This window comes from Actinomadura macra NBRC 14102 (assembly GCF_001552215.1).
Taxonomy (GTDB): domain Bacteria; phylum Actinomycetota; class Actinomycetes; order Streptosporangiales; family Streptosporangiaceae; genus Spirillospora; species Spirillospora macra.
Map to the genome: position 1 here is coordinate 854,449 of NZ_BCQT01000006.1, position 115,343 is coordinate 969,791.

The 115,343-nt window shown below is 71.8% G+C and carries 97 protein-coding genes and 3 pseudogenes (1 of these 100 running past the window's edge); 60 read left to right on the plus strand and 40 right to left on the minus strand.

Going from position 1 to position 115,343, the window contains the following annotated elements:
- Positions 1 to 138 carry the 3' end of an RNA polymerase sigma factor gene (locus AMA02S_RS12860; protein WP_439951591.1) on the plus strand. The gene continues 1,131 nt to the left of window position 1, outside the view, so 138 of the gene's 1,269 nt are visible here — the last part of the coding sequence; its start codon lies beyond the left edge, outside the window; the stop codon is at positions 136 to 138.
- A 29-nt stretch (positions 139 to 167) separates the two neighbouring features.
- Here AMA02S_RS12860 and AMA02S_RS12865 read toward each other — a convergent pair whose 3' ends face one another.
- Positions 168 to 737: a TetR/AcrR family transcriptional regulator gene (locus AMA02S_RS12865; protein WP_218004928.1), complete on the minus strand. Its 570-nt coding sequence runs from the start codon at positions 735 to 737 to the stop codon at positions 168 to 170.
- Between the two features lie 119 nt (positions 738 to 856).
- Between AMA02S_RS12865 and AMA02S_RS12870 the strand changes: the two genes are divergently transcribed.
- Positions 857 to 2,443: an MDR family MFS transporter gene (locus AMA02S_RS12870; RefSeq protein ID WP_067456559.1), complete on the plus strand. Its 1,587-nt coding sequence runs from the start codon at positions 857 to 859 to the stop codon at positions 2,441 to 2,443.
- Positions 2,444 to 2,554: 111 nt separating this feature from the next.
- On the plus strand, positions 2,555 to 3,523 hold the full coding sequence (locus AMA02S_RS12875; RefSeq protein WP_067456562.1) for a threonine/serine dehydratase: 969 nt from the start codon (positions 2,555 to 2,557) through the stop codon (positions 3,521 to 3,523).
- A gap of 233 nt (positions 3,524 to 3,756) precedes the next feature.
- On the opposite strand, the gene AMA02S_RS12880 is transcribed toward AMA02S_RS12875, so the two are convergent.
- Both AMA02S_RS12880 and AMA02S_RS12885 read right to left on the minus strand, forming a co-directional pair.
- The gene (locus AMA02S_RS12880; RefSeq protein ID WP_067456565.1) at positions 3,757 to 5,043 is read right to left on the minus strand and encodes a serine hydrolase domain-containing protein; all 1,287 of its coding nucleotides are present in this window, start codon (positions 5,041 to 5,043) and stop codon (positions 3,757 to 3,759) included.
- 261 nt (positions 5,044 to 5,304) lie between these two features.
- Positions 5,305 to 6,243, minus strand: a pseudogene (locus AMA02S_RS12885) (RNA polymerase sigma factor); the annotation flags it as partial.
- A 191-nt stretch (positions 6,244 to 6,434) separates the two neighbouring features.
- On the opposite strand from AMA02S_RS12885, the gene AMA02S_RS12890 reads away from it, so the two are divergent.
- The gene (locus AMA02S_RS12890) at positions 6,435 to 7,064 is read left to right on the plus strand and encodes a TetR family transcriptional regulator (protein ID WP_245667479.1); all 630 of its coding nucleotides are present in this window, start codon (positions 6,435 to 6,437) and stop codon (positions 7,062 to 7,064) included.
- Positions 7,065 to 7,170: 106 nt separating this feature from the next.
- Here the strand turns inward: AMA02S_RS12890 and AMA02S_RS12895 are convergent, their stop codons facing one another.
- Positions 7,171 to 10,542 (minus strand): pyruvate carboxylase, encoded by a 3,372-nt coding sequence (locus AMA02S_RS12895; RefSeq protein ID WP_067456574.1) that lies wholly within the window; start codon positions 10,540 to 10,542, stop codon positions 7,171 to 7,173.
- A gap of 282 nt (positions 10,543 to 10,824) precedes the next feature.
- Between AMA02S_RS12895 and AMA02S_RS12900 the strand changes: the two genes are divergently transcribed.
- Both AMA02S_RS12900 and AMA02S_RS41665 read left to right on the plus strand, forming a co-directional pair.
- On the plus strand, positions 10,825 to 14,298 hold the full coding sequence (locus AMA02S_RS12900; RefSeq protein WP_067456577.1) for an AAA family ATPase: 3,474 nt from the start codon (positions 10,825 to 10,827) through the stop codon (positions 14,296 to 14,298).
- 184 nt (positions 14,299 to 14,482) lie between these two features.
- Entirely contained in the window at positions 14,483 to 14,665 is a 183-nt protein-coding gene (locus AMA02S_RS41665) for a hypothetical protein (protein WP_157430543.1), read from the plus strand.
- Positions 14,666 to 14,709: 44 nt separating this feature from the next.
- Here AMA02S_RS41665 and AMA02S_RS12905 read toward each other — a convergent pair whose 3' ends face one another.
- Positions 14,710 to 15,327, minus strand: a complete 618-nt coding sequence (locus tag AMA02S_RS12905; RefSeq protein WP_067456580.1) for a TetR/AcrR family transcriptional regulator — start codon at positions 15,325 to 15,327, stop codon at positions 14,710 to 14,712.
- Between the two features lie 76 nt (positions 15,328 to 15,403).
- On the opposite strand from AMA02S_RS12905, the gene AMA02S_RS12910 reads away from it, so the two are divergent.
- A complete protein-coding gene (locus AMA02S_RS12910) occupies positions 15,404 to 15,730 on the plus strand; it encodes a rhodanese-like domain-containing protein (protein ID WP_067456583.1) in 327 nt (108 codons plus the stop codon).
- A 159-nt stretch (positions 15,731 to 15,889) separates the two neighbouring features.
- Positions 15,890 to 17,602 (plus strand): serine/threonine protein kinase, encoded by a 1,713-nt coding sequence (locus tag AMA02S_RS12915; RefSeq protein ID WP_067456586.1) that lies wholly within the window; start codon positions 15,890 to 15,892, stop codon positions 17,600 to 17,602.
- Positions 17,603 to 17,732: 130 nt separating this feature from the next.
- Here AMA02S_RS12915 and AMA02S_RS12920 read toward each other — a convergent pair whose 3' ends face one another.
- Positions 17,733 to 18,017 (minus strand): DUF397 domain-containing protein, encoded by a 285-nt coding sequence (locus AMA02S_RS12920; RefSeq protein ID WP_067456589.1) that lies wholly within the window; start codon positions 18,015 to 18,017, stop codon positions 17,733 to 17,735.
- A complete protein-coding gene (locus tag AMA02S_RS12925) occupies positions 18,014 to 18,880 on the minus strand; it encodes a Sco1979 family transcriptional regulator (protein WP_174550953.1) in 867 nt (288 codons plus the stop codon). The genes AMA02S_RS12920 and AMA02S_RS12925 overlap by 4 nt, the downstream gene beginning before the upstream one ends.
- A 321-nt stretch (positions 18,881 to 19,201) precedes the next feature.
- Between AMA02S_RS12925 and AMA02S_RS12930 the strand changes: the two genes are divergently transcribed.
- The 6 genes from AMA02S_RS12930 to AMA02S_RS12955 all read left to right on the plus strand — a co-directional run bounded on the left by AMA02S_RS12930 (position 19,202) and on the right by AMA02S_RS12955 (position 25,899).
- Positions 19,202 to 19,723: an ATP-binding protein gene (locus AMA02S_RS12930; RefSeq protein ID WP_245667480.1), complete on the plus strand. Its 522-nt coding sequence runs from the start codon at positions 19,202 to 19,204 to the stop codon at positions 19,721 to 19,723.
- Positions 19,724 to 19,807: 84 nt separating this feature from the next.
- Positions 19,808 to 20,161, plus strand: a complete 354-nt coding sequence (locus tag AMA02S_RS12935; protein WP_067456595.1) for an STAS domain-containing protein — start codon at positions 19,808 to 19,810, stop codon at positions 20,159 to 20,161.
- A 145-nt stretch (positions 20,162 to 20,306) separates the two neighbouring features.
- Positions 20,307 to 21,566, plus strand: a complete 1,260-nt coding sequence (locus AMA02S_RS12940; RefSeq protein ID WP_067456598.1) for a M16 family metallopeptidase — start codon at positions 20,307 to 20,309, stop codon at positions 21,564 to 21,566.
- A complete protein-coding gene (locus tag AMA02S_RS12945) occupies positions 21,563 to 22,924 on the plus strand; it encodes a M16 family metallopeptidase (RefSeq protein WP_067456602.1) in 1,362 nt (453 codons plus the stop codon). The genes AMA02S_RS12940 and AMA02S_RS12945 overlap by 4 nt, the downstream gene beginning before the upstream one ends.
- Before the next feature lie 152 nt (positions 22,925 to 23,076).
- A complete protein-coding gene (locus AMA02S_RS12950; protein ID WP_084265047.1) occupies positions 23,077 to 24,915 on the plus strand; it encodes a sporulation protein in 1,839 nt (612 codons plus the stop codon).
- A 105-nt stretch (positions 24,916 to 25,020) separates the two neighbouring features.
- Positions 25,021 to 25,899, plus strand: a complete 879-nt coding sequence (locus AMA02S_RS12955; protein ID WP_067456608.1) for a hypothetical protein — start codon at positions 25,021 to 25,023, stop codon at positions 25,897 to 25,899.
- Here the strand turns inward: AMA02S_RS12955 and AMA02S_RS12960 are convergent, their stop codons facing one another.
- From AMA02S_RS12960 to AMA02S_RS12970, 3 genes are all read right to left on the minus strand, one after another.
- A complete protein-coding gene (locus AMA02S_RS12960; protein WP_067456611.1) occupies positions 25,900 to 26,622 on the minus strand; it encodes a hypothetical protein in 723 nt (240 codons plus the stop codon).
- A 932-nt stretch (positions 26,623 to 27,554) separates the two neighbouring features.
- Positions 27,555 to 28,373 (minus strand): hypothetical protein, encoded by an 819-nt coding sequence (locus AMA02S_RS12965; protein ID WP_245667481.1) that lies wholly within the window; start codon positions 28,371 to 28,373, stop codon positions 27,555 to 27,557.
- 147 nt (positions 28,374 to 28,520) lie between these two features.
- Positions 28,521 to 31,118 carry an ATP-binding SpoIIE family protein phosphatase gene (locus AMA02S_RS12970; protein WP_157430545.1) on the minus strand — a complete coding sequence of 866 codons (2,598 nt, stop codon included), beginning with the start codon at positions 31,116 to 31,118 and terminating at the stop codon, positions 28,521 to 28,523.
- 175 nt (positions 31,119 to 31,293) lie between these two features.
- Here AMA02S_RS12970 and AMA02S_RS12975 point away from each other — a divergent pair, with 175 nt between their 5' ends.
- From AMA02S_RS12975 to AMA02S_RS13010, 8 genes are all read left to right on the plus strand, one after another.
- Positions 31,294 to 32,079 (plus strand): TetR/AcrR family transcriptional regulator, encoded by a 786-nt coding sequence (locus AMA02S_RS12975; RefSeq protein WP_157430546.1) that lies wholly within the window; start codon positions 31,294 to 31,296, stop codon positions 32,077 to 32,079.
- A 174-nt stretch (positions 32,080 to 32,253) separates the two neighbouring features.
- The gene (locus tag AMA02S_RS12980; RefSeq protein ID WP_067456617.1) at positions 32,254 to 34,827 is read left to right on the plus strand and encodes a M14 family metallopeptidase; all 2,574 of its coding nucleotides are present in this window, start codon (positions 32,254 to 32,256) and stop codon (positions 34,825 to 34,827) included.
- Positions 34,828 to 35,379: 552 nt separating this feature from the next.
- A complete protein-coding gene (locus AMA02S_RS12985; protein ID WP_245667482.1) occupies positions 35,380 to 35,982 on the plus strand; it encodes a sigma-70 family RNA polymerase sigma factor in 603 nt (200 codons plus the stop codon).
- A 127-nt stretch (positions 35,983 to 36,109) separates the two neighbouring features.
- Positions 36,110 to 36,541 carry an SSI family serine proteinase inhibitor gene (locus AMA02S_RS12990; protein WP_084265049.1) on the plus strand — a complete coding sequence of 144 codons (432 nt, stop codon included), beginning with the start codon at positions 36,110 to 36,112 and terminating at the stop codon, positions 36,539 to 36,541.
- 154 nt (positions 36,542 to 36,695) lie between these two features.
- Positions 36,696 to 37,118, plus strand: coding sequence for a CBS domain-containing protein (locus AMA02S_RS12995; protein WP_067456620.1), 423 nt, complete (start codon positions 36,696 to 36,698; stop codon positions 37,116 to 37,118).
- Between the two features lie 205 nt (positions 37,119 to 37,323).
- Positions 37,324 to 38,175, plus strand: a complete 852-nt coding sequence (locus AMA02S_RS13000; protein WP_245667483.1) for an ANTAR domain-containing response regulator — start codon at positions 37,324 to 37,326, stop codon at positions 38,173 to 38,175.
- Between the two features lie 132 nt (positions 38,176 to 38,307).
- Positions 38,308 to 40,296 (plus strand): SpoIIE family protein phosphatase, encoded by a 1,989-nt coding sequence (locus tag AMA02S_RS13005; RefSeq protein ID WP_067456622.1) that lies wholly within the window; start codon positions 38,308 to 38,310, stop codon positions 40,294 to 40,296.
- 80 nt (positions 40,297 to 40,376) lie between these two features.
- Positions 40,377 to 40,907: a DUF6328 family protein gene (locus AMA02S_RS13010; RefSeq protein WP_067456625.1), complete on the plus strand. Its 531-nt coding sequence runs from the start codon at positions 40,377 to 40,379 to the stop codon at positions 40,905 to 40,907.
- Positions 40,908 to 40,968: 61 nt separating this feature from the next.
- Here AMA02S_RS13010 and proS read toward each other — a convergent pair whose 3' ends face one another.
- Positions 40,969 to 42,417: a proline--tRNA ligase gene (proS, locus tag AMA02S_RS13015; RefSeq protein WP_245667484.1), complete on the minus strand. Its 1,449-nt coding sequence runs from the start codon at positions 42,415 to 42,417 to the stop codon at positions 40,969 to 40,971.
- 87 nt (positions 42,418 to 42,504) lie between these two features.
- Between proS and AMA02S_RS13020 the strand changes: the two genes are divergently transcribed.
- From AMA02S_RS13020 to AMA02S_RS13055, 8 genes are all read left to right on the plus strand, one after another.
- Positions 42,505 to 44,196 (plus strand): proline--tRNA ligase, encoded by a 1,692-nt coding sequence (locus AMA02S_RS13020; protein ID WP_067456631.1) that lies wholly within the window; start codon positions 42,505 to 42,507, stop codon positions 44,194 to 44,196.
- Positions 44,197 to 44,295: 99 nt separating this feature from the next.
- Positions 44,296 to 45,939: an ABC-F family ATP-binding cassette domain-containing protein gene (locus AMA02S_RS13025; RefSeq protein ID WP_067456634.1), complete on the plus strand. Its 1,644-nt coding sequence runs from the start codon at positions 44,296 to 44,298 to the stop codon at positions 45,937 to 45,939.
- Positions 45,940 to 46,006: 67 nt separating this feature from the next.
- On the plus strand, positions 46,007 to 46,969 hold the full coding sequence (locus tag AMA02S_RS13030; protein ID WP_067456637.1) for an NAD-dependent epimerase/dehydratase family protein: 963 nt from the start codon (positions 46,007 to 46,009) through the stop codon (positions 46,967 to 46,969).
- Positions 46,966 to 48,159, plus strand: a complete 1,194-nt coding sequence (locus AMA02S_RS13035; RefSeq protein ID WP_084265050.1) for a glycosyltransferase family 4 protein — start codon at positions 46,966 to 46,968, stop codon at positions 48,157 to 48,159. Before AMA02S_RS13030 ends, AMA02S_RS13035 begins: the two co-directional genes overlap by 4 nt.
- Positions 48,160 to 48,166: 7 nt before the next feature.
- Positions 48,167 to 48,904, plus strand: a complete 738-nt coding sequence (locus tag AMA02S_RS13040) for a hypothetical protein (protein WP_067456640.1) — start codon at positions 48,167 to 48,169, stop codon at positions 48,902 to 48,904.
- Positions 48,901 to 49,260: a hypothetical protein gene (locus AMA02S_RS13045; RefSeq protein ID WP_067456643.1), complete on the plus strand. Its 360-nt coding sequence runs from the start codon at positions 48,901 to 48,903 to the stop codon at positions 49,258 to 49,260. The genes AMA02S_RS13040 and AMA02S_RS13045 overlap by 4 nt, the downstream gene beginning before the upstream one ends.
- A complete protein-coding gene (locus AMA02S_RS13050) occupies positions 49,260 to 50,393 on the plus strand; it encodes a glycosyltransferase family 4 protein (protein ID WP_067456646.1) in 1,134 nt (377 codons plus the stop codon). Before AMA02S_RS13045 ends, AMA02S_RS13050 begins: the two co-directional genes overlap by 1 nt.
- On the plus strand, positions 50,390 to 51,187 hold the full coding sequence (locus AMA02S_RS13055; protein ID WP_067456649.1) for a hypothetical protein: 798 nt from the start codon (positions 50,390 to 50,392) through the stop codon (positions 51,185 to 51,187). The genes AMA02S_RS13050 and AMA02S_RS13055 overlap by 4 nt, the downstream gene beginning before the upstream one ends.
- 27 nt (positions 51,188 to 51,214) lie before the next feature.
- Here AMA02S_RS13055 and AMA02S_RS13060 read toward each other — a convergent pair whose 3' ends face one another.
- The 3 genes from AMA02S_RS13060 to AMA02S_RS13070 all read right to left on the minus strand — a co-directional run bounded on the left by AMA02S_RS13060 (position 51,215) and on the right by AMA02S_RS13070 (position 53,732).
- Positions 51,215 to 51,757: a YceI family protein gene (locus AMA02S_RS13060; protein ID WP_067456652.1), complete on the minus strand. Its 543-nt coding sequence runs from the start codon at positions 51,755 to 51,757 to the stop codon at positions 51,215 to 51,217.
- Positions 51,758 to 51,791: 34 nt separating this feature from the next.
- Positions 51,792 to 52,013: a DUF6158 family protein gene (locus tag AMA02S_RS13065; protein ID WP_067456655.1), complete on the minus strand. Its 222-nt coding sequence runs from the start codon at positions 52,011 to 52,013 to the stop codon at positions 51,792 to 51,794.
- Between the two features lie 84 nt (positions 52,014 to 52,097).
- The gene (locus tag AMA02S_RS13070) at positions 52,098 to 53,732 is read right to left on the minus strand and encodes a bifunctional phosphatase PAP2/diacylglycerol kinase family protein (RefSeq protein WP_084265051.1); all 1,635 of its coding nucleotides are present in this window, start codon (positions 53,730 to 53,732) and stop codon (positions 52,098 to 52,100) included.
- A 109-nt stretch (positions 53,733 to 53,841) separates the two neighbouring features.
- On the opposite strand from AMA02S_RS13070, the gene AMA02S_RS43460 reads away from it, so the two are divergent.
- The 4 genes from AMA02S_RS43460 (at position 53,842) to AMA02S_RS13090 (ending at position 56,822) form a co-directional block, all read left to right on the plus strand.
- The gene (locus tag AMA02S_RS43460; RefSeq protein WP_084265052.1) at positions 53,842 to 54,813 is read left to right on the plus strand and encodes an ABC transporter permease; all 972 of its coding nucleotides are present in this window, start codon (positions 53,842 to 53,844) and stop codon (positions 54,811 to 54,813) included.
- Positions 54,806 to 55,609, plus strand: a complete 804-nt coding sequence (locus tag AMA02S_RS13080; protein ID WP_218004929.1) for an ABC transporter ATP-binding protein — start codon at positions 54,806 to 54,808, stop codon at positions 55,607 to 55,609. The genes AMA02S_RS43460 and AMA02S_RS13080 overlap by 8 nt, the downstream gene beginning before the upstream one ends.
- Before the next feature lie 71 nt (positions 55,610 to 55,680).
- On the plus strand, positions 55,681 to 56,202 hold the full coding sequence (locus AMA02S_RS13085; protein WP_067457230.1) for a YbhB/YbcL family Raf kinase inhibitor-like protein: 522 nt from the start codon (positions 55,681 to 55,683) through the stop codon (positions 56,200 to 56,202).
- 92 nt (positions 56,203 to 56,294) lie between these two features.
- Complete coding sequence (locus AMA02S_RS13090; protein WP_067456658.1) at positions 56,295 to 56,822, plus strand: SUKH-4 family immunity protein; 528 nt, start codon at positions 56,295 to 56,297, stop codon at positions 56,820 to 56,822.
- A 42-nt stretch (positions 56,823 to 56,864) separates the two neighbouring features.
- On the opposite strand, the gene AMA02S_RS13095 is transcribed toward AMA02S_RS13090, so the two are convergent.
- Entirely contained in the window at positions 56,865 to 58,181 is a 1,317-nt protein-coding gene (locus AMA02S_RS13095; protein ID WP_067456661.1) for a KamA family radical SAM protein, read from the minus strand.
- Between the two features lie 343 nt (positions 58,182 to 58,524).
- Here AMA02S_RS13095 and AMA02S_RS13100 point away from each other — a divergent pair, with 343 nt between their 5' ends.
- The 6 genes and pseudogenes from AMA02S_RS13100 (at position 58,525) to argS (ending at position 64,204) form a co-directional block, all read left to right on the plus strand.
- Entirely contained in the window at positions 58,525 to 59,256 is a 732-nt protein-coding gene (locus AMA02S_RS13100; RefSeq protein WP_067456664.1) for a DUF998 domain-containing protein, read from the plus strand.
- Positions 59,253 to 60,161: an alpha/beta fold hydrolase gene (locus AMA02S_RS13105; protein WP_245667485.1), complete on the plus strand. Its 909-nt coding sequence runs from the start codon at positions 59,253 to 59,255 to the stop codon at positions 60,159 to 60,161. Before AMA02S_RS13100 ends, AMA02S_RS13105 begins: the two co-directional genes overlap by 4 nt.
- A complete protein-coding gene (locus tag AMA02S_RS13110; protein WP_067456667.1) occupies positions 60,158 to 60,514 on the plus strand; it encodes a hypothetical protein in 357 nt (118 codons plus the stop codon). Before AMA02S_RS13105 ends, AMA02S_RS13110 begins: the two co-directional genes overlap by 4 nt.
- Positions 60,515 to 60,631: 117 nt before the next feature.
- Positions 60,632 to 61,036, plus strand: coding sequence for a hypothetical protein (locus AMA02S_RS13115; RefSeq protein WP_067456671.1), 405 nt, complete (start codon positions 60,632 to 60,634; stop codon positions 61,034 to 61,036).
- Between the two features lie 132 nt (positions 61,037 to 61,168).
- A pseudogene (gene plsX, locus AMA02S_RS13120) lies at positions 61,169 to 62,245 on the plus strand (phosphate acyltransferase PlsX); the annotation flags it as partial.
- Positions 62,246 to 62,458: 213 nt separating this feature from the next.
- Positions 62,459 to 64,204 carry an arginine--tRNA ligase gene (gene argS, locus AMA02S_RS13125; RefSeq protein ID WP_067456674.1) on the plus strand — a complete coding sequence of 582 codons (1,746 nt, stop codon included), beginning with the start codon at positions 62,459 to 62,461 and terminating at the stop codon, positions 64,202 to 64,204.
- Here the strand turns inward: argS and AMA02S_RS13130 are convergent.
- From AMA02S_RS13130 to AMA02S_RS13155, 7 genes are all read right to left on the minus strand, one after another.
- A complete protein-coding gene (locus AMA02S_RS13130; protein WP_067456677.1) occupies positions 64,166 to 65,101 on the minus strand; it encodes an LLM class flavin-dependent oxidoreductase in 936 nt (311 codons plus the stop codon). The genes argS and AMA02S_RS13130 overlap by 39 nt on opposite strands.
- Positions 65,098 to 65,343, minus strand: a complete 246-nt coding sequence (locus AMA02S_RS13135; protein WP_067456680.1) for a DUF2630 family protein — start codon at positions 65,341 to 65,343, stop codon at positions 65,098 to 65,100. Before AMA02S_RS13135 ends, AMA02S_RS13130 begins: the two co-directional genes overlap by 4 nt.
- An 81-nt stretch (positions 65,344 to 65,424) precedes the next feature.
- Entirely contained in the window at positions 65,425 to 66,519 is a 1,095-nt protein-coding gene (locus AMA02S_RS40200) for a hypothetical protein (protein ID WP_084265057.1), read from the minus strand.
- A gap of 84 nt (positions 66,520 to 66,603) precedes the next feature.
- Entirely contained in the window at positions 66,604 to 67,458 is an 855-nt protein-coding gene (locus AMA02S_RS40205; RefSeq protein ID WP_084265058.1) for an aldehyde dehydrogenase family protein, read from the minus strand.
- Positions 67,451 to 68,881 carry an aldehyde dehydrogenase family protein gene (locus AMA02S_RS13145; protein ID WP_067456686.1) on the minus strand — a complete coding sequence of 477 codons (1,431 nt, stop codon included), beginning with the start codon at positions 68,879 to 68,881 and terminating at the stop codon, positions 67,451 to 67,453. The genes AMA02S_RS40205 and AMA02S_RS13145 overlap by 8 nt, the downstream gene beginning before the upstream one ends.
- A gap of 2 nt (positions 68,882 to 68,883) precedes the next feature.
- Entirely contained in the window at positions 68,884 to 69,807 is a 924-nt protein-coding gene (gene deoC / locus AMA02S_RS13150; RefSeq protein WP_067456689.1) for a deoxyribose-phosphate aldolase, read from the minus strand.
- Positions 69,808 to 69,905: 98 nt separating this feature from the next.
- Entirely contained in the window at positions 69,906 to 70,469 is a 564-nt protein-coding gene (locus tag AMA02S_RS13155; protein WP_067456692.1) for an ArsR/SmtB family transcription factor, read from the minus strand.
- Positions 70,470 to 70,549: 80 nt separating this feature from the next.
- Here AMA02S_RS13155 and AMA02S_RS13160 point away from each other — a divergent pair, with 80 nt between their 5' ends.
- The 5 genes from AMA02S_RS13160 to AMA02S_RS44665 all read left to right on the plus strand — a co-directional run bounded on the left by AMA02S_RS13160 (position 70,550) and on the right by AMA02S_RS44665 (position 77,418).
- Positions 70,550 to 71,980 (plus strand): alpha/beta hydrolase family protein, encoded by a 1,431-nt coding sequence (locus AMA02S_RS13160; RefSeq protein WP_218004930.1) that lies wholly within the window; start codon positions 70,550 to 70,552, stop codon positions 71,978 to 71,980.
- A 96-nt stretch (positions 71,981 to 72,076) separates the two neighbouring features.
- Positions 72,077 to 72,469, plus strand: a complete 393-nt coding sequence (locus AMA02S_RS13165) for a GntR family transcriptional regulator (protein WP_067456695.1) — start codon at positions 72,077 to 72,079, stop codon at positions 72,467 to 72,469.
- Positions 72,466 to 73,350, plus strand: coding sequence for an ABC transporter ATP-binding protein (locus AMA02S_RS13170; RefSeq protein WP_067456699.1), 885 nt, complete (start codon positions 72,466 to 72,468; stop codon positions 73,348 to 73,350). Before AMA02S_RS13165 ends, AMA02S_RS13170 begins: the two co-directional genes overlap by 4 nt.
- Positions 73,347 to 74,387, plus strand: coding sequence for an ABC-2 membrane transporter-related protein (locus AMA02S_RS13175; RefSeq protein ID WP_067456702.1), 1,041 nt, complete (start codon positions 73,347 to 73,349; stop codon positions 74,385 to 74,387). Before AMA02S_RS13170 ends, AMA02S_RS13175 begins: the two co-directional genes overlap by 4 nt.
- An 88-nt stretch (positions 74,388 to 74,475) precedes the next feature.
- Positions 74,476 to 77,418 (plus strand): helix-turn-helix transcriptional regulator, encoded by a 2,943-nt coding sequence (locus tag AMA02S_RS44665; RefSeq protein ID WP_281181869.1) that lies wholly within the window; start codon positions 74,476 to 74,478, stop codon positions 77,416 to 77,418.
- Between the two features lie 187 nt (positions 77,419 to 77,605).
- Here the strand turns inward: AMA02S_RS44665 and AMA02S_RS13185 are convergent, their stop codons facing one another.
- Complete coding sequence (locus AMA02S_RS13185) at positions 77,606 to 78,325, minus strand: IclR family transcriptional regulator (RefSeq protein ID WP_245667486.1); 720 nt, start codon at positions 78,323 to 78,325, stop codon at positions 77,606 to 77,608.
- A gap of 226 nt (positions 78,326 to 78,551) precedes the next feature.
- Here AMA02S_RS13185 and AMA02S_RS13190 point away from each other — a divergent pair.
- From AMA02S_RS13190 to AMA02S_RS13200, 3 genes and pseudogenes are all read left to right on the plus strand, one after another.
- A pseudogene (locus AMA02S_RS13190) lies at positions 78,552 to 80,520 on the plus strand (acyl-CoA dehydrogenase family protein).
- A gap of 172 nt (positions 80,521 to 80,692) precedes the next feature.
- Positions 80,693 to 81,559 (plus strand): lipoate--protein ligase family protein, encoded by an 867-nt coding sequence (locus AMA02S_RS13195; RefSeq protein WP_067456710.1) that lies wholly within the window; start codon positions 80,693 to 80,695, stop codon positions 81,557 to 81,559.
- Between the two features lie 151 nt (positions 81,560 to 81,710).
- On the plus strand, positions 81,711 to 82,529 hold the full coding sequence (locus AMA02S_RS13200; protein WP_084265059.1) for a class I SAM-dependent methyltransferase: 819 nt from the start codon (positions 81,711 to 81,713) through the stop codon (positions 82,527 to 82,529).
- A 348-nt stretch (positions 82,530 to 82,877) separates the two neighbouring features.
- Here AMA02S_RS13200 and AMA02S_RS13205 read toward each other — a convergent pair whose 3' ends face one another.
- The 4 genes from AMA02S_RS13205 to AMA02S_RS13220 all read right to left on the minus strand — a co-directional run bounded on the left by AMA02S_RS13205 (position 82,878) and on the right by AMA02S_RS13220 (position 88,027).
- On the minus strand, positions 82,878 to 83,666 hold the full coding sequence (locus AMA02S_RS13205; RefSeq protein ID WP_067456713.1) for an enoyl-CoA hydratase-related protein: 789 nt from the start codon (positions 83,664 to 83,666) through the stop codon (positions 82,878 to 82,880).
- Between the two features lie 23 nt (positions 83,667 to 83,689).
- A complete protein-coding gene (locus AMA02S_RS13210; protein WP_067456717.1) occupies positions 83,690 to 84,835 on the minus strand; it encodes an acetyl-CoA C-acetyltransferase in 1,146 nt (381 codons plus the stop codon).
- Positions 84,836 to 84,897: 62 nt separating this feature from the next.
- The gene (locus AMA02S_RS13215) at positions 84,898 to 86,967 is read right to left on the minus strand and encodes an MFS transporter (protein ID WP_084265060.1); all 2,070 of its coding nucleotides are present in this window, start codon (positions 86,965 to 86,967) and stop codon (positions 84,898 to 84,900) included.
- A gap of 610 nt (positions 86,968 to 87,577) precedes the next feature.
- A complete protein-coding gene (locus AMA02S_RS13220; protein ID WP_245667488.1) occupies positions 87,578 to 88,027 on the minus strand; it encodes a hypothetical protein in 450 nt (149 codons plus the stop codon).
- 106 nt (positions 88,028 to 88,133) lie between these two features.
- Between AMA02S_RS13220 and AMA02S_RS42825 the strand changes: the two genes are divergently transcribed.
- Together AMA02S_RS42825 and AMA02S_RS13225 are read left to right on the plus strand one after the other, a co-directional pair.
- Complete coding sequence (locus AMA02S_RS42825) at positions 88,134 to 88,295, plus strand: hypothetical protein (RefSeq protein WP_169806815.1); 162 nt, start codon at positions 88,134 to 88,136, stop codon at positions 88,293 to 88,295.
- Between the two features lie 151 nt (positions 88,296 to 88,446).
- Complete coding sequence (locus tag AMA02S_RS13225) at positions 88,447 to 89,268, plus strand: class I SAM-dependent methyltransferase (protein ID WP_067456723.1); 822 nt, start codon at positions 88,447 to 88,449, stop codon at positions 89,266 to 89,268.
- A 132-nt stretch (positions 89,269 to 89,400) separates the two neighbouring features.
- Here AMA02S_RS13225 and AMA02S_RS13230 read toward each other — a convergent pair whose 3' ends face one another.
- The 5 genes from AMA02S_RS13230 to pdxH all read right to left on the minus strand — a co-directional run bounded on the left by AMA02S_RS13230 (position 89,401) and on the right by pdxH (position 95,879).
- Positions 89,401 to 90,414 (minus strand): zinc-dependent alcohol dehydrogenase family protein, encoded by a 1,014-nt coding sequence (locus tag AMA02S_RS13230; protein ID WP_067456726.1) that lies wholly within the window; start codon positions 90,412 to 90,414, stop codon positions 89,401 to 89,403.
- A 2-nt stretch (positions 90,415 to 90,416) separates the two neighbouring features.
- A complete protein-coding gene (locus AMA02S_RS13235; RefSeq protein WP_067456729.1) occupies positions 90,417 to 92,750 on the minus strand; it encodes an ATP-binding SpoIIE family protein phosphatase in 2,334 nt (777 codons plus the stop codon).
- A gap of 234 nt (positions 92,751 to 92,984) precedes the next feature.
- On the minus strand, positions 92,985 to 93,686 hold the full coding sequence (locus tag AMA02S_RS13240; protein ID WP_067456732.1) for an iron-dependent transcriptional repressor DtxR: 702 nt from the start codon (positions 93,684 to 93,686) through the stop codon (positions 92,985 to 92,987).
- Positions 93,687 to 93,810: 124 nt separating this feature from the next.
- On the minus strand, positions 93,811 to 95,163 hold the full coding sequence (locus AMA02S_RS13245; protein WP_245667489.1) for an MFS transporter: 1,353 nt from the start codon (positions 95,161 to 95,163) through the stop codon (positions 93,811 to 93,813).
- On the minus strand, positions 95,160 to 95,879 hold the full coding sequence (gene pdxH, locus AMA02S_RS13250; protein WP_067456738.1) for a pyridoxamine 5'-phosphate oxidase: 720 nt from the start codon (positions 95,877 to 95,879) through the stop codon (positions 95,160 to 95,162). The genes AMA02S_RS13245 and pdxH overlap by 4 nt, the downstream gene beginning before the upstream one ends.
- Before the next feature lie 91 nt (positions 95,880 to 95,970).
- Between pdxH and AMA02S_RS13255 the strand changes: the two genes are divergently transcribed.
- The 5 genes from AMA02S_RS13255 (at position 95,971) to AMA02S_RS41670 (ending at position 102,723) form a co-directional block, all read left to right on the plus strand.
- A complete protein-coding gene (locus tag AMA02S_RS13255; protein ID WP_067456741.1) occupies positions 95,971 to 97,083 on the plus strand; it encodes a citrate synthase 2 in 1,113 nt (370 codons plus the stop codon).
- Positions 97,084 to 97,353: 270 nt separating this feature from the next.
- Positions 97,354 to 97,770 (plus strand): hypothetical protein, encoded by a 417-nt coding sequence (locus tag AMA02S_RS13260; protein ID WP_067456748.1) that lies wholly within the window; start codon positions 97,354 to 97,356, stop codon positions 97,768 to 97,770.
- 122 nt (positions 97,771 to 97,892) lie between these two features.
- Complete coding sequence (serC, locus tag AMA02S_RS13265) at positions 97,893 to 99,029, plus strand: phosphoserine transaminase (protein WP_067456751.1); 1,137 nt, start codon at positions 97,893 to 97,895, stop codon at positions 99,027 to 99,029.
- 350 nt (positions 99,030 to 99,379) lie between these two features.
- Entirely contained in the window at positions 99,380 to 100,486 is a 1,107-nt protein-coding gene (locus AMA02S_RS13270; protein WP_245667490.1) for a hypothetical protein, read from the plus strand.
- Between the two features lie 77 nt (positions 100,487 to 100,563).
- Complete coding sequence (locus AMA02S_RS41670) at positions 100,564 to 102,723, plus strand: hypothetical protein (RefSeq protein ID WP_245667491.1); 2,160 nt, start codon at positions 100,564 to 100,566, stop codon at positions 102,721 to 102,723.
- Here the strand turns inward: AMA02S_RS41670 and thpR are convergent.
- The 3 genes from thpR to AMA02S_RS13290 all read right to left on the minus strand — a co-directional run bounded on the left by thpR (position 102,660) and on the right by AMA02S_RS13290 (position 105,475).
- Positions 102,660 to 103,358 (minus strand): RNA 2',3'-cyclic phosphodiesterase, encoded by a 699-nt coding sequence (thpR, locus tag AMA02S_RS13280; protein WP_084265064.1) that lies wholly within the window; start codon positions 103,356 to 103,358, stop codon positions 102,660 to 102,662. The genes AMA02S_RS41670 and thpR overlap by 64 nt on opposite strands.
- A gap of 52 nt (positions 103,359 to 103,410) precedes the next feature.
- The gene (locus AMA02S_RS13285) at positions 103,411 to 104,643 is read right to left on the minus strand and encodes an MFS transporter (RefSeq protein WP_067456760.1); all 1,233 of its coding nucleotides are present in this window, start codon (positions 104,641 to 104,643) and stop codon (positions 103,411 to 103,413) included.
- Positions 104,644 to 105,010: 367 nt separating this feature from the next.
- The gene (locus AMA02S_RS13290) at positions 105,011 to 105,475 is read right to left on the minus strand and encodes a MarR family transcriptional regulator (RefSeq protein ID WP_067457248.1); all 465 of its coding nucleotides are present in this window, start codon (positions 105,473 to 105,475) and stop codon (positions 105,011 to 105,013) included.
- A 98-nt stretch (positions 105,476 to 105,573) separates the two neighbouring features.
- Here AMA02S_RS13290 and AMA02S_RS13295 point away from each other — a divergent pair, with 98 nt between their 5' ends.
- Positions 105,574 to 106,176 carry a TetR/AcrR family transcriptional regulator gene (locus tag AMA02S_RS13295; RefSeq protein WP_084265065.1) on the plus strand — a complete coding sequence of 201 codons (603 nt, stop codon included), beginning with the start codon at positions 105,574 to 105,576 and terminating at the stop codon, positions 106,174 to 106,176.
- Complete coding sequence (locus AMA02S_RS13300) at positions 106,173 to 106,505, plus strand: DUF2530 domain-containing protein (RefSeq protein ID WP_067456766.1); 333 nt, start codon at positions 106,173 to 106,175, stop codon at positions 106,503 to 106,505. The genes AMA02S_RS13295 and AMA02S_RS13300 overlap by 4 nt, the downstream gene beginning before the upstream one ends.
- Here AMA02S_RS13300 and AMA02S_RS13305 read toward each other — a convergent pair.
- Together AMA02S_RS13305 and AMA02S_RS13310 are read right to left on the minus strand one after the other, a co-directional pair.
- On the minus strand, positions 106,502 to 109,558 hold the full coding sequence (locus AMA02S_RS13305; RefSeq protein WP_157430547.1) for a sacsin N-terminal ATP-binding-like domain-containing protein: 3,057 nt from the start codon (positions 109,556 to 109,558) through the stop codon (positions 106,502 to 106,504). The two genes, AMA02S_RS13300 and AMA02S_RS13305, sit on opposite strands and share 4 nt — an antisense overlap.
- A 41-nt stretch (positions 109,559 to 109,599) precedes the next feature.
- Positions 109,600 to 110,352: a DUF3027 domain-containing protein gene (locus tag AMA02S_RS13310; RefSeq protein ID WP_067457251.1), complete on the minus strand. Its 753-nt coding sequence runs from the start codon at positions 110,350 to 110,352 to the stop codon at positions 109,600 to 109,602.
- Between the two features lie 357 nt (positions 110,353 to 110,709).
- Here AMA02S_RS13310 and AMA02S_RS13315 point away from each other — a divergent pair, with 357 nt between their 5' ends.
- Positions 110,710 to 112,104: an MFS transporter gene (locus AMA02S_RS13315; RefSeq protein WP_067456772.1), complete on the plus strand. Its 1,395-nt coding sequence runs from the start codon at positions 110,710 to 110,712 to the stop codon at positions 112,102 to 112,104.
- A 73-nt stretch (positions 112,105 to 112,177) separates the two neighbouring features.
- On the opposite strand, the gene AMA02S_RS13320 is transcribed toward AMA02S_RS13315, so the two are convergent.
- Both AMA02S_RS13320 and AMA02S_RS13325 read right to left on the minus strand, forming a co-directional pair.
- On the minus strand, positions 112,178 to 112,573 hold the full coding sequence (locus AMA02S_RS13320; protein ID WP_067456775.1) for a cold-shock protein: 396 nt from the start codon (positions 112,571 to 112,573) through the stop codon (positions 112,178 to 112,180).
- Between the two features lie 87 nt (positions 112,574 to 112,660).
- Positions 112,661 to 113,326: an HAD family hydrolase gene (locus AMA02S_RS13325; protein ID WP_245667492.1), complete on the minus strand. Its 666-nt coding sequence runs from the start codon at positions 113,324 to 113,326 to the stop codon at positions 112,661 to 112,663.
- A 301-nt stretch (positions 113,327 to 113,627) separates the two neighbouring features.
- Here AMA02S_RS13325 and AMA02S_RS13330 point away from each other — a divergent pair, with 301 nt between their 5' ends.
- Entirely contained in the window at positions 113,628 to 113,948 is a 321-nt protein-coding gene (locus AMA02S_RS13330) for a hypothetical protein (protein WP_157430548.1), read from the plus strand.
- 68 nt (positions 113,949 to 114,016) lie between these two features.
- On the opposite strand, the gene AMA02S_RS13335 is transcribed toward AMA02S_RS13330, so the two are convergent.
- Positions 114,017 to 114,505, minus strand: coding sequence for a hypothetical protein (locus tag AMA02S_RS13335; protein WP_067456778.1), 489 nt, complete (start codon positions 114,503 to 114,505; stop codon positions 114,017 to 114,019).
- Between the two features lie 169 nt (positions 114,506 to 114,674).
- Here AMA02S_RS13335 and AMA02S_RS13340 point away from each other — a divergent pair, with 169 nt between their 5' ends.
- A complete protein-coding gene (locus AMA02S_RS13340) occupies positions 114,675 to 115,292 on the plus strand; it encodes a TetR/AcrR family transcriptional regulator (protein ID WP_067456781.1) in 618 nt (205 codons plus the stop codon).
- Positions 115,293 to 115,343: the final 51 nt, after the last annotated feature.

Consider the following 115,343-nt stretch of genomic DNA (forward strand, 5'->3'; position numbering starts at 1 on the left):
CGCGGCGATCTGCTGGCGCGGCTCGGGCGGCCGGCGGAGGCCCGCGCCGAGTTCGAGCGCGCGGCGGAGCTCACCCGCAACGCGCCCGCGCGGAAGGTACTGCTCGACCGGGCCGCGTCTCTCAGCGTCCCTCAGTAGCGCGTAACCCCTCAGTAACCTCTGAGGGGTTACGCGCCGGTGTTGTGGGCGGCGTCGATCTGCTCCCAGGCGACCTGGAGGAGGGCGGCGCGCTTCTCCTCCCGGGCGCCCTCCATCGCGTCCAGGGCGAAGGTGCCGAAGTAGACGGTGAAGAGGGCGCTGAGGGCGCGGACCTGTTCCAGGACGGTGGCGTCGGGGTCGGCGAGCAGGGCGCCGAGCGCGCGCATGCGGTCGCGGAAGGCGTTGGGCGCGCCCCGGCCGCGCAGCGCGGCCTGATTCTCCTGGAGGAACCGGAAGACCGGCGCGCCCGTCTCCAGCGCCTCGTTCAGGCGGCGTAGCACCTCGCGGCGCGTTTCGAGGGTGGCGGGCTGGGCCTGCCCCCAGGCGATCAGCTCCTCGACGGGACGGCCGATGTCCTCGACGAGGCTCGTGACGATGTCCTCCTTGGTGCGGAAATGGTAGTAGAGCGCGGCCTTGGTGACCTCCAGCCGCTCGGCGATCTCGCGGAGCGAGGTCTGGTCGTAGCCGCGTTCCAGGAAGAGTTCCAGCGCGACGTCCTGGATGCGCTGCCGGGTGTCCTTGCGGCGCGTCTGGGCCACGGTCGCCTCCTCCGTTCGTCCTAGGTCCCACGATATCGCCTTAACTTACTTGACGCCCGGCTAGTTAGCCCGCACACTCGAAACCGTTAACTAGCCGGTCGGCAAGTAAGGAGACGGACATGGACCGGGAACCCTCCCCACCGGACGGCGGCGAGCGCGGCCGCAACCTGTACGTCGTGATCGGCGCGGTGCTGATCGCGATGCTGCTGGCCGCGCTCGACAACCTGATCCTCGGCACGGCGATGCCCAGCATCGTCGGCGACCTCGGCGGTCTCGGCCACCTGTCCTGGGTCGTCACCGCCTACACCCTGGCCACCGCCGTCTCCACCCCCGTCTGGGGCAAGCTCGGCGACATGTACGGGCGCAAGGGCGCCTTCATGACCGCCATCGTGATCTTCCTGGTCGGCTCGACGCTGGCGGGACTGTCGCAGGACATGACGCAGCTCATCGCGTTCCGGGCGCTCCAGGGGCTCGGCGCGGGCGGGCTGATGGTGGGCGCGCTCGCCATCATCGGCAGCCTGCTGCCGCCCCGCGAGCAGGGCCGCTACCAGGGCATGATCTCCGGGGTCATGGGCCTGGCCATGATCGCCGGGCCGCTGGCCGGCGGCGCGATCACCGACCACCTCGGCTGGCGCTGGTGCTTCTACGTCAACCTGCCGCTCGGCGTGCTCGCACTGGTCATGATCTCGGCCGTCCTGCACCTGCCCAAGCAGCGCGCCAAGGCGCGCGTCGACTATCTCGGCGTCGCGCTGCTGGCCACCACGATCTCCTCGCTCGTCCTCGTCACGACGTGGGGCGGCGCTGAGTACGCCTGGACGTCCGGCGTCATCGTCGGGCTGGCGGTGCTCGCGGTCGCCGCCGGCACCGCCTTCCTCGCCGTCGAGCGCCGCGCCGCCGAACCCGTCCTGCCGCTGGGCCTGTTCCGCAACGCCAACTTCACGATCGTGACGGTCATCGGGTTCCTGCTCGGCTTCGCGATGTTCGGCGCGATGACGTACCTGCCCCTGTTCCAGCAGAGCGTGCAGGGCGCGTCCGCGACCAACGCGGGCCTGCTCGGGATGCCGCTGTTCCTGGCGATGGTCGTCATCAACATGTTCGCCGGGCCCTTCATCACCCGGACGGGCCGCTACAAGCCGTTCATCGTCGCGGGCGCCGCGCTGCTGGCCACCGGGCTGGCGCTGCTGTCCACGATGGACACCGGCACCGCGCGCCTTACCACCGGCGCGTTCATGGCGCTGGTCGGCGCCGGGATGGGCTGCCTGATGCAGACGACGCTGATCGTCACGCTCCAGAGCGTCGAGCCGAAGGATCTCGGCGTCGGCTCGTCCACCGCCACCCTGGCCCGGACGATCGGCGGCTCGGTGGGCGTGTCGATCGTCGGTGCGCTGTTCGCCGGGCGCGTCCGCGACGTCATGACCGAACGGGGCGTCTCCGCCGTCACCGAGGGCTCGGCCCAGCTGGACGCGGCGGGCCTGCGGACGCTGCCCGCCGCCGTCCGCGACGCCTATGAGCACGCGGTGGCGGGCGGGACGCACCAGGCGTTCATGGTCGCGGCGGGCATGGGCGTCCTGGCGTTCGCGCTGGCCTGGTTCGTCAAAGAGGTCCCGCTGGTGGACAAGTCCATGCGGCCTGCCGGCGCGGAGGCCGGCGGCGCCGGTGATCCGGGAGGCAGCGGGGACGCCGACCGGGAGACCGCGCCGGCGTGACGGGCACCCCACCGAACGCGCCGCGGCACCCGCCCTCGGGGCCGGGTGCGCCCGGTGCCTGGTAGGGATGGAAACCTGGCACGGCACGGGCCGTGCGGGGAGGGAGACGCTGTGATCGCTCGTCGGGACGTCGAGGCCGCCGGGGATCGGGTCGCGGGCCGGATCCGCAGGACGCCACTGCTCGCGATCGAGGCGATCCCCGCCGCCGCACCAGACGACGACCTCGTCGGGTCCGCCGAACAGATGTGGCTGAAGCTCGAACACACCCAGCACACGGGCTCGTTCAAGACGCGCGGCGCGTTCAGCCGCATCCTCGCCGCGCAGGCTTCCGGGCGACTCCCGGAGACTGGCGTCGTGGCGGCCTCGGGCGGCAACGCGGGCCTCGCCTTCGCCCACGCCGCGGGACGGGTCGGCGTCCCCGCCGAGGTGTTCGTCCCGGAGACGGCACCGGCGGTGAAGGTCGCGGGGTTGCTGGCGCTGGGCGCGGCGGTCGTCCAGGTCGGCACCCGCTACGCCGACGCCTACGAGGCCGCCACCAAGCACGCCGCCGACACCGGCGCATTGTTCTGCCACGCCTACGACCAGCCGGACGTGTGCGCCGGCCAGGGCACGCTGGGCCTGGAGATCCTGGAGCAGACGGGCGGCGAGGTCGACACCGTCCTGCTGGCGGTGGGCGGCGGCGGCCTCATGGCGGGTGTCGCCGCCGCGCTCGAAGGGCACGCGCGCGTCGTCGGCGTCGAGCCCGTGACCGCGCCGACCCTGGAACGGGCCCTGCACGCCGGGCGTCCCGTGGAGGTCCAGGTCTCCGGGATCGCCGCCGACTCGCTCGGCGCGTCCCGCCTTGGCGACATCGCCTACGACGTGGCGACCCGCACCGGGGTCCTCTCGGTCCTTGTCACGGACGAGGCGCTCGTGGAAGCCCGCCGGTTCGTGTGGAGCGAGTACCGGCTGGCCGTCGAGCACGGGACGGCCGCGGCCGTCGCCGCCCTCCGCACCGGCGCGTACCGTCCGTCCCCCGGCGAGCGGGTGGTCGTGGTGCTGTGCGGCGCCAACACCGACCCCTCAGACCTCGCCTCCTGACCCCCGGAGAAGGGCGTCCCTTGGCGACCGCGCGCCGGCCGGCCGCGTCGAGGGCGCGGACGGCCCGGGCCACACCGTCGGCGTCGCAGGCGTCGATCAGGCCCGCGATCTCGGCCCAGGCCGCGTCCGGTGCCCCAGGGGCGTCAGTCGGGCCGTCGGGTGGGGCGTGCAGCGCTGCGCTCGCCATGCCAGGCACGCTAGACAACGCCTCTGACAGTCGGCGTCGCCGCGGCTCAGGGTGTCGGGCGCGCGAACTGGAGGGGCAGCGCCCGGAAGAGCGGACCGGGCTGCGCGGACGGCGTCGCCGCCTGCGCGCCGCACAGCGCCTGGATGGCGTGGGCGCCGAGCGCGCTGTCGATCGGGTCCGGCAGCGGGGCGCCGTCGGCGTCGAGCCGCTGGTACTTCATGAGGTTGAAGGCGAAGGAGACCTGCCGCCGGCCGTCCGCGCTCGACAGCGCCTGCGCACCGGCCCCGAAGACGGCGCCGTCGTGACCCCAGTACGTGCCGCACGGCAGGCTCAGCGAGTAGATGCCAAGGCCGTACTTCATGATGACGTTGCCGTCGGCATCACTGACCGGCACGGTCTGCTGCATCTGTGCCAGGGACAGGCGGCTGATGAGCCCGCCGGTGAGGAGCGCCCGGTAGAAGCTGTTGAGGTCGTCCATGGTGGACACCAGCGCACCCGCGGTCGCCACCCAGCTCATGTTGAACGTGCTGTAGTCGCGCGGTGGGTTCACGTGCCGGTAGAGCGCTTCGTACATGCGGGGGTGCGGCCCGCGGATATCGGGGCCGGACGGGAAGTAGGTGTGCTTCAGGCCGGCCCTGCGGATCACGTTCCGGGTGATGTAGGTCTCCGCATTGGTGCCCGTCACCTTCTCCAGGATCTGCCCGGCGGCGATGTAGTTGGTGTTGGAGTACGACCAATGCTCGCCCGGGTCGCCGGTGGGCGGCGCTTGCAGCCCCCAGTCGATGAGCTGCTTGGGACTGAGCGAGCGGAAGCGTTCAGTGTCCAGGCTCTTGGGCGACCCTTGACTCAGAGACGGGAAGGCGTAGACGACGTAGTCGCCGATGCCGCTGGTGTGGTTCAGCAGCATCCGCACCGTGATCTGCTGGCCGCGCTGCCCCGGGAACAGGTTGGGCAGGTACCGGCCGATGGGCGCGTCCAGCTCGACGGTGCCCTTCTCCACCTGCTGGAGGATCGCGGTGGCCACGAACGTCTTGGTGATGCTTCCCACGCGCGTCTGCATGCCGGCGGCGACGGGACGTCCCGTCCGCACGTCGGCGACGCCGGACGCGCCGTTCCACCGCTGCTCACCGTCCCGGACGGAGGAGAACACCCCGTACATGCCGGCCTCGTGGACGGCGTCGAGCGTGGCGCGGAGGTTGGCGGGCTCGATGCCGGACGCGGCGTCCGCGGGGGTGCCCGGCACGAGGTAGGCGGGTCCCGGGGCGGGCGCGGGCAACATGGCGGTGGCCGACCCCTGGACCAGGCCCAACATGACCATCGCGGCGATCCCCATCGCCGCTCCCCGTGCTGTGCGCCGTCCCGGACGCCCGAGCGGGCGTCCCCCCGTGCCGGTGGCCGTGGGCCGTGTGGCCCGTCCGAACCGCCTCGCCGTCATGCCTCTTCTCTCTCCAGTTCGCGATACGTCGAGTGGAAGTCTTCTCGGAAATCCCCCACGGTGTCATCCCACCGAGGGAGGAAATCGACATCCTTCTGAGGACGGCGTGACGCTCTGAAGATCGAGTACGCGGGACGGCGGCCGCCGGTTCAGCGCGGGTCAGCTCAGCAGGTCGGCCAACGTCTCGCGGCGGGACGGGTGGCGCAGCTTGTGCATGCCTTTGGATTCGATCTGCCGGATCCGTTCGCGCGTCACCCCGTAGACCTTGCCGACCTCCTCAAGGGTCTTCGGCTCGCCGCCGGCGAGGCCGAAGCGCATCGAGATGACGCCGGCCTCGCGCTCGGTGAGCGTCTCCAGGACGGCGTCGAGCCGGCCGCGCAGCATCGAGGACGCGACGACGTCGGCGGGGTCGCCGCCGTCGGGGTCTTCGATGACGTCGCCGAGCTCGCCGTCGCCGTCCTCGCCGAGCGGGGTGTGCAGCGACAGCGGCTCGCGCGCCTGGCGGCGCAGCCACTCCACCTTCTCGGTCGTGACGTCCAGCTCGGCGGCCAGCTCCGCCGAGGTCGGCTCACGGCCGAGGTCCTGCGCCAGCGTGCGGCGCAGCCGGGTCATCCGGTTGAGCACCTCGACGACGTGCACGGGGATGCGGATCGTGCGGCTCTGGTCGGCGAGCGCGCGGCTGATCGCCTGCTTGATCCACCAGACCGCGTAGGTGGAGAACTTCAGGCCGCGCCGGTACTCGAACTTCTCCACCGCACGGATCAGGCCGAGGTTGCCCTCCTGGACCAGGTCGTTGAGCGGCAGGCCGTGCCCCATGTAGCGCTTGGCGAGCGAGACGACCAGGCGCAGGTTGGCCTCGACCATGTGCTCCTTGGCCCGGGCGCCGTCGGCGGCGATCCAGGCGAGGTCCTCGCGGTCCTGCCCGGACAGGTCGGCGCGCGTCTCCAACCGCTCGCGGGCGAACAGGCCGGCCTCGATGCGCCTGGCCAGCTCGACCTCCTTGTCGGCGGTCAGCAGCGCGGTGCGCCCGATGCGGGACAGGTAGTCCTTCATCGGGTCGGTGAGATCACGGGTCGCGGCCACCGCGCGGGGAGAGGGCACGCGGGGGGACGCGCTGGGGGCGTGGCTGGCGTTCAGAACGGTGTCCTTTGTTCGTCCGGTGCTCATCCGAGCGGGGAGGGAACGGGTCACCTGTTTCGGGTACCCGCGACTCCCGCGACATAAACTTAGGATCGACATAGAAATATGTCAATAATAAACTTAGGTCGAAGTATGCAAGGATGGAGGCCATGGGACTCCGGGAGCTGAAGAAGCAGCAGACACGGCAGAACATCTCGCACCAGGCGACGCGCCTGTTTCTGCGGCACGGCTTCGACCAGGTGACGATCGCCGACGTCGCGGCGGCGGCGCAGGTGGCCAAGATGACGGTCACCAACTACTTCCCGCGCAAGGAGGACCTGGCCCTCGACCTGCACGAGGAGTTCGTCGCCCTGCTCGCCCGCACCGTCGCCGAACGCGCGCCCGGCGAGTCGGCGCTCGCCGCGCTGCGCCGCGCGTTTCTGGCCGGGGTGGCAAAGCACGACGCCGTCCTCGGTTTCTCCGGCCCGGACTTCGCCCGGATGATCATCGGGAGCCCGGCGCTGGTCGCGCGGCTCCGCGAGTTCCACGAGGAGCGCGCGGACGCGCTGGCCGCCGTCCTCGCGCAGGAGACCGGCGCCGCCCCCGGCGACCTGCTCCCCCGGCTGGTCGCGGCCCAGGTGGGCGGCGTCCACCGCGTCCTGTTCCAGGAGACGCTCCGCCGCACGCTGGCCGGCCAGGAGCACGAGGAGATCGCCATGGCGCTGGCCGACGCGGGACGGGAGGCGTTCGACCTCCTCGAACCGGCACTCGCGGACTACGCCGTCCGCCCGATGACCTGATCCGGCCGCCCGCGCGGCGCGCACCCGGAGGGCGAACGCCACGCGGACGGAGGATGCGGACGGAGGATTCCGATCCAGGAGATGACAGGTACCGGAGTCGACGGGTTCAGGAGATCACGAGCAGCAGGTCGCCCGCCTGAACGGGGGTCATCCCGGGGACGGCGAGACGGGCGACGGCGCCGGCCACCGGGGCGGTGATGGCCGCCTCCATCTTCATCGCCTCGATGGTGGCGACCACGTCCCCGGCCGCGACCTCCTCGCCCTTGGCCACGCGCAAGGTCACCGACCCGTCGAACGGCGCGGCGACATGGCCGGGCTCGGCGGGGTCGGCGCGCTCGACCGGCGGCGCGTCCGACGCGACGGACTTGTCACGGACGGAGAGGGTTCGGAGCTGGCCGTTCACGGTGCAGATGACCTGCCGGACGCCCGCCTCGTCGATCCCGCCCACCGCCTCCAGACCGGCGAGGACGCGCACGCCCGGTTCCAGATCGAAGGCGACCTCCTGCCCCGTGCGCAACCCGTACAGGAACGCGCTCGTGGGCAGGACGGAGAGGTCGCCGTAGGCCGCGCGTGCCTCGCGGTAGTCCTTGGCAGGCCCGGGGAAGAGGAGCCGGTCGAGTGTGTCCCGAACATCAGGACCGGCGAGTGCCTTCTCCTCGGCTCCGTCAAGCTCCGCGCGCGCGGGTGTGTACTGACGTCCGGCTAGAGCCTTGCTACGGAAAGGCTCCGGCCAGCCTCCCGGCGGGTCGCCCAGTTCACCATTGAGGAACCCGATGACGCTGTCGGGGATGTCGTAGCGTTCTGGGTTCTCGGCGAAATCGTCGGGGTCGGCGCCGGCGGCGACCAGGTGCAGCGCCAGGTCTCCGACGACCTTGCTGGACGGGGTCACCTTCACGAGCCGGCCGAGGATCCGGTCGGCCGCCGCGTAGAGCCGCTCGATCTCCTCGAACCGGTCACCGAGCCCGAGGGCGACGGCCTGCTGCCGCAGGTTGGACAGCTGGCCGCCGGGAATCTCATGCTGGTAGACCCGTCCGGTGGGTGACGGAAGGCCCATTTCGAACGGGGCGTACAGCTTCCGTACGGCCTCCCAGTACGGCTCCATCACGGTCAGCGCGTCCAGGTCGATCCCGGTGGCGCGCCCGGTGAAGTCGGTCGCGGCGACGATCGCCTGGAGCGGGGGCTGGCTGGTGGTGCCCGACAGTGGCGCGGCGGCCCCGTCCACGGCGTCCACACCGGCCTCGATCGCGGCGATGTACGTCCCGATCTGCCCGCCCGCGGTGTCGTGGGTGTGCAGATGGACGGGCAGGTCGAACCGTTCGCGCAGGGCGGTCACCAGTGTGCGCGCGGCGGGTGCGCGGAGCAGACCGGCCATGTCCTTGATGCACAGGATGTGGACGCCCGACTCGACGAGTTCCTCTGCGAGGCGCAGATAGTAGTCAAGCGTGTAGAGCCGTTCGTCCGGGGACGACAGGTCGCCGGTGTAGCACAGCGTCCCTTCGACCAGCGCGTGTGTCTGGAGCACGGCGTCGATGGCCGGGCGCATCCGCTCCACATCGTTCAGGGCGTCGAACACACGGAAGATGTCCACGCCCGTGTCGGCCGCCTCCTTGACGAACGCGCGCGCGACCGAGTCCGGATACGGCGTGTAGCCGACGGTGTTGCGGCCACGCAGGAGCATCTGGATGCACAGGTTCGGGGCCGCCTCACGGATCGCTGCCAGGCGATCCCACGGCGACTCTCCCAGGAAACGGAGCGCGACGTCGTACGTGGCCCCGCCCCATGCCTCCACGGACAGCAGCTGAGGTGTCATCCGGGCAAGGTAGGGCGCAGCCGTGCGCAGGTCGTAGGTGCGTACCCGGGTGGCAAGAAGTGACTGGTGCGCGTCCCGGAACGTGGTGTCGGTGACGGCCACGGCGTTCTGGGCGCGAAGCTGCTCGGCGAACGCGCGCGCGCCGAGGGCCAGAAGCCGGTCGCGTGACCCTTCGGGGAACGGCCCGTCCAGCGCCAGTGGCGGCAGCTTCGTCGCCGGGTTCAGCGTCGTGGGCGCCTCACCGTGCGGCTTGTTGACGGTCACGTCCGCCAGGAACCGGACGAGCCGCGTCGCACGGTCGCCGCTCGACCGGGCCGTGAGCAACTCCGGGTGGTCGGCGATATAGGACGTGGTGACGCCGCCCGCGCGGAAGTCGGACTCGTCCAGCAGCGCCCGCAAGAACGGGATGTTGCTCGCGACACCCCGGATGCGGAACTCGGCGACCGCCCTGCGTGCGCGCCGCACTGCCTCCTCGAACGTCCGTCCACGGCAGGTCAGCTTCACCAGCAGCGAGTCGAAGTGCGGTGTCACCACGGCGCCCGCGTGCGTCGTCCCGGTGTCGAGGCGGACCCCGGCGCCGCCCGGCGACCGGTACGCCGAGATCTTGCCGGTGTCCGGGCGGAACCCGTTCGCCGGATCCTCGGTGGTGATACGGCACTGCACCGCGTAGCCCGAGACCGTGACGTCCTCCTGCGCGATGCCGAGGTCGGCCAGCGTCTCGCCGCCGGCGATGCGCAGCTGGCTCTGCACCAGGTCGACTCCGGTGACCTCCTCGGTCACGGTGTGCTCGACCTGGATGCGCGGGTTCATCTCGATGAAGACGTGCTCGCCCCGCTCGTCCACGAGGAACTCGACGGTGCCCGCGTTGACGTAACCGATCTCGCGGGCGAACCTCACCGCGTCCGCGCACAACCGCTCGGCGACCGCCGGCTCCAGGTTCGGCGCGGGCGCGATCTCGACCACCTTCTGATGCCGCCGCTGCACCGAGCAGTCACGTTCCCGCAGGTGGACGATATGCCCGGCGCCGTCGGCGAGCACCTGCACCTCAATGTGGCGGGGCCGGTCCACGGCCTGCTCCAGGAACACCGTCGCGTCACCGAACGCGCTCTCGGCCTCGCGGCGCGCCGTGTCGACGGCCGCCTCCAGGTCCTCACGATGGTCGACGCGGCGCAGCCCGCGGCCGCCGCCGCCCGCCGCCGCCTTCACGAACAGCGGGAAGCCCACCTCATCGGCCGCCGCGAGTTCCCGGCCCGGCTCCGGTGTCACCGAGCGCAGCACCGGCAGCCCCGCCCGCCGCGCCGCGGCGACCGCCTCGATCTTGTTGCCTGCCAGGTTCAGCACGGCCGACGGCGGCCCGACGAACGTCAACCCGTTGCGCTCGCAGGCCTCCGCCAACTCCGGGCTCTCGGACAGGAACCCGTACCCGGGGTAGATGGCGTCCGCTCCTACTCGCAGCGCCGTCCGGACGATCCCGTCTACATCCAGGTAGGCGCGAACGGGATGACCGTGCTCGCCGATTTCGTACGCCTCGTCCGCCTTCTGGCGGTGCAGGGACAGCCGGTCCTCGTGGGCGTAGACGGCGACGCTGGCGATGCCGAGTTCGTAGGCGGCGCGGAACGCCCGAACGGCGATCTCACCCCGGTTCGCGACGAGCAACTTTGTGATCACGGGCTTCTCCCAGGAGACGGGCGGGCGGCCGAATCTTCGGATACGTACCCAGTTCAACGGTGCGGAAGGGTGACGGGGTCGGCTGGGCCCGGTGAACAAAGCGACAGATGACACCGCCCGGGAAAAACACCCGAACGTTCCGCCGCCGGAACCGGCCCTTGTCCATGCCTTCCTCGCCTTCCTCATGCTCTCCTCATGCCCTCCTCCCCAAGCGCGGTCCCCGAAGTCAGGCGGACGCTCTAGTCTGTTCGCGCCGGATTGATGTGCTTAGAGGGGAAAGCAGTGCGGCTGCCGGAGAAGCTGGAACTGCTCGTCAGCGACGAGCCGGTCCTCGACCTGTACTCCTTCGGCCCCTGGCGGGTCCCCGACGGCCTCTACGACGACATCCGCGCCCGGATCGACAAGCTCGCGGCCGACCCGCGCTGCGCGGGGCTGACCACCGACCAGCACTCGGTGCTCACCGCGCCCACCCCGCTGATCGTCGCCGAGTTGATGCTGTACGTCGACTTCCTGTGCGGGGCGGCGGCCGTGAACTCCGGCACGCATTCCCGGCTCCAGTACCAGTTCTTCGGCCGCTTCCACCGCGAGCCCCGCGAACCCTTGCGGACGGTCAACGACTGGGGCGTCACCAAGGGCGGTTTCCGTCCGCTGGAGTGGCTGGAAGAGGTACCCGATCGCGAACTCGCGCTCACCCTCGCGCGGGAGGCGCTCGACGTCCTGGACGGTTTGGAGCCCATCGAGCAGCGGCGCCAGGCAATGATGCGCCTCTACGACAACCCTCCTGCCGGGTTGGATCTCAACTCGCCCTTGTCGGAGCAGCGCGCGCTATGGGCCGCACACGCGGACGACGACATCGTCGCCGTCCTGCCGGAGCTTGCCGGGCCGATCGGCTATCTGGAGTGGGTGTGCTCGGGGCTCCTGGCCGTCCACGAACATCTGCTCGAGGTCGCGCCCCACGACGAGTCGGTGGACGAGATGCTCGTCCACCTGCTGCTGCAAGGCGGCCTACAGCAGGTGCCCGTCGAACTGTCGGCCACCGTCACCGAGGACCGGTACGGGGAACTGCTCGAACGGTTCGCCGCCGAACGCGCCGGGTTCAAGGCCCACCCCTGGTACACCGGCACCCGCGCCTGGCTGGGACGTGCCCTCGGCGCGGGCGCGGTCGAGGCGTGCCGCGCCTGGCTGGACATGGCGATGCGCTTCACCGGCGCCGCGCAGGGCTTCCCGGACGAGGCGCAGATCCCCGAACCCGAGTGGATCCCGGTCGGCGAGTTCGAGGAGGACGTCCGGCGCCTGTTCACTCCCCGCCGCCGTATGGTCAACCCGCTCGCGGCAGGCGTCGGCAAGACCGCGTCCACACGCGCGCGCCGCGCCCGCAAGGCCGAGGTGGGCTCGGGCCTGGTCGGCCAGCCGGACGTGGTCGCGGCGCTGGAGGAGGTCGCGTCCGGCTCCGGTCCCGTCCGCCTGATGCTGGTCGGCCCGGACGGTACCGGCAAGCGCGACGCCGCGCAGGAGATCGCCCGGCTGCTGCGCGAGCGGCAGATCACCGAGCCGCCCCTGTGGCTGGCCGGTGACTTCTTCGCCGCCAAGGAGGTCTCCGCCGCTACCACCCACATCTACAACGACTCCCGCGACTCCGCCGGACACCGGCTGATGGTCATTGACGGCTTGGACGACATGTCCCGGGACGTGCGCAGCGGCGAGGCCATCGTGGAGGAACTGCACCGCGCCCTCGACGTCCACGACGACCTGCACGTGGTCGCGCTGTGCGAACCGGGCGGGGACGAGCGCATCCGCGAAGTCAATCCCGGTCTGGCGCTACGGCTCCAGGTCGTCCCCACGCATCCGTTCACCGGCGAGGGGTACGCGGAGCTGTTCAACCGGGCCCTCCAACAGCGCGGGGCGCGCGCGCACAAGCGGGCGCTGACCGCTGCCGGGGAACTACTCGTCCGCACTCATCCCGTTCGGAACCTCCGCAACGCCCGTCTCGCGCAGCGCCTGGCCGACGTCGTGGTCGAAGCGGTCCGCGAACGCACCGGGCCGGGCGAGGAACTCGTCGTCAAACGCCCGGACGTGCCCGCCGTCTTCGACGTCTCCGGCACTCCCGGCGACCCCCTCGCCGAACTGTTCGCGCTGACCGGCCTCGGTACCGTCAAGCAGGAGATCGAGCTGCTCACCGCGGGCGCGAAGGCCGCCAAGCTGCGCCGCGAGGCCGGTCTGCCCACGCCCGCGCCGCCCGCCCGGCACATGGTCTTCACCGGCAACCCCGGCACCGGCAAGACCGTCGTCGCGCGGCTGCTCGCCCGCATCTTCAAGGACCTCGGCGTCCTGACGTCCGGGCACCTGGTGGAGGCGTCCAGGTCCCGCCTCGTCGGCCAGTACGTCGGCGAGACCGCGGTGAAGACCCGCGCCGTCGCGCGGCAGGCCGTCGGCGGCGTCCTGTTCATCGACGAGGCGTACGCACTGACGCAGACCAGCATGTCCGAGGACTACGGCCAGGAGGCCATCGCCGAACTGCTGAAGGTCATGGAGGACAACCGGGACGACCTGGTGGTCATCGTCGCCGGCTACGAGCGTGAGATGCAGCGGTTCATCTCCTCCGACCCCGGCCTCGCCTCCCGCTTCCCGAGCACGATCCGCTTCCCCGACTTCACCGACGACGAACTGATCGAGATCTTCATGGGCCAGGCGCTCGCCGCGGGACTGGAACCGGCCCCCGCCACCCGGGCGAAGGTCGCCGGGCTGCTCCGCAAGGCCCCCCGCGGACGCTCCTTCGGCAACGCCCGCGTCATGCGCAACCTCTCCGAGCGCGCCACCGCCCTCCAGGCCCGCCGTGTCACCGCCAAGAAGCGCGCCACCCCGCGGGACCTCGCCGTCCTCCTGCCCGACGACATCCCGGACAGCCTCAGCGGCACCTCCCGCGTCCTGCCCGCCACCGACCCGCTCACCGAGCTGGACGCCCTCGTCGGCCTGCGCGACGTCAAGCGGGAGGTGCACCTCCTCGTCGCCGAGGCCCGCGGCGCCGAGCTGCGCCGCGGCGCCGGCCAGCAGGTCGCGACCCCGACCCGGCACATGGTGTTCACCGGCAACCCCGGCACCGCCAAGACCACCGTCGCCCGGCTCGTCGCGTCCGTCTACGGGCGGCTCGGGCTGCTCTCGTCCGGCCACCTCGTCGAGGTGTCCCGCGCCGACCTCGTCGGCCCCTACCTCGGCCAGACCGCGCCGCGCGTCCGCGCCGCCGTCGAGCAGGCGCTCGGCGGCGTCCTGTTCATCGACGAGGCGTACGCGCTGGCCGGCGACGCCTACGGCCAGGAGGCCGTCGCCACCCTCGTCCAGCTGATGGAGGAGTACCGAGGCGACCTGGTGGTCATCGCCGCCGGCTACGAACGCGAGATGACGGCGTTCCTGACCGGCAACTCCGGCCTGGAGTCCCGCTTCCCCAAGCGGCTGCGGTTCCCCGACTACTCCGACGCCGAACTCGTCGCGATCTTCGAGCGGCTCGCCGCCGCCGAGGGCCTCACCCTCGCCCCCGACGTCCCGTCCCGGCTGCGCGGCCTGCTCCACGACGTCCCGCGCGGCCCGTCCTTCGGGAACGGCCGTCTCATGCGCAACCTGCTGGACGCCGCCATCGCGGCCCAGGGCCAGCGCCTCACCTCCGGCGACCGCCCCGACGACACCGAGATCATCACGCTGCGCGCGACCGACCTCCAGCCCGCCGCCCCGTCCTCCGCCGCCGCGGTCGGGCTCTACCTCTGACCCGGATCCGCTGTCTCGATACCGCTGCCCCGGGCGCGGGATCGATGGGCGAGCGCCAAACAGAACGATCATTCGGAATACGCCGGGGATCTTTGCGGTTGCAACGATGTGTGCGAGACCCCGCGTGCCGGGGCGGCACATCCTGTCTTTGAGCGTGTCCACCCACGACCCAACGGAGGCGACCATGCCCAGCAGCATCCTCAGGCCCCGAACCGGTACCGGAAGCGCGCTCGTGAAGTCCACGTCGCTACGCGCCCTCGCGGTCGCCGCACGACTGGAACGCGAGCATGCCCCGGAGGGCCCGCCGGGCCACCAGGACGGCCGGGCGGAGGGCCGCCCAGCGCGGCGGACACCCGACCCGGCCTGACCACTTCCGACAGGAGCCCCCGTGTGAGCACGGGGGCTCCTGTTTTACTCGCCCACTTTGAAAAGGGTGTGGACGGCGGCGCGCGCGCGTTCCGCACCGAGTGTCTCGACCATCGCCGTGAGGTGCTCGCCACCGAGGGTGGCCAGCAACGTGTGCGCCACGGCCTCGGCGTCGGGGACGGCTTGATCGAGCAAGACGGTCAGGTGGCGATGCCAGAAGCGGTAGGCGCCGATGCGGTAGCGCGCGCCCGGCGCGGCCGTCTCCGACATCCGCACCAGCGCCAGGTGCTCCAGGACGTAGTCGAGGTAGGCGTCGGCGAAGGCGTGCAGGCGTTCGGACGGCGGTACGGTCTCGTCCGCTCGCCCCGGGCCTAGCGGGGACGGGCCCGTCAGGATCGCGTCCTGCAATTCGCGCTCGCGATCGTCCAGGAGGGCGACGGCCAGCCCGGCCTTGTCGCCGAACCGGCGGAAGAGGGTCCCCTTGCCCACTCCGGCGGCGGCGGCGACCGCGTCCATCGACACGGACTCGACCCCGTGCTCGGCGAACAGCCGCGCGGCGGCGGCGAGCACCTTCGCGCGGTTGCGGGCGGCGTCCGCGCGTTCCTTGGGCGGCGGAGTCCGCATCAGGTCGAGGTCCCCCTTGCCAACCGGACCGTGGTCCATTAATGTCCTTCCCATCGCTTCAATCGGACTATAGTCCACTTGCTTCGGAAGAGGCAACGACAAGGAAGGTGCACCAGTGACCACCACCATCGACCGCGCCGGACTGCACAGCGCCATCACCGACGGCACGGTCACCGTCGTCGACGCGCTGCCCGAGTCCTACTACACCCAGCAGCACCTGCCCGGCGCCCTCAACCTCGTGGAGGACGAGGTCGCCGACCGCGCCGCGACCCTGCTGCCCGACAAGGACGCCGCGATCGTCACCTACTGCTCCAACACCGCGTGCAACAACAGCAAGGCCGTCGCGCTGCGCCTGGAGAAGCTCGGCTACACCAATGTGCGCACCTACCGCGAGGGCATCCAGGACTGGACGGAGGCGGGCCTGCCCACCGAGACCGGCTGACGCTCCGGGCACCCCCATCGACGACGGCGGCCGTCTCACCGTGTCCCACCGAGACGGCCGCCTCCCCTGGGTGCCGCGTTATCGATCATCCGGGAGCGCGTACCCTCGTCGGGCCAATACCCTTGCGGGACGAGCCTGAAGTGACGGGGAGCGAGTGGTGTGACGGACAGGACGACGCCGGACGCCCATCCGCTGCGGTCGGGCGACCCGACCCGGCTGGGCGGCTACGAGATCCTGGGACGCCTCGGCGAGGGTGGGCAGGGCGCGGTCTTCCTCGGCAGGCCGGACCGCGAGGGCGCGGCCCGCACCAGCGACCATGTCGCGATCAAGTTGCTGCACGGCGGCCTCGCCGGTGACGAGTCCGCGCGGGCCCGGTTCGTCCGCGAACTGGAGGTCGCCAAGCGGGTGGCGCGCTTCTGCACCGCGCAGGTCTTGGACGCCGACGTGGAGGGCGACCAGCCGTACATCGTCAGTGAGTACGTCCCGGGCCTGTCCCTGCACAACGTCGTGCGGGCCGAGGGTCCGCGCACCGGCGGGGCACTGGAACGTCTCGCCGTCAGCACGTTGACCGCCCTCACCGCCATCCACCAGGCCGGGATCGTCCACCGGGACTTCAAACCCCACAACGTGATGATGGGACCGGACGGCCCCCGCGTCATCGACTTCGGCGTGGCGCGCGCGCTGGGCGCGGCCGGAGAAACGCAGAACGTCGGCACTCCCGCCTACATGGCGCCCGAGCACTTCACCGGCGGCGAGGTCGGCCCGGCGTCCGACATGTTCGCCTGGGGTACGACGATGGTGTTCGCCGCCACAGGCCGGCCCGCCTTCGGCAACGACGAGATGGCCACGGTCATGCATCGGATCCTGACCGGCGAGCCGGACCTGGGCGACCTGCCGGACCCGATGCGGGACCTGGTCGTGGCGTGCCTTCTCAAGGAGCCGGCGCAGCGGCCCACCGCCCGCGAGGCCCAGGAGCGCCTGGTCGGCGCCGCGAGCGGGACGTCCCCGGCCGTCTCCCCCTCCCCCATCCCGCCGCTGCCCGCGTTCCCCGTCCTGCCACCCGAGCACGTCACGGACCCGTCCAGCGCGCGGCACAGGACGGCGCCGCAGCCGCCACCCTTCGACGAGGCGACACCGAAGCCCGCCGCTCAGCAGATTCCCGTCCCGCCCCCGACGCCCCGGCGGCAGGGGCCGGGGCCATCGGGCAAGAGGCGCGGTCTTCTCCTCCCGATCGCCGCGGCGGCGGCCGTCGCGGCGATCGTCGCGGGTGGTGCGGTCTGGGCCGCGACAAGGCCGGACGGTGGGGGCGGCAAGGACGAGCGGGTCGCATCCGCCGGCCAAGACCAGGGCGCCCAGGACGGCTCGGCCGGCATGAGCGGGGCGGGCGGCGCCTCCAAGAAGCCGAAGAACGAGGATGGCCGGCCGCAGGACGGCAAGAGCCCGGGAACGAGCCAACCAGGCGATCCGAAGGCGCCGGACGGACGGCCTGGAAGCGGAACGGGAAACGGCACTCCGAGCAAGGGGGCGGGTGGAGGCGGTTCCACACCCGTCCAAGAGCCGCCTAACAAGTACACACCACAGGCCGCGTGCGGTGGTGGCTACAACGTGCAGCGCTCTCTCGCCGTATCGGGCGGCCGCGCTTACCTGCTCTACAGCAACGCGACGAAGAAGAACTGCGCCGTCACGATGAAGACCAAGAACGTGGGCAAGAGCTCTTCTGTCTCGGTCTGGATCCAGCGCAAGGGCGGGGGCCAGGTGAGCGACGGCGGGGCATTCGCATGGTACGCAGGCCCGGTCTATGTGAGCGCACCCGGTGTCTGTGTCCGCTTCGGCGGCAACGGCGCCGCCGCCCCCTACGGCAACTGCGGTTGAAGGTCGCCCCTCTGCGGGTGGCCTTCGCTGTTGCGGAGCGGACGGGTCGACGTTCGGTGCACCGGAGCCGACCCGCCGCGTTCGACGAGCCGCACGAGGCGGCGATTCGTTGGCGGTTAAAGGTGGGTGTTCAGTTACGGGAGGCGATGAGATGGTCGAAGTCGCCGTCCTTGGCGCCAAGGATGAGCGCTTCGATCTCGGGGCGGGTGTAGATGAGGGCGGGGCCCTCGGGGTGGCGGGAGTTGCGCATCGCGACCTGACCGCCAGGCAGTTCGGCGATCTCGACGCAGTTCCCCTGGGAGTTGCTTCGCCGGGACTTCAGCCATCGCGCACCGAAGAGCTGGGTGGCGGGCATCCCGTTGTCGTAGTCGTTCGGGCCGATCGTGATGTGGCCGTGTTGGGTCTGGAGCATCATGTCTCTCTGAGAAGATCACCAAGAAGCTCGACCGTGCGCTCCGGGGTCGCACTGTCGACACAGAGGCGTTCCATCGCCTGCAGATACGTGTCGACGTCGTCGCGCTTGTCCAGGTACATCGCGCCGGTGAGGTTCTCGACGTAAACCACGTCCGGCAGATCCTGCTCGGGAAACCGCAGGATCGTGAAGGCGCCACCCTCGGCGGCGTGTCCGCCGAACCTGAACGGCATGATCTGGATGGTGACGTTGGGCAGTTTGGACATCTCGATGAGATGCTCGAACTGGCCACGCATCACCTCCGGTCCGCCGATGGGACGCCGGAGCGCCCCCTCGTCCAGTACCGCCCACAGGCGCGGTGCGTCCGGGCCTGTGAGCCGCTCCTGGCGTTGCGGGCGCAGCTCGACACGCTGGTCTATCTCGTGTTCGGCGGCTCCGGCGTTGCCCAAGCGGATGACCGCACGTGCATACCCCTCCGACTGCAGCAGTCCCGGGACGAACTGCAGTTCATATGTGCGGATCAACGCCGCCGACTCCTCCAGACCCACATAGGTCTGGAACCAGTTGGGCAGAACGTCGTTATACCGGTGCCACCAACCGGGAGTGTTGGCCTCCCGCGCCAGCTGTAGCAGCGACTCGCGTTCGGTCTTGTCGCCGACGCCGTACAGCGTGAGCAGGTCGTCCACGTCTCGTTCTTTGAAGCTGACTCGCCCGAGCTCCAGGCGGCTGATCTTCGACTCCGACGCACGGATGACGTAGCCGGCGTCCTGACGGGTCACACCCTTCTCTTCGCGCAAACGGCGAAGCTGTGACCCGAGCAGGATCCGACGGACCGTCGACCCGCTTCCCGGCGTCTCTGGAGTCACGCCCAACCTCCCGGCTAAATGGCGGACAGCGAACCTAGTGTGCCACTGGCCTCCGTGTCCTGCGGTTACCTCCGATCACCCGTGCGCATCCGCGTCGCCCCCACACCCACACAACCCGGATGCACGTGCATTGGGTCTTGCATTCGCACGCTACGATGCGCAGGATAACGCACGAGACTTCCGAGCCACGGCTGCACAACGAGATCACTCTGCGGGGTCCGGGGAATGACGTCACGCCACGCGCACGACGACACACGGTGGGAGCTCGGCCCCGTCGCGGGGCCGGCGGATCCACGGGCCCCTGCCGCGAACTCGACGCCCGTGCCGGAATCGAATGATCTGCCGCCGCTTCTGGACAGGGGCCTGACGGCGCTGACGGAGCTGGAATGTCCCACCGTCTCCTTCACCGTCCGACCCGATCCCGAGTCCGTCACCGACGCACGGCACTTCGCTCTGTCGCGCCTCACCGAGTGGGGCGTGCCAGTACTGGCGGACGACGTCGGGCTGGTGGTCTCAGAGCTCGTCACTAACGCACTGCGGCACAGCGGTAGGGCGATCATCGGGCGGCCGGGCGACGACGTGCACCGCGAGGGCGTGTACGACGACCCGGCCGACCCGCTCGGCTCCGCACCATCGGCGATCAAGCTGCGGATCGTCCACAACGCACCGTGGCTGCTCTGCGGGATCATGGACTCCAGCCGCGCGGCGCCGCGCCGCAAGGAACCCGACTACATCGCGGAGACCGGACGGGGCCTGCACCTGGTCGAGTCGTTCAGCGTCCGCTGGGGCTGGCGGACGCTCCCACAGGGCAAAATCGTGTGGGCGCTGTTCCGTTCTCCTTGACGTCCGGTGGCCGCACGGGGGTAATCATCAGTCGCACGGGGTATGGGGCCTTTCCCCCCGGCGAGCGGCAGAGAGGGAGCAACGGTGGACTTCGCCGTCGAACACCGCGTCGAGAAAGGCGTCACCGTCGTCAAGATCAGCGGCGAGATCGACGTCTTCACCAGTCCCCGGCTGCGCGAGGAGTTGCTCGACATCATCGACAACGGCGGGCTGCACCTGGTGGTGGACCTCGGCGAGGTGACGTTCCTCGACTCCACCGGCCTCGGCGTGCTCGTCGGTATCTACCATCGCCTGCGCGCGCGAGAGGGATCGATGTCGTTCATGGGAGTGAACGACCGGGTCCGCCGGGTCTTCCACGTCACCCAGCTCACCAAGATCTTCGTGTTGCACCACTCGCTGGAGGATGCGATCGCGGCCCACGAGTCCGCCGCGTCCTGAGTCCTCCGAGCCCCCGCTCCCTCCCCTTGCACGTGCACCGACCCGGTACGGTGAGACGAGAGATCAAGCCCGCCGCCGGGGCCCGTCCCACTGACGCGCGCGGTGCTGTCCGCCAGCCGATCAATCGAACGGACGGGAGCGCTCCGTGGCAGAACAGCCGCTGCATGAGCACACGCTCGGCAATGGCATGCGGGTGGTGGTCTGCGAAGACCACGTCGTACCGCTGGCCGCCGTCAACCTCTGGTACGGCGTGGGGTCGCGGCACGAGCGCGCCGGCCGCACGGGGCTCGCTCATCTTTTCGAGCACCTCATGTTCCAGGGGTCAGCCAACGTCGCAGAGGGCGAGCACGCCGCGCTGCTGGAGAGCGCGGGCGCCGCGTTCAACGCCAGCACGTCCTTCGAGCGCACCAACTACTACGAGACCGTCCCGGTCAGTCATCTGGAGCTAGCCCTCTGGCTGGAGGCCGACCGGATGGGCACGTTGCCCGCCGCGCTCACCCAGACCAATCTGGACAACCAGCGTGACGTGGTGAAGAACGAACGCCGTCAGCGCTATGACAATCAGCCCTACGGCACCGCCTTCGAGCGGCTCTGCGCACTGACCTTCCCCCAGGGGCATCCGTACGCGCACACGCCCATCGGCTCCATGGACGACCTGGACGCGACCACCCTCGAAGACTGCACGGACTTCTTCGCCACCTGGTACGCGCCCGGAAACGCGGTCCTGTCGGTCGTCGGCGACATCGACCCGGAGAAGACCCTTGCGGCGGTAGAACGCTACTTCGGCGGCATCCCGGCCGGTCCGGAGAAGCCTGCGGCGCGGCCCGGGGATCTCGGCCCGCTGACCGGTGTCCGCGAGGAGACCCTCGACGAAGAGGTCCCCTCGCCCGCCTACTTCGCGATGTTCACCCTCCCCACCGACGGCGGCGACGACATCGAGGCGGCGGAACTCGCCGTGGAGATCCTCGGCGGCGGCTCGGGGTCGCGCCTCTACGACCGCATGGTGCGCCGCGACCAGATCGCCACGGAGGTGTGGGCGGGCGTGACCCGGCTGGCGTCCGGCCAGTCCCTCGCCATCGTGGACGCGATCGGACCGGAACCCGACAAGATCTCCGCCGTCCTCGACGAGGAACTCGAACGGTTCGCCGCCTCCGGGCCGGACGCCGACGAGACCGCTCGCGCCACCGCCCAGGCCGAGCGCGGATTCCTGGAGCAGACCGAGACCGTCACCGGGCTCGCCAACGCGCTCTCCCAGAACGCCAACCAGTTCGACGACCCCGGCCGGGTCTTCACCGCCCCGGGGCGAGCCGCGGCCGTCACCGGGGACGCCATCAAGGAGATGGCCGCCCGCTGGCTCGCATCCGGTGCCCGCACCGCCCTGACCTACGGAGGTACGTCGTCGTGAGCGGACTCACCCTGCAGCCCCGTCCCGTCCCCGGGCCGGTCCCTGCGTGGGCGTTCCCGGCCGGCACCGCGGGGCGCGTGCCCGCCGGCCCGGCGACACTCCGCGTCGACATGCCCGGCCGCCGCCTGGCCGCGGTCCGGCTCGTCCTGCACGCGGGTGCCGGACGCGAGCGGGACGGCGCGGACGGCGTCGCCGCGCTCGCCGCGCGGGCCCTCATGGAGGGCACCGAACCGGGCGGCGGCACCGCGCTGACCGCCGCGTTCGAGCGGCTCGGCGCGAGCCTGTACGCCGCCGCCGACCTGACCGCGCTACGGGTCGCGCTGGACGTGCCGGTGACGCGGCTCGGCCCGGCGCTGGAGCTGTTCTCCTCGGTCGTGCGGCGCCCCGCGCTGGACGACGCCGATATCCGCCGCCTCGTCCGCGAGCGGCTGGAGGAGATCGCGCAGGAGGACGCCGACCCCGGCTCGCGCGCCATGCGCGAGCTGCGCGCCGTGATGTTCCCGGCGCGGGCCCGCGCGTCCCGGCCGACCGGCGGCTCGCGGACCTCCGTCGGCGCGCTCCAAGGCGCCGACGTCCGGGCCTTCTACGGCTCTGTGGTGCCCGCTGAGGCGACGGCGGTCGTCACCGGCGACTTGGCCGGGGTGGACACCGACGCGGCACTCTCCGACGCTCTGACCGGCTGGGCCGGGTCCGGCGACCCGCTCCGCACCGCCGACAAGATCATGCCGGAGTCGGCCGCCCGGATCGTCGTGGTCGACCGTCCCGGCTCCGTACAGTCCTACCTGAGCATCGGACACGGCGTCCCCGACCGCTCCCACCACGACTGGCCCTCCCTGATGGTCGCCTCTCACGTGCTGGGCGGCGGCCTCACGTCGCGGCTCAACGCAGTACTCCGCGAGGAGAAGGGCTACACCTACGGGGTGCGGGCCGGTCTGCTGCGGATGCGCCATTGCGGGCTCTTCATCGCGCAGGGCGCCGTCCACACCGAGGTCACCGCGAACGCCGTCGCCGACGCCCTCACAGAGCTGCGGGGTGTCGTGTCCCGTGGTGTCGACGCCGAAGAGCACGGTGCGTCCGTACGGGCCCTGGCCGACCGGGCGCCCGCCGAGTTCGAGACGGCCCGCGCCGTCGCCGCCGAGCTCGCCGACGCGGCCGCCAACGGGCTCGGCGCCGACTACCCGAGCGCCTACCTCGCGGCCGTCCGCGCGTCCACGCCGGACGGAGTCGCCCGCGCCTACCGCAAGCACATCGACACCGAGGCGCTGACCATCATCGCCGTGGGCGACGCCGCCCAGATCCGGGAGCCGCTGGAGAAGCTGGGCTACGCGCCGGTCACTGTCACCTCCAAGGAGGAATGAGGCGGGGCGGACGTCTTCTCCCAAGGACCTCTATAGGACGACATTGGTTTCTGCCCTAGTGTTTTCGCTTGCGGGCGTGAACCGATGGCATGGTGGAGTCCGTCTGACATGTGCGAGGAAGCGACCTCGCTGTCCGGAGAGGGGAACGGTCGGTGTCCTACGGGCGGATGGCAGGCGGGTACGGAGCGGGAGGACCCTCCGTAGACACGATCCTGTCGGAGCCGAACTGCCGGCCCGGCGGTGTCGTGGCCGGGAAGGTGCACCTGCGCGGTGGAGACCGTCCAGTGGAGATCCGGCACGTGACGCTGGCGCTCATGCCACGCATGCAGAACGGCTACGGCGGGGAGACCGCGGGTCCGGAGGTCTACCGGGGCGCGCTCACCCGCGGCTTCACCCTGGAGACCGCGCAACAGCGCGACCTGTCGTTCTCCATACCGCTGCCATACGAACTGCCGTTCACGACCGTCCTCGGACACGAACTGCCCGGATTCACCATCGGGATGTGCACCGAGGTGGACGCCAAGGGCCAGCCCGACCCCGGCGACGTCGACCCGATCTCGGTCGAGCCGCTGGAATCCCAGCAGTGGGTGCTCGCCTCGATCGCCCGCCTCGGCTTCCAGATCACCAACGTGACGTTCGAGTCGTCCAAGCTGCGCGGGCTGTCGCAGCAGCTACCGTTCCACCAGGAGATCCACCTCGTCCCCCCGCCCGCGTTCCAGGGGCGGCTGGACAAGGTCGGCCTGAGCTTCATCGCCAGCCCGCGCAGCATGGCGTTCACGCTTCGCGCCGAGGACCGCTCCACTCCGTCCGACGAGTCGTTCGGCGTGTTCCAGGTCGGGCACGCCGAGGCCGCCGAGACTGACTGGAACGCGAAAATCAGCGAATGGCTTGAGGCGGCCACCGCGCTGCCCCGCACCGCCGGCTCCGCGCCTGGACGCGGCGGAGCGGGCGCCGCTTATGGTGGCCCGCCTCCGGGACAGGCTCCACTACCGCCCCCGGGCCCGGCCTCCCACGGACAGGCGGCCCACGGACAGGCGCCTCTGCCACCGCCGGGCGGCCACGCGCAGTTCCCGCCGCCCCCGCCCGGGCAGCAACCCGCGGCGGCCTCCTACGGCGGTCCCGGTGAGTACGGGCAGCCGGGCAACGCCCAATTCCCCCCGCCCGCGCCGGCCCCCGGCCAATCCCCCGCCCCGATGCACACGCCAGGCAACGCCCCTCCGCCCGGCCCCATCCCCGGACACGCGCCCCCGCCCGGCCCCATGCCAGGGCAGGCACCACCCGGGCCCGGCTTCGGAAACGCACCCGGTTACCCACCCGCCCCTGGGCACGGACCGTCCAACCCTGGGTACCCACCCAATCCCGGAGGGGCATCGGCCCACTCGCCCATGCCCGGCCACGCACCACCACCGGCACCCGGCCGCGCGCCTATGCCGGGCCCCCCGATACCAGGAGCCGTCCCACCCCCAGCACCGGGCGGACCCGCACCGTACGCACCCGCAGGCCCGCCCCCTCCGGCTTACCCGGGCCCCGGCGCGACTCCCTACCCGCCCGCCGCCCACGGCCACCCGACACCACCGCCCGTCCACGTCCACCACGCCCCTACCGGCCACCACGGCCCTCCCGGTCACCACGGCCACCGAAGCCACTACGGTCCCGGCATCGCAGCGGCCGGACTGGTCGGCGGCGCGGCGGCCGCGGGCATCGCCGGAGGCATGGCGGTCGGCGCGGTGGGAGACGCCGCCGTAGGCGCGGCGGGTTTCGCCCAGAACGTGGCGGGCTACGCCGCCGGGGTCCCCGTGGACGCGTTCGGCAACGCAGTGGGCGGATACGCCGGACAGGTCGCCGGCCAGGTGATGGGAAACGTCGCGGGCAACGTCATCGCGGACGCGGCCAACGGAGCCATGGGCGACATCGCCGGTGACGTCGCCGGGGAGATCGCGGGCGGCGTCGGCGAGATCCTCGGCGGGCTCCTCGGCGGCCTGTTCGGCTGATCCGGAGAAAATGCCGGGCCTTTCGGACGAGATCCGGCGCACACACGGTCCGCGCGCCATCCGCTGGTTAAGGTCGAGAGCGCAGCCCGCCTCCCGAGGAGCCACATGACCACTGTGATCCTTGTCCTGCTCTGCCTGGCCATCGCCGGACGCGAGCTCTACCTGGCCTCCGACAAACGCCTCCCCCGCGCGCAGGCGGAGCTGCGCGAACTGCGCACGCAGGTGGCCGAGCTGTCCAAACGCTACGAGACCCTCAGAACCGAGGTCGACGCGTCAGGCGAGCCGTCGGGGATCGTGATCCCCCACCCGCCCGACGACGACGTCTCCGGCCGGGTGGAACAGATCGCCGTCCGCATGGATCGGCTCGAAAAGGAGGTCGGCGAGATCACCTCCGGCATAGCGGGCCTCGACCTCGAACGCGACGCGCAGCGTGCCCTGGCCCGCTCCCTGGACTCGGTGGAGCAGAACATCACCGAACTGCACCGGGAGATGCTCGACCGCCTCGACCGCGAGGAAGGCGTCGTCACCGGCATCGTGCTCAGCGAAGAGGGCGAGGCCGAGGCGCTCCTCGCCGAGGCGTACGAACGCTGCGCCACCGAGTACGGGCTACGCGTCCGCATCCGCGACCAGCGCTCCGGGCCGGCCGCGAACGGTTCCTACTGGGGCACGGTCTACTACCTGTCCGGACGGCGCCCCGACCCGCTCGCCGAAGAGCTGTTCTCCTATGCACGCGGCCTGTACGACCCCCAGGACCCGTCCGGCGTGAGCGCGCTGCTCACCGAACTCGCGAACCTGCGCGGCGGCGGTGTGGCCCGCTTCGGCTCGTTCACCGCCGTCCGCACGACGAGCGCGCTCGTCTGCGGCCTCCTCCCGAACAACGACGAACGCCTGGTGCCGTCCGAGCCGTGGGAGCTCGCGGGCTACATCCGCGAACTCCCCGACGACCTCCAGTGCGACCTGTCCTGGCTCCGCCCCGAGAACTGATCAGGGCCGCACGAACTGCGGCGCGGTCGTGTTACCCACCTTGAACGCGAGCAGGCACCGGGGCGTCCGCGCGACGTCGGTCTGCAAGCAGAGCCCCACCCCGAGATCAGGATCGACGAAGACGACCCGCCGCAGCGCCCGCAGCGCCCGCCGGGTACGCACCCGTGTCTCCGGCCGCGCCGCCTCGTGCAACGTATTCGTGACCACGCGCCCCGCGTACCGCCACAGCGCCGCCGAGTCCAGCACCCGCACCCCCGCCGACGTCAGGTTCGCCACGATCACGACCCCGGTGTCGTCCTCCTCGCCCGACGCCGCCGGGACGGGCAGCACCCCCTCACCCGGTGCCAGCGGACCGCCCACCGCCCGGTGATAGCGCAGCGGATCCAGGGTGTCGATGACGAACGCCCCCGCGTACGGCCGGGACGCGCGGGGCACCCCTGACGTCCCCTTCGCCGCGCTCCGCACGTTCAGGTGAGCGCTGAGGTCGAACACCATCCCCGCGTCGTCCAGCCAGGCGGGCAATCCCAGCTTCGCCGCGGCCCGCCGATCCAGTCCGTCCATGGTGCGCCACAGCTCGTCCGTCCGGCCCGACAGCGCCGCAGCCATGCCCAGCCCGGGGAAGGCCCCTTCCAACACGGCCAGCATCGCCCGCCAGGTGGAACTCCCCACGAACTCCGCCACGAAGGCGTCCGCCAACGCCTCCCGCCGCTCCGGATCCGCCATCGGCCCCGGCCGCCCACCGGGCGGCTCCGTCGCCAACCCCCGTTCAGGCAACCGAGGCGCCCACCGCACCTCGCGATCGCCCGGCGGCTCAGCCGCCAGCCCCTTCCGCGGCAGGAACGGCTCGTCCGGCGCCGTCCTCCCCGAATCAGTCCAAGCCGGGCCCGCCCGGTGCGATCCCCCACCAGCCGGGGCACCCCCAACTGGAGTCTGTTCCGCACGCGGAGGAAACACGTCCCCGCCCAGCGGCGACTCACTGGCCGACGTCCCCTCCCGCGCCCACTGCGACTCGGTGGAGGTTGGTGGGATCGGTGACGGTTGTTCCTCAGCCGAACCCGGCGACTCCGGTGGCCGGGCCCAGGATGGCGGCGGCTGCGGCGGGTCAGTGGGTGACGTCTCCGCTCGCGTCCACTGCGTCTCCGGTGAGGAGGAGGTCCACGAGGATCCGGGGGGCGGGGGGAGTTGTTCCCCGCGCGTCGCGGACGCGTCTCCGCCTGGGGCCGATTCGCTGGACGGCACCTCCCGGGACTCTGGTGAGGGAGAGGTCCAGGGGGCGGGTTCCGGCGAGGCGGGTGGTGACTCCGGGGGCTGCTCCTCGCGTGCGCCGGGGGGTGTGGCGGGGAGTGGGAGCTCGCGGGTCCACTGCGCTTCGGGTGAGTCGGGGGCCCAGGCGGTTCGCGGCTCGCCGGGCGGTGGTTGCGGGAGAGGGTCCTCGCGGGTCGTGGACGGGTCGGGTGGGGTGTTCGCGGGGGGTGGTTCGGACACCTCCGCGTACGGGGTCCAAGGGTCCTCTTGAGGGGGTTGTGCCGGTCCTCCTGCAACGTGGACGTCGCCCGGGTGGGGGACGGTGCGGTCAGGATCGTCCTCGGGGTCCTGCGGGCCGGAGTTCACGTTCACGATCCTGCGCCGAGAACGGTGTCATCGGCAAGCGGGGATCAGTGGCCGGGCGCGCCGAAGAGGGCGGCGCAGAGGGCCTCGGGGGCCTCGTCCGGGAGGGTGAGGACGGTGTCGTCCAGGCGTAGGCGGACGGAGACCTCGCGGCGCATCGGGTCCTCGGTGCCCTGGGCGGCGGCGATGTCCTGGAGGCCGACGGAGACGGTTTCGGGGAGGTCGATGGTGGCGGGCCGGTCTCCGGTGCGCAACTCGTCCAGCCACAGATCGAGGAGGCGGCGCGCCAGGCCGTTGAGGAGGCGGCCCCAGGGTTCGACGAGGGGCGCCGGCACGTTCTCGGTGTGAAGCTCGGGGAGGCCGAAACGGGCCAGGCCGCTGGTGGTGAACCAGAAGCCCTCCGGGCCGGCCGTGTGCGGCAGGAGCATCCAGTCGGTGAGGCGGACGGCGCCGTCGGGGCCGGGGAGGGAGCGCCGCAGGTCGTCCAGGGAGAGGATTCGCGGGGTGAAGACGTCGATCACCGGGGCGGACAGTGCCGCGGCGACGGCCCCGGCCACGACGCGGGCGGACCATTCGTGGGCGGGCGGCCAGCCGGCGCGGTAGGCGGCCCGGACGGCGAGGATGTGCGAGGCGGCGCCGATCGCCGCGCGGTCGGCGGGGGTGGCGTTGTAGACGGCCGGCAGGGGCGGGAAGTCGCCGGACAGCCGCTGGTCGAGGGTGAGCATCGGGCTGTCGAGCATGCCGAGGACGAGGTTGCGGAGGGGAAGGTCGACGTGGCGGGTGATCTGGTCGTGGGCCAGGGCACCGGGGTCGGCGACGGGGTTGGCGAAGGCCACGGCGTAGGTGCCGTACAGGGTCTCAGGCACGGGCAGCGTCAGTTTCTCACCCAACTCGTCCCCCGGCGGGCTCCTCGGTGCATTTCCCTCGATCAGAGCGGACACCGGCGTTGGAACGTACCTGTCGTAGCGGAGACAGTTACCTCCCAGGATCGCGAGGGAAACCCACGACCACGCCTAACGCTGGAAGGGGTGCTCGAACCAGACGACCTTTCCTTGGTCGGCGCGGTGGATGCCCCAGCGTTCCGCCAGGTGGCTGACGAGTTGGAGGCCGCGGCCCGACTCGTCGGTGGCCTCGGCGTGGCAGAGCTGGGGCATCTCCTGGCCGTCGTCGTAGACCTCGCCGAGCAGCGTCGTTCCCTTGATCAGGCGGAGGCCGATGGCGCCGGCGCCGTGGACGAGGGCGTTGGTGACGAGTTCGCTGACGAGGAGCTGGACGGTGTCGGTGATGGCCTCCAAGCGCCAGCAGGTGAGCCTGGCGGCGACCTGCGCGCGCGCCGCGGGAACGATGCTGGACCTGGGTTCCAGTTCCCAGGTGGCGACGTCGTCCTGGGAGATGCCGTCCAGGCCCACGGCGACGATCGCGATGTCGTCGGCGGGGGTGCCGGCGCCGAGGGTGGCCAGGAGGGCGTCGCAGGTTCCGTCCAGCGGACGGGGACCGCCGGCGAGTTCGGCGCGCAGTTCCTCCAGGCCCTGCTCGACGTCGCGGTCTCGGCGTTCGAGCAGGCCGTCGGTGCACAGGATGAGCTGGGAGCCGTCCTCGACGCGGATCTCCATGGTCTCGAAGGGTTCGCCGCCGACACCGATGGGCACTCCGGCCGGGACGGGCAGGACATGGGTCTCCCCGGTGGGCGACACCAGGACAGGCGGGACGTGGCCGGCGTTGGAGATCCGGCAGCTCCCGGCGATCGGGTCGTACACCGCGTACAGGCAGGTGGCGAGGTAGTCCTCGCCGAGGCGGCGGGCGAGCACGTCGAGCTGGCGCAGCAGGATGTCGGGCCGCATGTCCTGGGCGGCGACGGTGCGGACGGCGGTGCGCAGCTGCCCCATGATGGCGGCGGAGGTGAGGCCGTGGCCCATGACGTCGCCGACGACGATGCCGAGTCGGCAGCCGGGCAGCGGGATGGCGTCGAACCAGTCCCCGCCGACCTGTGCGGCCTGCCCGGCGGGACGGTAGCGGTAGCACACACGCGCGCCCGCGACCTCTGGCGGGTCGTCGGGGAGCATGCTGCGCTGTAGTTCCTGGGCGACCTGGACCTCCCGCCGGTAGAGCCGCCCGTTGTCGATGGTGAGGGCCGCCCGGCGGGCCAGCTCGTCGATCATGGCTCGGTCGAGTTCGTCGAAGCCCGGGCGGTCGGGCTTGCGCAGGAGCTCGAAGGTGCCGAGCACGCGCCCGCGGGCGATCAGCGGGACGATCAGCAGGGCGCGGTCGGTGAGCAGCGGTCGCAGGTCGCGCCCGCCGACGGCGGCGGCGATCTGTTCGGCGCGTTCACGGCCGACCCTCGGGATGTGGACGGGCCGTCCCGTCCGCATGGCCTGGACGAACGGCGTCCGCTGCGGGAGGCGCAGCCTCTCGTTCTCGGGGACGGTGTCGTCCCATCGTCCGGGTTCCTCGTTGTGTACGACGGCGACGCGGCGCATCACCGTGGTCTCGTCGATGTCGATGACGGGCGGCGCCGAGTCGGTGACGACGTCGTCGAGCAGCTCGACGGCGGCGAAGTCGGCCAGCCGCGGGACGAGCACCTCCGCGAGCGTCCGGGCGGCCTGTAGGTGGTCCAGCGAGCTGCCGATCTGCTGTCCGGCCTCGCTGAGGAAGGTCAGTGGCTCCCTCACGGCCATCGTCTCCCATCCCTGTTCAGGGCGCGGATCGGTGGTGGGTGGCCGCGCGGCGCCGGTGGCGGCGCGGGCTCTGACCCGGAGTGCGCGCGGCACGTCGCCCCGGTAGGGGGCGATCGGCAAGCGGACGCGCAAGCTGAGATTGACCGCCGGGCTGCCGAGGCCGAGGATGCGCGAGGCGATGGGCTCGGCTTCGGCGCCCGTGACGGGGAGCAGGTGGGCGAGGTGCCGGGCGAACGCGGCGGTGTCACCGCCCTCGGACGGCGGGGCGAGCGCCGGTTCGACGCGCAGCAGCCGCGCGCCCGCGGCCCGGCGCGCGGTCCCGTCGGGGCGGGCGACGAGGACGTCGTCCAGCATGAGGCCGAGGCCGTCCTCGCGGAGCCTTTTCAGGTCGGCGGCCAGCGCGAGGACGCGGATGCCCGCGTCGCCCGTCCCGCCGTGGAGCCCGGGACGGTCGATCGGGTACACCCACCAGCCGACCTCGGTGAGTTCTCCGTTGTCGACCCGAGGCACCGTGCAGGCACTGCACCAGGCGTGCCCGAACACCTCCGCCGGTTCGAGGGCGCCGCGGTACTCCCGTGGCAGCCGCAGGACCGTGGCGAGGGGGCGCCCGATGGCCTGGCAGCGTCCGACGCCGAACAGGTCGACGGCGGTGGGGTCCCAGTGCGCGATCCGGGCGCGTGCGTCCAGCGAGATGGTGGCCATGTACGCGACGCCGAGGAGATGCTGCTCCAGAAAACGCGGTATGTGGAGCTCGCCGCGAGTCGCATCCGTGGTGGCAATGTCCGTGGTGGCAGTGTCTGTGCTGGAGATGTCTGGGGTGGACGGGTCTGCGGAGGGAACGCCGGTGGTGGGCGTGCCGGTCTGAGGCGGGGCGAGGCCGCCCCGTGGCGCGCCGTCTCCGGCGTACGGCGGCGACTGACTACCGGTGATGCTCACGCGGACACCTCCCTGGGCGGGAACTCGGCCGTCACGTTCCGCAACCCGCGGTGAACGAGACGTTACTCCGAGTGAGGGCGCTGTGCTGGAGTTCCCGCTACACTAGTTCGGGTGAGTACTCACTCAGCACGCTGAGCGTGCTACTGTCCAGCCCGGGAAGGCGAGGTGGCGACGGGTGGCAGCGGTGATGGAGCCGATGCGGGACCGGATCCTGGCGGCGGCGATCGAGGTGATCCGGAGCCGCGGGATCACGGCCGCGACGACGAAGGAGATCGCCCGCAACGCGGGCGTCTCCGAGGGCAGCCTGTACAACCACTTCGCCAACAAGACGGCGCTCTTCGCAGCGGCCCTGGCCGAGGTGACGGGGACGGCGCGCACGGCGATGGCGACGCTCCTGGGCTCGGCAGGCCAGGGGACGGTCGAGGGGAACCTCGTCCGGCTGGCCGCGGACATGGTCCGCTTCTACGGCGAGCTTCTTCCGATGACCGGCCCGGTCCTGGCCGATCCAGAACTGATCGCCTGGTTGAGGGCGGACGGCCCCCAGAAGGCACAGGTGGCCGCGGGCGCCAGGTCCCGCGCACGCCCCAGGGACGGCCAGGCCGCCGCGGCCCATCCGCCGGGCGCCCTCCATGGTCCCTCCACGAATGCGCCGGACGCTCTTCCGGGCGCACCGGGTGGCCCTCCCGCCGGGCCTCCGGGCGGCCCGACGGCGGGTCCGGTGCTCGGCCACGCGGCCCTGATCGGTTACCTGGAGGCCGAACAGCGGGAGGGGCGCATCGCGGACGGCGCGCCCCTGCCCTTCCTCGCGGCGGCCCTTCTGGGCGGCTGCCAGCAGCATGCCTTCCTCACCCGGCTCGCGGGACCCGAGACGGTCGCCGCCGGGGCGCGGCTGCCGGATGATCCGGAGGAGTTCGCGGCGGCGCTGGTCGGAGCGATCATGGCCGGGCACGTCCCGTCCTGAGGTCCGGATAATGGCGCGTTCCATTGCCTGACGGACGTTCAAACTCCCCCATTGGTGCACAGTAAGCATGAAACTGACCGAATGCGGCAAACGACGCTAGTGTCACATTGACACCCTCCGTCCCGCGGCAGAAGATCACGCAACCCCCGTTGTGATCCATGCCAGGGAGGCGCGATGACGCGCACGGTTTTCCGGCACGCCAGTACCCGGCGCAAGAGACTCACTCCCGTCCTGGCCACCGCCGCCCTCCTGATCGGAGCGCTGGTGGCCACCCCCGCGAACGCCGCCCCCCAACCCGAGGCCCCGGGCGGCGCCGTGGACGTGTACACCGGCGAGTTGACCACCGACCAGGTGAAGCTGCTGAACCGGTCCGGAATTGACCAGGAGGACATCAGCCTAGGGAAAGGCCAAGGCGGCCGCGTTCAGGTCGAAGCGGTCTTGAACGGCGCGCAGGTAGCCGAGCTGAACAAGCAGGGCCTTCGCCTTACGGTGAAGACGGTGCAGGGCAAGGACGTCGCTCAACGACTGAAGGCGGCACCCCCGAAGGTGTTCCGCCCTTACAGCGGCCCGGGAAACCTCCATGAGGAGCTTCTCAAGGTCGCCGCCGAGCATCCGTCCATCGCGACCGCCGTGGACATCGGCACCAGCGTCCAGGGCAAGCCGATCACCGCCGTCAGGGTGAGCAAGAACGTGCGGAACCTCAAGGACCGCAAACGACCCGTGGCCATCTACCAGGCCGCCCAGCACGCACGCGAGTGGATCACACCCGAGATGGTCCGCCGGCTCCTGCACCACTACGTGAACGGCTATGGCAAGGACGCTGAGCTCACACAGATCATCAACACCACGGACCTGTGGTTCCTCCCCGTGGTCAACGTGGACGGCTACGACCTGACGTTCACGGACGGATTCCGGCTCTGGCGCAAGAACGCCCGCGACAACAACGGTGACGGCAAGGTCACCACCGGTGACGGTATCGACCTCAACCGGAACTTCACCTACAAGTGGGGCTACGACAACGAGGGCTCGTCCCCTCGGCCGGCCAGCGAGGTCTACCGCGGTCCGGCCGCCGCGTCCGAACCCGAGACCAGGGCACAGATCGGCCTCTACAAGCGGCTTCGGCCGGCCTACTTGATCAACTACCATTCGGCGGCGGAACTGCTGCTGCACGGCGTGGGCTGGCAGGCCCTGACCCGCAGCCCCGACGACGTGATCCATGACGCGCTCCTCGGTGACATCGACCAGCCGGCCGTCCCCGGCTACACGCCCGAACTCGGCGCGCAGCTCTACACCACCAACGGCGACACCGACGGCGAGGCCGACAACAAGCACGGCGCCCTGTCGGTCACTCCGGAGATGGCGACCTGCAAGACGGCCGCCAACACCTTCCCGGACGACGAGTGGACGCCGGAAAAGTGCGGCAGTGTCTTCGAGTTCCCGGACGATGAAAGACTCATCGCCCACGAGTTCGAGAAGAACCTGCCGTTCGCCCTCTCGATCGGCAAGTCGGCGCGGACTCCGGACAACCCGGTGTCCGTGGTGGGACGCACGGTCCCCGACTTCGAGGCGAAGCGGTTCCCCGTGTCCTACGGGGACACGCAGGAGGTCCAGGCGTACATCCGCCGGTCACTGGACGACAAGACCTTCCACTACCGGATCAACGCGGGCCCCGACCAGCAGGAAGAGGCGCACGAATGGCGCGGCGGTGAGCGGTTCGGCAACGAGAACGACCACTATTTCGGTGAGTACAGAGGCGAGGTCGCCGAGCAGAAGCCGGGCGACAAGGTCGAAGTGTGGTTCTCCGGCGACAAGAACGGCGAGCTCGTCGAGAGCAGGCACTTCACCTACACCGTGAACTCCCGCGACAAGGCGGACGTCCTTGTGATCGCGGACGAGGACTACCGCGGCGTCAACCCGACCTACCCGCCCGGGACGCGCTCGCCCAAGTACGCGCAGCAGTACGCCGACCTCGTCAAGGCCGCCGGCCACAAACCGATCATCTGGGACTTCTCCGCGGCGCCGATCGACCCGGTGCACCTCAATATCCTGAAGCACTTCAAGGCGGTCGTCTGGTACCTGGGTGACAACCGACTTACGCAGGACGCGCCCGACGAGCCGGTTAAGACCCATCAGGGCGACGCACCCGACTCCCAGGTGGCCGACCGCGCCAAGAACCTGCTGCTGTCCATCCGCGCGTATCTGAACGAGGGTGGCAAGTTGCTGCACGCCGGCGAGACGAGCGGCTATTTCGGGCCGCTCAGCCAGTTGAACGGCGGCGGCATCTACTACGGACTGAAGGGCCACCCGGAGCGGCCATGCGTCGTCACCGGGAACTACCGGGACGACTGCGAGCTGCTATCGGACGACTTCTTCCAGTACTACCTCGGCGCTTACGAGAGGCAGCGGGCGGGGGCGCCGACCCAGTTCACCGGGGTAAAGGGCCCGTTCGACGGCGTCACGTCCAAACTGGGCGGAACCGCGTCCAACCCGCTCAACGAGGCCGGCCGCTTCCAGGTCACCTCGACCGTCCTCCCCAGGGACGCCTTCCCGCAGTTCGCAAGTTGGAAGGTGGGCGACTATCTCGGCGGCGACGCTCCCAGGCCCGCCGGGGCACTGGCCACGGTCGACACCGCTTCGGCGGTGGCGACCCGAGACTCCGTCCTGTTCGGCTTCGGCATCGAGCAGGCCACGACCCCGGCCGAGCAGAGGACCCTGGTCTCCAGGGCCCTGGACCACCTGCTCGGCTGACTCCAGGGGCCCCTTCGCCCCCGGGGGCCCCACAAGCGAGGGCCCCGGCCACCTCCACCGGCCGGGGCCCTCGCCCATACTCATTAGTCCCACAGCGCCCGTGAGCCCAACAGCGCCCGTGCACCCCATAACGCCTGCTGACGAGTGGTCCGGCCACTTGACCCTCACATGTGATGGACGCCACGCAACCTTTAGACCGGTCCCGGGCGTCTTACTTAGCAGGGAACACCACTGACGAGTGGAAGCGCCTGATCGGGCAAGGCCCGCGACGTCCCGGAGCAACGGGGTCGCCCTGGTCAAAGCACCGACCCGCGCGAAACCCCGGTACTCCACGCGAGACCGGGACCCACATGATGTCGGTTCTCCCCTGGGAGAACGGCACGGCGCCGCGAGAAACACTCGCTGCACCGCGTCCACAGGCCGGCTCCGAACCCGTCGGGAACGGTGGCACGTACCACTAGCACGGGGGGCGGTTCGTCCGCCCGGTCCGCGCGCGCTCCCGAACGCGCGCCCGCAACCGGCCCTCACGGGTCACGACTACGGGGAGAGATGATGACCGCTGTCACCATGCCTGTCCGCCGGAACGCCCCAGGTACCGCGAACGGCGAGAAGACCGAGCGCTACGAGCGCGACGTCCTCCCCCTCGCCGACCCCCTGTACATCAGCGCGGTGCGGATGACCCGCAACAGCGCTGACGCCGAGGACCTCGTTCAGGAGACCCTCGCCAAGGCGTATGTGAACTTCCACCAGTTCCAGGAAGGCACGAACCTCAAGGCGTGGCTGCACCGCATCCTCACCAACAACTTCATCAACACCTACCGCAAGAAGCAGCGCGAACCCCAGCGTGCCGGCTCGGAGGAGCTGGAGGAGTGGCAGATCGCCCAGGCCGAGGCCCAGGCGTCCGGCTTCCGGTCCGCCGAGTCCGAGGCCCTCGACCGGATCCCCGACTCCGAGGTCGTGACGGCGCTGCGCGCTCTGCCCAAGGACTTCCGCGACGCCGTGTACCTCGCTGACGTCGAGGGTTACCCGTACAAGGAGATCGCCGAGATGATGGGCACTCCCATCGGCACGGTGATGTCCCGCCTGCACCGTGGGCGCAAGCAGCTCCGCGAGGCGCTCGCCGACCACCGCCGGGCCCACATCCTCGCCGCCTGACGACCCGCTCCCGTCGGCCTCTTCGTGGCCCCGTCCCGCCCCACCGGACGCGATCCCGCAGTTCCCCCCGTGACTGCGGGATCGTCCATTCGCAGCACGGTGAGTAGTGTTTCGGATACACTGAGCGATGATCCGTCCGATCATCGGGGAGTATTCGATGGCCCGTCCTGCCACTGCCGCCTTCAGAGCAACGGCTCCCGCTCTCGCCGCGCTCGCCGTGCTGCTGCACACCGTCCCGGCCCAGGCCGAAGCACCCGAGACGTCCCTGCGGCTCACGCTGACGAATCCGGGGCAGCAGACGTCCGGCTCCAGGACCGTCACGCTGCGCTGTGAGCCGGTCGGCGGCAACCATCCCGACGCGGCCCGGGCGTGCAGGGATCTCAACGCGACAGGCGGAAAGTTCATCCGCACCCCCGACGACCGCGCCTGCACCGCGATCTACTCTCCGGTCGTCGCCCAGGCCCAGGGCCAGTGGCGCGGCAAGCCCGTGCGGTTCCGCACCGAGTACGGCAACGACTGCGAGATGCACGCCCGCACGGGCAAGATCTTCGCCTTCTGAACCGCCGGCTCGCGCTCGAGGCCCGTCGCCGGACCCTTCTCGTTCGGATAGCGACCTGGGCCGATTCTCCATCCGTCGCATAGGCGCGTCCACCGTGGGTACACGCGCGTCACGGCTCCGCGAGCCGCCGGACGTTCAGGAGGATGAGCGCGCGATGCCACGAAGAGTCAGCGACGTCATGACCGTGACCCCCCAGGCGCTCCCCCTGGACGCGACGCTCTACGAGGCGGCCCGTGTCATGCGCGACGAGGGGATCGGCGACGTTCTGGTCACCTACGCGGGACGCTTGTGTGGCGTGGTCACCGACCGTGACATCGTGATCCGGGCCGTCGCCGAGAGCCGCGACACGACCCTGACGCCGCTGGGCGACGTCTGCACCGCCGAGCTCACGACCGTCCATCCGGAGGACGACACCACGACCGCGGCGCGGCTCATGAGTGAGCAGGCCGTCCGCAGGCTCCCGGTCGTGGACGCCATGCAGCGCCCGGTGGGGATCGTGACCATCGGCGATCTCGCCCTCGCGGACGGCGGCGGTGGGCCGCTGCCCGCGATCAGCAAGGCGCCACCCAACAACTGAGGGTCGGCTACCCGGGACCCAACGACCAGGGACCCACCCCGAGACGACGCCAGGACGAAGTCTGGCGAAGCCCGGGGCGCAGCGGACGACGCACACGACCGAGGCGGACATGGACCGGAGAGAACGGCACCACACCGGGGGGATCGACCCGGCGCCGCCGGTCCGCGCACCGGGGCATCCCAGCTCGCAGGATAACGTCGGACGGGTGACACCCACGGAAACGGTCCTGACGGACCAGCTCGCGTTGGAGATCGCCCGGCTGGGCATGGTCGGGGAATCCTCGGACGTGGGCACGCTGCACCGCATCACCGAGCTGGCCTCCCGGGCCGTGCCGGGGTGCGCGGGCGCCGCGAGCGTCCGCTGGGCCCTGCCGAAGATCTCCACGAACGGCCTGTCCCTCACGCCGAGCCTGCCGCCGGACCTCGTCCAGGACACCCTGCCGTCGCACACGGGCCCGGCGGGCACCTCACCGGTCCCGGCGCCGTCCCCGGAGCCGGGCGCCGACATGCAACGACCCGAGCCGCTCGCCGCCGCGGCCAGCCACCCCGATCTCGCCGAAGTGACCGACCGGCAGCTGTCGCGCGGGCGCGGCCCGGTCTTTGACGTCGTGCTCGGCCGCCGCGCGCTCAGCTCGAACGATCTCCTCGCCGAGACCCGCTGGCCGGAGGCGATGGCCGACATGCTGCGCCGTGGCGTCCGCTGCTTCATCACCTCCCCGCACCTCAACCCGCCCGTCCTGGTCACGCTCACGCTGTACGGGGTGACGCCCAAGGCACTCGGCTCGGGCGGGCACGCGCTCGCCGCCCTGTTGGTGGCCCAGGGCAGCGCGGCGGTGTCCAACTCCCAGCAGTACGACGTCGTCCACCGCACCGCAGTACAGTTGCAGGAGGCCGTTGAGGCACGCGCCATCGTGGACCAGGCGAAGGGGATCATCATGCACGCGCTGGGCTGCGACGCCGACGAGGCGTTCGCCGAGATGCGGCGCATCTCGCAGACGCGCCATGTGAAGCTCACCGCTCTCGCACAGCGGATCGTCGGCGATCAGGGCCTCTCCTAGACACTGAACTAGGCCCCATGTGGAAAACGGGAATAAGCTGCGGACAGCGGGCCCCGAAGGCCGTGGGACCGCCCGACCCAGAGCACGAGCCGATCTGGTTTCACCGTGCCTCGCGGACAAGGGGGAGACCAGATGCACGAGCAGCCTGACCAGCTCGAACCGGAGACCCTGCTGAGGGAGATCTCCGATCTGGAGGGGCGCATCGGCGAGCTGCGCCAGGCCGCGGGCATGCCCGAGCCCGACCTGCGCGCGACGCTGGACGCGGCGCTGGTGGAGCTGGAACTGGCGCTGACCGCCCTGCGCACGATGGGCACCGAGCAGGGCGGCGAGCGGAACGGGTCCGCGGCGGCCGAGAACGAGCGGCGGGTGCTGCGGACGGTCTTCCAGGACGCGCCCGTGCCGCTGTTCCTGTTGGACCGCAACACCAGCGTCCGGCGGGTCAACCGGCAGGCGGCGTCACTGCTCGGCACGTCCTCCGGATACGTGTCGGGCAAGCAGTTCACGGCCTTCTGCGATCTGGCGACCCGGGCGGCGGTCCGGTCGCAGCTCGCCGCGGTCGTGCGGACGGGGCGGCGGCGGCGCGTCCAGGTCCGGTTCCTCGGCCGCGATCACCCGATCGACGCGGTGGTGACGTTGGCGCGGGTGTGGATCCGCGGCGAGCCCGACCCGATGGTCGTGGTGGCCGCCGGCCCGACGAACACACCCACCGACGGGAACCCGGACGGGGCGCAGAACGAGGTCGCCAGGCAGCCGAAGGCGGTCAAGGCCGCGCCGCCGGCGCAGGGCGACGACGAGGCCGTGGCCACGATCGTCCACCGGATGGACGTCCTCGCCACCGCCAGCGAACTGCTGCTGGACGAGCCGGTCTTCAACGAGACCGTGGCCGTGCGGCGCTGTGCCCGGCTGCTGGCGACCGAGCTGGCCGACTGGGCGTTCATCGATCTCACCGGCCCGGTCGGGACCGGTCCCGGCGGTTCCCAGCAGGGCGGGACGAAGGTGGTGGGGACCGCCCCGCCGCTGCGCCGCCAGGTGGTGATGGGCCCGGCCGACGAGCGTTCCGTCGAGGCCGTGGGCGCCTTGGAGGACCTGGAACCGGCCCTGGACACGCTGCCGCAGACGGTGTTCGTCACCCGGCAGAGCGCGCTGCGCCCGCATGTGGAGAACCTCGACCTGCTCGGCGTCTGCCCGGACGGCACGCCCGTCTGCGCCAAGATCGGCGCGACGTCGGTCCTGTGCGTCCCGGTGGAGGACGGCGACCGCTGCATCGGCGCGATCACGCTGGCGGCGAGCGGTGACTACGGCCCGTTCGATCTGATGGACCTCGGCGTCGTACAGCGGCTCGGCCGGTACCTGGCGCTGGTCATCCGGGCGGCACGGCTCTACCGCCGCCGCGCCGAGGTGGCCGAGACGCTCCAGGCCGGGCTGCTGCCGAAGACGCTTCCGGCGATCCCGGGTGTGAGCGTGTCGGCCCGCTACATGACGGCGACCCGCGGAGCCGAGGTGGGCGGCGACTTCTACGACGTGTTCCGCACCCAGAACGGCAGTTGGGGGCTGGTGCTCGGCGACGTGTGCGGCAAGGGCGAGGACGCCGCGGCGGTGACCTCGACCGCCCGTCACTGCGCCCGGCTGGCGGCGCGCTGGAAGGACCGTCCCGGCGAGATCCTCGCCATGGTCAACCAGGCATTGCTGGACGAGGACCGGTTCGTCACCGCCGTCATGGCCGGGCTCCAGATCGACACCGAGCGCGTCACGGTCTCGCTCGGCACCGCAGGCCATCCGCCGGCGATCGTGATCCGCGCCGACGGGGTGATCAGGTCGGCGTCGCGGGGCGGCGTGCCGCTCGGGCTGTTCGAGGACTTCGAGGCCGGCCTGGACACCATCGACCTCGGCATCGGCGACACGCTCATCCTGCACTCGGACGGGGTGCTGGAGGCATGTGACCTCCAGCGCGTCGAATTCGGGCAGGAACGGCTGCTGGAGGCGCTGGCCGCGCACGCCACCGACCCGCTCGACGAGATGCTGGGCGCGGTGGAGCGGGCGCTGCTGGACTTCTGCGACGGCGACCTGCGCGACGACGTGTCGATGCTGGCGCTGCGCGTGGACGCCCCCACGCTCGACTGACGCCCCGCCCTGAGAGACGCCACCCGCTCCCGACCGCCGGCTGCCGGACTGACGGGTGTTTTGCCGGGTAGGAGGCTTTCATGAGTGTTGATCCCGAATCAAAACCCCGGAACGAGACCCGGCACGAGCGTCTCGACCGGCAGCTCATGGAGCTGCTGCAAGGCTTCCGCGTCGCGGTCACCGGGGTGCAGGTGCTGTTCGCCTTCCTGCTCACCGTCCCGTTCTCCGCCGGTTTCGACCGCGTGGATCGGCCGGGAAAGGTGCTGTTCTACATCGCGCTGTTCGGGGCGGCACTCGCCTCCATCTGCTTCATCGCGCCGGTGTTCCAGCACCGGATCCTGTTCCAGCTCGGGCAGAAGGCGCTGCTGATCCGCCGCGCCAACCGGTTCGGGATCTACGGCGCGTTCGCACTGGCGATCTCCATCACCGCGTCCGCGACGCTGATCGTCGAAACCCTCGCCGCCGAGGACGTGGCGACCGCGGCGGCGGTCGCCACGGCCGTGGTCGTGCTCGCCCTGTGCTCGTGGACATGGTTCATCCAGCCCTACCTGACCCGTATGAAGGCCAACGGCCGCACGAACGATGACGACGATGACGACGGCGACGAATGACGACGGCGATACCGACGGGGCCGACGGGGAGCGGTGATCGTGCGACCGGAGGCCCCGGGGATCAGTACGCCTTGCCGAAGATGACCCGCTTGCCGTAGGCGGACGGCTCGCCGCACTTCACGCAGACGCCCGTCTCCTCGGGGGCGTCGGCGGCGATGACGCGCGGCGTCGCCGCGGTCTCGGCCTTGATCTCGTCCTCGCAGGCGGCGCGGGCGCAGTGGAACGCGCGGGCCCAGCCGTCGGCGACCCGGGCGCCGAACGCGTCCCAGCCGTCCACCACGGCGGTGCGGCCCTCGCGGAACGCCTCGGCCCTGGCCAGCAGGAACGACTGGAAGTCGGCGAGGATGCCGGGCAGCACCTCGGGGACCTTCTCCAGCGGGATCTGCTCCTTGCCCTGCCCCTCCACGGTCGGCAGGCGCCGGACGACGGTCGCGACACCGCCCTCGATGTCACGCTTGCCCAGCTCGATACGGATGGGGACGCCGCGCATCTCCCACTCGTTGAACTTGAAGCCCGGGGAGAGCTGCGGGCGGTTGTCGTCCACGTGGACGCGGATGCCCATCGACTTGATCGCCGCACCCAGCCGGCGCGCCTCGGCGGCGGCCTGTTCGCCCTGCTCCTTGCGCCCGATCGGGACGATCACGACCTGGTAGGGGGCCAGCCGCGGCGGCAGCACGAGCCCCTTGTCGTCGCCGTGCGTCATGATCACGCCGCCGATCATCCGGGTGCTCATCCCCCAGGACGTGGTGTGGGCGAGCGTCAGCTTCCCGCCCTCGTCCTGGTACTGGATCTCGAACGCCTTGGCGAAGTTCGTGCCGAGGTAGTGGGACGTGCCGGACTGCAGCGCCCGCCCGTCCCGCATCATGCCCTCGATCGTGTACGTGCGGACGGCGCCGGCGAACCGCTCGCCGGGCGTCTTCTCCCCCGCCACCACCGGGATCGCCGCCAGGTCGCGCGCCACGGCGGCGTAGGCGTCCAGCGCCCACATCGTCTCGCGCATGGCGTCGTCCTCGTCGGCGTGCGCGGTGTGGCCCTCCTGCCAGAGGAACTCGGTCGTGCGCAGGAACATCCGGGGCCGCATCTCCCAGCGGACGACGTTCGCCCACTGGTTCAGCAGCAGCGGCAGGTCGCGGTGCGAGTCGATCCACTTGGCCATGTACTCGCCGATGACGGTCTCGGAGGTGGGCCGCACGACCAGCGGCTCCTCCAGCTCCTTGCCGCCCGCGATCGTCACGACCGCCAGCTCCGGGGAGAAGCCCTCGACGTGCTCGGCCTCGCGCTTGAGGTAGGACTCCGGGATGAACATCGGGAAGCAGGCGTTGTCGTGGCCCGCCTCCTTGATCCGCCGGTCCAGATCGGCTTGGAGCAGCTCCCACACCCGGTACCCGTACGGGCGGATGACCATCGTGCCGCGAACCGGACCGCGGTCCACGAGCTGGGCCTGCACGACCAGCTCGTTGTACCAGGCGGAGAAATCCTCGCTCTGCGGTGTCACACCTTCTCGACTCACGGCTTCAGGGTACTGACTGGCGGCACCGGACGCCGACGCAATAACCGACGTGGGAGCCGTTCGCCGCCCCGCTGTTACCCTCGCCGGATGCGCTGGTCCCAGATGTTCGCGCCCACGCTCCGCGACGATCCGGCCGAGGCGGACGCGCCATCCCACCGGCTGCTGCTGCGCGCCGGATACGTACGGCAGCTGACCGCCGGGCACTATTCGCTGCTGCCGCTGGCGGTCCGGGTCCGCGCGAAGATCATGGACATCATCCGGGAGGAGATGGACGCGATCGGCGCGCAGGAGATGCTGCTGCCCGCGCTGCATCCGGCGGAGCCGTGGAAGCGCTCGGGCCGCTGGGACCTGATGGGCCACGAGATGTTCCGGCTCCGCGACCGGCGCGGCGCCGAGTTCGCGCTCGGCATGACCCACGAGGAGATCTTCGCGACGGTCGCCCGGGAGCTGAACTCCTACAAGAACCTCCCGCAGCAGTGGTACCAGTTCCAGACGAAGTTCCGGGACGAGCCGCGCTCCAAGGGCGGCCTGCTGCGGACCCGCGAGTTCACCATGAAGGACGCCTACAGCTTCGACGTCGACCGGCCGGGCCTGGACGTCTCGTTCGACTCCTACCACGCCGCCTACGCGCGGATCTTCGCGCGGCTCGGGCTGCGCGCCCTGCCGTGCGAGGCGTCCAGCGGCACCATGGGCGGCGCCGGCTCGACCGAGTTCATGGTCCCGGCCGGGGTCGGCGAGGACCTCGTCGTCCACTGCCCCGCGTGCGGCTACGCGGCCAACATCGAGCGTGCGACCTCCGCGCTGGCCGTCGCGGCGGACGGTGCGGGCCTGCCCGCGCCCGAGCGCTTCGACACGCCCGGCGTCCGCACGATCGACGATCTGGTCTCCTACGACGCGCCCGCCGACCGGCAGGTCAAGACGCTCGTCCACATCGTGGACGGCACGCTCACCCTCGTCCTGCTGCGCGGCGACCATGCCCTCAACGAGCAGAAGCTCACCGACGCGGCAAGCGCCGCCGAGACCCGCGCCGCCACACCCGAGGAGATCAAGGACGCGCTGGGCGCGCTGCCGGGCAGCCTCGGTGCCGTCGGGGTGTCGCTGCCCGTGATCGCGGACGAGGCGCTGCGCGGCCGGAAGGCCATGTTCACCGGCGCCAACACCGACGACGTCCACCTGCGCGGCGTCGACGTCGACCGGGACATCCCCGTCACCGCCTGGGCCGACCTGCGCGAGGTCGCCGCGGGCGAGCGGTGCGTCCGCTGCGCAGAGCGCCTGGAGGTGCTGCGGGCCATCGAGGTCGGCCACATCTTCAAACTCGGCGACCGCTACGCGCGTGCTCTCGGCGTGGACGTCCTGGACGCCGGCGGCGACCGCGTCCCGATCATCATGGGCAGCTACGGCATCGGCGTGGAGCGGGCGATGGCCACGATCGTGGAGGTCCACCACGACGACCGGGGGATCGTCTGGCCCCTCGCGGTCGCGCCGTTCCAGGTTGCCGTCGTGATCGCCCAGTCCGATGACGCGGAGGTCGCCAAGGCGGCCGAGGAGGTCTACGCGGGCCTCGGCGCCACGGGCGTGGAGGTGGTGATCGACGACCGTCCCGAGCGGGCGGGGGTGAAGTTCCGCGACGTGGAGCTGACCGGCATTCCCCTGCGCGTTACGGTGGGCCGCCGCGGGCTGGCGGACGGGGTCGCCGAGGTCACCGACCGCGCCACCGGCGACACCGAGCGAATCGCCCTGGACGCCGTCGTCGCGCACGTCCGCTCGAAACTCGCCTGACGCCGGGCCCGCGCCCGAACGACCGACACCGAAATCGATTTGACGTGGTCGCCCGCGGTTCCGGAGACTCGACGGCGGGATTCCAGCCGAGGGGGGACCGTGGGGCACGTGGAGGTCGGCCATGTCGGCCATGCGCTGCCGGACGGCCGGGTCCTGCTGGACGACGTCTCGTTCCGGGTGGGCGACGGCGTCACGGCCGCGCTCGTCGGCCCGAACGGCGCCGGCAAGACCACCCTCCTCCGCCTGATCGCCGGCGACCTCGCACCCCAGGACGGGACGGTCGCGCACAGCGGCGGGCTCGGCGTGATGCGGCAGTTCGTGGGGAACGTCCGGGACGAGTCGTCCGTGCACGACCTGCTGCTGTCCACGGCGCCGCCGCGCGTGCGGGAGGCCGCCGCGGCCGTGGAGGCGGCGGAGCTGGCCATGATGGAGCGCGAGGACGAGCCGACGCAGCTCCGGTACGCCACGGCCCTCGCCGGATGGGGCGACGCGGGCGGCTACGAGATCGAGGTGCTCTGGGACGCCTGCTGCGTCGCGGCCCTCGGCGTCCCGTACGACGGGTGCCGGTGGCGGGAGGTCAGGACGCTGTCGGGCGGCGAGCAGAAGCGGCTCGTCCTGGAGGCGCTGCTCCGCGGCCCGGACGAGGTACTCCTGCTGGACGAGCCCGACAACTACCTGGACGTGCCGGGCAAGCAGTGGCTGGAGGAGCGGCTGCGCGAGACGTCCAAGACGGTGCTGCTGGTGTCGCACGACCGGGAGCTGCTGGACCGGGCCGCCGACCGCATCGTGACCGTCGAGGCGGGCAAGGTCTGGGTGCACGGCGGGCGGTTCGCGACGTACGCCGACGCGCGCCGCGAGCGCAACGAACGCCTGGAGGAGCTGCGCCGCCGCTGGGACGAGGAGCACGCCAAGCTCAAGCAGCTCGTCCTCATGCTCAAGAACAAGGCCACGTTCAACGACGGGCTCGCGTCGCGCTACCACGCCGCGCAGACCCGGCTCCGCAAGTTCGAGGAGGCCGGGCCGCCGGAGGTCCCGCCGCGCGACCAGAGCATCAAGATGCGGCTGCGCGGCGGCCGCACCGGCAAGCGCGCGGTGATCTGCGAGGGCCTGGAGCTGACCGGGCTGATGAGGCCGTTCGACACGGAGATCTGGTACGGCGAGCGTGTCGCGGTCCTCGGCTCCAACGGGTCGGGGAAGTCGCACTTCCTGCGGCTGCTGGCCGCGGCGGCCGAGACGCTGCCGCGCGGCGCGACCCCGGTCGAGCCCGTCGCGCACACCGGCACCGGACGTCTTGGCGCTCGTGTCGTCCCGGGGCTGTTCGCGCAGACGCACGCCCGTCCCGACCTGGCGGGGCGCACGCCCTGCGAGATCGTCATGACCGAGCATGCGCGGCTGCGCAACGACGCGATGAACGCGCTCGCCCGCTACGAGCTTCAGTTCTGCGCCGAGCAGCCGTTCGGGACCCTCTCGGGCGGGCAGCAGGCGCGCCTCCAGATCCTCCTGCTGGAGCTGGGCGGCGCCACGCTGCTGCTGCTGGACGAGCCGACCGACAACCTGGACCTGGCCAGCGCCGAAGCCCTCCAGGAGGGGCTGGAGTCCTACGAGGGCACGGTCGCGGCCGTCACCCACGACCGCTGGTTCGCCCGCCCGTTCGACCGTTTTCTGGTGTTCGGTTCGGACGGTTCCGTCTACGAGTCCCCCGAACCGGTCTGGGACGAGACCCGCGTCGCCCGTCCCCGCTGAGAAGTCGGTGGGTTTGGGCTGATCAGCGGGCTACCCAAGGGTTGTGAGGGATGGGTAGAGTGCCCGGGTGCGGGTGGTGGTGACGGGGGCTGCCGGGTTCGTCGGGAGCCATGTGGCGGACGCGTTCGCGGACGCGGGGCATGAGGTGCTCGCCGTCGACGCGCCCGCACGGTCGCTCGCACCGGACGTCGCCCGCCGGACGTGGGACGAGGTGGCGGCACGGCCCGGAGTGCGAGCCGTCCAGGCCGACCTGGCGCTCGACGATCTGAGCGCGGTCGCGGCCGCCGACGTCGTCGTCCACCTGGCGGGACGGCCGGGAGTGCGCAGCTCGTGGGGTACGGGACGGGCGGCGGCCGAGCGCGACAACGTGCTGGCGACCGGGCGGCTGCTCGCGGCGTGCGCGGCGCGGCCCGCGCGGCTGCGGCCACGGGTGATCGTCGCGTCCAGCTCGTCGGTGTACGGGTCGGCGGGGTCCCGGCCCAACCGGGAGGACGACCCGTTGAACCCGGCGAGCCCGTACGCGGCCAGCAAGGTGGAGGTCGAGCGGCTGGCGGTGCTGGCGGCGCGGGACGGGCTGCGGACCGTCCTGCTCAGGTACTTCTCCGTCTACGGTCCCCGGCAGCGGCCCGACATGGCGTTCCACCGGTTCGTGGAGGCGGCGCTGGACGGGCGGCCCCTGCCGGTGTTCGGAGACGGCCGCCGTTCCCGCTCCTTCACGCACGTCCAGGACGTGGTGGCGGCGACGCTGGCGGCCGCCGGCGCGGACCTGCAAGCCGGGATCGCCGTCAATGTCGGGCATCACGAGCCCGTGGCGGTGCGGTCGGCGATCGGGTTGCTGACGGGCGTGCTGGGGGTGCGGCCGGAGATCCAGCGGGAGGCGCCGGTGGCCGGGGACGCGGCGCGGACCTGGGCCGACACCGGGCGAGCGGCGCGACTGCTCGGTTGGACGGCCCGCACCGGCCTGGCCGAGGGCCTCGCCGACCAGATCGCCTGGCACCGGGCGCTGCGCGTGCAGGAGGTCCCGGTATGAGTTCCGCCCCGCGCCATCGGGCGGCCTATGTCGCGTTCGACCGGTTCCCGTCCAGCAAGGGGTCGGCGGTGCACATCGCGCAGATGGCCGACGAGCTGTTCGCGTCCTTCGGAGGTGGTCTGCTGGGCGTGCTCGGCGGCGGTGGCCTGCCCCGCTACCAGCGGGAAGGGGACCGGGAGATCGCCCGGTTCGACGCGCAGATCCCGAACCTGATCGACCGCGCCGAGGCGTTCTCCGGATGGGTCGCCGATCTTCTGGAGCCGCACCGGGAGACCCTGGAGGTCTGCCACGTGCGGGATCCGTGGAGCGCGCTCCCGGTGGTCTCGCTGCCCGGCCGGCGCCGGGTGGTGTACGAGGTGAACGGGCTGCCGTCGATCGAGATGGCCCACACGTGGCCGTGGGCGTCGAGGGCGGCGCTCGGCAAGATCCGCGAGCTGGAGCGGTTCTGCCTGGAGCGCAGCGACGCCGTCGTGGTGCCGTCGGGGGTCATCGGCGCGGCCGTGCGGCGGCTCGGCGTCCCCGCGGACAAGGTCCGGCTCGTGCCGAACGGCGCCGACGTCCGCGACACGCCAGAGCGTCCCGATGGCGCGCCGGAGCGGTACCTCATCTACGTGGGCGCGTTGCAGCCATGGCAGGGCCTGGACGTGCTGATGCGCGCGTTCGCGCGGCTCGCCGACCTGGCCGGGCTGCGGCTGGTGGTCTGCGCGTCCGTCCCGGAGCGGCGGGCGAAACCGGTGCGGCGGATGGCGGAGCGGCTCGGGGTCGCCGATCGGGTGGACTGGCGGTTCGCGCTGCCGCACCACGAGGTCGCGGCATGGCTGGCGCACGCCGAGGTGTCGGTGGCGCCGCTGACGGGCTGCGCGCGCAACCTCGACCAGGGGTGTGCGCCGCTGAAGGTGATCGAATCGATGGCGGCGGGCGTCCCGGTGGTCGCCTCCGACCTGCCGGCGGTGCGCGAGCTGATGGCGGACGGGGAGCACGGGCGGCTCGTCCCGGCGGACCGTCCGGCGGAACTGGCGCGGGCCGTGCGGATCCTGCTGGAGTACCCCGGCGAGGCGGCGGCAATGGGCGAGCGGGCCCGGCGCCGCATCCAGGACGGGCTGACCTGGGCGCACTCGCGTGCCGAGCTGGCCGCGGTCTACCGGGCGGTCACGGCGCACGCGCCATCCGATCAGCGGAACGATAGGTGATGTCGTCATGTTCTGGCGCAAGCAGCGCGCGGCGATCAAGCGGTTCCACCCGCTGCACAGGGCACTCGTCCTGGAACGCGGCTTCACGGTGTCGCTGCGGCGCGACGACTGGGAACCGATGATCCAGAGCCTCGCCGGGCACTCCCAGCACGTCCGGCGCCGCAGGTGGGCGCCGCCGGAGCGGGCCGCCGGGATCGTGGTGCCGATGCTGCGGGTGCTGGCGGCGGACATGCGCCCGGAGGGCGTGCTGTCGGTCGCCGCCGACCTGCGCGGCGCCGACGTCCCGCAGAAGAACGGGCCGGCCCACGACCTGCCCGTCCAGCGGCCGATCCTGTCGATCAAGCAGTGGTACGCCGTGGACCCGTGGCTGCGGATGCGGGCGGAGCTGCGCGACGGCAGCGTCCTGGAGCTGTCGGTCACCGAGCGGCTGCGCAAGCGGCAGATCCGCAAGCGCAACCCGCGCGGCAAGATCAAGTCGAAGCGGAAATCGAAGTCGGTGCACCTGATCCGGGTGACGCGGCGGCTGCCGAAGGGCGCGACCGTCCGCCGCCCCGGCGCACCGCCGCCGGGCTGGATCAGGGTGCAGGTCAGGCAGGGGACGCGGATGGTGATCCGGACGAACGCCAAGATCCACGGCACGCGTCCCGACGCGCAGCTGATCGAGAGCATCCTGCTCGTGTCGACGGAGGCGTTCCGCTGGACGCCGCCGGGCACCGCCGCACCGGCAGCGAGGAGAACGACATGACCCCCTGCATCGTGACCACCGGGTTCTTCGTGCTCGGCCGCTGCGGGCGGGCGGCCGTCGTCTCCTGCCCGCAGTGCCGGCGTCCCGTCTGCGAGCGGCACGCCGCACCGCAGAGCGGGCACTGCCCCGAGTGCATGGCGGCCCACGGATACGGGTCGCAGAACCCGTTCGACCCGTCCTGGACTGGCGGGTACCGGCGGCGCTTCTACGAGCGAAGCTCGCAGACCTACAGCGACACCTACTGGTACTCGTCGTTCGACGAGTTCGACCGGGGCGCGTTCAACCCGGGGGACGATTACTCCTACGGCGAGGGCGACTTCGGCCCGGACGACGGCACCGGATTCGTGGACAGCTGATGGAGCCTCTTCCCCGAGTCCTGTGGGTCACCGAGCACTACCCGCCCAGCCAGGGCGGCATGGCGCAGTCCTGCGACCGGATCGTGCGGGGGCTGCGCGCCGCGGGCGTCGAGGTGGACGTCGCGCACCTGACACGGCGGGACCGGCCCTGGGCCGTGACACGCGAGCACGGTGGACGGCTGCTGACCGCGCCGCTCGGCGACGACCCCGAGCACGCGCTGCGCCGCCTCTGGACGACCCTGACCGCCGAACGGCTGGAGAGCGCGTACAGCCACGTCATCGGGTTCGGCGGGACCTACTCGATGCTGGCCGCGCCCGTCCTGGCGCGGCTGCTGGACGCCCGGCTGGTCACGCTGCTGCGCGGGAACGACATCGACGTCGGCGTGTTCTCGCTGCGGCGCCGGGGCGTGCTGACCGACGCGCTGCGCGCCTCCGCGCGGGTGTGCGTCGTCGCCCGCTCGCACATACCGCTCGTCTCGGCGCTGGTCCCGGAGGCCGCGAGCACGTTCGTGGCGAACAGCGTCGACACGACGCAGTGGCGGATCCTGCCGTCCGAGCGGGCACGCGGGGACGCATGGCGCGCGGAGAACGTCGCGCCGGAACGCCGGACGATCGGCGTCATCGGCCAGCTCAAGAACAAGAAGGGCATCGGGTTCCTGCTGGACTCCCTCGTCGCGTCGGGCCACACGGACGCGTTCCATCTGCTGCTCGTCGGCGAGGTCGAGGAGAGCGTCACGCGCTGGCTGGCGGAGCGGGCCGACACCGTCCCGCATTCGTTCCTGCCGTTCCTGGAGCGCTACGACCTACCCGCCGTGTACGCCGGTTGCGACCTGGTCGCGCTGCCGTCCTTCTACGACGGGATGCCGAACGTGGCGCTGGAGGCGGCGGCGCTCGGCGTCCCGCTGCTGGCCTCGGACGCCGGCGGGCTCGCGGACGTCGCCGACGACAAGATCGGCTTCACCTTCCCCGCCGGGGACGCCGACGCCTGCCGCGCCGCCCTCGCCCGGGCCGCGCGGGCGGACCCGGAGCGGTTGGCCGCGCTCGGCGCGGCGGGCGCCGAGCGGATCCGCCACGACTTCACCCCGGCCGCCGAGACCGCCGGGTACCTCGCCGTCCTCGACGAGACCCGTTGATCGTCTGCTACGCGCGCGGCGACGGGCTCGGGCACCTGACTCGGCTGCGGGCGACCCTGCACACCCTGGTGTGGGACGACGAGGTCACCGTGGTCACCGGCTCGCCGCACGCGGCCGACCCGCGGGTCGCGCACGGCTGGCGGATCACCGAGACGCTGGACGACCTGGTCATGGAGCGCGTCGCCACGGACGGTGCCGCCACGGACGTCATCGTCGACGCGTTCCCGGCCGGCCTCAAGGGCGAACTGCGTCGGTTCCCGGGCGGCGTCCGCGTCACGCATCTCGCGCGGCGACTCCGCTGGGACGCCTACCGCCCGCTGCTGCCCGCCGACCCGCCGCGCTTCGACCGGACGTACATCCTGGAGCCCCTCGAACCAGGGCACGAGGCGTATCTCCGTACGGTGTCGGACGAGATCGCCCCCCTGGTCCTGGCCGATCCCCCGTCCGGGCCGCTCGATGTGGACGGCTGGCTCATCGTCCACGGCGGGCCCGCCGCCGAGATCCTCGAACTGGTCGCGTACGCGCGGGAGATGGCCGCGCTGGAGGGTGTCCGGCCGCCGTTGACCCTCGTCTCGCCGCACCGCCCGGAGGGGCTGCCCGCCGGCGTCGCGCATCTGGACGCCTACCCCGCCTGCCCACCCGGGCCGCGCGTGGAGCGGATCGTCACGGCCGCCGGGTTCAATGCGGTCCGGCAGTTCGCGCCCTGGCGGGACCGGCACCGGATGCTGCCGTTCCCGCGCAGCCTGGACGACCAGTTCGCACGCGCCGCCCGCGCGAGGGATGCCGCCCGCTAGACAGCCCAAGCACGGCGCTCGCGAACGCTAGTGAGGGTCTTCAGCGGGCGGGAACCGGAGATCGAAGGCGACCTCCACGTCGTCGGCGAGCCGCAGCGCGCCGAAGAACGCCGAGTACGGCTTGATCCCCCAGCGGCTCTGCCGGACGACCGCGTCTCCATGCACCCGGTCGCCCTCCACGACGACCCGGACGCGCACGGGCTTCACCACGTCCAGGATCGCCAGGTCGCCCTCCACGTCCTCACCGACCGCCGTCGAGCGGAACATGATCCGCGGATGCCGCCGCGCGTCCAGCACCGTGCGCAGGTTCCGGCCGATGTCGGCACGGTCCTGGTCGGTGAGCGGCTTCACACCGCCGGTGCCCTCCCGCACCTCCAGCCCGTCCACCTCGACGATCACCTCGACGGACGACTCCTCCAGCGGCTCGCGGACCGTGACCGCCGCGGTCCACCGGGTGGCCTCGATGGTCAGGTCGTGGCCCGCCCGCCGGCCGAGTCCGCTGCGGCCGGTCCTGATCAGCAGCCGCCCGTCGTCCGGGCCCAGCTCGTGCGTTCCCTCCGGTACAGCCATGCCCCTCACCTTGCCACGCCGCGGAGCCACGGAATCAGCGTGCGCGCGCGCCCTCGCGCAGCCGTTCAGGATCGATCTCGCGTCCCGGCCAACGGCGCAGGTACTCGGCCTCAAGCTGGTTCATACGCCGGGTGTGCTCCCCGAAAGCCTGGTCGGCGGCGTGCCGGAGGGCGTCCAGCCGCGTCTCGTAGAGATGGCCCAGTTCGCGGAGCAGATCCTCATCGCTGAGCTCGCCCGGGTCGATTCCCATCGTCATGTGGTGGTTCCCTCCAGCAACGCGGCCTGGGCCTTCTGGATCACTGACCTCCTCGGCCAGTGCCGCCCCCATGCCGCCCCTTCCCTACCCGATCACCTCGGGGTGAACCGCGAAGACGCGCAGGGCCGTCGCGTGCTTGGCGAAACGGACGGCGGCGGGCAACGACGAGACCTCGCCGTCGCGCGCCAGCCGCAGCCCGTCGTCCGGGCCGACCAACTCCAGGCCGCCCGCGCGCCAGGCCCGGTAGCCGGGCGTGAGGTGCAGGTGACCGACCATGACCGCCGCCACCGCCCGGACGCGCGGGACGCGGCGCCCGGTCGTGATCATGCGAATGTCCAGCCGTCCGTCGTCGAGGCGCTTCCGCCAGGTGGGCGCGGCACCGCGCGAACCGTAGGCGCAGTTGCCGACGAACGCCAGCCAGACGCGACGGTGGCGGCCGTCCACGACGACCTCCACGGGCTCGGAGTGCCGCAGGGTACGGACGGCGGCGACGGCCAGCGCGGGCCACTTGCCGAGCCGCCGCTCCAGCCGTTCACGCCGGTCGACCAGCTCGGTGTAGGCGCCGAAGCTGGCGGTGTTGAGGAAGAGCTGCTCCTCCTCGTGACCGGCACCGCCGGAACCGTCGGAGGCGGGAGCCGCGTAGGCGACGTCGACACGTCCGAGATACCCGCGCCGGTAGGCGGCGATCGCCTCCGCCGGGGTCTCCATGCCGAGCGCCCTGGCGAAATGGTCGAATGTGCCTCCAGGGATGACGAGGAGGGGCACATCATGCTTCAGCGCTGCGCGCGCCCCCGCGTTCACAGTGCCGTCCCCGCCGATGACGGCCAGGACGTCCGCGCGCTCGGCCGCCTCCTCGAAGACCTTGTCGAGGTCCTGGTCCGGCTCCAGTTCGATGATCTCCGCCGCCGGCAGCTCCAGCCGGATGAGGCCGACCGCCAGCTCCGCGTTGCCCGGCAGAATCCCCCGCGCGGCCTCCCCCGAGCCGCTGCCGGAACCGGGGTTGAGGACCGCGACCAGACCGTGCCCGTCAGCGGTGACCCTGACCTGCTCGCCCTCGGCCCGCGTCACCCGGGCCACCGGAGGGCGGGCGGGCCAGACCAGCCGCGTCCCGAGCCCGGCCAGTGCGCCGATCCCGGCCCCGGCCAGCACGTCGCCCGGATAGTGCGCCCCGGTGTAGACGCGGGAGAACGCGACCGCCGCGGCCGTCAGCGCGATCGGGACGGCGAACACCGGCGACGCCTCCAGCGCCACCCCGGTCGCGAACGCGGCGGCGGACGCCGAGTGCCCGGACGGGAACGCGTGCGAGGTCGGCAGCTTCCAGCGGATCCGGATCGGCGGCACCAGGTCCACCACGGGACGCTTGCGACGGAACGCCTGCTTGCCGAGAAGGTTCACCATCGGGCTCGCCACGGCGACCGCGAGGGACCCGCGCAGCGCGGCTCGGCGCAGCGTCGCCCGGCGGCTGACCGCCAGGACGCCCGCGGTGGTGAACCACAACACTCCGTGATCGGCGAACCGCGACAGGCGTGGCACGACGTACTCCAGGCCGGGGAGCCGGGCGGCGGCCACCCGGTCGAAGGCCCACCGGTCAGCCCGTCCCAGACGGGCGAGGAGGCCGGCGCGGGCCTCACCGGGGGGCGGTCGGCGCCGGCCCCGCGACAGGGGCCGGGCCAGCACGGACAGTGACCGGAGTCCCGGCCGTCGATGGTTGACGCGCATGACGGGGGTATCCCCTGTGGGGGCGACATGATTCCGTAAAGATCTCAAATCGGGGGTCACATGCGGCGAACGTCGCTGACACATCGTCGACTGCAATAGGCTTCCCGGCATGAGTCACCCGGAACGGCTCGGTTCCCCGGGTGGCGAGTCGGTCGGCACGATCGCGGAGCCTCCTCACGTGAACGAGACGCTGGCCGCCTACGCCGCACGGTATGGGCTGAAGCAAAGCGCCGCGCGCCCCTCGCTGCGCAAGTACATCCAGGATGTCTGGGCTCGACGCAACTTCATCTGGGCGTTCGCGTCGGCCAAGAACATCTCGATGTACACCGAGTCGCGGCTCGGCCAGCTCTGGCAGCTGCTGACGCCGCTGCTGAACGTCGCGGTCTACTTCCTGATCTTCGGCGTGCTGCTGAGCACGAGCCGCGGGGTCCCGGACTTCATGCCGTTCCTCGTGACCGGCGTCTTCATGTTCGGGTTCACGCAGCGCTCGATCACCGCGGGCTCGAAATCGGTCGGCGACAACCTGTCGCTGATCCGCGCGCTGCACTTCCCGCGCGCCACACTGCCGCTGGCCATCGCGGTCGTGGAGCTGCAGCAGCTCCTGCTGTCCCTGGTGGTCCTGATCAGCATCGTGCTCGTCTCTGGTGAGCCGATCACGGTGAACATGGTGCTGTTCCTGCCCGTGCTGCTGCTCCAGCTGATGTTCAACGTCGGCGCGAGCCTGATCGTCGCGCGGCTCGGCGCGTTCAACCGGGACATCACGCAGCTGCTGCCCTTCATCATGCGGACGTGGCTGTACATGTCCGGCGTGATCTTCAGCCTGCCGTCGCTGATGAAGCCCGGCTCCAAGCTCGCCGAGCACCCGTGGGCGGCCGAGCTGCTGAAGGCCAACCCGGGGTATGTGTACGTCGAGCTGAGCCGGCATGCCCTGCTGGGCAAGTACCGCGACTACGTCGACAAGGCGCTGCCGAGCCACTCCACGGCCCAGTTGTGGATCTACGCGCTCGCCTGGGCCGGGGTCGCGCTGGTCGGCGGGTTCATGTTCTTCTACCGGGCCGAGGAGCGTTACGGACGTGGCTGACACCGTGGGTGCCCCGCGGACTCGCGGAGCCGTCCAGATCGACCCGCACCGCGAGCCGATCGTCGTCGTGGACGATCTGCACATCATCTACCGGGTGTTCGGGGCGGGCGGCAAGGGCAACGCCGCCAGCGCGTTCTCGCGCGTCCTGCGCCGTGAGAGCCGCCCGTCGATGACCGAGGTGCACGCCATCAAGGGCCTGTCGTTCGTGGTCTACCGCGGCGAGGCCGTCGGGATCATCGGCACCAACGGCTCCGGCAAGTCGACGCTGCTGAAGGCCATCGCCGGGCTGCTGCCCCCGCACCGCGGCGGCGTCTACACCGACGGCCAGCCGTCCCTGCTCGGCGTCAACGCCGCGCTGATGAAGGACCTCACCGGCGAGCGCAACATCGTGCTCGGCTGCCTGGCGATGGGCATGTCCCCGCAGGAGACACGGGCCAAGTACAAGGAGATCGTCGACTTCGCCGGGCTCAAGGAGGGCTTCATCCAGTACCCCATGCGGACGTACTCGTCCGGCATGGGCGCCCGGCTCCGGTTCGCCATCGCCGCCGCCAAGACCCACGACGTGCTGCTGATCGACGAGGCGCTCGCCACCGGCGACGCCAAGTTCAAGGTCAAGAGCAAGCGCCGCATCGAGGAGCTGCGCCGCGAGGCCGGCGCCGTCTTCCTGGTCGCCCACCAGCTGGACGTGGTGAAGGACACCTGCGACCGCGTCATCTGGATCGACGAGGGGCGCATGCACATGGACGGCGATCCCGCCGAGGTGATCGCCGCCTACACCGAGGCCACCGGGAAGTAGCCGTCCTCGATCCGCCCCGTCCCCTGATAGAGATGGGGGTGACAAAGCTGATCGCTGACGAGGAGGTCGCCATGCCCGGCAAGCCGCCGCTCCCCCACGAACACCTGCCCGAGGTCCCGTCGTTCACCGTCACCAGCGACGACGTCGCCGACGGCGAACGCCTGGCCGACCGGCACGTGTTCGACGACTGGGGCCTCGGCGGGGGCAATGAGTCCCCGCACCTTCGCTGGTCGGGCTTCCCCGCCGAGACCAGGAGCTTCGCGGTGACCTGCTTCGATCCCGACGCGCCCACCGGAAGCGGCTTCTGGCACTGGGTCCTGTTCGACATCCCCGCCGACGTCACCGAGCTGCCCGCGGGTGCGGGCGCCGCCGACTCCAAGGCCGGCGTGCACGCCCGCAACGACTACGGCAGCAAGGCGTTCGGCGGTGCGGCCCCGCCCCCCGGCGACCCGCACCGCTACGTCTTCACCGTCCACGCCCTGGACGTGGAGTCGCTCGGCATCGACTCCGACGTCTCCCCCGCCGTGGCGGGCTTCAACATCACCGCGCACACTCTCGCCCGCGCGTCCGTGATCCCCGAATACGGCGTCTAGAGCGACCGCCCGCGGACCAGTCGTTCGGCCACCGGACGATGGCGGCGGGCGGTGGAGACTGTCGCCGGCGCCCCCCGGACCGGAGGACGATCGTGCCGAGCGCTGCCGAGTACCTGGACGCCTGGGGGCGGGACAACACCGTCGTCTATCCCCGCCAGCAGTGGATGGAGGTGCTGCCGGCTCCGGCGGGGGCCTATCCGGACGTCGGCTTCCTCCCGGTGGACCTGTCGGTCGTCTTCACCGCGTTCGTCGAGGGCGAGGTGCGGCTGTACGACGAGGTCCGCGTCCAGCAGCCGGGCGAAAGGGCGCTGCGGCTGCTGCTCATCGGGGTCGTGCCCGAGAACCCGGCGGCGTGGTTCCTGTTCGACACCGAGAGCGGCCGGATCATGATGCTGGACACGCGGGAGCCGTCGCTGGAGCCGGTGAACTCCTGTCTCGCGCAGTTCACCGGCTTCCTCTACGAGTGCGCCCGGTTCATCGACGCCGACACCGGGCGCCGGGGACGCGGGAAGCGGGCCGAGCGGCTGCGCGAGCGGCTCATGCGGATCGATCCGAGCGCGTTCGCCGACCCGGCATCGTGGTGGTCGAGGATGGTCCTCCAGCTCGGTGCCAGAGGCTGAGTGTGGCGTGCCCGCCGGACGACGGCGAACACGCCACGGTCGTCACCGCTCGAAGGGGAAGCGGTCGGCGAAGGCGGGCTTCAGGTCGTCCAGCCAGACCGCCTCGGGGTCGTACTGGGCGAAGAAGGGCTTGTTGACCAGTTCGGCGTCGCGGCACTGGATGAAGTGCAGGGCGAACACCTTCTCCCCGAACAGATCGACGACCCCGTCCACGCAGACCTTGCCGGGGGTGGCGGACATGGACGGGCCCCGGACGGTGCGGGCCAGGCCGGAGACGTTCTTGTAGGCATCCCGGTAGATCTCGTACGCGCGGGCCAGGGGCACCGCGAAGTAGTCCTGCGGGCCCGTGTCGCGCTCAACGAACAGGTAGTACGGGATCAGGCCCATCCGGGTCTGCGTCCGCCACATGCTCTCCCAGACGGCGGCCTCGTCGTTGATCGTCCGGATGAGGGGGGCCTGCGTGCGGATGATCGCGCCGGTGTCGCGGATGCGGCGGCACGCCTCGGCGACCATGAGCGGTTCCAGCTCGCGCGGGTGCGTGAAGTGGGCCATGAAGGCCAGATTCTTGCCCGATTCGACAACCTGTTCGAACATGCGCAGCATGGCGTCGGCGTCCGGGTCGGTGACGAACTTCTGCGGCCAGTACGCGAGGGATTTCGTCCCAATGCGGATGGATTCGAGCTGCTCCAGGTCCAGCAGGGGCTCGATGTAGCGGCGCAGGACGGGCTCACCCATGATCATGGCGTCACCGCCGGTGAACAGGACGCTGGTCACCTCCGGATGCGAGATGAGGTAGTCGCGCAGCGCCGTGACGTCGTCGCCGGCCATCTTCAGATCCGCCTCGCCGACGAACTGCGCCCAGCGGAAGCAGTAGGTGCAGTAGGCGTGGCAGGTCTGCCCCTGTTTGGGGAAGTACAACACTGTCTCGTCGTACTTGTGCTGCATCCCGGGGATCTTCCCGTCGCCGAAGCTCGGGATGTTGAGCTCCATCTGGCCGGCGGGGTGCGGGTTGAGTTTCATCCGCACCGCGTGCGCGGCGGCCTCCACCTCTGCCTTCGGGGCCTCGCGGCGCAGCAGGTCCGACAGGTGCGCGACGTCCTCGGCGGGGAGCATGTCCTCCTGGGGGAAGACCAGCCGGTACATCGGATCGTCGGGCGCGGCCGACCAGTCGATGAGCTCCTCGACGACGTACGCGTTGGTCCGGAACGGCAGGACCGTCGCCACCGCCCGGGTCGCGAGCTGCTGCGCGGGCGACAGCCCCGCGCGAGCAGTGAGCTCGTCAAGGTGCTTCGCCGTGAAGGCGCGGAACTTGCGACCAGTGGATCGCACTGCGGGAGCCGCGTCGTTCACCAGTGTCACGTGTCGGTACTCCTTGAGATCGGCGGGGGAGACGCACCCGGGACGTTTCGTCACGGACTGTGATCGCAAAGCCGCCGGACATCCCCCTCGGATGGTTTCGAGCTGGTTCGTGCCGAATTGATACCCCTTCCAGGATACGAAGAAGCTGGTCAAGACAATGCAGACAAACCGCCTCGACATCATCGTGGACGTCCGGCCGGTTGTACAACGACTACGGGACGTCAACCGCTCCGGCGAGGCCACGTCCAGGGGATTCTCCGAAAACCCGGACTCGGGTCACCGGCCGGCGGGAGGGTCGTCGATACTGGCAGGTGGGCGGGCCGGCCGGTGGGAGGAGGCCTTGGTGGACGCGGACAAGGCGGACGACGCCGGGCCGGGTGCCGTCCCGGTCTGGGTGATCGTCCTGGCCGTCATCGCGGCGGCCTCCTACGGCACGTTCCTGCTGGAACACCTGCTCAGCCCCGAACTGGACGGTGTGAACGGTTACGTCAGCGAGCTCTCGGCGTCCGACCAGCCCTACCACCTGGTCTACAGCGGCGGCGACCTGGTCACCGGGGTGCTGACGATCATCGTGTCGCTCGGGTCGCTGCGCAGGCTGCGGCGGTGGCCTCTGGCCACGACCGGCTGGGCGTTCCTCGGGCTGTTCGGGGTGTGCGCCATCGGTGACGCGACGTTCCCGCTGGACTGCGCCCCCAGCCTGGAGACGTGGTGCGCCCTGCGGGAGCGCTCGGAGAACGTCTCGTTCTCGCACGAGTTCCACTCGGTGACCAGCAGCGCAGTGATCATCTGCGGGGTGATCGCGCTGTTCACGCTGTCGATGGCCGCCCGCCGCTACGACTGGTGGCCGGCGCTCGCCCGCTGGGGCTGGCTGCTCGCCCTGGCGGAGGCGGCCTTCGCGCTGAGCACGCTGCTGGCGATGTACCTGGGCCAATGGCTCGGCATCATCCAGCGCGTCCAGATCACCATCCTGAGCCTGGGTCTGCTGACCATCGCCTGGGCCTTGTACGCCGACCGGCGGGCCGCGGGCCGTGCCGCACGCCCGGCCCCCTCCGCACGAGAGAAGACGCCGCTATGACCGGGATCGTCCCCTCCGAGATCATGCCCACGGAGATCGTCAACATCGGCCGGGAGCAGGTGCACGTCGTCGAGACGGGCCCCGCCGGCGGGCCCGCCCTGCTGCTGAGCTCCGGGCTCGGCGGCGCCTGGTTCGACTGGTGGCCCAGCGTGGAGCTGCTCCGGGCCCGGCACCGGGTGATCGTCTTCGACCGGCCCGGCCTAGGGCTCAGCCCGTCCGCCCACGCGGCGCCGTCGCTGCGCCGCGACACCGGCCTCCTGGCCGGACTCGCCGAGCGGACCGGAGGTCCGGTCACGCTCCTCGCCCATTCGATGGCGGCCTTCCATGCCGAGGCGCTCGCCCGGCTGCACCCGGACCTCGTCCGGGCGCTGGTGCTGATCGATCCGAGCCACGAGCGCGACCCGCGCGCACCCCTCCGGCTCGCGGGCCCCTTGCACCCCCTCACCAAGGCGGCGGGCGCCGCGCTCGGCGCGACCCGGCTGGCGAAGGCCCTCGGCCCGATGGGCCGCCGGGCGGTCCTCAAGCGGACCAGCCGCCGGGACGAGCCGGTCCCGCCCTCGGTCGTCCGCTCCGTCTACGGGCGCGGGACGGTGCTCGGCGCGGTCCTGGCGGAGGAACTTGCCTACCGGGAGATGGCGGCCGACCTGGAAGCGCTGCGCGAGCGGCGCCCGTTCCCGCCCGTCCCGCTGGCGGTCATCACCGCACTCGGCGACGTCAAGGACCCGGCCAAGGCCCGCGAATGGTCGGACGGGCACCGCCTCCTCGCCGCCATGAGCCCGCACGCAAGCCGGACCGAGCTGCCCGACTCCCTGCACATGGTGCATCTCGACCGTCCCGACGCGGTCGCGGACGCGGTCGCCGTCGTGCTCGGCCATCGGTCGGAGGAGCCCGAGGAGGCGGTGTGAGGCGGCTCCTCGCGGTCACGACGCTGATGCCGCTCGCCCTGGCCCTGCCCGGTTGCAAGGTCATGCAGCGCATCTCGGACGGCTCGTACAACAACGCCGTCACCGACGGTGTCGTGGCGGAGCTCGCGGACCGGGGCATCCGGCTTGAGCACCGGCCCTCGTGCGAGACACAGGATTCGGGCACCTCGGTGGTCCACGTGCGGTGCACGGCCCTGACCAGCACCGGCGAGGACGTCACCGTGGAGGGCGTGGCCGACGACGCCGACACCAAGCATCCCCGCGAGACCTACGTCGTGACCATCGACGGACGCGAGGTGCTGCGCAAGGACTGCCTCGGCCTCGGCTGCCACTGACCCGTCCACCGGCCCCTCAACGACCGGCCCCTCAACGACGGCCAACGAATCGGCATGATCACGGAAAACGCCACTACTCCATGCATGTGCGACCCTACGGTCGGTGATGTCACCTCTATGGAGATAACTCGTAAGAAGGTTCTGATCCTGGGTCCCGCCGCGCTCCTCGTCCTCGTGCTCCTGGGCGCGGGCATCGCGTACCTGACGCTCTCGGGCGAGGAGTTGCAGTACAAGACCCAGTCCGCGCTGCGCAAGGCCCTGCCGACGACCGCCGCCGCCGAGCTGCACTCGCGCGGCGTGACGCTGACGTCGCCGCTGAAATGCAAGGACCTGCCCGGCTGGACCAAGGACAAGCTGCGCGCGTCCTGCACGGGTACCACCACCGACAAGCAGGATGTCCAGGTACTCGGCAGCGGTGAGGAGAAGTCGGGCAAGTCGTACTACACCATCCTCGTGGGCGGCCGCCCGGTGGTCCAGAACGCCTCGTGCCTCGGCGCGGACTGCCGGCACGAGGACGGCTGAGCGGGCGTACCCGCAGGGTGACGATCACCACCTCCGGCCAGGGCATAGTCAAGGCACGGGAAGGAAGGTCCTACGATGCGGTGAGCTGCGTTCTTGCGGCCCGCCACGTCCTTTCACCCTCCTGGAGCGGCCATGACCGGCGAAGGCAAGCCGTCACGCCCGGCGGCCCGCCGCCCGGCGACGGTCAGGCCGCTGCCGATCGCCGTCGACACGATGGGCGGCGACCACGCCCCGGACGAGATCATCGCGGGCGCGGTCGAGGCCGTCAGCGCCCACGGCGTCCGGCTGGTGCTGGTCGGGCGGGCGCCCCTGATCCGGCGCGAGCTCGAACGGCACGGGGTCGCGGGCCAGATCCCGATCGTGCACGCCGACGAGGCCCTCGACATGGGCGAGGGCGCGCTCGCCTCCTGGCGCAAGCCCCGCTCGTCCATCGCCATCGCCTGCCACCTGATCAAACAGGGGCGGGCATCGGCGCTGGTGTCGGCGGGCAGCACCGCCGGTGTCGTGGCGACGTCCCGGCTGCGGTTGAAGGGCCAGCAGGGCGTGATGCGGCCGGCCATCGCGGTGACCCTGCCCACCCGCCCCCGCCCGACGATCCTGCTGGATTCGGGCGCCACCGTCGACGTCAAGCCCGAGGGGCTGGTGCAGTTCGCCGCGCTCGGCACCGCGTACGCGCAGATCCTGATGGGGCTCGAACGGCCCCGGGTCGGCCTGCTCACCATCGGCGCCGAGCCCGGCAAGGGCGACAAGGTGACCAGGCGCGCACACGAACTGCTCGCGGGCGGCAGCCACGGCATCGAGTTCGCCGGGAACGTGGAGGGCCACGATCTGCTGAGCGGCGCCGTGGAGGTGATCGTGACGGACGGGTTCACCGGGAACGTCGCGCTCAAGACGATGGAGGGCACCATCCAGACGGCGTTCTCGGAGATCCGCTCGGCGATGACGTCCAGCCCCGCCGCCCGGGTGGGGGCGCTGCTCCAGCGCCGCCGCCTCCAGGAGCTGCGCGACCGCCTCGACCCCGACAGCTACGGCGGCGGCGTCCTGCTCGGCCTGAACGGGACGGTCGTGATCGCGCACGGCGCCTCCCGCGCCCGCGCGATCACCTCGGCGTGCGAGCTGGCCCACCGGCTCGCCGCCGGGCGCATCGTCGAGCGGATCCGCGAGCAGATCGCCGCCACTCGCACCTCCCGGTTCGGGCGCTGGACGCACGGCGAGCGCGACAGCCCGGACAAGACGCCGGACAGGACGCCGGACAGGACGCCCGACAAGCCCGCCGGGCCGCCCCCGGACACGTCCCGCGAGGGCAACGCCCTCCCCTGGCCCCTCACGGGGGACGCCGTCACGGAGAGTTCCGAGCCCCGTGGGACCGCCGACTGAGCAATGCGTTCGAGGACAGGCCCCGCACGCCGATAACCTTGAGCCATGCCCGCTCCGCAACTCGTACTCGCCGCCCGGGTCCAGGCCGCGCTCGCCGCCGCCTTCGGACCGTCGTACGCGGACGCCGACCCGGTCATCCGGCCGTCGCAGTTCGCCGACCTTCAGGCCAACGTGGCACTGCCGCTGGCCAAGAAGCTGGGCCGCAAGCCGCGAGACGTGGCCGACGAGATCGCCGCGCACATCGACACCGCCGGCGCCATCGCGGACGTCCAGGTCAGCGGGCCCGGGTTCCTCAACCTGACGCTGAGTGACGAATGGATCGCCGCGCAGGCGCAGCGGGCGCTGGAGGACGCGCGGCTCGCCGTCCCCACCGTCGACGCGCCGCAGAAGGTGATCGTCGAGTACTCCTCGCCCAACGTCGCCAAGGAGATGCACGTCGGGCACGTGCGGACCACGATCGTCGGGGACGCCATCGCCCGGATCCTGGAGTTCCTCGGCCACGAGGTGATCCGCGACAACCACGTCGGCGACTGGGGCACCCCGTTCGGGATGCTGATCGAGCATCTGCTCGACCTCGGCGAGGAGGCCGCCGCGCGGGACGACTCGTCCGTCCGGGATCTGACGTCCTTCTACCGGGCCGCGCGGCAGAAGTTCGAGGGGGACGCCGAGTTCGCCGACCGGGCGCGCAGGCGGGTCGTCGCGCTCCAGGCGGGCGATCCCGAGACGCTGCGGCTCTGGCAGATCCTCGTCGAGGTCTCCAAGCGCTACTTCAACTCGGTCTACGGACGGCTCGCGGTCACGCTCACCGACGACGACATCCGGGGCGAGAGCTTCTACAACGACCTGCTCGCCCCGACCGTCCAGGAGCTGGAGGACAAGGGCATCGCGGTGACCAGCGACGGGGCGTTGTGCGCGTTCCCGCCCGGGTTCACCGGACGGGAGGGCGAGCCCCTCCCGGTGATCATCCGCAAGAGCGACGGCGGCTACAACTACTCGACCACCGACCTCGCCACCATCCGGTACCGGGTCGACACCGAGCACGTCGACCGGATGGTCTACGTCGTCGGCGCACCGCAGTCGCTGCACTTCCAGATGGTGTTCGCGGTCGCCCGGATGGCCGGCTGGCTCAGCGACGAGGTGGCCGCCGAGCACGCGCAGATCGGCAACGTCCTCGGCACCGACGGCAAGATCCTGCGGACCCGCGCCGGCAGCACCATCAAGCTCGCTGAGCTGCTGGATGAGGCCGTCGAGCGCGCCGGCGCCGAGTTCGACAAGATCTCCCACGACGAGTCGTTCGACGACCGGACCCGTGCCGCGATCATCGAGGCCGTGGGCATCGGCGCGGTCAAGTACGCCGACCTGTCGGTGGCGCTCGACAGCGAGTACGTCTTCGACCTCGACCGGATGACCAAGTTCCAGGGCAAGACCGGCCCCTACCTCCAGTACGCCACGGTGCGGATCCGGTCGATCTTCCGCAAGGGCGGCGTCGACCCGGAGTCGGCGAAGGGCCCGATCGTGATCGGCCACGAGGCCGAGCGCGCGCTCGCCCTGAAGCTGCTGAACTTCGGCTCCATCGTGGCGCAGGCGGGCGAGACCAGCGAACCGCACCGGCTCGCCGCCTACTTGTTCGAGCTGGCCCAGGCGTACACGGGCTTCTTCGAGAACTGCCCCGTGCTGAAGGCGCCGGACGAGCAGACCAGGGCGTCGCGGCTGGCCCTGTGCGCGGCAACGCTCCGCACGCTGACCACGGGCCTAGACCTCCTGGGCGTCCCGATTCCCGACCGCATGTAGCCTCGCGGCCCCCGAGCGGGATTGCTGCAAGCACAGCTCGCGGACGGCTGGGACGATCTCCAGCGCAAAGGGGGCCAGGTGCTCGGGGTCACCTCCGTACAGGAACGAGTCGATGCCGTGGCCGACGGCCAGCTCCGTGAGCTCGTACACCCACTGGCGGGGCGGGCCGTGCAGGAAGCCGCGGGAGCCGCGCACGTCGAGGGTGCCTTCGAGGAGGTAGACGCGCCGGATCTCGGCGGGGTCGCGGCCCGCGCGGGCCGCGGCCTCGTCCAGCCGCCGCTGCCCCTCCGCCAGCCGTTTGGGCGGGACGAGGGACGACGGGACGATCCATCCGTCCGCAACACGGCCGAGGAGGTCCAGGCCTCGCGGGCCGGTGACCCCGAGCCAGATCGGGATCGGCGTCTCGGGCACCGGTCCCGACTGCCCGGCGGCGAACCGGTAGTGCTCGCCCTGGAAGCGCAGCCCCTGCTGGTCGCTCCAGTGCAGCCGGATGACCTGCACGGCCTCCTCCAGCGCCCGGCGCGCCTCGGCGGCGGCGAGCCGCGTGCCGCCGTACGCCTCGATGCCGTCCCAGCACGTCCCGGCGCCAAGACCGAGCAGGACGCGACCACCGCTCGACCGGTGCAGGGTGGCGATGGCCTTGGCCAGCGCGGCGGGCGGCCGGAGCGGCAGGCACGCCACGGCCGGCAGCACCCGGATCCGCGACGTGGCGGCCAGCACGGTCGCCATCACCGCGGGCGCGTCGGCGGTGCCCCGCCGGTACGGGTGGTCGCCGACGCCGAGCAGGTCGAGCCCGTAGCGGTCCGCGTCCTGCGCGATGCGGACCAGGGGCCTCGCCGATTCGGGTGCGAGGGAGAGGCCGAAGCGCAGCGGATGCCGCCGGCCCGCCACGCTCACTGCAGGTAGCCTTCGACCTCGTCCGGCGGGCGGACGCCGGCGTCATCCGGGTCCTCCCCCGCCTCCAGCCGGGCCCGGCGGCGGCGCAGCAGGTCCCAGCATTGATCCAGCGCCACCTCCAGGTCCTCCAGCCGCCGATGCTCCTCGTCTCGTCCGAGATCACCGCGCTGGTAGCGGTCGCGCAGGCGCTGCTCCTCGCCGACATACTCGTCGATTCGCCGGAGGATCTCCTTTTCGTCCATCGGGCTCCCTCTGTCCGTGGCTGAACTCCGGCAGAGCCCCGTCCCGCGAACGGGCAGGGGCTCCGCGCCCGGCACCGATGGTCAGCGGCCCCGCTCGGCGGCGCTCGTCAGGCCGGTCAGGAACCCGCCGTCCGTGCTCGTCGAGTGCTGGAGCGAACCACCGTTCGCCTTCGGCTCGACCATCGGCCCCGGCGGCGACGCGGCGGCCGTGGCGCGGCGGGCCGGTGCCCTGCGTGCCGTGGACGAGCGGGCCGTCGCCGTCCTGGACGCGGTGGCCCGTGGCTTGGCCGCGCCGGTCCGGCTGGTCGCGGTGGTACGCGACGTGGTGGACTTGCGCGCGGCGGTCGTCTTCGGTTTGGCCGCCGACGACCTCGTCGTGGACGGCTTCGCCCTGGACGAGGTCGTCTTGCGCGCCGTGGCCGACTTCGCCGACCCCACCCGACTCGACGCGGTGGACCTCGCCCGGCTCGCGGCCGACGTGGACGGCCTGCGCGCCGTGGATGAGCGGGACGACATGCTCTTGCGCGCCGTCGACGCCTTGGTGCCCGAGCGCGAAGCGGTGCTCCTCGCGGCCGTGCTCCGGGTGCCGGTCTTCCGCGTACCCGTGCTCCGCGTACCCGTGCTCCGCGTGCCCGTGCTTCGTGCTCTCGTGCTCCTCGCTGTCGTGGACCTGCTCCCCGCGCGGGCGGTGGTGGACTTCGCCGTGGTCGTGATGACCTTGGCCGCCGAGTCCATCGCCTTGGCGGCGTCGGTCATCGCCTTGGTCGCGGTCGTCATCGCCTTGGTCATGGCCGTCATGGCCTTGGCCGACGTGGACGCCTTGGTCGCCACCGACTTCATCTGCGTCGCGGCGGCCTTGGCCTGGCTCGCGGCCTTGGTGACCCGCGTCGCGGCCGTCGAGGACGCCCGGCCCGACGCGGCGCTCGTCCGCCTCGCGGCGGGCTTGCTCGCCGTGGTGGACTTGCGCGCGGTGGTCGACTTGCGCGCCGTCGAGGGCTTGCGCGCCGTCGAGCGGCCCGCCGTCGTCCTCGCGGTGGTCCTGGACGTCGACGACCTCGCCGCCGACGCCCGCTTGGTGGCCGGCTTCTTGGCGGCCGTGGACTTGTTCGCTGTGCTCTTCGTACGACTAGCCGTACCTCGGCTCGACGCCGTACGCGATGCGGTGTTGGTAGGCACTGATCTCCCCCCAGTGATGATCAGTTACGGGGAGATCTATTCCACACTTGGTGACGCTCTACACACACTCTGTCATTTCATCGTTCAGATCCCGACCGGATGCCAGACGGTCTTGGTCTCCAGGAAGGCCGTCATGCGGCCGGTGCCGGGGGTGACGGTCCAGTCGCCGGACGCGGTGTGCAGGACGCGTTTGAGGTTTCCCGCGGCGGCCTCCTGGAGGGCCCGGACGTCCTCGTCCGCGGCACCGGTGAGGTCGATGGCGTTGACGTCCATATGGGATGCGAGCCAGGGCGCCAGTTCCGCGCGGCGGCCGGTGAGGATGTTGACGACGCCGCCGGGCAGGTCGGATGTGGCGAGGACCTCGGCGAGGGTGACCGCGGGAAGCGGCGCGGGCTCGGACGCGACCACGACGGCGGTGTTGCCGGACACGATCGCCGGGGCGACGGTCGAGACCAGGCCGAGCAGCGGCGAGTCGGGGGCGACGACCGCGACCACGCCGGCCGGTTCGGGGGTGGAGAAGTTGAAGAACGGCCCGGAGACCGGGTTGACGGCGCCGGTGACGGCGGCGAGCTTGTCGGCCCACCCCGCGTACCAGACCCACCGGTCGATCGCCGCGTCCGTCTCCGCGGCGGCCTGGGGCTTGCTCAGGCCCGTCAGTCGGAGTTCGTCGACGAACTGGGCGCGGCGGCCCTCTAGCATCTCGGCGATGCGGTAGAGGACCTGGCCGCGGTTGTAGGCCGTCCGGGACGACCAGCCGCCGAACGCCGTGCGGGCGGCGACGACCGCGTCCCGCACGTCCTTGCGGGACGCCTGGGAGGCGTTGGCCACGAAGTTCCCCTTGGCGTCGTTCACCGGGTAGGTCCTGCCGGACTCCGAACGCGGGAACGCGCCGCCGATGTACAGCTTGTAGGTCTTGCGGACGCTCAACCGGTCAGGCATCGAGGTAGGCCTCCAGTCCGTGGCGTCCGCCCTCGCGGCCGAACCCCGATTCCTTGTAGCCGCCGAACGGGGAGGCGGGATCGAACTTGTTGAAGGTGTTGGCCCACACGACCCCGGCGCGCAGCCGCTGCGCCGTCCACAGGATCCGTGAGCCCTTCTCGGTCCAGATCCCCGCCGACAGCCCGTACGGGGTGTTGTTGGCCTTGGTGACGGCCTCTTCGGGGGTGCGGAACGTTAGCACCGACAGCACGGGGCCGAAGATCTCCTCCTGCGCGATCCGGTGCGACTGCGCGACGTTCGTGAACACCGTCGGCGCGAACCAGAACCCCTGCGGGGGCAGTTCGCAGGGCGGCGACCAGCGTTCGGCGCCCTCGTCCTCCCCGGCCTGGGCGAGCTCCTGGATCTTCTGGAGCTGGGCGGCGGAGTTGACCGCGCCGACGTCGGTGTTCTTGTCCAGCGGGTCCCCGACCCGCAGCGTGGCCATGCGGGTCTTGAGCCGGTCCAGGACGTCGCCGGCGACCGATTCCTGCACGAGCAGCCGGGACCCGGCGCAGCACACGTGGCCCTGGTTGAAGAAGATCCCGTTGACGATCCCCTCGACCGCCTGGTCCAGCGCCGCGTCGGCGAACACGATGTTGGCCGCCTTGCCGCCCAGTTCCAGCGTGAGCCTCTTGGCGGTGCCGGCGACCGAGCGGGCGATCTGGCGTCCGACGTCCGTGGAGCCGGTGAAGGCCACCTTGTCCACACCGGGGTGCTCGACCAGCGTCCGGCCGGTCGCACCGGCGCCGGTGACGATGTTGACCACGCCGGGCGGCAGGTCGGCCTGGCGGCAGATGTCGGCGAACAGCAGCGCGGTCAGCGGCGTCGTCTCGGCGGGCTTGAGCACCACCGTGTTCCCGCACGCCAGCGCCGGGGCGATCTTCCAGGCGAGCATCAGCAGCGGGAAGTTCCACGGGATCACCTGCCCCGCCACCCCGACCGGACGCGGGTCGGGTCCGAACCCCGCGTACGCGAGCTTGTCGGCCCACCCGGCGTAGTAGAAGAAGTGCGCGGCGGCGAGCGGCACGTCCACGTCCCGCGACTCGCGGATGGGCTTGCCGTTGTCGATCGACTCCAGCACCGCCAGTTCCCGGGACCGTTCCTGGACGATCCGCGCGATCCGGTACAGGTACTTGGCGCGCTCGGCTCCCGGCATCGGCCCCCAGACGGTGTCGAACGCGGTGCGCGCGGCCTTCACCGCGCGGTCCACGTCCGCCTCGTCGGCGCAGGCGATCTCGGCGAGCACGGTCTCGTCGGACGGGTTGACGGACTTGAACGGCTCCCCGTGCCCGTCGCCGAACTCTCCGCCGATGAACAGGCCGTAGGACGGCCGGATGTCGACGATCGCCGCGGACTCGGGGGCGGGCGCGTACTCGAAAACCATGATCAGTCCAGCGTGAAGTAGTCGGGGCCGGCGTACACCCCGGTGGCGAGCTTGCGGCGCTGCATCAGCAGATCGTTCAGCACGCTGGACGCTCCCAGCCGGAACCAGCGCGGAGTCAGCCAGTCCGGCCCGGCGGTCTCGTTCACCAGCACCAGGTACCGGATCGCGTCCTTGGTTGTCTTGATCCCGCCGGCCGGTTTGACGCCGACCTGCCGTCCGGTCTCGGCGCGGTAGTCACGGACGGCCTCCAGCATGACCAGGGTGACCGGCAGCGTCGCGGCCGGCGCGACCTTCCCGGTGGAGGTCTTGATGAAGTCGGCGCCCGCGCGCATCGCCAGCCACGACGCGCGCCGCACGTTGTCCAGCGTGGCGAGTTCCCCGGTCTCCAGGATCACCTTCAGGTGCGCGCCGCCGCAGGCGTCCTTCACCGCGACGATCTCCTCGTGCACCTTGACCAGGTCGCCGGACAGGAACGCGCCCCGGTCGATGACCATGTCGATCTCGCTCGCGCCCGCCTCGACCGCCGCCCGGGTGTCGGCGAGCTTGGCCGCCAGCGGGGCCCGTCCGGACGGGAACGCGGTCGCCACGCTCGCGACGCCGATGCCCGTCCCGGCGAGCGCGGCGACGGCCACGCCCACCATGTCGGGGTACACGCACACCGCGGCGACCTTCGGGACGGACGGGTCGGACGGGTCGGGGTGGGCGGCCTTGGCGCACAGCGCGCGCACCTTCCCGGCCGTGTCCGCGCCCTCCAGGGTGGTCAGGTCCACCATCGACACGGCGAGGTCGATGGCCTCGGCCTTCGCCGACGTCTTGATCGAACGCGTCGCGAGCCGCGCCGCCCGCTCCTCCGTGCCGACCTGGTCGACCCCGGGAAGCCCGTGCAGGAACGCGCGCAGCTCGGCGGCGCCGGTAAGAGTCTCCATTGACACGTCCCCAGCATCGCCGAAGTCCGCCACCCGCACAAAACGGTCCGGGCGGGATTCCGTGCCGCCGCCAGACCGTGCCACCACGGGACCGGACGTCATGTCTCGTCGGCGGGGAGCGAGAAGAGGCGGATGTAGACGGCACGGGCACCGGGCGGCGCGTCCTCGATCCGGTGCGAGTGCCGGTGCAGGAGGCGGATGTAGTCCTCGAAGAACTCGGCGAGGCCCTCCTCGGTCATGTGGGCGAAGCCGCGCGAGAGGCGCGCCCAGGCGGGCTCCCGCTCGTAGCCCGCGGGGAGCCGGGCGAGGATCTCCATGTCCTCGGCGTGCCCGACGCGCAGCAGTTCGGCGAGGACGGGACGGTCCTGCGGGGCCAGCGTCTCCGGAGCGGGCATCCGCAGGTCGCGCTGCCCGGCGGGGCGCCACCAGCGCTCGCGGCCGGCGGAGCGTTCGGGGATCTCCTCGATGAAGCCGTGCTTCTCCAGCTGGCGCAGGTGGTAGCTGGTCGTGCCGGTGTTGGCGCCGAGCACCTCGCCGATGGTCGTGGACGTGGCGGGGCCGTGCACCCGCAGCCGGTGCAGGATCTGGCGGCGCAGGGGATGGCTCAGGGCCTTGATCCGTCCCGGGTCGTCGAGGATGACGGGCTCGGCATCGTCCTTCATGGGGAGCAGTCTAATACCGCAGAGGTATCTTTGCAGAGAAACCTTTGCAGAGAGTTCTCTGTGAACTAGCGTCCCCGCTCATGAAGACAGCCATCCTCACCGCGCTGGTGATCGTCCTCGGGGTCCTGGGCGTGCCGCCCGCCCGCGCCGCCGCGCCCGTCTCGATCCCGGCCCCACCAGGTCTCACCTCCACCGACGTGAGCTTCACGGGGTACGGCGGGCTCACGCTGCACGGCACGGTCCTCGCGCCCGCGAAGGCGGATCGGCCCCGGCCAGGCGTAGTGCTCATCACCGGGTCGGGGGCCGGTGTGCCACGCGAGCACCTGCTCACCGAGGCCACCGAGTTCGCGCGGCGCGGCCTCGCAGTCCTGATCTACGACAAGCGGTCGGTGGGCTACACCAACCTCCGCCGCTCCTTCTCCGAACTGGCGGACGACGCGCTCGGAGGGCTGCGTGCACTGCGCGCCCGTCCCGGTGTGGATCCCGCCAAGGTGGGGCTGTGGGGGCTCAGCGAGGGCGGCTGGGTCGCCCCGCTGGCCGCGTCCCGCTCCACCGACGTCGCGTTCGTCATCACCGTCGGCGGCAACGCGATGACACCGATGCGCCAGCAACTCTGGAACGAGACGTCCGCGCTCCGGCGGGCGGGCGTCTCGGGTTCGCTCATCGGGCACGGGAAGCGGAACTTCGCGCGACTGGGGGCCGACGCCGGCCTGTTCGCCGAGGCGTACTTCGACGCCCCGGCCGTGCTGCGGCGCGTCCGGCAGCCGTTGCTCGGCATCTGGGGAACCCTGGACCATCAGACCCCGCCCGGCGACAACCCGCCGCTGTTCGCGCGGGCCCTGCGGCAGGGCGGCAACACCCACTCCACGTTCCGCTTCTTCCAGGGCGCCGATCACGGCGCGCACGAGAGCCCCGACGGCGGCTTCACGCGCGGGCCGGCGCTGGCGCCCGGCTACGCCGACCTGGTCGGCTCGTGGGTCGGGGACGTGACGAGCGGGCGGTCACCGGGCCCCGCCGCCCCGCCCGTCCTCCAGGAACCGCCCGTCCAGAAGTACGGGAGCGTCGCGGTCCCGCCGACGGCCTGGTGGGCGTCGGGCTGGACGCAACTCGCGGCGTTCGTCCTGTTCGCCGTCGCGTTCACCGCCTACCCGCTCACGGCGCTGGTACGGCGGCTGCGCGGGCGGACGGTGCGCCCGGTGAGCCGCTGGGCCCGATGGCTGGCCGGGGCGGGGCCCGCGGCCGTGCTCGGCATGTTCGTCTACGTCTTCTACCTGATGGCCGCCGGGCGGTGGCCGGACCCCGGGCCCGTCGTCGCGGGCCGCCCGCTCCCCTGGCTCGCGCTCCAGGCGCTCGCGGTCGTCGCCGTCGCCGCGTCGGTCGCGACCGCGCTGGCGTGGCGCCGGGACCGCGCGGCCGTCCCGCGCGGCGAGCGGATACGGCTCGGGCTGTTGCTCTCCGCGGGGGTCGCGTTCCTTCCCTGGGCCCTGTACTGGGGCCTCCTCCTCCCCTGACCTCCTTCTTCGCCCACCGTGCGGGCCGGTTCCTGTTGACAGACCACCACTCTAGAGTCTTAAAGTACTAGGACCCTAGTTAAATGGAGGTGGCTGGTGATCGAGTTCCACCTGGACGCCGGCTCGGGGGTCTCCCCGTACATGCAGCTCGTCCGGCAGGTCCGGCACGCCCTGCGGCTCGACGTGCTGCGCGAGGGCGACCAGCTCCCCACCGTCAAGGACGTGGTCGCGCAGCTCGCGATCAACCCGAACACCGTCCTGAAGGCCTACCGGGAGCTGGAGCACGAGGGGCTCGTCGCGGCGCGGCCCGGCGTCGGGACGTTCGTGACGCGGACGCTCGCCGACGCCTCGCTCGCCGCGCACGGGCCCCTGCGCCACGACCTGCGGCGCTGGCTGGCCAAGGCGCGCCTGGCCGGGCTGGACGACGAGAGCATCGAGGCGCTGTTCATGACGACCTTTCGGTCCGGCGCTCAGGAGGACATAGCGTGACCGCCGTCGTGAAGGCCCAGGGGCTGGGCAAGAAGTACGGGCAGCGCTGGGCGCTGTCGGACTGCACGCTGGAGATCCCGGCCGGGCGGGTCGTCGGGCTCGTCGGGCCCAACGGCGCCGGCAAGACAACGCTGCTGAACCTGTCGGTCGGGCAGCTCGCGCCGTCCGCGGGCAGCATCGAGGTCCTCGGCGGCCGTCCCGCGAGCGGCCCCGGCCAGCTCGCCAAGGTGGGCTTCGTCGCCCAGGAGACCCCCACCTACGCGGGGCTGAGCGTCGGCGACCACCTCAAGCTCGGCGCCCGCCTCAACCCGGGCTGGGACGACGCGCTCGCCCGCGACCGGATCGCGCGGCTCGGCCTCGATCCGGCGCACAAGGCCGGGAAGCTGTCGGGCGGGCAGCGCGCGCAGCTCGCCCTCACGCTCGGCATCGCCAAACGGCCCGAGCTGCTGATCCTGGACGAGCCCGTCGCCGCGCTCGACCCGCTCGCCCGCCGCGAGTTCCTGTCCGGGCTCATGGAGGCCGTCACCGAGCATTCACTGAGCGTCATCCTGTCCTCGCACCTGGTGTCGGACCTGGAGCGGGTCTGCGACTACCTCGTCGTGCTCGTGGCGTCCCGCGTCCAGGTCGCCGGGGACGTCGACGACCTGCTGGCCTCGCACCACCGGCTCAGCGGGCCCCGCCGCGACCCGGCGCGGCTCCCGGCGGACCAGCAGATCATCACCGCCAGCCACACCGACCGCCAGAGCACCCTGCTCGTCCGCTCCGAGGGCGCGATCCACGATCCCGCCTGGACGGTCGGACAGGTCGGCCTGGAAGACCTCGTCCTCGCCTACATGACCCCGAAGACCAGCGACCGTCCCACCCTGGAGGCCCTCCGATGATCTGGCTGACCCTGCGCCAGTTCCGCGTCCAGGCCCTGGTCGCCGCCGGGGCCCTCGCCGCCCTCGCCGCCGTGCTGGCGCTCACCGGCCCGGGGCTGTCCGACGACTACTCCAGCGGGCTCGCGACCTGCACCGCCCAAGGCGACTGCACCCGGTTCACCACCCGGTTCTTCGACGATCACCGGGCCTACTTCTTCGGCCTGACCTCCCTCGTGATCTTCGTTCCGGGCGTCATCGGCGTCTTCTGGGGCGCGCCGCTCATCACCCGCGAACTGGAGGCGGGCACCCACCGGCTCGTCTGGAACCAGAGCATCAGCCGCACCCGCTGGCTGTCGGTCAAGCTCGGCATCGTCGGCGCGGTCGCCATGGTCGCCGCGGGCCTGGCCTGCCTCGCCGTGACCTGGTGGTCGGAGCCCCTGGACGAGGCCGCCGGCAAGCGGATGCCGCGCCTGGCGCCGCTGATGTTCGACGCCCGCGGCATCGCGCCGATCGGCTACGCGGCGTTCGCGTTCGCACTCGGCGTCACCGTGGGCGTCCTCGTCCGCCGGACGCTGCCCGCGATGGCGATCACCCTCGCCGTCTTCGCCGCCGTCCAGATCGCCATGCCGCTGTTCGTCCGGCCGTACCTCATCCCGCCGAAGGAGGCCAAGATCACGGTCACGCCCGCGAACGTCGGCGAGCTGTCGCTGTCGGAGGAGGGAGTGTCGATGGGGGCGAGCGTGGCCGACCCGGGCGCCTGGACGCTGTCCAACTACACGGTCGACTCGGCCGGCCGGAAGGTCACATGGATGCCCCGCTCGCTGGCCGTGACCGCCTGCCAGCCCCCGCCGACCCCCCCGGGCGCCACCGAGCCCCCGCCGGGCCCCGATCCCAAGTGCTTCACCGAGATCGCCCGGCTCGGCTACCGGCAGCAGATCAGCTACCACCCGGGCAGCCGCTTCTGGGCCCTCCAGTGGAGGGAGACCGGGGTCTTCGCCCTGCTCACCGCGGGCCTGTCGGGCTTCTGCTTCTTCTGGGTCCGCCGCCGCCTGTCGTGACCCCACAGGCCACTGTGGCGGGCTCCGGCGATGTCGTGCGAAGAGAAATTCAGATGGGATTGTCCGATCCATTTGGCATGCTTGTGGCGTGAGCGTGCGTGCGATGAGTCCCGTCCTGGTCGGCAGGTCGGCCGAGCTCGGAGAGCTGGAGAACGCCCTCGCCGCCGCCCCCGGCGCCATCCTCGTCGGGGGCGAGGCGGGCCTGGGCAAGACGCGCCTGATCCGCGAGTTCGCCGCCCGGCTGGCGGGGCCCGGCGGCCCGCGGGCCAGGCTGCTGGTCGGCGGCTGCCTGGAGCTCGGCTCGGACGGCCTGCCGTTCGCCCCCTTCACGACCGTCCTGCGGGGGCTCGTCCGCGACATCGGCATCGACGGCGTCGCCGGGCTCGTCCCGCGCGGCGACACCGGGGGCCTCGCGCGGCTGCTGCCGGAGTTCGGGGAGCCGGAGAGCGACTCGGCGTCCGGGGAGGAGCGCGCCCGGCTGTTCGAGGTGGTGCTGGCGCTGCTGGAGCGGCTGGCCGAGCGCGGCCCCGTGGTGCTGGTGATCGAGGACGCGCACTGGGCCGACCGCTCCACCCGCGACCTGCTGGCCTTCCTCGTGCGCAACGTGGGCGCCGTGCCGCTGCTGGTCGTCGCGACGTACCGGACGGACGAGCTGCACCGCACGCATCCGCTGCGGCCCCTGCTGGGCGCGCTGGAGCGCGCCGACCGCGTCCGGAGGCTGGAACTGTGCCGGCTGTCGCGCGCGGAGGTCGCGGCGCTCGTCGCGCAGGCGCTCGGCAGCGCGCCGCCGCCCGGACTGGTCGAGCGGATCGCGGCGCGCAGCGAGGGCAACCCGCTGTTCGTCGAGGCCCTGCTGGACGACGACGGGACCCTGGCCTGCGAGCTGCCCGAGTCCCTGCGCGACCTGCTGCTCGCGGGCGTCCAGCGGCTGCCCGACGAGACACAGGACGTCCTGCGGGACGCCAGCGGCGGCGGCACCCGCATCGAGCATGCGCTGCTGGCCGCGGTGTCCGGGCTCGACGACACCGCGCTGACCCGCGTCCTGCGGCCGGCCGTCGCCGCGAACGTCCTGGTCGTGGACGGGGACGGCTACGCCTTCCGGCACGCGCTGATCCGCGAGGCCGTCCACGACGATCTGCTGCCCGGCGAGTACACGCGCCTGCACACGCGGTACGCCGAGGCGCTGGAGAACAACCCGGGGCTCGTCCCGTCCGGCCGGCTCTGGGTGGAGCTGAGCCACCACTGGTTCGCCGCCCACGACGCGACATGGGCGCTCGTCGCGTCGTGGCGCGCCGCCGCCGACGCCCGTAAGGCACTGGCCTACGCCGAGTGCCTGGCGATGCTGTCGCGCGTCCTCGAACTGTGGGACCGGGTCCCGGACGCGGCCGAGCGCATCGGCGTCGATCACGTTCGCGTCCTGGAGGACGCCACGGCCGCCGCGGACATGGCAGGTGAGTACGACCGCGGGATCAAGCTCGCCACGGCGGGGCTGCGCGAGATCGAGGCAGAGCGAGAGGCCGCGGACGAGGACGGGGCACGCGACCGCATGGCGGCTCTGCTGGAGCGGCGTGCCCGGATGTGCTACCAGGTCGCGCGACCCGGCTTCGTCGAGGACCTGCGGACCGCGGTGTCGGCGCTGGAGGGCGGCCCGCCCACCGCGCTGCGCGCCCGGGTGCTGGCGACGCTCGCCACCTACGTTCGGCTCACCACCGATATCGACCAGGCGCGGGCCGCGGCGGAGGAGTCGCTGGCCATCGCCCGCAAGCTGGACGACCCGGTCACCGAGGCCGAGGCGCTCATGACGCTCTTCTGCGCCGACATCGACTACGGGACCCAGCCCGTGCGGATCTCCGAGGTCGAGGAGGCCGCGCAGCGCAGCGGCAACCACCGGGTCACGCTGCGCTACGCGGTGATCAAATCCCACTTCCTGGAGGGCGCCGGACGCCACGAGGAGGCGGCCGAGGTCGCGAGGATCGGCAAGGAGAAGGCCCGCAAGTACGGCGTCAGCCGCACCCAGGGCACGTTCCTCTGCATCAACCAGGCCGAGCCGCTGGTCTCCCTCGGCCGCTGGGACGAGGCCCTGGCCGTCCTGTCGCACGCCGTGGAGCAGGAACCCGCCATCACGACCCGCACGTCCCTGCTCGTCCTGGCCGGTGAGGTGGCGCTGGCGCGCGGTGACCTGAGTGGCGCCCGCAAGCAGCTCGGCGGAGCGCGCGAGGTGATGAACCTCAAGATGAAGTGGCTGAAGACCCAGGACTACTTCGCCACGCTGCGGCTCCAGGCACGGCTGGCGCTCGCGGAGGGCCGGCACGACGACGCGCTGGCCGCGGCGCGCGAGGTGATCGAGCACGCCGGACTGCCGGACGACGCCCGCTACACCTGGCCCGTCCTCGTGATCGGCGCGCGGGCCTGCGCCGAACTCGGCGCGGCCGCGTCCGAGGACCTCCAGACCATCACCGAGCGCGCCGCGACGCTGCGGACGGGCGGCCCGCTGCTGCACGCCCTGCACCTGACGTTCGTCGCCACCGCCGCCCGCGCCCGCGGCGTCCTCGACCTGGCGGCATGGGACGAGGCCGCCGCCGCGTGGGAGGCGCTCGGCAACCCCTTCAACCGGGCCGACGCCCTGGCGTGCGCCGCCGAGGCCGCGCTCGCGGGCGGCGACCACGACACGGCGGCCGACCGGTTGCGGACCGCGGCGGGCCTCGCGGCGGAGCTCGGCGCGGCCCCGCTCGGCGGACGCATCGACGACCTGCGGCGCCGCACCCGCGGCCCGCGCCGCACCGGCACGGACGCGGTGGCCCCGCTCGGCCTGACCCCCCGCGAGTACGAGGTCCTGCGCCTCGTCGCGGACGGGCGCAGCAACCGCGACATCGCCGAGGCGCTGTTCATCTCCGTCAAGACGGCCAGCGTCCACGTCTCCAACATCCTCGGCAAACTGGACGTGGCCAACCGCGGCGAAGCCGCCGCCACCGCCCACCGACTAGCGCTGTTCGCCGCAGCCCAGAAACCCACACCCAACAGCACGGTCTAGGGCCCAAGCCGTCACGCGAGCGCGCTACCTGACCGGTGGGGCAAAGCCGAAGGCAAGCCCCACCGGGAAGATCGCGAAGCGATGGAGCGCTCGCCCAAGCACGGTCGAGGGGCGAGCCGCCAGGCGAGCCTCTCGGGCCGGGATTGCGGTGAACACAGCCGCCAGGCGAACCCTTGGGCCGGGATTGTTATGTACACAGCGTCAGGGTGCGCTGGATCTTGGCGGCGGTGGCCCGCATGTGGTGGGCGGACGCCTCGATCTTGGCCAGCCGGCTCGGGCGGCAGGAGACGGCGAGCGCGCCCACGGGGCCGGTGCCGTCGGCGACCGGGACGGCGGCGCAGCCGGTGCCGAGGGCGTACTCCTCGCGGTCGAGCGACAGGCCGTCGGGTGTGCTGAGCGAGCCCAGCAGCCGCCGGGGCTCGGTGATGGTGTGCGGGGTCAGGTCGACGAGCGGGTGCCGGGACAGGTAGTCGCGGCGGCGGTCCTCGTCGAGCTGGTTCAGCACGCACTTGCCGATCGCGGTGGCGTGCGCGGCGTCGGCGAACCCGACCCACAGGTCGACGCGCGGGCTGCGGGGGCCGTCGGCGACGTCGATGAGCTGGATCTCGTCGTCCACGTGGAGGCTGAAGTAGGCCGCGACGTTCAGCTCGTCCCGCAGGGCGATCAGGGTCGGGCGGACGGCCGCGAGCACCTGCTGCATCCTGCTCTGCCCGTGCAGGGACTGGACGCGGTCGCCGAGCACCCACACGCCGTCCGACAGCCGCATGGCGTAGCCCTCGTGGGCGAGGGTGCGCAGCAGGTGGTACGTCGTGGCCAGGGGGAGCCGGGCCTCCCGGGCGAGCTGTTTGGCGGGCGCTCCGCTCGGATGCGACGCCACCGCCTCCATCAGATGCAGAGCACGCTGCACGGAGGCGATGAGAGTGGGTCTGCGTGTCTCATCCATCACGCACAGCGAACCCTTCAGGCACGGGCGGGTCAAGGGCTTTGGCGGTACACGTCCATTGCATCACTTCTGGTGGTTGTTCGGAATGGTTTCGCGAATCGCACGCGACACGCCAGTCCGACCAAGACTACCCAGAGGTCAACCGGGGAGTAACTTCAGGATGGAGGGAAGTCGCTTCAAAGGAGCCGGCATGAGCCAGCCGAGTCACAGCCCGGATCCCGTGGACGAACGGACCGCCCGAAAGGTCGCTGAGGAGGCGCGCGAAACCGAATGGCGGCTGCCCAGCTTCGGAAAACAGCTCTTCCTGGGTGATTTCCGTCTTGATCTTATTCATCCTCATCCGCGCCCCGACAACGAGGGACGGCGCCGGGGTGAGGAATTCCTGACCCGGCTTACCGAATTCTGTGCGACGAAGGTCGATCCGGCACTGATCGAACGGCAATCCCGCATTCCGGATGACGTGATCGCGGGATTGCGGTCGCTCGGCGCCCTCGGTATGAAGGTTCCGGAGCGCTATGGCGGGCTCGGTCTCAGCCAGCTCTACTACGGCCGCGCCCTGATGGTCGTCGCGTCGGTCAGCCCCGCGCTCGGGGCCCTGCTGTCGGCGCACCAGTCCATCGGCGTCCCGCAGCCGGTCAAGTTGTTCGGCACGCAGGAGCAGAAGGACGTCTGGCTGCCGCGCTGCGCCCGCGAGATCAGCGCGTTCCTGCTCACCGAGCCCGATGTCGGGTCCGACCCGGCGCGGCTGCGCGCCACGGCCGTCCCGGACGGCGACTCCTACGTCCTCAACGGCGTCAAGCTGTGGACGACCAACGGCGTCGTCGCCGACCTCGTCGTCGTGATGGCGCGCGTCCCGAAGTCCGGCGAGCACCGCGGCGGCATCTCCGCGTTCATCGTCGACATGGCCTCCGGCGGTATCACCGTCGAGAACCGCAACGCCTTCATGGGGTTGCGCGGCATCGAGAACGGCGTCACCCGCTTCCACGACGTGCGCGTGCCGGCGGCCAACCTGATCGGCGCCGAGGGCGCGGGCTTGAAGATCGCGCTGACCACGCTCAACACCGGGCGGCTGTCGCTCCCCGCGACCTGCGCGGCGAGCGCCAAGTGGGCCGCCAGGATCGCGCGTGAGTGGTGCGGGGGAGCGCGTCCAGTGGGGGCGTCCGGTCGGCGAGCACGAGGCGGTGTCCAGGAAGATCGCGTTCATCTCGGCGACCGCGTACGCGCTGGAGGCCATCCTCGACCTGTCCGGGCAGCTCGCGGACGACGAGCGGGGCGACATCCGGATCGAGGCGGCGCTGGCCAAGCTGTGGTCGTCGGAGATGGCCTGCCGGGTCGCCGACGAGCTGGTGCAGCTGCGCGGCGGCCGCGGGTACGAGACCGCCGAGTCGCTCGCGGCCCGCGGCGAGCGCGGCGTGCCCGCCGAGCAGGTGCTCCGCGACCTGCGCATCAACCGGATCTTCGAGGGCTCCACCGAGATCATGCATCTGCTGATCGCCCGCGAGGCGGTGGACGCGCACCTGTCGGTGGCGGGCGACGTCATCGACCCCGGCGCCTCCCCCGGGCGCAAGGCGCGCGCGGCGGCGCGGGCGGGCGGCTTCTACGCGCGATGGCTGCCGACGCTGGTCACCGGCGCGGGGCAGCGCCCGCGCTCCTACGGCGAGTTCGGGCCGCTGGCGCGGCACCTGCGCTACGTCGAGCGCGCGTCCCGCAAGCTCGCCCGGTCGATCTTCTACGCGGCGGGACGCTGGCAGGGCGGCCTGGAGTACCGGCAGGGCTTCCTCGGCCGGATGGTCGACATCGGCGCCGAGCTGTACGCCATGAGCGCCGTGTGCGTGCGGGCGCACGCCGACGCCTCGCCGGACGGTCCCCTCGCGGGTTCCGGGCCGGGCGGCACCGGACCGGCGACGGCGCCCGGCGCGTCCGCCCTGCTGCTCGCGGACGCGTTCTGCCGGCAGGCGCGCGTCCGCGTGGAGGAACTGTTCGAGGGACTCTGGCGCAACACCGACGCGATGGACGTGAAGCTGGCGCGCGCCGTCCTCGCCGGCGACTTCGCCTGGGTGGAGGAAGGGGTGCTCGACCCGTCCATTCCCGGGCCGTGGATCGCCGCGTCCGACCCCGGCCCGAGCGGCAGGGAGACCGTTCACCGCACCATCGAGTAACTCTCCGTCGCCAAAAGAAGACTATCCGCATGCAATCCGAGCGCAAAGGAGATAGTTTTCTCACCGGTGACCGACCGCGGCGTACCGCCCGTTCCCGGATCGGGCGGTGCGCTGCGGTTTTCGCTGCGGATTCGCTGCGATGGGGTGCGATGGGGAGAGGAGCGGCGGCGGGATGCTCAACGTCATCCTCGACGACACGCGCGACCCGGCGCGCAACCTCGCCCTCGACGAAGCCCTGGTCCGCGCCGCCGCGCTGCGCGTCCGCACCTCGCGCGTCCCCGCGCCGCGCGTCCCGGCCCCCCGCGGACCCGCCTCGCCCCCGCACATCCCGGCTCCGCGCACCGCCGTCCGGCGCGGCGAGGATCCGCTCGATGCCGCCCGGGGTGTCGCGGCGCACTCCGCGCCGCCCGTCCTGCGCGTCTGGCAGAACTCGCCGAGCGTGGTGGTGGGCCGCTTCCAGAACGTCGCGCGCGCGGTCGACCTGGTCGCCTGTGCCCGCGACGGCATCGACGTCGTGCGTCGCGCGACCGGCGGCGGGGCGATCTGCTTCGACTCCGGCACGCTCGCGTTCAGCCTCGTCCAGCGCCCGGGGCACCGCGTCGCGCTGGACGCGCTGGTGATCTCGGCCCTCGAAGGGCTCGGCATGCCGGGCGACGCGCTCCGGGACGGCCGGGTGGTGCAGGCCGCGACGCTGCGGACGAGGGACGCCTGCCTCACCCACGTCGCCGTCCAGGTGCGCTCCGCCCTCCGCGTCGCCGGGAGCAGGACCGCGCACCGCTGCACCGCGTCCGGCGTCCGCCCGGCGGCCGGGACGCGGCCGGCGCTCGCCGACCTCGGCGCGGGGATGACGGTGGACGCGGTCCGCGCGGCGGTGCTCGGCGCGGTCATGAACGAGTTCGGCACCGCCCGAACACGCCACCCGGACGCGGTGGAGCGTGCGGTCCGTGACCACCTCCACGCGGTGCGCTACGGTGATCTGGCCTGGCATCTCACCGGCCCGCGCACGGCGGCGGCGAGGCAGTTCAGCGGCCGCAGCTGAACGGCCTGCGGGCGTCTTGACGCCAGAGCACCCGTACGGATGGGTAGACTGTCCCGACCTTGCGCCAGAGATCGGACCATCCCGGGGGGATCCGGTCCCTCGATCCGGCGAACAAGAAGCCGAACGCCAACGCACCCAGCGAGCGGGAAGTATGCAGCCACCTGGTCAGAAGAAGTCCATCGCAGGCACCCTCCTCAGCCTCATCGGCAGCCGGCAGCAGCCCGGCGCTGCCGGTTCCCCGGCGGGTGAGGACGATCTCGTCCAGCCCGCCGCCGGCGAGGGCGCTCTGGAGAACCATCTCGGCGGCGACGAGGCCCGCAACTACCGCAAGTACGAGTACGACACGGTCGCGCCGCATGTGGGGCGCTCGCTGCTGGAGATCGGGTCCGGGCTCGGGCACTTCTCCGAGCAGTTCGCCGGACGGCTCGACTACCTCGTCGTCAGCGACAACGACCCCTACTGCGTGGGCGAGCTGCGCAAGCGCTACGAGGGCAACGACGACGTCGAGGTCATCGACCTGGAACTGCCGGCCGAGGTGAACATCCGGCAGAAGGTCGACACCGTCGTGATGATGAACGTCCTGGAGCACATCAAGGACGACACGCAGGCGCTGCGTGACCTGGCGTCGGTCACCCTGCCCGGCGGCCGCATCGTCATCTGGGTCCCCGGCTACATGCAGCTCTACGGGGACTTCGACCGCAAGGTCGGGCATGTCACCCGGTACACGCCGGCGACGCTGGAGGCCAGCGTCCGCGCGGCCGGGCTCGTCCCCGAGGTGCTCAAGCCCATCAACTTCCTGGGCGGCATCGCCTGGTGGTTCGCCGTCCGCCGCGGCGGCGCCGGCTACCCCGACCCCAGGCTCGTCAAGATCTATGACCGGACGGTGGTGCCGCTCACGCGGGGCATCGAGCGGCTGATCAGGCCGCCGTTCGGCCAGACGGTCTTCTGCGTCGCTCGCGTCCCGCGCTGACCATCACGACAGAACGTCCCGAGAGGGCGGGCCACCTGGGGTGGTCCGCCCTTTCCCCTACTCCGGGGCATCCGAGGGCAGACCATTGTGTCGGTCATCGCACGGAATTCCGGCGAAGACGCGTCTAGGTATACGTATTCGCGCCGGTCCCGATGCGCGAGGGGACCCCGGACAAGCAGACTGGTCAGTGGCCGGACGGGTCACGGGCCGCCTCTCCAGACGGAGAAGCACCGTCTGCTTCCGCGGACCGCGATCACGAAGGCCAGCCACTGAAAGTTCCCGTGTGGTCCGACGGTTCGGTGGCGGGAGCCCGGGAGGGGAGGCGCCCGCCATCGAACCCGGACGGGTTCAACGCCCCCGGAACTCGGGGGGCCGCCTCTCCAGGAACGCGGCGATGCCCTCGCGGGCGTCCTCGGTCGCGGCCAGCTCAGCCAGCTCGCCGAGCAGGTACTCCACCTGCTCCTCCAGCGGCCGGCCCTCGACGGCGAAGAACGCGTCCCGGCCCCGGCGCAGCCCGAGCGGGCTCTTGCCGGCGATGGTACGGGCCAGCTCGTCCACCCTCGCGTCCAGTTCCGCGCGCGGGACGACCTCGGTGACCAGCCCGATCTCCCGCCCCTCGGCCGCGGTGATCCGCGCACCGGTGTAGTACAGCTTGAACGCGTGCTTCGGCGCGACGTTCCGGTCGATGATCGCCATGATCATCATGGGCCAGAGCCCCACGTTCACCTCGGGCGTGGCGAGGTGGACATCGTCCGCCGCGACCACCAGATCGCACGCCGCCGCCAGCCCCAGCCCACCCGCCACGGCGTGCCCGGCGAGCCGCGCGATGATCGGCTTGCCCAGCCTCGGGAACGCCGTGAACAGCCGGAAGGGCGCGCTGTCCCGGACGGCGGCCGCGCCGCCCACCGCGCGCCCGCCGGCCTGGGCCAGCCCGCCGAGATCGGCTCCCGCGCAGAAGGCCCGCTCCCCCGCCCCGGTCAGGACGATGACGCGGACGCCGTCATCGTCCTTGGCGCGCTCGAACGCGGCGAGCAGCTCACCGATCATCCGGTCGTCGAGCGCGTTGCGGGCCGAGGGCCGGTTCAGCGTGATCCGTGCGACCCGTTCGTCCACCTCGTAGAGGATCGTCTCGTCCATGTCCTCGGCCGGCTTCGCGGTGACTACAGCCTCTCGATGATCGTCGCGTTGGCCTGGCCGCCGCCCTCGCACATGGTCTGGATGCCGTAGCGGCCGCCGGTGCGCTCCAGCTCGTGCAGGAGCTTGGTCATCAGGACGCCGCCGGTGGCGCCGAGCGGGTGGCCGAGCGCGATGGCGCCGCCGTTGGGGTTCGTCCTGTCCAGGGACGCGCCGGTGTCCTTCGCCCAGGCCATCGGCACCGGGGCGAACGCCTCGTTGACCTCGAAGACGTCGATGTCGCCGATCTTCAGGCCGGCGCGGTCGAGCGCCCTCTCGGTCGCCGGGATCGGGCCGGTCAGCATGTAGACGGGGTCCGAGCCGCAGACCGCGAGGGTGTGGACGCGCGCCCGCGGCGTCAGGTTGTGCCGCTTGACGGCCTCCTCAGAGGCGATCATCAGCGCGGACGCGCCGACGGAGATCTGCGAGGCGACCGCGGCGGTGATGTCCCAGCCCTCGCGCAGCGGCTGGAGCCCGGCCATCTTCTCCAGCGAGGTGTCGGGCCGCGGGCCCTCGTCCTTGCCGAGGCCGGCGAGGGGCGCGATCTCGCGGTCGAAGTAGCCGGCCTCGATGGCCTTGCTGGCGCGCCGGTGGCTCTCCAGCGCGAACTCCTCCAGGTCCCGGCGCTTGAAGCCCCACTTCTCGGCCATCAGCTGCGCCCCCCGGAACTGGGAGACCTCCTGCATCCCGTACCGCTCGGCCCAGCCGTCGCCGTACGGGAAGGGCATGCCCTTCTCCATCGCCATCGTGACCGAGGAGCCCATCGGCACGATCGCCATCTGCTCGACGCCGGCCGCGACGACCAGATCCTGCGTCCCCGACAGCACGCCCTGCGCGGCGAAGTGGATCGCCTGCTGCGAGGAGCCGCACTGCCGGTCGATGGTCACGCCGGGCACGCTCTCCGGAAGGCCCGCCGACAGCCACGCGGTGCGCGCGATGTCCAGGGACTGCGGACCGACCTGCATCACACAGCCCATGATCACGTCTTCGACCGCTGAGGGGTCGGCGCCGGTGCGGTCGACGAGCTCCTTGAGCACGTGGGCGCCGAGGTCGGCGGGGTGCACGTCCTTCAGGGCGCCCTTCTTGGTACCGACGGGGGTACGGACCGCACCGACGATGTACGCCTCGGCCACTTCGCCTCCAAAGCAGGGGTTGGGAACTCGAAACCGAGTGGGATTCGGTTGTCAGTATGAGATTACCTCGCGGACGGCGCAACGCCATGTGAGCTGGATCTCGGACCGCAGATCTCGTGCCCGTCCGCGTCATCCCCGAGGGACGCCTGGGTGAGCTGCGTCAGGACGTCCGCCAGTTCAGGATGCTCCTCGGGCGACCAGCCCTCCAGGTGCCGCGCGAGCCAGGCCCGGCGGACGGCGAACAAACGCTCGGCGGCCGCCCGCCCGGACGGGGTGATGGCGAGCACGCCGTCCCGCCGCTCGACATGGCCGGCCTCGACGAGCCGGTCGACGTACGGGCGACCGTGCTCGACGGTGATACCGGCGCGCTCGGCGAGATCCGTGCCCGCGACCGTCCCGTCCTTGGCGATCCTGCACAGTGCCCACATGCTGCCGGCCGTCAGGTCGACCCCCGCGAGCCTGCCCAGTCGGTCGTAGAGCTCCAGCGCCCGCGCGTCCCTGCGCATCAGCTCGCTCAGCGCCCGCTCGATCTCATGCCTGGACGACCGGACGGTCGGCGCCCCACCGAAGCCCTCGCCGTAGTCGGGGGCCTGCGCCGTCGCCCGCAGAGGGACCTCACGCAGGAACAGCGTCAGCAGGAACGCCACCGCCGCGACGGGGACGGCCCAGAAGAACACGGTGTCGATCGACTGCGCGTACGCGTGCAGGACGGCGTCCTTCACCTGCGCCGGATACCGGTCCAGCAGCTTGGGATTGCCCTGGACCGCGGCGGGGTCGAAGCCCGGCGGAAGAATACGGTCCTTGGCGAGGTCCTCGACGTGCCCGGCGAGCCTGTTGCTGAACACCGATCCGAACACCGCGACACCGAACGAGCCACCGATCTGCCGGAAGAACGTCACCCCCGACGTCGCGGAGCCCAGGTCCCGATACGACACCGAGTTCTGCACAGCGATGACGAGCACCTGCATGACCAGCCCCAGCCCGAAACCGAGCAGCGCGAAACACAGGCTCATGGACAGCGTCGAGGAATCCTCGTCCAACCGGGAGCACAGGTAGAGCGCCACCGCGATGATCGGCGTGCCGACGACCGGGAAGACCTTGTACCGGCCGAACTTGCTGATCAGCTGGCCCGACCCGATCGAACTGCACAGCATCCCGAGCATCATCGGCAGCAGATGGACGCCCGACAGCGTCGGCGAGACCCCGTGCACGACCTGAAGGAAGATCGGCAGGAACGTCAGCGCCCCGAACATCGCGAAGCCGACCGCGAAGCTGATCGCCGAACCGAGCGAGAACACCGAGTTGCCGAGCAGCCGCGGCGGCATGACCGGCTCGGCCGCCCGCCGCTCGACGAGCAGCCACACCCCGATCAGCACGACCGCGGCGGCCCCGAGCCCGATGATCTGCGGCGAGATCCAGTCATAGCGGGTACCGCCCCAGGTCGCCGTCAGCACGAGCCCGACCGACCAGCCCACGATCAGCAGCGTGCCGAGATAGTCGATACGGTGCCGCTCCCGCCGCTCGGCCGCGTGCAGCACGGCCGCGATCACCACCAGCGCCACGACACCGATCGGCACGTTGATGTAGAACACCCAGCGCCACGACAGGTTGTCGACGAACCAGCCGCCCAGCAGCGGCCCGCACACACTGGCCACACCGAAGACGGCGCCGAACAACCCCTGGTACCGGCCCCGCTCACGCGGCGGCACCACATCCCCGACGATCGCGACGACGAGCACCATCAGGCCCCCGCCACCGAGGCCCTGGAGCGCCCGGAACCCGATCAGCTGCGTCATGTCCTGCGCGATACCGCACAGCGCCGACCCGATCAGGAAGATCACGATGGACGTCTGGAACAGCCGCTTGCGTCCGTACTGATCGCCGAGCTTGCCCCACAGCGGCGTCGACGCCGTCGACGAGAGCAGGTACGCCGTCACCACCCACGACAGGTGATTGAGTCCCCCAAGGTCGCTGACGATCGTCGGCAAGGCCGTCGACACGATCGTCTGATCCAGCGCGGCGAGCAACATCGCCAACATGAGCGCGCCCAGGATGACGTACAGCTCTCGTTTGTTTGCAGTGCCCTTGGCGTCAGGCCCTGGGGGCCTTCCTTCAACGGGCACTGCGGCCATCGCTGCATCGCTCCCGACTCGCCCCAGAGGGCTCGCTCCGCGATCAGTTGCTCGCAGGCTCGCAACTGCCTTCGGACGCGATGGCCCAGTTAAGGTCGTTGACGCTTCTGGTTACAACCTGTCCGATGGCCGCGCCTTTATGCCAGTACTTACTGCACCGCCCTCGGCGGTCGGGCCTGGCGGCCCTCCCTTCCACGGGCATCGCGGCGATCGCTGCATCGCTTTCGACTCGCCCTGGAGGGCTCGCTTCGCGATCAGGTTCTCGCACGCTCGAACCTGGCTTCGCACGCGATCGCAACGTGGTGGTCGGTTGTCCCTTGGCGTTACCACCTGTGCTTCGGCGCCTCGCGGCACTGGTTCTCGCTTCGCTGAACCTGTTTCGTCGCGTGATCGTCTTGGGCCAGTGCCTGTTGCCCGGTGTCCTCAACTGTCGCGCGAGCGCGTTACCTGACCGGCGGGGCGATGCCGGAGGCGAGCCCCGCCGGGAAGATCGCGAAGCGAGGTCGCGCTCGCCCAAGCACGGTCAGGGGCGAGCCGCCAGGCGAGTCCTTGGGCCAGGTTTGCATGAACACAGCCGCCAGGCGAGTCCTTGGGCCGGGATGCAATCAGCTCAGTCCTGCGAGCGGCGGAGGAGGGCGCTCACACGCTTGACCCTGCCGGCGCTGCGGTTGAGTTCGTCCTTGGCGACCTTGGCCGCGCCTAGCGCGGCGGCGCTTGCGGCTACGCCGATCGCGCCCGCGGTGGCCCAGATCGGGAGGCCGGGACGCGTCCGCAGGCCGCTCAGGGTGTCGGCGGAGTCGACGGCGAGGCCGATTCGGGCCCAGAGGCGGCGGCCGTTGGGGTCGCTGAACAGGTAGCCGGCGCCCAGGGCCATCTCCCGGGCGCCGAACAGCCGGGTCATGTAGTCGCGGCCGGGGTCGGAGCCGCTCATGCCCGCGATCCTGCCGGTCAGTCCCGGAGCGGTCAGCGCTGCCAGGCCGAGGGCGACGCGGGTGCGCGCCATGGTGAGCATGAGGCCGTCCAGCGTGTCCCGGCCGTCTGTTTCCTTCGCATCTGCCACATCGGTGAGGTTATCGGCAGGCGCACCCCGCGGGAGGACCGGATAACCCCGTCCTTACACGTCTAAGGTTCTAGGAGGCGGCAGTCCCTCCGGAACGAAGGTGGCCATGGAAGGCATCCTGAGCCTCGTCGTCATATCCCTCCTCGCCGCGTTCTGCGTGCGCTGGGCAGCGGTGCGGCTGCGCGTGCCCGCGCCGACGAGGGTCGCGGTGATCATCGTGTTCGTGCTGGTCGTCGGGGCGCTGTACGGACAGTCCCTGAACGGCTGAGCGAAACGGCCTGCAATTTTCACCGGCCGGGGCCGAACTTCCCGCGCGGGCCGTGAGTCATACCTGGCGAAACCGGTTTCGTTGCCTGCCTCGGGCGGAGGCGGGCGGCACCCCGTCCGGCAGTGCCGGCCTGACGCGAGGGAGGGCACCCGTGCCGCATCCGGCGACCGCGATCCAGGAGACCGGCCGCGCGATCGCCCCGCACCTGAGGCGACTCCTGGACTTCGTCGAGCCCGATCACGACGACGTCTGCCTGGACGTCTCGCGCGGGCACGGGCCGATGCCCGCCGCGCTCGGCCCGCGGGTCCGCCATGTGACCGCTGTGGACGCGACGCCGGCCGCCGCGGCGGGGGCGAGCCGGGACGGCCGCATGTCCACGGTCACGTTCGGGACCGGTCCAGTGCGGATCGCCGACGGCGACCTGCCTCCAGCGCCGCCGGCGCGAGTGGAACGTCCCACAAACTCCGGAGGGCCGGACGGTGTGACGGTCCGGGCCAACGCCGCCGCCCTGCCCTACAGGGACAACACGTTTTCGCTGGTGACGGCCCGGTTCTCCCTCTACAACCTGGGTGAGCCCGAGCACGTGCTGCGCGAGTTGCTGCGCGTGTGCCGGCCCAGCGGGCGGCTGGTCATCGCCGACCTCGTTCGGGGGAACCTGGCCTGCCCTGACCGCGACCGGATCGAGCGGCTGCGCGATCCCGACCATCCGGGCACCCCGTCCATCGCCCGGCTGACCGAGATGATCACCTCGGCGGGCGGCAGTATCCGCCGGCTGGACGTGTTCACCGTCGAGCGGCCCGTCGAGCCCTGGCTGGACGGCGCGCGCGACGTCGCCGCCGCCGACCGCATCCGCGAGGCCCTCACCGACGAGGTGGACGGCGGGCCCCGCACCGGCGCCAAGCCCAGGATGATCGGCGGGGAGCTCTGGTTCACCCAGTCGTGGGCGCACGTGGCCACCGAGCCCATCCCCTGACCGGACGCGTCACTGGCCTCAACCATCGCGCGAGCGCGCTACCTGACCGCGGGGCGATGCCGAAGGCGAGCCCCGCCGGGAAGATCGCGAAGCGATGACGCGCTCGCCCGAGCACGGTCGAGGGGCGAGCCCTCAGGCGAGTCTCTCGGGCCGGGATTGCAAAACCGCTGCGCCGGTGAAGCGGTCGGCTGCCAGGTCCGCGAGGGCGCGGTCCGCCTCGTCCAGGGGGTAGGTGCGCGTGGTGACCGACACGTTCAGGCGGGCCGCCAGGGTCAGGAACTCCTCGCCGTCCGCTCGCGTGTTGGCGGTGACCGAGCGGACCTGGCGTTCCTGGAAGAGGTGTCGCTGGTAGTTCAGGGACGGGACGTCGGTCAGGTGGATTCCGGCGATGGCCAGGGTGCCGCCGCGGTCCAGGCGCTCCAGCGCGGCGGGGACGAGCGTCCCGGCCGGGGCGAAGATCACCGCGGAGTCCAGCGGGGCGGGGCCGGTGTCCAGCGAGTCGCCCGCCCAGGTCGCGCCGAGGTCGAGGGCCAGTTCGCGCGCGGCGGGGCTGCGTGTGAAGACGTGCACCTCGATTCCCTCGGCGAGCGCGATCTGCGCGGCGAGGTGGGCGGAGCCGCCGAAGCCCCAGATCCCGAGGCGTCCGCCCGGTGGCGGCGCGGCGCGGCGCAGGGCGCGGTAGCCGATGATGCCCGCGCACAGCAACGGGGCGGCGCGGACGTCGTCCAGTTCGTCCGGGATCGGGTAGGCGTAGGCGTCCACCGCCAGGGCGAACTCCGCGTATCCGCCGTGGGCGTCCCAGCCGGTGTAGACCGACTGGGGGCAGAGGTTCTCGGCTCCGCGGCGGCAGAAGCGGCACGCGCCGCATGTTCCGCGGAGCCAGGCCACCCCGACCCGGTCACCCGCCGAACGCAGCGTGCCCGGGCCGGACTCGACCACTTCGCCGACGATCTCGTGGCCCGGTGTCACGCCCGGCAGGTGGACGGGCAGGTCACCCTCGGCGACGTGCAGGTCCGTGCGACAGACGCCGCAGGCGAGGACGCGCACGAGCAGCTCGCCCGGACCCGGTGACGGGACGTCGCGCTCGACGCGACGCAGCGGGCCCGAGGTTATCGGTGCCGGTGTCTCGACGGCCCAGGCGCGCATGGCTACGGGGTGAGCGGCAGCTCGAACCAGACGGCCTTGCCGGCCGTCGTGGGCCGGGCGCCCCAGCGGGTCGCGAGCTGGTCGACCAGGTACAGGCCGCGGCCGCCCTCGTCGGTCTCGCCGGCGCTGCGGATGCGCGGCAGCCGCATGTCGGAGTCGAACACCTCGACCCAGATGGCGTCGGCGCCGCGCCGCAGTCGGAGCCGGAACTCCTTGGTGGGCGGCTCGCGCCGGCCGAGGTCGGCGCCGAGGCTCCAGTCGTCCTCGTCGAAGGGGCCGGCGTCGAACCCGCCGGAGTCGAACGCGCCGGGCGTGAACTCGGCCGCGTTGAACTGGACGGGCGGCGGCGCGGACAGCGGCTCACCGCCGCGTCCGGGGGACCCGGCGGGCACCGGGACGACCATCTCGCGGCGCGGGGCGGGCGTCGCGGTGGCGTGCAGGACGACGTTCGTCACGACCTCGGACACCAGCAGGCAGGCCAGTTCGGCCTGCTCGTCCAGCATCCCCCAGTTCGCGAACGCGTCGGCGGCCATCCGCCGTGCCTCCGACACCATGATCGGTTCGGCGGGGAAGGTGCGCTCCTCGACGGCCAGTTCGTCGGCGGCGGTGCGGATCACCACGATGGCCACGTCGTCGTCGATGTCGCCCGGCACCGCCTCGTAGGCGGCGTTGGCGATGGCCTCGACCCCGCCGCGCGCCACCTGCGCGACGGCCGAGCGGACCATCTCCCGGGACTCCTCGCGGGTGTAGTACTCGCCGTCGTCCTTGGGGCGCCGGTCGATGAGGCCGTCGGTGTAGAGGACGAGCGTCGCGCCCGGCTTGAGCACGGACGTCTCCTCGTTGTAGAGGATCTCGCCGCCCATGCCCGGACCGCGGACGCCGAGCATCGCGCCCTCGCTCTCGAACGACAGCTCCTCGACCCGGCCGTCGACGACCAGCAGCGGCGGGTCGTGGCCGGCGTTGGCGAACTCCAGGACGCGCGACCACGCGTCGTACACGAAGTAGGTGCACGACACCAGCGGCGGGCGGACGAGGTCGTCACTGTTCCAGCCGGAGCGCATCCGCTCGGGCCGGGTCATCGTGCGGACCCACTCGTCGAGCTTGCGCAGGATGTCGGCGGGCGGCTTGTCGTCCTGGGCGAAGGCGCGCAGCGCGGCGCGGAGCTGGCCCATCACGGCGGCGGCGCGGGCGCCGCGGCCCTCGACGTCGCCGATGACGAGGCCGACGCGGCCCGCCGACAGCGGGATCACGTCGTACCAGTCGCCGCCGACCTGGGTCTGGATGCCGTGCCCGTGCGCCTCCAGCGGGCGGGCGGGCTCGTACCGCCAGGCGATCTGGAGGCCGTCCAGCTTGGGCGGGCGGTCGCCGGGCAGCAGGTGCTTCTGGAAGGCGAGCGCGGTCTCGCGCTCCTCCTCGAACAGCAGCGCGTTGTCGACGGCGAGCGCGACACGGCTGGCTATCGCGCCGAGCAGGTCGCGGTCGAAGCTGTCGTAGTGCGGGTCGGGCCGTTTGGAGAGGTTGGACAGCGCCAGGCTCATCACGCCGAGCAGTTCCCCGCGCACCAGCAGCGGCGCCGAGATCACCGAGGTGATGCCCATCGCGTCGCCGAGCCGCCGGGACTCCTCACTCGGCGCGGCGAACCGGTGCTGGATCATGTCCTCGACCAGGACGGCGTCACGGCGTGCCATCGCCTTGGCGCTGAAATGCCCGGGCGGGTAGGAGACGGGTTCGCCGACCTCGGCCCAGGTGCCGGGCGGCGGCTCCCAGCCACCCGCGTGCCGGGACACCCGCCGGTAGAGCCGATCGCCGCTGAACAGGTCGATGAAGCAGTGGTCGGCGAACTGCGGGACGAGGGTGTCGGCCACGCTCCGCAGCGTGTTCTCCAGTTCCAGGGAGCCGGCGAGCCGCTCGCCGATGCGCTCCATCAGGCCGTACCGCTCCTGGTCGCGCTGGTTGGAGCGCAGGGCCTCCCGCGCGAAGATGACGACCCCGTCCACGGCGCCGGACGGGTGCCGCAGTGGCACGGCGTGCGCGCGCGTGTACACGGTGGTGCCGTCACCGCGCAGGTTACAGAACGTGCCCTCCCACACACCGCCCTTGAGGACGTGCTTGGCCAGCTCGGTGGCCTGCTCGTGATCCTCCTCGGCGATGCCCAGGGACAGGATCGAGTGCCCGATGACCTCGTCGCCGCCGAACCCGAAGAGCTGCCGCGCGAACGCGTTGCCGTAGATGACGTTGCTGAAGCGATCGCAGACGATGACCGCCATCTCCATCTGGGTCAGGACGGTCTCGGGTGGCAGATGCGCCTCGAAAGAGGCGTCCCCCCAACGATTCATCTCCCCATCCCGCTAGCAGTTGCGGCCCCGCCGGTGACCACGTCATCTCCATACGGCCACCTGCCGGCGCCCGGCATCATGATCACCGGGCGTCGCGGCGCGGATGCCGCGCGTACCTCTTCCGTCGTATTGAACGACGAACTCGCCGCCGGGATACGCCCGCAAGGCGCGAACGTATGGAGATCTTCGGTATAGACCGGCGAAGCGGGGGCGGGGGATGGCACGCGCGGCGGGTCAGCGCCTGCTGACGAACACGTGTTCGGCGATGCCGCGCGGCAGTTCTGTGTCCGAACTGTCGGCCTCGTCGTCACAGGTCACCCGCACCCCGTCATCGGTCGCCCGAAGAGTCACCTCTCGTCCCGGTTGTATCCCTATCTGCTTGAGTCTAAGCATCAAGTCGCTGTCACTCTGCACCTGCTCGCTGATCCGCCGGACCACGGCGGTCGCACCGCCGGGACTGGCCACCGCGGTCATCACCGACAGCGGCGCGGAGAGGCTGTCGTCCCCGTGTCCGCCCAGTTCGTCCATGCCGGGGATGGGGTTGCCGTGCGGGCACGTGGTGGGGTTGTCAAGCAGTGCCACGAGGCGGCGCTCGACCTCCTCCGACATCACATGCTCCCAGCGGCACGCCTCGATGTGGACGTCCTCCCAGGGCAGTCCGATCACGTTGACCAGCAGGCATTCGGCGAGACGGTGCTTGCGCATCACGCGCGTCGCGAGCCCGCGGCCGCTATCGGTCAGTTCGAGGTGCCGATCTCCTTCGACCCGCAGCAGCCCGTCACGCTCCATACGCGCGACGGTCTGGCTCACCGTTGGGCCGCTCTGCGAGAGCCGCTCGGCGATCCGCGCGCGAAGGGGGATGATTCCCTCCTCTTCGAGCTCGAAAACCGTCCGGAGGTACATCTCCGTGGTATCGATCAGGCCGTGTGAGGTCACAGCTCCCTCCAGTCATTATGCGCAGGAGTCTACTTGCTCGACCCTCTCGGCGCCCGGGCCGGTGAATATCCCACGAACAGCGGGTAGTAGGGAACGCCCGATGGACACATTTTCTTCCCGGGCCCTACGGGACGCCCTCCGGTGAGACGGCGGTGCGGGTGTCGTAGCGGAGGAACGCCGGGACGGCCAGGGCCGCGAGCACGACCAGGACGGCGCACGCGATTCCCCCTCCCACCCACGACGCGGTGGCCCCGACGACGCTGGCGGTCGCCCCGGCCCGCACGTCGCCGAGCCGGGGGCCGCCCGCGACGACGACGGTGAACACGCCCTGGAGGCGGCCGCGCATCTCGTCCGGCGCGTAGGTCTGGAGCATCGTCTGGCGGAAGACGGCCGAGACCAGGTCTGCGCCGCCGCCCAGGGCCAGCAGCGCGACGGCGAGCCAGAGCTGGTGCGCCAGTCCGGCGGCCGCCACGGCGAGGCCCCACACGACGATCGACACCACGAGCGCGACGCCCTGCCGGTGCACCCGTCCGATCCAGCCGGAGATCAGCCCGCCGATGACCGCGCCGATCGCGATGGAGGCGAACAGCCAGCCGACGGCGCCGCCCCCGCCGAACCGGGTGTCGGCCAGCTCGGGGAACAGCGCGCGCGGCATCGCCACGCCCATCGCGATGATGTCCACGACGAACGACATCATCAGGACCGGCTGTGTGGCGAGGAAACGCAGCCCGTCGAGCACCGCGCGCACGCCGGGCGCCCCGGCGATCTCGCCGAGCGGCGGGATCGCGGGCAGCCGCATCGCCGCGTACAGCCCGACGGTGAACAGGGCGGCGTCCAGGGCGTAGGCGGCGGCGTAGCCCCCGTGGGCGAGGATCACGCCGGCGAACAGCGGGCCGGCCAGCCCGCCGACCGTGCTGGCGGTGAAGCTCAGCGTGTTCGCGGCCGAGACCAGCGGCCGGTCGATCAGCCGGGGGATGATCGCGCTGCGGGTCGGCGAGGACACCGCGAACCCGACCGCCTGGAGCGCGACCACCGCCATGATCAACCCGAGGCTGTTGACGCCCACCAGCGCCTGGACGAGCAGGATCAGCGTGGACGCCCAGGTGACGCAGGACGAGACGAGCAGCAGTTTGCGGCGGTCCATGTGGTCGGCCACGGCGCCGCCCCAGAGCCCGAAGACGATCAGCGGGACGAGGTTGACCAGCCCGAGCACGCCGACCCAGAACGACGACTTGGTCATGTCGTACACCTGGACGGGCACCGCCACGGCGGTGACCTGGAACCCGATGAACGACACGCCCTGCCCGAGCCAGAGCCGCCGGAAGGCGACATGGGCGAGCGGACGGGTGTCGATGGTCAGACGGCGCAGCATCCCGCGGCGGCCAGGGGAACGTTCCGCGTCGTCAGGGCCGTCGGTGGCGTGGGAGCTGTCACTGTCATGAGCGTGGGTGGGGGTTGGCTGCTGTTCCGACGTCACGGAGACAGTCTGACGGTGTCCCATTCGCCGGATGCGTCCGGGGTTGTCGAGCGGCGGTACCGGATGCGGTCATGCAGCCGGTCCGGGCGTCCCTGCCAGAACTCGATCGTCTCGGGGACGACGCGGTAGCCGCCCCAGAAGTCCGGCAGCGGCACGTCGTCCTCGCCGCCCACCGGCGCCTCGGGCCAGCGTTCGGCCAGCTCCGCGTAGCGCCGCTCCAGCATCTCGCGGCCCTCGATGACGCCCGACTGGTGCTCGCTCGCCCACGCCCCGATACGCGAACCGTACGGACGCGTCCGGAAGTAGGCCGCCGACTCCTCCCGTGGCAGTTCCAGGACGGGCCCGGCGACGCGCACCTGCCGGTACATCGGATGCCACGGGAACACCAGGGCCGCACGCGGGTTCCCGGCGAGGTCGCGGCCCTTGTCGGACGTGAGGTTGGTGAAGAACCGGAACCCCTGCGGTCCGTACCCCTTCAGCAGGACGGTCCGGGCGCTGGGCACGCCGTCGGCGGACGCCGTCGCGAGCACCATCGCGTTCGGTTCGGCCAGCCCGAACGCGTGCACGTCGGCGAACCACGCGGCGAACAGCGCGAGCGGATCGGCGGGGAGCGCCGGCTCGGTCAATTCGTCCCCCTCGTAGGATCTGCGGAGCCGTGCGGGGTCGGGCGTTGGGGAATCCACAGCGTCTGAGCCTCTCACCTGGGCTTTGTGCATCTCACATGGACCTGGGTACTGCTCAGTAAGGCGGGCAGGGTTCAATGGCACGGCACCGCCTTATCACTCTGGGGACGAAAGGCAGGACGACATGTCCGACTTCAAACCCGGCCTCGAGGGGGTCGTGGCCTTCGAGACCGAGATCGCGGAACCGGATAAGGAGGGCGGCGCCCTCCGCTACCGCGGCGTCGACATCGAGGAGCTCGTCGGCAGCGTCTCCTTCGGCGACGCCTGGGGCCTCCTCGTGGACGACAGCTTCGACCCGGGACTCGCCCCGGCCGACCCCCACGTCCTGCCGGTCACCTCCGGCGACGTGCGGGTGGACGTGCAGAGCGCCCTTCCGACGCTGGCCCCCGCGTACGGGATGCGCCCCCTTCTCGACATCTCCGACGAGCAGGCCCGCTCCGACCTCGCCCGGGTGTCGGCGACGGCGCTGTCGTTCGTCGCCCAGTCGGCGCGCGGCATCGGCGTGCCGATGGTGCCGCAGGAGCGCATCAACGAGGCCGAGACCATCACCGAGCGGTTCATGGTCCGCTGGCGCGGTGAGCCGGACCCGAAGCACGTCCAGGCCATCGACGCGTACTGGGTCTCCGCCGCCGAGCACGGCCTGAACGCCTCCACCTTCACCGCCCGGGTGATCGCCTCGACCGGCGCGGACGTCGCGGCCAGCGTCTCCGGCGCGATCGGCGCCATGTCGGGCCCGCTGCACGGCGGCGCCCCGGCCCGCGTCCTGCCGATGATCGAGAAGGTCGAGCGGATCGGCGACGCCCGCAAGGTCGTCTCCGACATCCTCGACTCGGGCGACCGGCTGATGGGCTTCGGCCACCGCGTCTACCGGGCCGAGGATCCGCGCGCCCGCGTGCTGCGCCGCACCGCCAGGGAGCTGAACGCGCCGCGCTTCGAGGCCGCCAAGGCTCTGGAGGACGCCGCGCTCGCCGAGCTGCGCGAGCGCCGTCCGGACCGTCCGATCGAAACCAACGTCGAGTTCTGGGCCGCGGTCATCCTGGACTTCGCCGAGGTCCCGACCGCGATGATGCCCGCCATGTTCACCTGCGGCCGCACCGCCGGCTGGGCCGCGCACATCCTGGAGCAGAAGCGCACCGGCCGCCTCGTCCGGCCGAGCGCACGGTACACCGGCCCCGGCAGCCGCTCCATCAAGGACGTGAACGGGGCCGCCGAGATCCTCAAGCGGCACGCCGGCTGAACCGCCCCCACCCACACTTCCACCCCCGATCCTCGATCTCCGTGAACGCGCTGAGGGCCCCCGGTGTACCCCACCGGGGGCCTCGCCCGTCTCCGGGCGCGCCTCGGCTTCTCTTCCCAGCGGGTTCGCTCACTTCAGGCGGCCCCACTGGCCCGGCGGGCAGTGGCCCTTCGTCTGGCGTTGGACGCGGCCAAACGGGAAAAGGATCGAAAATTTCCGAGATTCTCTGGTCGCGAGCCGAGAATCAGCCACTTTGTCATCATTGGCCTCGTGACCGACAACTCCGCCGACTCCGAACCGCAAGGCGAGCCCCTGGAGGGCGAACCCCCGGAAGGTGAACCGCTGGAAGGCGACATAGGCCCCGCATCGGCCGCGCCCCGCGTTTCCCTGACGCGGGAGGCCGTCGGACCGGAGTCCGGCGATTCGGCGAACGGCAGAGCGGAGGCGCTCAGGCGCTACGAGGCGGAACGCGAGGAGCGGCGCCGCCGGGCCAATGCCGCCTCCGGACGGATCGCCCTCGCGCTCGCCGCCGCTCTGCTGGCGTTCCTCTTCTACGACTCGGTCCGGACGGCGGTCCAGGCCCACTCCAGGGGCGGCGACTGGGTCTACCCGCCCGCCGTGATCGCCGGTGTCTGCGGGGCCGCGCTCGCGGCGCTCGTCGTCGGGGCCGTCCGGCGCCGGCGGTGAGGATCCCGGCGAAGGGCCGACGAAGGGCCGACGAAGGGCCGACGAAGGGCCGACGAAGAGCAGAGTCTCGGCATGTGAACCCGGCCCACGATCTTCACCGCAGGTCAAGTAGCCTACTGCGAGTGACCGACAGCGCGAATCCAGCCATTGTCATTCCCGCCGACATCAAGCCCGCCGACGGCCGCTTCGGATGCGGCCCGTCCAAGGTGCGGCCCGACCAGCTCGCCGCGCTCGCGGAGTCCGGCTCGACGTACATGGGCACCTCGCACCGGCAGAAGCCGGTGAAGTCCGTCGTCGGACGCGTCCGTGAGGGCCTGGCCCAGCTGTTCTCGCTCCCCGAGGGATACGAGGTCCTGCTCAGCAACGGCGGCACGACCGCGTTCTGGGACGCCGCCTCGTTCGGCCTCGTCCGGCAGCGGTCGCAGCACCTGACGTTCGGCGAGTTCTCCAGCAAGTTCGCGAAGGTCACCACGGGCGCGCCGTGGCTGGGGAACCCGACCGTCATCGACAGCCCGCCCGGCACGCACCCCGAGGCGTCCGCCGAGGAGGACGTGGACGTCTACGCCCTCACCCACAACGAGACCTCGACCGGTGTCGCGATGCCGATCAGGCGGCCTGCCGGCACGACCGCCGCCGACGGGCTCGTCCTGGTGGACGCCACGTCCGGCGCGGGCGGCCTGCCCGTGGACGTCACCGAGACCGACGTCTACTACTTCGCGCCGCAGAAGTGCTTCGCCGCCGACGGCGGCCTCTGGATCGCGCTCGCCTCGCCCGCCGCCCTCGCGCGGATCGACGAGATCGCCTCGTCCGACCGGTACGTCCCGGAGTTCTTCAACCTCAAGACGGTCGTCGACAACTCCGCCAAGGACCAGACGTACAACACCCCGGCCGTGGCCACGCTGCTACTGCTCGCCGACCAGATCGAGTGGATGAACGGGCAGGGCGGCCTGGCCTGGACGACGGCCCGCACCGCCGACTCGTCCCAGCGGCTCTACACCTGGGCCGAGAAGACCACCTACACGCGCCCGTTCGTGACCGACCCGGCACAGCGCTCCCAGGTCGTCGGCACCATCGACTTCGCCGAGGAGGTGGACGCGGCGGCCGTGGCGAAGGTGCTGCGCGCCAACGGCATCGTCGACACCGAGCCCTACCGCAAGCTCGGCCGCAACCAGCTGCGCATCGGCATGTTCCCGGCGATCGACCCGTCCGACGTGGAGGCCCTCACGGTCTGCGTGGACCACGTGGTGGAGCGCCTCTAGCACGGCACCGCACGCCCCGGGGAACGCGCTCCCCGGGGCGTCGCCATATCGGGGACGGGGACCTTGGCAGGCACATGGTCGGCAGGCCCAGGGGGCGCCTTCGGGGCACCTTGGCGGGCATGGCCGGAATCGCCGACATGCCGCATGAGGTGCAGATCATGGAGGCACGGTCCCAGGTGTGCGGGGAGCCGCATAAGCTCGATGCGTGAACCGCGCGCCTCATTGGCTGCTTCCCACCGTGCTGACCGCGCTCGTCCTGGCCGTGGTCGTCGGTGCGCTGCTGAAGTGAACGCCGGGGCCGCCCCCGGCCGGCCTCTGCGGCGCGGCGCGGGACATGCATGATCATCGGGGTGCGTCACGGGGAAGGGCAGGGCATGTCATTGCGTCCGTCCCGGCGGAGGCGCGCCGTCCGCGCCGCCGCCGCGCTCGTCCTCCTCGGTACCGCCTCGGCCTTCCCTGCACCCGCCTCGGCCTCCCCGGCCGGCTCGGCCGCCGGCTCTGTTCCCGGGGGCCTCGCGGCGGACGCGCGTGCCCCCAAGGTCGCCTTCACGATCAGCGACCCGCGGATCACCGAGTCCAGCGGCCTCGCCGCCAGCGTGCGGCACCCGGGCATCGTCTACACCCACAACGACTCCGGCGGCGTCCCGAAGGTCTACGCGCTCGGGCCGAACGGCGGGGTCCGCGCCGTCCTCACGCTGGCCGGGGCCGGCGCGCGCGACTGGGAGGGCATGGCCCTCGGCAAGGACGAGCAGGGACGTCCCGCCATCTACGTGGCCGACATCGGCGACAACCTCGGCGGCGCCTGGCCCTATGTCACCCTCTACCGGATTCCCGAGCCCGCCCAGCTGCGCACGCAGAGCATCCAGGCGACGCGGTTCCGGCTCAAGTACGCCGACGGCCCCCGCAACGCCGAGACCGTGATGATCAACGCGCGGACGAACCGGCTCTACATCGCCAGCAAGCTGTTCTCCGGCGCCCTGTACGAGGGGCCCGCGCGGCTGAGCAGCGGCCGTTCCAACACGCTACGCAAGATCGGCGACGCCCCAGCGATGGCGACGGACGGCGCGTTCGCCCCCGACGGGCGGACCTGCGTCATCCGCACCTACTTCGGCGCCCGCCTCTACTCGGTCGACGAGGACGGCAGGCCCGGCAAGTCGATCAGGTCGGTGTCGCTGCCCTTCCAGGGGCAGGGCGAGTCGATCACCTACACCGCGGACGGACGATCGTTCCTGGCCGGTTCGGAAGGACAGAACCAGCCCGTCTACGAGATCCCGGTGCCCGACCAGGCGAAACCGTCGCCGGCGGCGTCGCCGGGGGCCAAGGCCGCGGGCAAGGACAACGCGGACGAGGGGCACAACGACCCGGGCAACGTCCGGACGGGGCTGTTCCTCGCGCTCGCCATCGCGGGCGCGGTGTGCTTCGGCCTCGTCCGCAGACGCGGGGGCAGGGGGACCTGACCGACGCGCTGCAAGAGGGTTCCGAGTGCTGACAGATCGCAAAAGGAGGCGACGGTCCCGCGGGGACCCGTGTGAGGATGCGGACTGTGGAGCATGAACTGGTGGGCCTCGCGGGTCCCGGCGGCCGGTGGCGACCCGTCGCCGCGGGGCCGTTCGCCCTCCTGGCGGTGGCGCTCGCGCTGCTGCCGATCCGGCCGGTCTGGCTCTGGGCGGTGCTGATCGGCGCGGTCGCCGCGATCCCGTGGCTGCTGGGCGCGGCCCCGGAGGCGCGGCGACGCCGGCCCCGACCGTACTGGCGGCTTTCGGCCGCCGGTCTCGAACGGATCGGGCCGGGCGGGGCCGGCATGGTCCGCTACGAGCGGTCCCGGATCGACGGGTTGGCGCTCACCACCGGCGACGGCGTACTGACCGTGTTCCACCGGTTCGGACGCACCGCGGTGGGCGGGATGACGTCGATGGGGCTGGAGCCGCTCGCGCTCTTCGTGACGGCCCGCCGGCTCGGCATCCCGATGCACGTGCTGGACGGCGAGGCGTCCGACCTGCTCGACCCGGCGCTGGACGAGGCGCTGCGCAGCGGCGGCCTGGAGTCCGACGTCCCGGCCGGCGGTCCGCTGCCCCGTGACCACGCCGCCGAGAAGCGGCTGCTGGACCAGGAGGCGGCGCTCCTGGCCGCCGCCCACGAGCCGCCCCGGCCGCCCGTGCCCGGTGTGGGGCGCGAACCGGGTTCCCGGCCGGGCCGGCGCGAGCCGGGGCTGCGGATCGACACGCCGGCGCCGCTGCCGAGCCGGCGGCGGATCGCCGTCCTCGGCACGCTGGTCGCGCTGCTGGGCGCCTTCATGGTCGCGCGCATCGCCGTGGAGGGCGCGGGCGGGTTCGGGGCCCGGCTCGCCGCGGGCTGCTGGGCGCTGGCCGCCATCGCCGGGGTCCTCGTGGCGCGGCGGCGGCTGCTGCGCGCCGCGCAGGTCCGCTGGACGATCACCGCGGAGCGGCTGCTGGTGCGGGGCCGTCCCGGCCGCCGCGAACTCCAGGCCCTGCCGTCCGCGGACGTGGCCGCCGTCGTCGTCGGGCCTGGACTGCGGCTGGACCCGCTGAGCGGCGAGCCGCGCCGCGCCGACCTCGCCGCACTGGCGTTCGGGCACCGGCTGGAACTGCTGGCGCGGCTGCCCGCGCACGGCCTGGACGGCTTCCAGCTCGCGCACGCCCTCGACGATCACGGTTACCGGGTGGTCACGCCGGGCGCGCGCCCGCCCCGCAGGCCCGAGTACGGCCTGGAGGGGCTGCCGGAGATCTTCGCCCAGGTGCCCGGCGGGCGGCTGGTCGTCGCGGACGGCGGCCTCGGCTGGGCGGACGCGGCGGGCGACGTCGTGCTGAAGATGCCCGAGGACCGCATCGGTGGCATCGAGTTGCTGACCATCGGCGGGCACGCGTGGGTGCGGCTCTACGACTCCGACGGCGACGAGTTCTTCGCCGCGCCGCTGTCGGCGCTGCGGATCTCGCGGACCGACCTGCGGGAGGCGGCGCGCCGGGCGGGGCTGCCGGTGAACGACGCCGAGTACGACGCCTACCTCAGCGCCGCGTTCCACTCGGCGGTGTCGCCGCTCGCCGTCCCGGCGCCCGAGGTCGAGATCCCGGCGGGCGAGCCGGAGACGGCCGCCGCCGCGCTGCCCGCCGCACGGGACGGCGGGCCCCTACCGCCCGACGAGCGTTCCACCGACGAGTTCACGATCACCATTCCCGCGCCCCACGGACCTGTCACCGCGCCGGGAACGCTCCTGGACGCGACCCGGCGGTCCCGGATCGGGACGTACGGGATGAGCGTCCTGCTCTGCGAGGCGGTCGCGCTGATCGGTGCGGTGTGGCTCGGCCCTGATCTGGGCGGGTTCAGCGCCACGGCGAGCTGGTCGGCGCCCGCCGGGCTGCTGATCGGTCTGGCGGGCTACTGGCTGTACGACCGCAACCGCGCGCAGCTTCGCGTGTCGTCCGCGGGCCTGGCGGTCGTCACCAAGCGCGGCAGGGTCGAGTGGGACCTGGGCCGCGACCGCATCGGCGGTGTCGGCATCGACGAGGCCGCCGAGCGGATGCCCCGCCTGGTGGTGTGGAACCCGTCGGGGCGGGTGCTGCGGCAGGTGACGTTCCCGCCCGATCTGGACGAGTTGCGCCGCGCCTGCGAGCGCTACGGGGTCCCCTGGGGGCCACCGGACGCCGACCGCCCCGCACCCCCACCACCGGAACTCTGACCACCACCCGGATCTTGACCACCACCCGGACTCTGACCGCTGCCGGGGCTACGGCCGCCCCCCGGCTCCGGGCCGCGGAGCGACCAGGTCTTCAGGGACTCGTACGTCACCTGGCTGTACTGCTTGCCGGGGAGATGGCTGCGCATGAGGTGGACGGCGTCCGCCGTCCAGGAGGACGACGCGAAGGCCGACAGCGACTCGATGAGCGGGCGGACGTCCACGGGCTGCCGTGACCGTGCCAGCGTCAGGTGCGGGCGGAACGTGCGGTGCTTGTCGGGCAGCGTGCCCGCTCTGCGTCCGGCGGCGCCGGTGGAGGCGGCCAGCCGGACGAGCCCGCGCCGGTCCCCGTACAAGCCCGTCCAGAGCACGCGGGCATGGGCGCCGCTGCCGGGGAACGCGCCCGCCCCGGCCAGGGACAGCGACATCCGCCCGTGCCGCCCGACGGCCCGCTCCAGCCGGGGCAGCAGCCGGTCGAGGGTCCGGTCGTCCACCTCGCCGAGGAAGGACAGCGTCACGTGGATCAGCTCGCGGCGGACCCATCTCAGCTCGGGCACCCGGTCCAGCTGCGGCCGGACGGTCTCCTCGACCTCGTCCAGGATGTCCGGTGGCGGAATGAGCGCCACAAAAAGCCTCATGGGAACGTCCGGAGATCCACCTCGCCAGCTTTTCAGCCGTTGGCACCCGTTGTCACGCAGATGTGCGGCGTACCGGGGCAAGGGCGAGCCGTATCGACTCGCGAGGTGCCGCCAGTGCCCCCACGGCGAGGGTCGTCAGGACGGCGATCACCCCGCCGAGAACGATGCTCAGGCGCGGCCCGAACTGCTCGGCCATCCAGCCGACCGCCGGTGCGCCGAGCGGGTTCGTCCCGAGGAAGACGAACATGTACAGGCCCATGACCCGGCCGCGCATCTCCGGCGCCACGCTGAGCTGCATGGTGGCGTTGGCGGCGGTGGTGAACGTCATCAGCGCGATGCCGGTCGGGACGAGCAGCGCCAGGAACGCCCAGTACGTCGGCATCAGCCCGGTCACGACCTCCAGCACGCCGAACGCCAGCGCCGCCGTCAGCAGCAGCCGCAACCGGGGCCGTGACGCGCGCCGCGCGGCCAGCAGCGCGCCGGTGAGCGCGCCGAGCGCGAGCATGCTGGAGGCGAGGCCGAACGAGGACGCGCCGGTGTGGAAGACCTCCCGGGCGACGAGCGCGGTCGTCATCTGGAAGTTCATGCCGAACGTCGCGACGAAGCCGACGAGCACCAGCACCATCATCAGATCGCGGCGGCCGCGGACGTAGCGCAGGCCCTCGCGGAGTTGGCCCCGCGCGCGCTTGACGGGGGCGGCGGGGTGCAGTTCGTCCGTCCGCATCGCGTAGAGGCCGAAAAGGACGGCACCGAAGGACGCCGCGTTGAGCAGGAACACCGGCGCGGTGCCGAGCACGGCGATCAGCACGCCGGCGACCGCCGGGCCGAGCAGCCGGGCACCGTTGAAGCTGGCGCTGTTCAGCGCGATGGCGTTGGGCAGGTCGCGCCGGCCGACCATCTCGATCGCGAACGACTGCCGGGTGGGGTTGTCGACGACGGTCGCGAGGCCGAGCCCGAACGCCAGCACGTACACGTGCCAGACCTGGGCGGCCCCGGTGAGCGCCAGCAGGCCGAGGACCAGCGCGAGCGCGCCCATGGCCAGCTGCGTCAGCATCAGGACGCGTCGCTTGGGGTACCGGTCGGCGATCACCCCGCCCCACAGGCCGAACAGCAGCAGCGGGAGGAACTGGAGGCCGGTCGTGATGCCGAGGGCGGTCCCGCTGCCGTGGGCGAGGTCGAGGACGAGCCAGTCCTGCGCGACGCGCTGCATCCAGGTGCCGGTGTTGGAGACGACCTGGCCCGCGGTGAACAGCCGGTAGTTGCGGTTGCGGAGCGAGCGGAACATTCCGCCGCTTCTGGCGGCGTCGGATCCGCCTTCCTCAAGCCTGGCCTGTTCCGGCTCGGGTTCCTCCGGCTCGGGGTCCTCTGGTTCGGCCTTGACGTCCTGGAGCGTTCCGTCGGTTCCGGGTACGCCCTGCGGTTCCGGGCTCCGGAGCGCGACGCCACCGGGCCCGCGCGCCGCGGGCCCGTCCGCTTCCCCAGGGCCATCGTTAGCAGAAGTCATTACCAAAGCTAACGATAATCGGCAGTGGGCTATTCCGGCAACTGCGGCATGTCACCCACCCCGTCCGGGGGCGCCGTCGCCGGGGATCACGACCGGCGACCGGGGTCCAGACCGGCCGCCCGAGGGCCAGACCGGGCCCCCGGGGGGGTCAGGACCGGCTGAGCTTGTCGATGATCGGAGCGGCCTGGCGGAGGATCTCCTGCTCGTCCTCGGTCAGTTCCCCGAGGCGCTGGGACAGCCACGCCTCCTTGCGGCGCCGCTCGTCCCGCAGCAGGGTCGCGCCCGCCGCGGTCGCGCTCAGCACCACCTGGCGCCCGTCGGTCGGATGCGGGCTGCGCGCCAGCAGGCCGCGCTCCTCCAGGAAGGCGATGACGCGGGTCATCGACGGCGGCTGCACCTTCTCGTGGTCGGCCAGCTCGCGCGGAGTCATGGAGCCGTGCCGCTCGATGGCGGCGAGCGCCGCGAACTGGGTGAGCGACAGCGGGCCCGGGACGCCGTCGCCGGCGGGCCGGAGCGTGCGCAGCCGGCGGGAGAGCCGCGCGATCGAGATGCGCAGCTGCTCGGCCAGCCCCGGGGCGGCCGCCGTGCGGCCTCCGTCCGGTGGCGGTGTCATCGTCATCGTTCTCCCAGATCCCTCGCTCGCACGTCCACCTCTTGACAATGCAGGCTAAGTCTATTAGCTTAATGGCTATCACTATTAAGGAGGCTGGTTTGCCGCGCGCAGGACTGTCGCCGGACGCGGTCGTGGACGCCGCCATCGCCATCGTGGACGCGGAGGGCCCCGGTGCCCTCACGCTGGCCGCGGTGGCGGGAAGGGCGGGGGTCGCGACGCCCTCCCTCTATAAGCATGTCCGTAACCTGGCCGAGTTGCGACTCCTGATGACCGTTCGGGTGATGGAAGAGCTCACAGAACGGCTCGGAGAGGCCGCTCTGGGACGCTCCGGAGACGACGCGGTGCGCGCCGTGATGCGCGCCTACCGGTCTTACGTCATGGAGCATCCGGCCCGGTACGCCTCGATGGAGCAGTCAGCCGAGCCGATAGAGCGGATCGATGCCGCCGGAGAACGGCTTCTGGGCATCATCCTCGCGGTGCTGCGCGGATATGACCTGGAGGGTTCCGCACTCATCCACGCCGCCCGCTGCCTGCGTTCGGCCGTGCACGGCTTCGCCGTCCTGGAGGCGGCAGGCGGGTTCGGCCTGCCGGAGGACCTGGAGACCAGCTACGAACTGCTCATCACCATGGTCACCGGCGGGCTCCCCCACGCCCGCGGCCACTCCGCCACCGTGGAGGCGCCGCGTAACCTGATCCCATGAGCCGACCGCGCCTCCCCGACCCGCCCCCGATGCGGACCAACGACGTCCGTATCGCCGCCGCGGGCACCGCAGCCTGGGCGGTGGCGCTGGTCGTGCTGCTGATCGTCGACCTGCCGTCCGGCGACCGCTGGTGGCTCTGGGTGTGCGTCGCGGGAATCGTGATCGGCCTGTTCGGCGTGTGGTACATCCCCCGCCTGCAAGCCGGACGTGCCCGCCTGGAGGAGACGCGCGCCGCCGCTCACCAGGGGGCCGAGCCCGAGGCGACCGAGTCTGAGGCGACCGAGTCTGAGACGGTCGAGCCCGAAACGGTCAAGCCCGAGGTGCGCTAGGGCTCCAGGTCGGACTCCGCCTGCAAGACCGGCAGGGATCCGGGATCGCGCAGGACGGCTTCGACGAGGAGACGGTCTGGCCAGTCCCCGGTCGTCCAGGCGAGGGCGCGGGCGAGCCCCGCCGGGCCGCTCGCGTGGACCTCACCGTCACCGGCCCACCAGGGCACATCCTGCCCGTCCACGATCAGGCGTTCGTGCGCCAGGTAGGTGGCCGGCGCGTCGGGAAGGACGGCCCGGACCACCGGCGGCACTGGACGCTTCTCCCCCGCCGACTCGACGACGCCGGGCACCTCGTCGCTCGCCAGGGGCAGATCCAGGAGTTCGGCGAGCCGGGTCTCCCGGCCCTGCGCGGCGATGACCAGAGGCTGCCCCGGCAGGAGCGGAATGAGGTCGGGGCTGTCGAGGACGAGGGCGTCCGCCGCGTCCACGACCTCCACCTCACCGTCGACGACCGCCCGCACCTGGTCGGGAGGTTCCACGGTGACGTCGGGGGCTTCGGCCAGGGCCGTCCAGAGGCCGCCCAACTGGACGCGGGTCAGGTACCGAGCGGGGTCGCCGAGCCGTTCGAGGAGTTCCTGCGCGCCTCCGGGCTCGTCGAGCAGACCCGCCAGGGACGTCCGGACGCCCAGGGCGAGCAGGAGATGCTCGTCCACCCCTTCTGGGGCGGCGTCGTAGAGCCCGGCCAGCGCGTCGCCCTCGTCACCGGAGAGCCGGAACTCGCCCGGTCTACGTCCGTCCAGGACGGGGTGACGGCTGAGCCACCACGCCGTGTAGGAGGGGACGGCGACGCGGCGACCGTTGTGCAGGGTCACATGGGCGGGTTCGACGATCGCGGCCCGCCACGGCGGCCCCGCGAGGAGCCGCAACGCCGCGGGCCAGTCCTCGACGAGCTCCAGATCGCGGACGGCCTGGAACTCGGGCACAAGCGGTGGAAGGTCCTGCGGCCCCACCCGGGTGAGCACCTCGTCGGCCCACCGGTCCTCGTCGTCGAGTTCGAGGGTCTCGGCCTCGTCGGCCAGACCCGTCAGGTTCACGTCCTCGCTCCGCACCAGGGCGAAACCGTTCAGAACACCCGCTGCGGCGAGGGGTCCGGCGCCCCACCGCTCCAGTGTTTCGCCGTCCACCACGCCGAACGGCGCGTCCTCGGCCATGACGCCGCGCAGCGGGCTGTCGGGAAGCAGCAGTTCGCCCGCCGGGTAGAAGTCCCCGTCGGTCGCCGGTAGCGCCAGGTCGGCGAGCCATGGTTCCTCGCCGGGATCGATCCGCGCGGCCGAGACGAGACCGAGAACGGCCTCGGCGACCGCGTCCGGATCCTCGTCGTGGAAGGAGCCCTCGACCGCGGCCCGGACGGCGGGATCCACGAGCACGGCCCGCGGGCCCGCCTCGACCGCGCCGAGCCTGACCAGCAGCGGGTGCACGGCCTCGGGGTGGACGAACCGCAGGCCCAACGCGTCCAGCCCGGCGGGGTCGACCCCCTCGGCGATCAGCAGCCCGCGCGGCCCGCGCACGAGACGGCCGCCCCGGGAGAGGTGGCCGGCCCGGGAGACGTGGCCGGCACCGCCCATGCGGTCCTCCCCGCCCGCCAGTGGCACCGGGAGGGCCCCCAGAGCGTCTGTGGCGGCCTCGGCCAGCGTCCCGTACAGCCGGTGCCACCACACCGGTTCCCGGTCCACAGAGGCCAGCTCATCGATCACGTCCGCGAGCTCGACCCGGCGGACGCCGAGCGCGGCCAGCGCCGGGTTCCGGGCGGGCCAGCCGGGCGGCAGCAGGCCCGCGAGCAGGCCGTCCTCGGTGAGCAGGTCCACGAACGCGGGCGGCGCGTCCAGCGCGACCGAGTCCCGGCCCCGCGCCCGGTGCGGCAGGAGCGGCGCCTCGGGCAACCGCTCCAGGACAGCGCGCCTCAGGCGTGCGTCCAGTTCACCTGCCCCGACCGGCCCCGGGACCAACTCCAGCAGGCGCGGCGTGCCGGATCGTCCTTGCAGGAGCTTCTCGTAGGCTTCCGCAGCCCGTTCCACAAGGAAGTCAGTGAGCGCACCAGGCGCCACATGCCGCCGGTCCGGTGCGAGCGGAAACGAAGCGATGAGCAAGGCGGGCAGATCGAGACGTTCATCGCTCGGCGTCGGCGCATGGACGACCGCAGGCGTTTCCTTGGGCAATCCGTCCTCGGGCAGGGCCCATCGCACCTGCCACACCGGCCGGGAACGCTCCTCCGTAGGACGGTCTGCCAGAAGCTCCGGCGGGATCGTCCCGTGCGCCTCGACCGTGCGCCACACGGACCCGTCGATCGTGACGGCGTCCGGGGCACCATGCTCGGCGGTGACCGTCCGCAGGTCCCCGTCGATGTCGATCTCGACGATCTCCAGCGCGGGCAACGCGAGCATCAGCGCGGGCCCGGCCTCCGCGAGCTGGCGCCGCACCCCGTCGACGGCGGTATCCCGCAACGGCAGCCGCACAACCGTGTCGAACCCGTCGGGCACCTCGGGGGGATCGGCGCAGGCGAAGGGCAGCCGCAACAGCGGAACTTGCCCGGCGCGCCGCTCAAGCTCGTCCGCGAGCCCCGGAACGCCCCGGACCAGTTCCCGGGCGCGCCCGAGTGACCACTCGATCCCCGCGGTGTCGGCGGTGTCGATGGTGCCGGCGCCCGGCCCCCCGGAGGGCCGCCGCGTGGCGATGGCGGGGGCGTCGGTCACGGAGACGACGGCGGCGAAACCGACACCGAACCGGCCCACGGCGCCCGCCTCACCGCGCTTCGCGGACGCGCGGAGAGTGGACAGTGCCTCGGCTCCGGCGGCGTCCAGCGGCGCCCCGGTGTTCGCCGCGACCAGCACCCCGTTCCGCAGGGTCAGGCGCAGACGGCCCGGGACGGCCGCGCGGACGGCGGCATCGGCGGCGTTCTGGGCCAGCTCGACCACGACGCGGTCACGGTAGCCGCCGAGGGCGTGGTCCTCCTCGGTGTTGGCGTCCTCGCGGAACCGCGCCGGGGACTCCGCCCAGGCGCGCAGCACCCGGTCCCGGAGACCGCGTGTGCCGAACGGGTCCGGCGTCTCAGTCACCGGACGTCCCCCCTCGCCGCATGGCCGGTCCGCTCCGCAGCTCAGCTATGACCGAGAGCCTCTTCGTCCTGGATCTCGGCGCCGTCCGCGGCGGCGCCCACCGGGACGACGTCGTAGCCCAGCTCGTCGATGATGGGCGGGCCGTGCTCGGACGCGGCCGGGATCGACACCGCCTCGGAGTGCGCGCCGCAGCCGTGGTCGGCCGACACCACACGGCCGTCGTCGGGGGCGTACTCGTTGGCGCACACACCGAAGACCTGCCGCAGCTCACCGGCCAGTGCCACGAAGAAGCCACAGGTGGAGCACTGTGCCGGGGCGGAGGTCGCGATCGAGGCACGTGGCCCCGCGACCCCGTCGTACCAGCGCGCGGCGGCCTCGTCCCGCCCCTCCTGGGACAGCACCCGGACGCGCCCGAGGCCGAGTTCCCACGCCGCCTCGTGCTCGATGGAGTCGTCCACCTGCGTGTAGCCGGGCACGAGCCGGACGTCGTCGGGGGCGGTCGGCAGCAGATCGCCGGGACCGAGGTCGCCCGGACGCAGCCGCTCCAGCCACGGCACCCACGGCGGCGCGAGGAGCGCGTCGTCCCCGGGCAGCAGGACGCATTCGCTGACCGTCACGATCTTGGCGCGGGACGCCCGGGTGACGGTGACCGACCACCGCCAGCCCACGTAGGCGGGATCATGGGACGCGAAGTCGTGCGTGACCACGCGGTCGCCCTCGGGACGCAAGCCGAGATGCTCCCCGACCGGGAACGGGTACGCGGTCTCTTCGGCGGCCTCGCGGGCCAGGTCCACCGCCTCGGCGCAGGTGGCGTCGACGGCGGGGGTCCGGGCGCGGCGGGCGGTCCCGGTGGCGCGCGGGGTGGTGGTGCGCGCGGTGGCGGGACGCGCGGTGCTGGGCTGGCGCAGTGGACTCACATATCGATTCTCGCGCATCCGGGGATGTGACCGGGCACACCACCACCCTTGACCACCCCCTGATCGTCCTCAACCGGCCCGGATCAACCCCGAACAACGGGCACGGAGCGGGCATCCACCTCGTTGGCGGAGGTGAGCCAGGCACGAAGAGGGGAACGTACCCTCAGTTGAGCCACTCCGACGGCCGTACCTCGACGAAGACCGCGGACGACCACAATGGGGGGATCAAGCGGCATGGCAGACGGGCCCCACCCGATCGGGCGTTCCGTGCGCGCCGGGGCCGGCGGCGCCGGACGGGCACTTCGCCGCGCGTGCTCGGCGGTGCTGCGTACGGGCCGGCTGACCCGCCGCGTCACGCACGCGCACGGTGCCGGGCGCAGCGGCCTCGGCAGCCTCGTGGAGGCGTCGGCGGTCAACGCCGCCGGTGACGCGCTGGTCGCGGTGGCGCTGGCCGGGACGCTGTTCTTCGGTCTGGACGTCAACCAGGCGCGCGGTCAGGTCGCGCTCTACCTGCTGGTCACGATGGCGCCGTTCGCGCTGGTCGCGCCGCTGATCGGCCCGGCCCTGGACCGGACGCGGCACGTCCGCCGGTATGCCATCGCCAGCTCGTTCGTGATCCGCGGCCTGCTGTGCTGGGCGATGGCGAGCGCGGTGCTGAACGGCGACCAGGTGACGTTCCTGCCCGCCGCGTTCGGGGTGCTCGTGCTGTCCAAGGCGTTCGGGGTGCTGCGGGCGGCGGTGACGCCCCGCGTCCTGCCCGACCAGATCACGCTGGTGACGGCGAACGCGCGGGCCTCGTTCGCGGGCCTGATCGCGGCGTCGATCACCGCGCCGCTCGGCGCAGGTCTCGCCGCGCTCGCCGGGGCCGACTGGGCGCTGCGGATAGCGACGGTGGTCTTCCTGCTCGGCGTCGTGTTCACCATGCGCCTGCCCGGCCACGCGGACACCCCCGAGACCGAGCGTCCGGCGGACGACACGAAACCGCGAAGCCACTGGCGGACGCTCCCCCGTGTCGGCCCGGTCGTCGCGGAGGCGATGCTGGCGAACGCCGTCCTGCGGGCGTTCTCCGGCTTCTTGATCCTTTACCTGGCGTTCCTGCTGCGGCAGGAACGGTTCGACCCCGTGTCCCACAACGTCGCGCTGGGTCTGCTGGCGGCCTTTGCGGGTGCGGGCGGGTTGATCGGCACCACGCTCGGCGCCTACATGAAGGCGCGGGCGCCCCGGCTGATCGTCTCGGCGACGCTCGGGTCGGTCACGGCCGTCACGGCGGTCAGCGCCGCGTTCTTCGGGCTGTGGGCGGCGCTGGCCGTGGCGCTGGCGGCCGGGCTCGGCCAGGTCCTCGGCAAGCTGTCGATGGACGCGGTCGTCCAGCGGGAGATCGGCGAGGAGATGCGCTCGTCCACGTTCGCGGTCTCCGAGACGCTGCACCAGCTCGTCTGGGTGATCGGCGGGCTGCTCGGCCTCGGCATGTCCATCGTCGCGGACGGGCGGGTCGCGATGGCCGTCGTGGCGGGCGTCCTGGCGCTGGCGTTCGCGCTGCTGCTGTCGCGCGGGGCGCGCGGCCACCACGAGCAGACCCATCGCCCCGCCACGATCAACGACGCCGCCCACTCCGAGATGCGCACCTGAACCCCGGCACCTCAAACCCGCCCCAGACGCGCCCCGCTAGGGCCGCCCGCACAGGGACGACCCGTGGCGCGCGTCAGGGGTGCAGGTCGTCCGCCACAGCGCGGAGCACGGTGGCGATCTTCTTCGCCTCGGCCGGGGCCGGATGCTTGCCCCGCCGGTAGGTGGTGGAGATCCCGTCCAGCAGCTTGATGAGGTCCTCGGTGATGAGGACCATCTCATCGGGTTTCTTGCGGCGTTGCTTGGCGATGGTCTTCTCGACCGACGGCAGCGTGTCGAGTATCCGCACCGACAGCGCCTGCTGGCCGCGGCGGCCCTCGACCACCCCGAACTCGATGCGCTGGCCCGGCTTGAGCGTCGTCACACCGCCCGGAAGTGCGGAAGAGTGCACAAAGACCTCACCCCCGTCGTCGCGGGTGAGGAAGCCGAATCCCTTGTCGGAGTCGTACCACTTGACCTTGCCAGTCGGCACGGGAAACCTCGTCTAGTAATCGTCCGGAATTCGCCCCAAGATTAGTGCCTCCCCGCGACGCGGTGAACACGATTATCGCCCGCCGGATCAGGCGGCGGCGAAGTCCAGCAGCCAGCCGGGGAAGGGGTGCAGGTCGGGCAGGACGACATCGGCGCCGTACGCCTCCAGGGCGGCCGAATCGAAGGAGCCCGTCGCCACGGCCACGGCCACGGCGGAGGCGGCCCGCGCCGCGTCCACATCACCGGTGTGGTCGCCGATGTACGCGCGCGCGCCGTGCTCGCGTAGCGCGACGCCCTTGTCGGAACCGAAGAGGCCGCCCACTACGACGTCCACCTGCAACCCCAGGTAACGGACGGTGCGCTCGGTGTCGGCCTGGTTCTTGCCGGAAACGACGATGACCTGTCCTCCTCGCGCCCGGACGGCGTCCAGCGCGGCGACGGCCCCCGGCATGGCCACGGTCGCGGGGATGGCGACGTCGGCGTAGATGGCCCGGTACCGGGCGGCCATCACGGGAACCTCGCCCGGGGGGAACCAGTAGCCGAGTTCCTCCTCCAGCGGTGGCCCGATACGCCGGACGACCTGCGCGGTGTCGATGGGCACACCGGTCTCGGCGGCGAGCGCCGCGTACACCGCGCTGATCCCGGCACGGGTGTCGGCCAAGGTCAGGTCGAGGTCGAAGCCGACGGCGAGCGGGGCGGACGCGGCGGCGGCACTGCGGGCGGCGATGTTTCGCGAGGAAGGGAGATCCGGCACGCCACTCAGGGTAAAGGTCCGGTATGGCGACCAAGTCAGGCCCCCCGCCCGGACGGCGCGCGAGAGAACCCGCGCTCCCCTGGTAGTGGCGATGCGACGGGATCCGAGTAGGAGAACGCGGGAACCTTCTCGCGCGACGACTGCCGCTTTTCTCATCGACCGAAACTGGTCTGTCCGATCGACCGGAACAGTCGCCCGTGCTGCGGATATACCCGAGCCCCTGGCCACAAACCACGTGACCAGGGAAAACGCAGGGCTCGAACGGGCCACCGGGAGCAAAAGAACGACCGAGGAGAGCGCTATGACAGGGCCCGGCACCGAGACCCGGCGTCGCACCGCGGACACCGTCAGGAACGTCGCCGCGACCGTGATCTCCCTCGCGACCACGGCCGTGGTGCTGATCCTCGCCGTGCACATCGTGTTCGTGGCGTTCGAGGCGAACACCGGCAACGGCCTCGTTCGCTGGTTCGCAGGCCGGGCCACCGATCTGGCCTGGCAGTTCAAGGACGTCTTCCAGCCGGCGAACGCCAAGGCGACGGTCGTGGTCAACTACGGGCTCGCCGCGGTGGTCTACCTGGTGATCGGACGGACCCTGGTCTCACTCGTCCGCCGTCTCGGCTGACCCGCCCGCCGTTTCGACTGATCACCTACCGAACAGGTCAGAAAACTGTCACCCAGACACGCCACCCGTTACTTACCTTCCCGTCCCGGGAAACGGACGGTGTCGAACGGCCAGGCCGTCGTGACCCATTCGCGGACGAACTCTTCCAGCTCCTTCTCCAGAGCGGAGTTCTCCTCGTCGGCCCGCACCCAGAACACCACCACCGCGTCGGCGTCCGGCCCGTCGCAGGGGGCGACGTGGATGCGGCCGAGCTGGCGGTCCCCGTCCGGGGTGATCACGACGTAGCTGAACGACCGTCTGAGCTGGCCTTCCTTCTGCAGCCAGGCGACGTCGATCAGGGCCTGCTCGAAGGTGAACTCCTGGTCGGGCCAGCCCCACTCGGGACCGAAGCGCCCGGCCAGCCGGTCCAGGCTGCCGATCACCGCGCCATAGTCCTTGACCACGTCCGACACCGTGATCGGGCGAATCTGGAAGCGGGGTCCGGCGACGAGCGTGGGGACTACGAACTCCTCGGGAAGGAAGGCCCCCTGGCCTGCCTTCCGCGGAGAAAGGAACATCCGTCGACCCTTCCGGCGACGCCCCCTCCGGCGACAGGGGCGCGAAGCACAGAACTCTAGTCGCACCTGGCCGGGTGCGAGACAGATCACGAATTCGGGCGTGCCGCACCCGAGGCAGGGACTCCCAGGTCGAAGATGCCTTACTGTTCTCGCGGAGGATCTCATCACCATGACGACATCTACGCGCGAACGGATCGTGGCCGAGTCGCTCCGGCTGTTCGCCGACCGCGGCTACGCCGCGACCTCGGTCGCCGAGATCGAGGCCGCCGCCGGCCTCTCCCCCGGCGCGGGCGGCCTGTACCGCCATTTCCGGTCCAAGGAGGAGGTGCTCGCCTCCGCCATCCGCGAGCACATCGAGCGGACGCGTCAGCAGATCAGCGACGTGCTGAAGCACGCCACCGCGTTCGCCGACCGCCCCCTGGAGATCCGGCTGCGGATGACCTGCCAGGCCGGCCTCGCCAAGATGCGCGAGGAGCAGGACCTCATCCGGGTGCTGTTCCGCGACCTCGACCAGTTCCCGAACCTCGTCGCCGAGATGCGCGAGGGCATCGTCAACCCCCTGTACGACGGCATCGCCACCTGGCTGTCCCAGCAGCCGGAGTTCGCGGGCTCCGACGAGGACTGGCCGGCCGTCGCCGCCGTCCTCGGCGGCGCGGTCGTCAACTACTGGCTCGCCAACGAGTCGATGTACGAGCCGCCGACCCGCATCGACGAGAAGCGGTTCGTCCAGAGCTGGGCGCGCCTCGGTCTCGGTCTCGTGGACCTGGAGCGCACACCCGCCTCCTGACGTCCCTCCGCCGAGCCCGCATCGTTCGCGCCGCCCCTTCTCCTACGCCTT

Bases quoted from the DNA above. Each gene is read 5' to 3' on its own strand.
- AMA02S_RS13115 (WP_067456671.1), top strand. From the start codon at position 60,632: ATGGAGATAACTCGTAAGAAGGTTCTGATCCTGGGTCCCGCCGCGCTC.
- AMA02S_RS13010 (WP_067456625.1), top strand. From the start codon at position 40,377: ATGAGTGTTGATCCCGAATCAAAACCCCGGAACGAGACCCGGCACGAG.
- AMA02S_RS12880 (WP_067456565.1), bottom strand. From the start codon at position 5,043: ATGGGGATCGCCGCGATGGTCATGTTGGGCCTGGTCCAGGGGTCGGCC.
- AMA02S_RS13045 (WP_067456643.1), top strand. From the start codon at position 48,901: ATGACCCCCTGCATCGTGACCACCGGGTTCTTCGTGCTCGGCCGCTGC.
- AMA02S_RS13215 (WP_084265060.1), bottom strand. From the start codon at position 86,967: ATGGCCGCAGTGCCCGTTGAAGGAAGGCCCCCAGGGCCTGACGCCAAG.
- AMA02S_RS41670 (WP_245667491.1), top strand. From the start codon at position 100,564: ATGCGGACTGTGGAGCATGAACTGGTGGGCCTCGCGGGTCCCGGCGGC.
- AMA02S_RS13285 (WP_067456760.1), bottom strand. From the start codon at position 104,643: ATGTTCCGCTCGCTCCGCAACCGCAACTACCGGCTGTTCACCGCGGGC.
- AMA02S_RS13005 (WP_067456622.1), top strand. From the start codon at position 38,308: ATGCACGAGCAGCCTGACCAGCTCGAACCGGAGACCCTGCTGAGGGAG.
- AMA02S_RS12960 (WP_067456611.1), bottom strand. From the start codon at position 26,622: ATGGCGGATCCGGAGCGGCGGGAGGCGTTGGCGGACGCCTTCGTGGCG.
- AMA02S_RS13085 (WP_067457230.1), top strand. From the start codon at position 55,681: ATGCCCGGCAAGCCGCCGCTCCCCCACGAACACCTGCCCGAGGTCCCG.
- AMA02S_RS12955 (WP_067456608.1), top strand. From the start codon at position 25,021: ATGACCACTGTGATCCTTGTCCTGCTCTGCCTGGCCATCGCCGGACGC.
- AMA02S_RS13340 (WP_067456781.1), top strand. From the start codon at position 114,675: ATGACGACATCTACGCGCGAACGGATCGTGGCCGAGTCGCTCCGGCTG.
- AMA02S_RS13070 (WP_084265051.1), bottom strand. From the start codon at position 53,732: ATGCGCGTCAACCATCGACGGCCGGGACTCCGGTCACTGTCCGTGCTG.
- AMA02S_RS13290 (WP_067457248.1), bottom strand. From the start codon at position 105,475: ATGACACCGCCACCGGACGGAGGCCGCACGGCGGCCGCCCCGGGGCTG.
- pdxH (WP_067456738.1), bottom strand. From the start codon at position 95,879: ATGCACAAAGCCCAGGTGAGAGGCTCAGACGCTGTGGATTCCCCAACG.
- AMA02S_RS13205 (WP_067456713.1), bottom strand. From the start codon at position 83,666: ATGGACGAGACGATCCTCTACGAGGTGGACGAACGGGTCGCACGGATC.
- AMA02S_RS13200 (WP_084265059.1), top strand. From the start codon at position 81,711: ATGCAGCCACCTGGTCAGAAGAAGTCCATCGCAGGCACCCTCCTCAGC.
- AMA02S_RS40205 (WP_084265058.1), bottom strand. From the start codon at position 67,458: ATGCCTGACCGGTTGAGCGTCCGCAAGACCTACAAGCTGTACATCGGC.
- AMA02S_RS12985 (WP_245667482.1), top strand. From the start codon at position 35,380: ATGACCGCTGTCACCATGCCTGTCCGCCGGAACGCCCCAGGTACCGCG.
- AMA02S_RS13330 (WP_157430548.1), top strand. From the start codon at position 113,628: ATGACAGGGCCCGGCACCGAGACCCGGCGTCGCACCGCGGACACCGTC.
- AMA02S_RS12870 (WP_067456559.1), top strand. From the start codon at position 857: ATGGACCGGGAACCCTCCCCACCGGACGGCGGCGAGCGCGGCCGCAAC.
- thpR (WP_084265064.1), bottom strand. From the start codon at position 103,358: ATGAGGCTTTTTGTGGCGCTCATTCCGCCACCGGACATCCTGGACGAG.
- AMA02S_RS13335 (WP_067456778.1), bottom strand. From the start codon at position 114,505: ATGTTCCTTTCTCCGCGGAAGGCAGGCCAGGGGGCCTTCCTTCCCGAG.
- AMA02S_RS42825 (WP_169806815.1), top strand. From the start codon at position 88,134: ATGGAAGGCATCCTGAGCCTCGTCGTCATATCCCTCCTCGCCGCGTTC.
- deoC (WP_067456689.1), bottom strand. From the start codon at position 69,807: ATGGAGACTCTTACCGGCGCCGCCGAGCTGCGCGCGTTCCTGCACGGG.
- AMA02S_RS12890 (WP_245667479.1), top strand. From the start codon at position 6,435: ATGGGACTCCGGGAGCTGAAGAAGCAGCAGACACGGCAGAACATCTCG.
- AMA02S_RS43460 (WP_084265052.1), top strand. From the start codon at position 53,842: ATGAGTCACCCGGAACGGCTCGGTTCCCCGGGTGGCGAGTCGGTCGGC.
- AMA02S_RS12980 (WP_067456617.1), top strand. From the start codon at position 32,254: ATGACGCGCACGGTTTTCCGGCACGCCAGTACCCGGCGCAAGAGACTC.
- AMA02S_RS12920 (WP_067456589.1), bottom strand. From the start codon at position 18,017: ATGATGCTCCAGACCCAACACGGCCACATCACGATCGGCCCGAACGAC.
- AMA02S_RS13020 (WP_067456631.1), top strand. From the start codon at position 42,505: ATGCGCTGGTCCCAGATGTTCGCGCCCACGCTCCGCGACGATCCGGCC.
- AMA02S_RS13160 (WP_218004930.1), top strand. From the start codon at position 70,550: ATGAAGACAGCCATCCTCACCGCGCTGGTGATCGTCCTCGGGGTCCTG.
- AMA02S_RS13040 (WP_067456640.1), top strand. From the start codon at position 48,167: ATGTTCTGGCGCAAGCAGCGCGCGGCGATCAAGCGGTTCCACCCGCTG.
- AMA02S_RS13060 (WP_067456652.1), bottom strand. From the start codon at position 51,757: ATGGCTGTACCGGAGGGAACGCACGAGCTGGGCCCGGACGACGGGCGG.
- AMA02S_RS13155 (WP_067456692.1), bottom strand. From the start codon at position 70,469: ATGAAGGACGATGCCGAGCCCGTCATCCTCGACGACCCGGGACGGATC.
- AMA02S_RS13230 (WP_067456726.1), bottom strand. From the start codon at position 90,414: ATGCGCGCCTGGGCCGTCGAGACACCGGCACCGATAACCTCGGGCCCG.
- AMA02S_RS13300 (WP_067456766.1), top strand. From the start codon at position 106,173: ATGAGCCGACCGCGCCTCCCCGACCCGCCCCCGATGCGGACCAACGAC.
- AMA02S_RS13255 (WP_067456741.1), top strand. From the start codon at position 95,971: ATGTCCGACTTCAAACCCGGCCTCGAGGGGGTCGTGGCCTTCGAGACC.
- AMA02S_RS13145 (WP_067456686.1), bottom strand. From the start codon at position 68,881: ATGGTTTTCGAGTACGCGCCCGCCCCCGAGTCCGCGGCGATCGTCGAC.
- AMA02S_RS13035 (WP_084265050.1), top strand. From the start codon at position 46,966: ATGAGTTCCGCCCCGCGCCATCGGGCGGCCTATGTCGCGTTCGACCGG.
- AMA02S_RS13065 (WP_067456655.1), bottom strand. From the start codon at position 52,013: ATGACGATGGGAATCGACCCGGGCGAGCTCAGCGATGAGGATCTGCTC.
- AMA02S_RS13315 (WP_067456772.1), top strand. From the start codon at position 110,710: ATGGCAGACGGGCCCCACCCGATCGGGCGTTCCGTGCGCGCCGGGGCC.
- argS (WP_067456674.1), top strand. From the start codon at position 62,459: ATGCCCGCTCCGCAACTCGTACTCGCCGCCCGGGTCCAGGCCGCGCTC.
- AMA02S_RS12905 (WP_067456580.1), bottom strand. From the start codon at position 15,327: ATGGACCACGGTCCGGTTGGCAAGGGGGACCTCGACCTGATGCGGACT.
- AMA02S_RS13175 (WP_067456702.1), top strand. From the start codon at position 73,347: ATGATCTGGCTGACCCTGCGCCAGTTCCGCGTCCAGGCCCTGGTCGCC.
- AMA02S_RS41665 (WP_157430543.1), top strand. From the start codon at position 14,483: ATGCCCAGCAGCATCCTCAGGCCCCGAACCGGTACCGGAAGCGCGCTC.
- AMA02S_RS12995 (WP_067456620.1), top strand. From the start codon at position 36,696: ATGCCACGAAGAGTCAGCGACGTCATGACCGTGACCCCCCAGGCGCTC.
- AMA02S_RS13105 (WP_245667485.1), top strand. From the start codon at position 59,253: ATGACCGGGATCGTCCCCTCCGAGATCATGCCCACGGAGATCGTCAAC.
- AMA02S_RS13050 (WP_067456646.1), top strand. From the start codon at position 49,260: ATGGAGCCTCTTCCCCGAGTCCTGTGGGTCACCGAGCACTACCCGCCC.
- AMA02S_RS13135 (WP_067456680.1), bottom strand. From the start codon at position 65,343: ATGGACGAAAAGGAGATCCTCCGGCGAATCGACGAGTATGTCGGCGAG.
- AMA02S_RS13195 (WP_067456710.1), top strand. From the start codon at position 80,693: ATGCTCAACGTCATCCTCGACGACACGCGCGACCCGGCGCGCAACCTC.
- AMA02S_RS13235 (WP_067456729.1), bottom strand. From the start codon at position 92,750: ATGAATCGTTGGGGGGACGCCTCTTTCGAGGCGCATCTGCCACCCGAG.
- AMA02S_RS12990 (WP_084265049.1), top strand. From the start codon at position 36,110: ATGATCCGTCCGATCATCGGGGAGTATTCGATGGCCCGTCCTGCCACT.